Genomic DNA, 111,689 nt, shown 5'->3' on the forward strand with positions numbered 1-111,689 from the left:
AGCCGCAGCCCCGGCGTGGTCTTGCGGGTGCAGGTGATGCGCGCCTTCGTCCCCGCCGTCTCGGCCACGAATGCCGCCGTCTGCGTGGCGATGCCGGACAGCCGGCCGGCAAAGTTCAGCGCCACCCGCTCGGCCGAGAGGATCGAGGCCGCCTCGCCCTCGATCTCGGCCAGGGTGTCGCCGGGCTGGAAGCGGCTGCCGTCGGGATGGAGCGGCCGCCATGCCAGGCCCGGATCGATCAGGCGAAAGGCGATGCCCGCCAGTTGCATCCCCGAGGCCACGCCCGCCTCGCGCGCCACGATCCGCGCCCGGTAGCGGGTGCCGGCCGGGATCACCGTGCGCGTGGTGATGTCGCCATAGGTGCCCAGATCCTCGGTCAGCGCGGCGCGCAGCAGCGGCTCCAGGATCATCTCGGGCAGCGGGGGCATCTCGGTCATGTCGTCTCCGGTTCAAGCGAGGCGCGCAGGGCCAGCGCATCGGCCAGCCGCAGGCGCGAGCGGCGACCCTCGGGCGCGGTCTGCGGGAAGTCGGTGCGGCAATGCGCGCCGCGGCTTTCCTGCCGCATCAGCGCCGCGGCGGCGATCAGCGTGGCGGTGGCGGTCATGTTCATGAGCGCCGGGCAATCGGGCTGCGCCGCCTCGATGGTCCCGATCTCGCGCAGGCAGCGGCTCAGGCCCCCGGCATCGCGCAAAACCCCCGCGCCCTCGGTCATGGCGCGGCGCAGGCGGGCGACCAGCGCCGGGTCGGGCACGGGGCCGGGCGGCAGATCGGGCAGCAGGATTTCGGGCGCGTCCTGCGCCGGGCCCAGCCGCGCCTCGATGGAGAGCGCGCAGCGGCGGGCAAAGACCAGCGCCTCAAGAAGCCCGTTCGAGGCCAGCCGGTTCGCACCATGCAGGCCGGTCGAGCTGGCCTCGCCGCAGACCCAAAGCCGGTCGAGGCTGGCCCGCCCCTCGGCGTCCACCGCCACGCCGCCCATGTGGTAATGCGCGGCGGCGGCCACCGGGATCGGCTCGCGGGTGGGGTCGATCCCCGCGCGCGAGCACGCCCCCGCGACGGCCGGGAATTCGGTCAGGATGCGGTCGCCCAGGCAGCCGCGGGTGTCCAGCATCGGCCGCAAGCCCGCCTGCGTCTGGGCATAGATCGCACGCGCCACCACGTCGCGCGGCGCAAGCTCGGCATCGGGATGCACCGCCAGCATGAAGCGCTCGCCCAGCCGGTTGACCAGATGCGCGCCCTCGCCGCGCAGCGCCTCGGTGGCCAGCGGCGCCGGGTCTTCGCCGCAATCGATGGCGGTGGGGTGGAACTGCACGAATTCCGCATCGGCGATCTCGGCCCCGGCCCGCGCCGCCATGCCGATCACCTGGCCGCGGATGCGCGGCGGATTGGTGGTCAGCGCGTAAAGCCCGCCCGAGCCGCCGCCCGCCAGCAGCACCGCCGGCGCGCGGATCAGGAAGGGCGCCGAGCCCTGTGGACCGGAAAGCGTGACCTCGACCCCCGCGACCACGCCCTCCTCGACGCGCAGGCCGGTGGCCATGACGCCCTCCAGCACCTGGACCGAGGGTGTCTCGCGCACGCAGGCGACCAGCGCCCGCATGATCTCGGCCCCGGCCTGGTCGCCGCGCACCCGCACGACGCGGGCAAAGCTGTGCGCCGCCTCGCGCGACAGCACATAGCCGCCGTCGGGCTTGCGGTCGAAGGGGGTGCCGAGCCGGGTCAGGTCCAGGATATGCGCCCGCGCCTCGTCCGTGACCAGCGCCGCGACGGCGGGATCGACGGTGCCGGCGCCGGCAAGCAGCGTGTCGCGGGCATGCGCCTGCGCACTGTCGGCCGGGTCCATGGCCGCCGCCACCCCGCCCTGCGCCCAGGCCGAGCTTGCGCCCTGCCCCAGCACCTCGGGCGAGATCATCAGCACCGGGCGCGGCGCCAGTTTCAGCGCCGCGTATAGCGCGCCCAGCCCCGCACCGACGATGATGACGCGGGGCGTCGAGGTTTCGCGCATCCGTCAGGCCGCCAGGCGTTGCGACAGGTCGATCATGCGCTGCACCGCCAGCCGGGCGCGGTCCGCGACCTGCGGATCGACCTCGACCGCGCCGGTCATGGTGTGCAGCGACCACAGCACCTTTTCCAGCGTGATCTTCTGCATATAGGGGCACATGTTGCAGGGGCCGAGGAACTCGACCTCGGGATTGGCGTCCGAGATGTTCGAGGCCATCGAGCATTCCGTGACCAGCATCACCTGCCTGGGCCGCTCCGTCTCGACCCAGCCCTGGATATTGGCGGTCGAACCGGCGTAATCGGCCTCGGCCACCACGTCGGGCGGGCATTCGGGATGGGCGATGATCTTAAGCCCCGGGTTCCAGTCGCGGAAATCGCGCAGATCCTGCGCCGTGAACTGCTCATGCACGATGCAGGCGCCGTCCCACCAGACGATGCGCTTTTGCGGCACCTTGTTCGCGACGTTCTGCGCCAGCCATTTGTCGGGCGTCATGATGATCGTGTCGCCCTCCAGCGCCGCGACGATCTGCGCCGCATTGGCAGAGGTGCAGCAGATGTCGGACGCGGCCTTCACCTCGGCGGTGGTGTTGACGTAGCTGACCACCGGCGCGCCGGGATAGCGCGCCCGCATCTCGGCGATGCCCTCGGCGGTGATGCTTTCGGCCAGCGAGCAGCCGGCCTCCATGTCGGGCATCAGCACCGTTTTCCGCGGATTCAGGATCTTCGAGGTCTCGGCCATGAAATGCACGCCGCATTGCACGATCACCTCGGCCTCGACCTTGGTCGCGGCGATGGCCAGCGCCAGGCTGTCCCCCACCACGTCCGAGATGCCGTGATAGATCTGCGGCGTCATGTAGTTATGCGCCAGCACCACGGCATTGCGCTCTTTCTTGAGCTTGTTGATCGCAGCGACATAGGGGGCATGGATCGCCCAGTCGGGCCAGGGCATGACGCGACCCATCCGGGCATGGATATCGGCCATGCGCTCGGCCAGCTCGAGCGAGGGCTCAAGATCGTAATGCGAGCCGAGCTCGCTGCGGATGGTCGTCAGATCGAGCATTTGGTCCCCCCACTCTGCCCGCGTCGCAGTCACCCCGGATATAGTGCGCCCGGCCCCCGATACCAGAACTGCCGGGGTCTGTGAGTCGCGGTTCCTAACCGATGGATGACGCTCGGGCAACGCAAATGCTACAGTGCAGCGACCGGGGACCGGCACCTGCCGCCATCCGCGCAAAAGGATGTAGTGGCGCCCGCGACGTCTGGACCTCCTGCCCTCCTGCGATAATAAGAACGGTAAAGCGACCGGGTTCCAGGCCATGCAAGAGTATCAAGACAGTTCCCAGGCGCCCCCAAGCCTGCGCAATCTCCAGATCCTGGAAGTGCTGGCGCGCGAGGCGCGGCCGATGACCGCCACCGAGATCAACGCCAGCCTCGGCCTGCCCAAGCCGACCATCCACCGCCTGGTCGCCACCCTGGAACAAGAGGGCTACCTGTCGCGGCAACTCGATGGGCGCAGCTATCTGCCCGGCCTCAAGCTGCGGCGCATGATGCTGGGCGTCATGCATGCCGGCCAATACGACCTGGCGCGCCACGACGTGCTGGTCCGGCTGTTCGCCTCGGTGGGCGAAACCTGCTCGATCTCGATCCCCGAGGGCGACACGCTGGTCTATGTGGACCGGGTCGAGACGAACTGGCCCTTGCGGCTGGTGATCCGGCTGGGCACCCGCGTGCCGCTGCATGCGACCGCCGCCGGCAAGGTCTGCCTGGCCTTCATGAACCCGCAGAGCGTCGAGCATTTCCTGCGCCACGCCCAACTGCATCCGCATACGCCGAACACCTTCGCCAGCGCCGAAAGCCTGCGCGAAGAACTGGCGCGCGTGCGCGAACAGGGCCACGCCATCGACGATCAGGAATTCATTCCCGGCATGGTCGGCATCTCGGTCCCGGCGCTGGATTCGCGCGGCCGGGTGCTGGCCGCCGTGACCTTTCACGCGCCCGTCCAGCGCATGTCGCTGGACACGGCCATGACGCATCTGCCGGCGCTGCAACGCGCCGCACGCGAGCTGGCCGACCTGGCCTGACCGGCTCAGCCCGCCCAGACGGCGGGGATCAGCCCGCGCAGCGCATTGCCGACCCAAAGCCGGACATGCGGCAGATCCCCGGCCGGCAGCAACTCTTCGCGGCAGGCCCCCTCGGCCAGCATCCCAGCCCGCAGCACGCCCGGCAAAAGCCCGCAGGACAGCGGCGGCGTGCGCATGCCCTGGCCGCGGTCGAAAAAGACCGTGGTGATGGTGCCGTCGCAGACCTCGCCGCGCTCGTTCAGGAAGATCGCCTCCTCGATCCCCTCGGGCAGCGCGGCGCGGGCATCGTCGTATTGCGCCCGCCGCGTGGTCTTGAGCCGCAGCCAGGGATCGCCCGAGCCGAGCCGCGTGCCGGCCAGCGCCAGCCGCCATTCCGGGCGCGACTGCGGCAGGGGGCCCCGCGTCACCTCGATCCGCGCGGCGCGATCCAGCGTCAGCCGCAGCCGCGCCGGCTGGCCGGCAGGCGCGACCAGCGCGGCGCGGGCGGCCTGCGGGTCGCAGGGCCAGCCAAGCGCCTGCGCCCCCGCCGCCAGCCGCGCCAGATGCCCCTCGATCCGGGGACAGCGGGCGCCGTCCCACAGCACCGTTTCGATCAGCCGCAATCCGGGGTCGTCAGATCCTGCGCATAGCGGGCTTTCCATAGCGCCTCCTCCCATTCGCCTTCGGCGGTCGAATCCTGCACCACGCCGCCACCGACATTCAGCGTGACCTCGCCGTCGGGCCAGACCGAAAGCGTGCGGATCGCGACCGAGAAGCAGGCCGCGCCGTCCGGTGCCATCCAGCCGATGGCGCCGCAATAGACGCCGCGCGCAAAGGGCTCGACCTCGCGGATGATCTGCATGGCGCGGATCTTGGGCGCGCCGGTGATCGAGCCGCAGGGAAACAGCGCCCGCATCAGCGCGCCCAGCTCGGCCGGGCGTTCCAGCTGGCCCACCACGCGCGAACTCATCTGGTGGACGGTGGCAAAGCTGTCCACGGCGAAAAGCTCGGGCACCCGCACCGAGCCCACGCGCGAGATGCGGGCGATGTCGTTGCGCAGCAGGTCCACGATCATCAGGTTCTCGGCCCGGTTCTTTTCCGATGCCGCCAGCCCCGCCGCCAGGGCCGCGTCGTGCGCCGGATCGGGGTCGCGTGGCGCCGTGCCCTTCATCGGCCGCGCCTCGATCCGGCCCTGCGCGTCAAGGCGGAAGAACAGCTCGGGCGAGCGCGAGACCACCACCGGCCCCTGCCCCAGATCGGCATAGGCGCCGAAGCCTACCGGCTGGCGCGCGGCCAGCGCGGCGTAAAGCTCCAGCGGCGAGCCGGAAACGAGGCGCGAACCGATGGGAAAGGTCAGGTTGATCTGATAGCAATCCCCCGCCGCGATATAGTCGCGGGTCCGGGCAAAGGCGGCGGCATAATCCTGCTGCGAGATCAGCGGCTTCAGCGGCGCCAGCCGGGCCGCGTCGCCCGCGGGCAGCGGCGGGGCCGGCCGGGGCGCGTCATGGACGGCAAAGGCCAGCAGCGGCGTGCGGCGCTCGGCCGGCATGTCACGGGCCAGCACCGGCTCCAGCGCATAGCCCAGCTCATAGGACAGGTAGCCCGCGATCCATGCCCCCTGCCGGCGCCGGGCCTCCAGATGGTCGAGCGCAGGGGCCACGTCCTCGGGCCGGGTCACCACCAGCAATTCCCGCGGGTCCCGAAACAGGACCGGCCCGCCCCCGGGACCGAATTCGCAAAGGATCACGCGCGCCTCCATTCTCGTGGCGCGGGGTAGCATAGGCGGGGCGGCGCGAACAATGGCCGGCATGGGAACCGCTGCGACAATGCCGCGGAATGCAGGGGCTGCACCCGCCCGCCGCCGGAGCCTAAAGCGCCGGCGCGACCCAGGCGCCGTTGCGCCTGCTGGAGCGCAGGCAGGCATCGACGAAGGCCACGCCCTCCAGCCCCTCGCGGATGCCGGGGAAGGTCGCCGCCGGGTCGGGCACGACGCCGGCGCGACGGGCAAGGATGGCGCGCGCCGCCTCGGCATAGATGTTCGCGAAACCCTCCAGATAGCCCTCGGGATGGCCGGCGGGGATGCGGGTCAGGCGCGCGGCCTCGGCCCCCGTGCCGGCGCCGCCGCGCGACAGCCGATAGCGCGGCCGGCCCAGGGGCGCGACCCACAGGTAATTCGGCTCTTCCTGCGCCCATTCGATGCCGGCGCGGGTGCCATAAACCCGCAGCCGCAGCGCATTCTCGCAGCCCGAGGCGACCTGGCTGCACCACAGCATCCCGCGCGCCCCGCCCTGGTAGCGCAGCAGCACATGGCCGTTGTCGTCAACCGCCCGGCCCGGCACGAAGCTTTGCAGGTCGGCGGCCAGCGCCTCAAGCTCCAGCCCGGTCACGAAGCCGGCAAGGTTGAAGGCATGGGTGCCGATGTCGCCGATGGCCCCGCCCGCACCGGATTGCGCCGGATCGGTGCGCCAGCCGGCCTGCTTGTTGCCCGCCTGCTCGATGGGCTCGGCCAGCCAGTCCTGCGCATACTCGACCTGCACCAGCCGGATCTCGCCCAATTCGCCCGCAAGGGTCATGGCACGGGCCTGCCGGACCATCGGATAGCCGGTGTAGTTGTGCGTCAGCACGAACAGCGTATCCGACCCCCGGGCCGCCTTGGCCAGCTTGCGCGCCTCGGGCAGGGTCGCGGTCAGGGGCTTGTCGCAGATGACATGGATGCCGCGTTTCAGGAACTCGCGGGCGACGGGCGCGTGCAGGTGGTTCGGGGTGACGATGGCCACCGCCTCGATCCCGTCCTTGCGCCGCGCCTCGCGCATCGCCATCTGCGCGAAATCGCCATAGGCGCGGCCCACGCCCAGTTCCGCCGCCGAGGCCGTGCTTTTGCCGGGCGTCGAGGAAAAGCAGCCCGCGACCAGCTCATACTGGTCGTCGATGCGGGCGGCGATGCGGTGCACACCGCCGATGAAGGCACCCTGCCCGCCGCCGACCATGCCAAGGCGGATGCGGGGCGCGCGGCGGGCTTGCGCGGAAACGGTCTGGGTCATGGCATGCTCCTTGCGGGATGTCCGGCGGCGGCAGGGAGGAGAAGGCCGCCGCCGGATCGGTTGCGCCTAGACGGCGAGGCCGAGGCCGGCCTCGACCGAGGATTCCTCGGCCCGGTCCAGCAGGCGTTGCAGCGCCGCGCCGCGGGCGAAATCGGGATCGGTCGCGCCCTCGCCCCGGATCGCGGCGACGAAGCGCTGGTAGATCGTCGGCACCGGCGGGCATTCGACCTCGTGCCAGGCGGCGGTTTCCAGGTCCGGCGACAGGCAGGCGCGCAGCCGGCTCACGCGGTTCTCGAAGCCGACCTCCAGCCCGCCCCGGTCGCCATAAAGCCGCAGCCGCAGGTCATTGAGGTGCCCGGTGGCAAAGCGCGTCGCCGCCACCGTCCCCAGCGCGCCGTTTTCCAGCACGATCTGCATGGTGGCGCTGTCGTTGGCGTCCAGCACATAATCCCCGATCCGCCCGCCCGGCGCCTTGTCGAAGGTCTTGAGCAGGCAGGAAACCTGCGCCGCGTCCTGCCCGGCGACATAGGTAGCGAAATCGAGGATATGGATGCCGACATCGCCCAGCACCCCCTTGGAGCCATGCGCGGTCGAAACCCGCCACAGCCATTTCGGGTCGGTCCGCCAGTCGCCCCAGCTGGGCTGGGTCAGCCAGCTTTGCAGATAGCTCGCCTCGAAATGCCGCACCGTGCCGATATCGCCCGCGTGCACCATCGCGGCGGCCTTTTGCAGCGCCGGCACGTCGCGATAGCTGAGATTGACCATGTTCACCACGCCGGCCCGCGCCGCCGCCTCGGCCATGGCCCCGGCATCCGCGGCATTGGTGGCCAGCGGCTTTTCGCAAAGCACATGCTTGCCCGCCGCCAAGAGCGGCATGGTGGTCGGATAATGCGCGGCATCCGGCGTCACGTTGGTCGCGGCGTCGAACCCGCCCCAGGCCAGCGCCTCGTCCAGGCTGGCGAAGCCGCGCGCGATGCCATGTTCGGCGTTGAAGGCGGCCAGCGGCCCGGGCCTGGGGTCCACGCCGCCGACCAGCTCGACGCCGGGAATGGCGGCAAAGGCGCGGGCATGGTTCGCCGCCATGCCGCCGGTGCCGATGACGAGAAGCCGGACCATCAGCGATAGCCCTCTTCGCCGGCGGCATGCAGCTTGGGGCCGCGTTCCTCGATCGGCTCCAGCGCCTGCTCGACCGGGACATTGGGCGCGACGGTCGGCTCGGCCAGCCGCATGGCCGGGTTATGCGCCCATTTCACCGCGTTCAGGATCACCCGCTGCACATTGGCGTCGTGATAGGTCGGATAGGTCTCGTGGCCGGGCCGGAAATAGAATACGTTGCCGGCCCCGCGCTTGTAGGTCAAGCCCGAGCGGAACACCTCGCCGCCCGCGAACCAGCTGACGAAGACCGTCTCCAGCGGCTCGGGCACGCCAAAGGGCTCGCCATACATCTCTTCGTGCTCCAGCTCGAAATGATCGGGCAGGCCGGCGGCGATGGGATGGTTGCGCGAGGTCAGCCACAGCCGCTCGCGTTCGCCCGCCTCGCGCCAGGTCAGGTTGCAGGGCGTGCCCATCAGCCGCTTGAACGGCTTGGAGAAATGCGCCGAATGCAAGAAGATCATGCCCATGCCGGACCAGACCGCCTCGGCCACGCGCTCGACCACCGCATCCTGCACCTCGCCATGGGCGCAATGGCCCCACCAGATCAGCACGTCGGTTTCGGCCAGCTTCTCGGCCGTCAGCCCATGCTCGGGGTCTTGCAGGGTGACGCTGCCGGCCGCGATGCCGGCATCGCGGTTCAGCGCCCCGGCAATGGTGTTGTGCATGCCGTCCGGGTAGATCCCCGCGACGGTCTTGTTCTTCTGCTCGTGGACGTTCTCGCCCCAGACAGTGACACGGATGGTCATTCATCGCTCCTTGTTGCTCCCCTGCGGGAGCGGGTGGTGATTTCAGCGGATCGGCGCGTCGTTGGCGTCGAAACGGTGCAGGTGGCCCAGGCGCGGCGCGAGGCTCAGCCGCGTGCCCAGCGGCAGGGCCAGCTTGCCCGGCTGGCGCACGACCAGCGGCTCGGCCGCGCCGATCTCGACGAAGAGGTAATGATCGGCGCCCAGATCCTCGGCATGGACGACCTCGCCCGACCACGGGCCGGCCTCGGCGATGTCGATATGCTCGGGCCGGATGCCCAGGGTCGCGCAGTCATGCGCATGGGCGAAACCGTCGGTCAGGAAGTTCATCTTGGGACTGCCGATGAACCCGGCGACGAAGGTGGAGTTCGGCCGCTCGTAAAGCTCGGCCGGCGTGCCGACCTGCTCCAGCTTGCCGTCGCGCAGCACGGCGATGCGGTCGGCCAGCGTCATCGCCTCGACCTGGTCATGGGTGACGTAGATCATCGTCACGTCCTGCATGCCGTGATGCAGCCGGGCGATCTCCAGCCGCGTCTGCACGCGCAGCGCCGCGTCGAGGTTCGACAGCGGCTCGTCGAACAGAAAGACGCGCGGGTCGCGCACGATGGCGCGGCCGATGGCGACGCGCTGGCGCTGGCCGCCGGACAGTTGCTTGGGCAGGCGGTCCAGCAGATGCTCGATCTGCAACAGCCGCGCCGCCTCGCGCACGCGGCGGTCGATCTCGGGTTTGCCGGCCTTGGCCAGCTTCATGCCGAAGGCCATGTTGTCATAGACCTTCATATGCGGGTAAAGCGCATAGCTCTGGAACACCATGGCGATGCCGCGGTCCGAGGGCACCAGGTCGTTCACCCGCTGCCCGTCGAACAGCATGTCGCCGGTGGTGATCTCCTCCAGCCCCGAGACCAGCCGCAACAGCGTGGACTTGCCGCAGCCGGACGGGCCGACAAAGACCATGAACTCGCCCTTGCGGATCTCCAGGTCGATGCCCTTGATGACCTGCAAGCCGCCATAGGACTTGGTGACGTTCTTCAACTCGATCTTGGCCATGGTTCAACCTTTCACGCCGCCGGCGGTCAGGCCCGCCACGATCTTGCGCTGGAAAATGAGGACGAGGACGATCAGCGGCACCGTCACGATGACCGAGGCGGCCATGATCGGACCCCAGGGGATCTCTTGCTCGGACGCGCCCGAAAGCAGGCCGATGGCCACCGGGACCGTGCGCATGCTTTCGGTGCTGGTGAAGGTCAGCGCGAACAGGAACTCGTTCCAGGCGCCGATGAAGGCCAGAAGCCCGGTGGTCACCATCGCCGGCCACAGCAGCGGCAGGAAGACACGGGTGATGATGATCCAGGGGCTGGCGCCGTCGACGATGGCCGCCTCCTCGATCTCGACCGGCAGGTCGCGCATGAAGGTGGTCAGCACCCAGACGGTGAAGGGCAGCGTGAAGATCGTATAGGACAGGATCATCGCCCAATGGGTGTTGAAGATGCCCAAAAAGCGCACCAGTTCGAACAGCCCGGCCAGCACCGCGATCTGCGGGAACATCGACACGGCCAGGATGGTCATCAGCAACAGCCCCCGCCCCCGGAACCGCACCCGCGCCAGCGCATAAGAGGCGGTGACGCCCAGGAACAGCGACAACCCGACCGTCAGCGTCGCGATGATCAGCGAGTTGCCGATGGAATAAAGGAAGTTCTTCGAGCCCAGCACTGCCTGGTAGTTGCGCAGGTCGAACCCCGAGGGCAGGTAGTTCACCCGAAACAGCGCCGTCCCCGAGGCAAAGCTGGTCACCACGGCATAGTAGAAGGGAAAGACCGAAAAGACGACGATCACCGCGACCAGCGCATAAAAGCCGATCCGTTTCAGCAACTTGTGACGGGTCATTTCGAGCCCTCCCCGCCCAGGTCCACGCGGCCGAGCCAGATATAGGCGCTGACGAAGACGGCGATGATCGCGAAAAGCAGCGTCGATTGCGCCGCGCCATAGGCGAACTTGTCGAAGTCGATCATGTTCTCGCGGCTGATGACCGACATGGTCTTGGTGGCCGAACTGTTCGGCGTCAGCACATAGATCAGGTCGAAGATGCGCAGCGCGTCCAGCATGCGGAAGATCACCGCGACCATCAGCGCCGGCTTGATCAGCGGCAGGGTGACGCGGAAGAACACCTTGACCGGATGGATGCCGTCGATCCGCGCCGCCTCGTAGATGTCGCGCGGCACCATCTGCAACCCGGCCAGGATCAGCAGCGCCATGAAGGGCGTGGTCTTCCAGATATCGACGATCAGCACGGCGGTCATCGCTGTCTCGGTGCTGGCGGTCCAGGCGATCTTTTCGCCGATCAGCCCCAGCCGCAGCAGGATGTCGTTCAGGATCCCGAACTGGTCGTTCAGCATCCAGGCCCACATCTTGGCCGAGACGATGGTCGGGATCGCCCAGGGGATCAGGATGGCGGCGCGCACCAGGGCGCGGCCCTTGAACTCGGCATTCAGCACCAGGGCCACGATCAGGCCCAGAACCGTCTCGAACCCGACCGAGATCAGCGAGAAGCGGACGGTGTTCCAGACCGCGTTCCACCAGGCCGGATCGACCAGAGTGCCGCGCCAGACCACCCGCCCCGAGGACAGCGTGCGCATCGACAGGTAATTGTCGAAGCCGATCCACTCGCCGCCGTAGAGGTTCGACAGCGTGGTGTTGGTCAGTGAGAACCAGATGGTGCGCGCCAGCGGCCAGGCCGCGACACAAAGCAGCGCGAAAAGCATGGGGGCCAGGAACCAGAAGGCCGCCCTTTGCCGACGCTGCCGCAGGCTGGGACCGCCGCTGCGGCCCGCGATGGGGTCAGTCATGGGGAAACTCCTCATCGGCCGCAGGGGCCGGTCGGGGCCGGCGCAAACCCGCCAGCCCCCGCAAAGCGCCTTACCAGCCCGAGCCTTGCAGATCGGTCAGATCCAGCTCCAGAAGCTCCAGGTTCTCGGCCGCGGTGCCGTTGCCCGACAGCGTGTCATGCACGGCCGACCAGAACTTCGCCGAGATCTCGTTATACTTGCTCTTGACCGGCCCCGAGGGGCGCGGGACCGCATCGGCAAAGACGTCTTTCCAGCGCGGGATCAGCGGCACCGCCTCGGCGATCTCGGCATCGTCGTAAAGCGCGACCACGGTCGGCAGGTTGCCGTCCAGCAGCGCGCGCCGCTTCTGCGCCTCGGCCGAGGCGAGATAAAGCGCCAGATCGACCGCCGCCTCCTGCTTGGTCGAGAATTTCGACACCGCGACGTTCCAACCGCCCAGGGTCGCGGCCGAGCCGGCCTCCTCGGTGCCGGCGGGCAGGGGCGCCACGTCGAACTTGCCCTTGACCGCGCTGTCCCCGCCCCCGCTCAGCGCAAAGGCATAGGGCCAGTTGCGCATGAAGACCGCGTTGCCGGTCTGCCAGACGCCGCGCGCCTCTTCTTCCTTGTGGGCCAGCACGCCACGCGGGCTGATGGTGCCGATCCAGCTTGCCGCCAGTTCCAGCGCCGCCACCGCCTGCGGGTTGTTGATCGAGACGGTGCCGTCCGCCTCGACGATCTGGCCGCCGCCAAAGGATTTCACCCATTCCAGCGCGTTGCAGGTCAGTCCTTCATAGGCATTGCCCTGCCAGACAAAGCCCCACAGGTCGCCCTGTCCTTCCGCACGCTCGCCGTCCTGGATCAGCCTGGCGGTCTCGGTCAGTTCGGCCCAGGTCCCGGGCACCTGCTTGCCGTATTTCTCCAGCAGGTCGGTGCGATAATACAGCGCCGGTGCATCGGTATAAAGCGGCAGCGCCACCAGCTTGCCGTCCGAGGTCTGGCTTTCGATGACCGAGGGGAAATGCTCGCCGACGATATCCTTGGCCGCATCGGACAGGTCGACGAAATATTCGGAAAGCTGCGGCGCCCAGATCACGTCGGTCTGATACAGGTCGACGTCTTTGGTCCCCGCCGCCAGCCACAGCCGGTATTGCGCGAACTGGTCCGAACTGGATTGCGGCATCGGCACCAGCGTCACGGTATGGCCGGTGCGCTCCTCCCAGGGCTTCACAAGGTCCTTGAAGTGCTCGGCCTGCTTGCCGACCCCGCCCGCGACATAGAACAGCTCCTCCGCCGCGGCAGGCAGCGCGATGCCGCCCATCAGCGCAGCCAATGCGACCGGGCGCAGCGCGCCCCGGCTGAATTTTCCCATCGATTTCCTCCCCTTGGTAAAGGTGCCTCCCCAGCACCGTTCGCAGCTTCGGGGCCTTGTCCGCGCCCTTCCGCAGTCGATCCGAAACCTTTCGGGAAGTTTTTACCGCATCCAGCCAATCCGGTCAAGAAATCCGGCAGGGCCGCGCGGAACGATCCGAGCGGCAGGCAAAAAACCATGCGTTTCCTGAGAAAATCCGCATTGTGGAGCCCATCGGCAAAGCCGTGCCGCGGGCGCAGCAGATGTCATGCGCTAACATGAACATCTCCATCCGAGCCCGATGGCCGTTTTTCAGGCCGAATCGGCCGGAGCAGCCCATAATCGGCCGCGCAGGAGCCTTCCAAAACATTTCGGATGCGGAAATCTGGGGATCCAGCGGCCACGCGCCGGATCGGAAGGCGGCGCCGGAAACCCGGCGCCGCACAAAGGGTCAGCTGCTCAGCAGGCGGCGCAGGCTGGCCAGCGCGCGCTCGCGATCCTCCTGATAGCCGATCAGCCCGGCATAGTCGCCGTTGCCGTCGAACAGCAGCATGGTCGAGGAATGGTCCATGGTGTAATCCCCGCCCTCCAGCGGCGATTTGCGGGCATAGATGCGGAAGGCCTTGATCGCCTTGGCAACCTCTTCCGGCGTGCCCGAGACGCCAAGCACGCCCGGCACCCACGAGACGTATTCGCGCAGCGCCTCGACCGTGTCGCGTTCGGGATCGACCGTGACGAAGAACACCCGCAGGTTCTTGCCGTCCTCGCCCAGTTCCTCCTGCCAGCTGGCCACATCGCCCAGCGTGGTCGGGCAGACATCCGGGCAATGGGTGAAGCCGAAGAACACCGCCGAGGGCTGGCCCTTCAGCGCGGCCTGGCTGAACTCGGTCCCGTCGGTCGCCGTCAGCCGATACTCGCCCCGCCCCAGCGCCGCGGCGCCGGCATCGGCGACCGAGCCGGAACCGGATCCCGTGCGGGGCGAGACGAACTGGAACCAGCCCAAGCCGGCCAGGGCCAGCACGACCAGCGCCCACAACGCGTAGCGCAGCGGTTTCAGCCCGGATTTGCGTTCAGTGCCCGCCATGGCCATCTCCTTTTTGCGCGCCCGCGTTGCGCGGCCCGACCGCCAGCGGCAGGCTGACCTCGCCCGCCTTTTCAAAGCTCAGGGTGACATTCACCGTCTCGCCCTCGACCAGCGGCTGCTTCAACTCCATGAACATCAGGTGATAGCCGCCGGGCTTCAGTTCAACCGTGCCGCCGGCGGGGATCGGCAGGCCCTCGGGCAGTTCGCGCATCCGCATCACCTCGCCCTCCATGGCCATCTCGTGGATTTCGGTGCGACCCGCGAAATCGGCGCTGGCCGCGACCAGCCGATCCTCGGCCCCGCCGTTGGCGATGGTCAGGAAGCCGCCCGCCACCGGCGCGCCGGGGGGTGTGGCGCGGCTGAAGCCGCCGTCCAGCGTCAGGTCGCCCAGGATCACCGGCCCGGCCGAGTTCGCCGCCGCGTGATCGCCATGGCCATGGCCGTGCCCGGCCTTGCCGGCGGCAACGGTCAGGCCCGGCGCCGGGTTCGGCACCTCCTTGCTGCCCGAGACATCGGTCCAGTCCGCCTTGCCATCCGCGCATTCCTGCACGGTCGGGAAATACAGCACCGTGCCCGGCGCCACATCCGCGCCGACGGTGCCGCGGATGACGAATTCGTCATACCAGTCGTCCTGCAATTCGTCGCCGGACCAGATCACCTCGCGCGTGCCCTCGGTCATCTGCGTGCCGTGGTTGTCGAAGGGCTGGGCATAGGGGCCCTTTACCGTCTCCAGCACCCAGCCAGCCTTGGGCATGGGCTTGGCGTTGTAGAAGCCCTCGGGCAGTTCGACCCGCAGGGTGTGGGTGGCCTGGCCGTCGCAGCCATGGCCGATGCGGATCACCGCGCGATAGGCGGCGCCGGCCGGGGCCTCTGACCGCTCCAGCGTGGCATGGGACAGGGCGGGACCGGCCGCAAGGCCAAGAAGCGTGGCGCAAAGCGCGCCGAAAACATGGTTCTGCATGATCGTTCTCATCTGATGGGAATAGCGCCCGCCGGGTCCTGGCCCACGGGCTGCCGAAGCAAGGTTCCGTCAGACGAGCACCGGCGGCCCCCGCGCCGAAGGCGCCAGCATCTCGGCGCGATAAAGGTGGTCGGGCAGATCCAGCACCCGCGCCATGCGCAGCGCCGGCAACAGCGGCGCCGGCGCATCGACGGCAGCGCCCTGCAACAGCGGCTGGCCATGGGGCGCCCAGTCGCAGGCATGGGGATCGGCATGCGGCGCCTCGTCGGCCGGGACCAGGCTGCCATCGGCGGCCACGACCATCTGGACCGGCCCCTCGCCCGAGCACAGCACGACGGTGACGCTGCCCTGCGCGTCGCGGGCGATCATGGTGCCGGGCAGGATCAGCGAAAACAGCAGGAAGGGCAGCACCGCCAGCCAGCAGCACAGTCGCCGCAGCGACGCGCCGCGCCCAAGCCCCGCCGTCCGATATCCGTCCTGAACCCGCATATCCGCAGCCCTGTCAGAAATCCGCGCCGGAGGAAAGGGACAATATGCCGCAATCACCGGCGGATCGTCCGCGCCAGGACGATCACCGGCAGGATGCCGATAAGCACGATGATCAGCGCGGCGATGGCCGCGTCCTCATAGGTGCCACGCGCCGCCTCGCCGTAAAGATGGGTCGAGAGCGTCTCGAAGTTCAGCGGTCGCAGCAGCAGCGTGGCGGGCAGTTCCTTGACGCAATCGACGAAGATCAACAGCCCCGAGGCCGCCAGCGCCGGGCGCGAGATCGGCACATGCACCTCGCGGAAGACCTGGCCGGGGCTGCGCCCCAGCGTCCGCGCCACATGGTCGAGCGAGCGGGGCACCCGGCTCAGCCCCGCCTCGATCCCGCCGCTGGCGATGGCCAGGAAGCGCGCGACATAGGCATAGATCAGCGCCGCGCCGGAACCCAGCAGCAAAAGCCCCGGCCCCACGCCCAGCAGCGCCTGCGAGACCGCGGCGATCTGCCGGTCGGCCAGCGCGATCACCGGCAAGAGCCCGATCGCCAGGATGGTGCCCGGCACGGCATAGCCCAGCGTCGAAAGCCGCACCATCGTCCGGGTCAGGGTGCCGGGCCGCATCCGCGCCGCACCGGTCACCACCAGCCCCAGCAGCAGCGCGACCAGCGTCGCCAGCCCGGCGAAGAAGGCGGTGTTGCCCGCCTCTTCCAGGATGCGCGGCGAAAGCCCGGCAAAGCGATAGCGCGCCCAGGCCGCGCCGGCCAGATACCAGGCCGGGGCCGCAAAGCCGAATGTGACCGGCAGCGCGCAGACCAGCATGGCCCCCAAGGCCCGCCAGCCGCGCAGGCGCGTGCGCCGCAAGGGCTGGCTGCGCTGCGCGCCCGCCGCGTAGCGCTGGCGCTTGCGGCCGCGCCGCTCCAGCATGACCAGCGCCATGGTGATGGCCAGCATCGCCAAGGCGATCTGCGCCGCCCCCGGCAGGTCCGAGCGGTTGATCCATGTCGAATAGACCGAGACGGTCAGCGTGCGCACGCCCAGGAACTCGGCCGCGCCGATGTCGTTCATCGCCTCCATCAGCGCCAGAGCCGTGCCGATGGCAACGGCGGGCCGGGCCAGCGGAATCGCCACGCGCAGGAAGGTGGCGACCGGCCCCGCCCCCAGCGTCCGCCCGGCATCCAGCAGATTGCCGGCCTGCATGGCGAACAGCGCCCGCACCGGCAGATAGACATAGGGGTAAAGCACCAGCCCCAGCAGCAGGATGCAGCCCGGCATCGAGCGGATGTCGGGCAGGCGGAACTCGCGCGGGCTGGAATAGCCCAGCCAGCCGCGGATCGCGCCCTGCACCGGCCCGACCGGATGCAGCAGGTCCAGATAGGCATAGGCGACGATATAGGTCGGCACCGCCAAGGGCAGCAGCAGCGCCCAGCCGAAAAAGCGCCGCCCTGGGAAATCGCAGGCCGCGACCAGCCAGGCCGTCGCCGTGCCGAGCGTCGCGACGATGATGCCGACGCCCACCAGCAGGATCACCGTCTGCCGCGCCGCGACCGGCAGCACGTTGCTGACCAGATGCGCCCAAAGCCCCGGGCTGCCCTGCAGCGCGAACAGCCCCAGCGCCAGCACCGGCAGCAGAACGAGCGCGGCGACAGCCAGGGCTGCCGCCTGCCAACCCACCCCCGCGCGGACGCGGGGGCGCTGTGCCAGTTCCGGTGTCATGCGGCCTGTGTCCCGGACGGGCTCAGTTGTCGAAGCCCACCGCCTCGGCCAGTTCGCTCGCCGCCTTGCGCTGGCGGGCGATCTCGGTCAGGTCGGTGCCGTCCACCTTGAGATCGGCAATATCCTCGATCACCGGGCTGACCGCGACGCCGGGCTTGACCGGATATTCGAAATTCGCCTCGGCATAGATCTTTTGCGCCTCGTCCGAGACCAGGTATTCCAGCAGTTGCACCGCCTGGTCGCGGTTCGGGGCATTCTTGGCCACCGCCGCGCCCGAGACGTTCACCTGCGTGCCGCCATCCTCGAAGGTGGGCAGGACGACCTTGATCGCCTTGACCCACTCCTCCTGTTCGGGACCGCCGGCGCCGCTGCGCATCAGGCCGACATAGTAGGAATTGGCGATGCCGATCTCGCAGATGCCGCCCATGATGTCGCGGGCCACGTCGCGGTCGCCGCCGCCGGCGGTGCGGGCCAGGTTCGCCTTGACGCCCTCCAGCCAGGTCTTGGCGGCCTCTTCGCCGTGATGCACGATGTAGGAGGCGGTCAGCGCCACGTTGTAGGGATGCTGCCCCGAGCGGATGCAGACCTTGCCCTTCCATTCCGGCTTGGCGAGGTCTTCATAGGTAAAGCTCGCAAGATCCAGGTCCTTCTCGGCGTAAAGCACCCGCGCCCGCTGCGACAGCGCGAACCAGTTGCCGTCCTTGTCGCGCAGGTTCTCGGGGATGGCGGCGGAAAGCGCCTCGGATTCGACGGGCTGGGTCAGGCCGCGATCGACCAGATCGACCAGGTTGCCGATGTCCACGGTCATCAGCACGTCGGCGGGCGAGGCCTCGCCCTCCTGCTCGACCCGCTCGGGCAGGCCGTCCTTGAGGAAGATGGTATTGACCTTCACCCCGGTCGTTTCGGTGAACGAGGCCAGCAGCGGCTCGATCAGATTCGGCTCGCGCGTGGTGTAAAGGTTCAGTTCCTGGGCGCTTGCGGCAACCGCCTGCGCAGCAAGCACGGCACCGATCAGTCCAGATAGTCCGAGACGCATAGCCTGTCCTCCTTGCGATTTCTCGACATGTTTACTAAACTAATTAGCAATGTAAATAATCCTCATGCGTCTGCGGCCACGAAGGGATGCCGATGAACCAATTCGCCAGCCCTCCCGAATGGGCCAGCCAGGTGGATGCGCACGATGCCGCGCCGGACCCCGCCCCATCCCAGCCCATGCTGGAGGTTTCGGCGCTGTGCCGCCGCTTCGCAGGCGTGGCGGCGGTCGAGGATGTCGGCTTCGACGTGGCGCAGGGCGAGGTGACCTGCCTGCTCGGCCCCTCGGGCTGCGGCAAGTCGACCACGCTACGCATGATCGCCGGCATCGAGCGGCCCGATTCCGGCGCCGTCCGCATCGGCGGCCGGGCCATGTCCGACGCCGGCGGCTTCCTGCCGCCCGAACGGCGCCCGGTCGGGCTGGTATTCCAGGATTTCGCATTGTTCCCGCATCTGGACGTGGCGGCCAATGTCGGCTTCGGCCTGCAAGGCCCGGCACGGCAGAACCGCGACCGGATCGGCGAGTTGCTGGAGCGCGTCGGCCTGTCCGGCCATGCCGCGAAATATCCGCACGAGCTTTCGGGGGGCGAGCAGCAGCGCGTGGCGCTGATCCGGGCCTTGGCGCCGCGCCCCTGCGTGATGCTGATGGACGAACCGTTCTCCAGCCTCGACCACCGGCTGCGCGACGGGGTGCGCGACGCGGCGCTGGACCTGCTGCGCGAAACCGAAACCACGGTGCTGATGGTCACCCACGATCCCGAAGAGGCGATGCTGATGGGCCATCGCATCGCCGTCATGCGCAAGGGCCGGCTGATCCAGGAAGGCCGCCCGGACGAGCTTTACAACCGCCCGGCAGATCGGGGCGTCGCGGCCTTTTTCTCGGACCTGAACATCGTTTCGGGGCGGGTGTCGGGCGGCCGGGTTCAGACCGGCCTGGGCGCCTTTCCGGCCCCCGGCCTTGCCGAAGGCAGCCGGGCCGAGGTCGCCATCCGTCCCCAGCACCTGGTGCCCACCGACACCGAGACCGGCGGCACGCCGGCCCGGGTCGAGCGTGCGCGCTATCTGGGCCGCGAAAGCCTGATCGAGATGCGGCTGGAACCCGGCGGCGCGGCGATGAAATCCCGCGTTCCCGGCCTGATCCTGCCCGCGCCGGGCAGCCTGATCCACGTCGCCGCCCAGCCGGGCAGCGCCATGGTCTTTGCCTGCGACGGCGAATAGGCGCGGCCGATCCCTACTCGGCCGCCGCGCGGCAGGCGGTGCCGGCCTCCAGCAGCGCGCGGATCTCGGGGCGGCACGAGCCGCAATTGGTGCCCGCCCGCAACGCCTGCCCCACCGCCTCGACCGAGGTCAGGCGCCGGGTGGCGATGGCCTGCACGATGCTGTTCACGCCGATGCCGAAGCAGGCGCAGACCAGCGCGCCTTCGTCCGGGCGGTCGGCGCCGGGGCGGCCGGCCAGCGCCTCGGCCCCGCCCTCGCCCAGCAGCGCTGCGACATGGCTGCGCGACAGGCCCACCGGCCCCGGCGCGACGAACAGCGCCGCCTGCAGCCGGCCATCGCGCAAAAAGGCCAGCCGCACCTGCCCGCGCGTCCGGTCGTGCAGCACCAGCGGCTCATCCGGCAATCCGAACAGCGCGCGGGCATGGGCGGTCCAGTCCTGCGGCACCTCCAGCCCGGCCAGTTCGGCCTGCTCTCCGCGCGGCAGCGTCGCCCGCGCCCAATAGTCGCAATCCGGCCGGATCGCACCCGCCGAGACGGCAAAGCCGAACCAGCGCGCGGCAAAAGGCCGGATCGCCACCGTCGCCGATTTCAGCGCCGGCTGGCCCGAGACCGGATCGACCGTCCCCGGCACCAGCGCATCGATCCGGCCCGAGGGCGCAGTCTCGCCCGTCCAATGCATCGGCGCAAAGGGATGGCCCGGCGCCACCCGGTCGGTCACCAGCACCCGCAGCACGGCACGGCCATGCGGGCCGCAGACCTCGGCAAGGCTCGCGGGCGTCAGGTCCAGCCGGGCCGCATCGCTGGGGTGCAGCTCCAGGAAGGGCTCGGCCAGATGGCGGGACAGGCGCGGCGACAGGCCGGTGCGGGTCATGGTGTGCCAATGATCGCGCACCCGGCCGGTATTCAGCCGGAACGGATGATCCGCATCCACCGGCTGCGGCGGGCGCGGCGTCACCGCGACCATCCGCGCGCGGCCCGAGGGGGTATGGAACCGCCCGTCGCCAAAGAACCGTCCGCCCTGCCTGCCTGCCGATTGCGGCCACAGAAAGGGCCCCAGCGCGTCATATTCGGCCGCGGTGATCCCGGCATGGGCCGAGATGTCGAAATCGCTGCCCAGCCCGCCTGCGATGCCGGACAGTGCGGCATGTTCGGCAAAGACCTGCGCGGGGCTGGTCCAGCCGAAGGCATCGGCCCAGCCCATGCGGCACCCGACCTCGGCCAGGATGCGCCAGTCGTCGCGCGCCTGCCCGGCGGGGGCGAGGGTGCGGCGCTGGCGGCTGATGCGGCGCTCGGAGTTCGTCACCGTGCCGTCCTTTTCGCCCCAGCCGGTCGCCGGCAGCAGGACATGCGCCAGCCGCGTGGTGTCGGTCCGCGCCATGATGTCCGAGACCGCCACGAAATCGCAGCCGGCAATGGCGCGGGCGACGCGGTCGGCCTCGGGCATGGTCGCGGCGGGGTTGGTGCAGATGATCCACAGCGCCTTGATCCGGCCATCCTCGACCGCGCGGAACATGTCCACGGCCTTCAGTCCCGGCCGCTCGGCCATGCGCGGCGCGTTCCAGAAGCCGCGCACCGCCTCGCGATGCGCCGGGTTCTCGATCTCCAGATGGCAGGCCAGCATGTTGGCCAGCCCGCCGACCTCGCGCCCGCCCATGGCATTGGGCTGGCCGGTGACGCTGAACGGGCCCATGCCCGGCCGGCCGATGCGGCCGCTGGCGAGGTGGCAGTTCAGGATCGCATTCACCTTGTCGGTGCCGCTGTCGGACTGGTTCACGCCCTGCGACCAGACCGTCACCACCTTGTCGCTACCGCACCACAGGTCGAAGAACTGCCGCAACTGGCTGTGCGCCAGCCCCGTGGCCGAGGGCAGCGTCCCGCGCGCGGCGGCCAGCGCCTCGTCGAACCCGTCCAGATGCGCGGCAGCATCCCCGCCGGCCAGGCCGCGCCGCGCGATCTCGGCCAGCAGCAGGTTGAACAGCGCCGCATCCGCGCCCGGCGCCAGCGCCAGATGCAGGTCGGCGATGTCGCAACTCGCGGCGCGGCGCGGATCGACCACCACGACGCGCGTGCCCCGCGCCTCGCGCGCCGCCGCCAGCCGCTGGTAAAGCACCGGATGGCACCAGGCCAGGTTCGAGCCGACCAGCACCACCGTATCGGCCAGCTCCAGATCCTCGTAGAGCCCCGGCACCGTGTCGGTGCCAAAGGCCCGCCGGTGCCCCGCAACGGCCGAGGCCATGCAAAGCCGCGAATTCGTGTCGATATTGGCCGAGCCGATGAAGCCCTTCATCAGCTTGTTGGCGACATAGTAATCCTCGGTCAAAAGCTGCCCCGAGACGTAGAAGCCGACCGAATCCGGCCCGTGCTCGGCAATGGTGTCGCGGAAGCGGTGCGCGACCAGGTCCAGCGCCTCGTCCCAGCCGGCCTCGCGCCCGTGGATGCGCGGGGCGAGCAGCCGGCCGCCATGGCCGACCGTCTCGCCAAGCGCCGAGCCCTTGACGCAAAGCCGGCCCCGGTTCGCGGGATGATCGGGATCGCCCGCAATGCCCAGCCCGCCCTTGCCGTCGGGCGTCGCCAGCACGCCGCAGCCCACGCCGCAATAGGGACAGGTGGTGCGGATGGTCTGCATCGGCTTCCTCATTCGGCGGGAACGGCGGCGGGCCGGACGGGGGCTTCGGCGGTCGCATCAGCCGCGCGCCGGGGCGAGGTCTTGTGATGCGTGGCATAGATCATGGCGCCGACAAAGGTCAGCCCGCCGACCAGGTTGCCCAGCACGGTCGGGATCTCGTTCCAGATCATGTAGTCCATGATGGTGAACTGCCCGCCCAGAAGCAGCCCGGCGGGGAACAGGAACATGTTCACGATGGAATGCTCGAAACCCATGTAGAAGAAGATCAGGATCGGCATCCACATGGCGATGACCTTGCCCGAGACGGTGGTGGACATCATCGCCGCGACCACCCCGGTCGAAACCATCCAGTTGCACATGACCGCGCGGACGAACAGCGTCAGCATCCCCGCCGCGCCATGGGCGGCATAGCCGAGCGTCCGCCCCTCGCCGATATGGCCGATCTTTTCGCCCACCGCGTTCGGCGCCTCGGAAAAGCCGAAGGTGACGATGATCGCCATGAAGACCGCGACGGTGAAGGCGCCGGCGAAATTGCCGCAAAAGACCAGGCCCCAGTTGCGCAGCATGCCGCGCAAGGTCACCCCCGGCCGCCGGTCGATCAGCGCCAGCGGCACCAGCGTGAACACCCCGGTGAGCAGGTCGAAGCCCAGCAGGTAGAGCATGCAGAAGCCGACCGGGAACAACAGCGCGCCGATCAGCGGCTCGCCGGTGTTCACGGTGACGGTCACGGCAAAGGCGGCGGCAAGCGCCAGGATCGCGCCGGCCATATAGGCGCGGATCAGCGTGTCCTTGGTGGACATGAAGACCTTGGCTTCGCCGGCATCGATCATCTTCTTCGCGAAATCGGCAGGATTGACATAGGACATGAGTTTGCTCCTTCAGGCGGCGCGGGGGCGCGAGACGAGTTCGGCGCTGATCAGGATGCGGCCCTGTTCGACGCGCACGGGCCAGGTGCGGACCGCGCCCTCGTCGGCCCCCTGCGCGGTGCCCGAGTTCATGTCGAACACCCAGTTGTGCAGCGGGCAGGTCACGCGATCGCCATGCACGATGCCCTCGGACAGCGGGCCGCCCTTGTGCGGGCAACGGTCGTCCAGCGCAAAGACCCGGTCGTCCATGGTGCGGAACACCGCGACGCAGCCCTGCGCGGTGCGGATCACGCGCGCGCCCTGCCGGGGAATGTCCTCCAGGGCTCCGATATCGATGAAAACGGTCATTCCGCGGCCTCCAGCGTCAGATCGGCAAGGGGTGCCCATTTGGGCGTCTCGGTGGTGGTGGAGTGTTCTGCCCAGGGGTCGCGGCGATAGACCGACTGGCTGATCTCGAACCGCTCGACCAGCGCGCGGCGGGTGGGCACGTCCTCGATCTGCTCGCGCACCCAGTCGAGCCCGACCTTGGCCACCCATTTATAGGGCCGGTCCAGATAGCGCGCATGTTCGCGGTAAAGCTGGACGAAGGCGGTGATGATCTCGACCGCCTCGTCCTCGGACGGGGTCGTGGCCAGGGGCTCGGTCTCCTTCACCTCCATCCCGGCGGCGCCGGCGACGCTGATCTGGTAGCCGCTGTCGACGCAGACCACGCCCACGTCCTTGCAGGTCGCCTCGGCGCAGTTGCGCGGGCAGCCCGAGACGCCCAGCTTGACCTTGTGCGGCGTCCACGAACCCCAAAGCAGCTTTTCCAGCCGGATGCCCAGCCCGGTCGAATCCTGGGTGCCGAAGCGGCAGAACTCGCTGCCGACGCAGGTCTTCACCGTGCGCAACCCCTTGGAATAGGCGTGGCCCGAGACCAGCCCGGCGGCGTTCAGGTCGGCCCACATATGCGGCAGGTCCTCTTTCTTCACGCCCAGCAGGTCGATGCGCTGGCCGCCGGTGACCTTGACCATCGGCACGGCATATTTCTCGGCTGCGTCGGCGATGGCGCGCAACTCGGAGGGCGTGGTGACGCCGCCCCACATGCGCGGCACCACCGAATAGGTGCCGTCCTTCTGGATATTGGCGTGGTTCCTTTCGTTCACGAAACGCGACTGGCGGTCGTCGCGATAGTCCAGCGGGTATTCGGCCAGCAGGTAATAGTTCAGCGCCGGGCGGCAGGAATGGCAGCCGCCGACCGTTTTCCAGCCCAGTTCCTGCATGACGGCCGGGATCGACTTCAGCCCCATGGAGCGGATCAGCCGCCGCACGTCCTCGTGGCTGTGATCGGTGCATTTGCACATGCCGGCGGGCGCGGGCGCGACGAAGCCGTCGCCCAGCGTCAGCTTCATCACCTGCTCGACCAGCCCGGTGCAGGTGCCGCAGGAGCCGCTGGCCTTGGTGCAGGCGCGCACCGCCTCCAGCGTGGTGGCGCCATTCAGCACCGCGTCGGTGATCGCTCCCTTGCAGACGCCGTTGCAGCCGCAGATCTCCGCCTCAGGCGGCAAGGCTGCAACGGCCGCCATAGGGTCCAGCTTGGCCCCCCCCTGGAAAGCCGGGCCGAAGATCAGCGTGTCGCGCATCTCGCCGACATCGGTTTCGTCCTTCATCAGCCCATAGAACCAGTTGCCGTCGGCGGTGTCGCCATACATGACCACGCCGACGATGCGGTCGTTTTCCAGCACCAGCCGCTTGTAGATGCCGCGGCCGGGGTCGCGGAACACGATGTCCTCGCGCCCCTCGCCCTCGGCGAAATCGCCGGCGCTGAACAGGTCGCAGCCCGTCACCTTCAGCTTGGTCGCGGTCTGCACCGGGCGGAACGCAGCCTCCTCGCCCAGCAGGGTCCGGGCCAGCACCTTGGCCTGGTCGTAAAGCGGCGCGACAAGGCCGAAGACCTGGCCCCGATGCTCGACGCATTCGCCAAGCGCGAAGATATGCGGATCGCTGGTGCGCAGGGCGTCATCGACGACGATGCCGCGCTCGACCTCCAGATGCGCGTCATTGGCCAGCCGCACCTCGGGGCGGATGCCCACCGCCATGCAGACCAGGTCGGCAGGGTGGACGGTGCCGTCCTCCAGCAGCACCGCCTCGGCTTGGCCATGACCCAGGATCGCCTTGGTCGCGCCCTTGCAATGCACCTTGATGCCGCGCCGCTCCAGGTCGCGTTGCAGCAGGTAGCCGGCGGCGGGGTCCAGCTGCCGCTCCATCAGGTGGCCCATCAGGTGGACGACGGTGACGCGGGCGCCGCGCGCCGCCATGCCGGCCGCGGCCTCAAGACCCAGAAGCCCACCGCCGATCACCACGGCATCCTTGCCGGCCACGCCGGCCTCGATCATCGCGTTGGTGTCTTCCAGGTCGCGATAGGTCACCACGCCCGGCAGGTCGCGGCCCGGAACCGGAATGATGAAGGGCGCCGAGCCGGTGGCGATGACCAGCGCGTCATAGGGTGCGCCGCCCGCGTTGGAATAGACGGCGCGATTGGCGCGGTCGATCCTGACCACCGGCTCGCCGAAGCGGCAATCGACGCCATGCGCGGCATACCAGTCCGCGTCGTGGGTGACGATCTGCTCATAGGTCTTTTCGCCCGACAGGACCGGCGACAGCATCAGCCGGTTGTAATTGCCGCGCGGCTCGGCGTTGAACAGGGTGACATGCCATTCGCCGGGCGCGGCCTCGAAAAGCTGCTCCAGCAGGCGGCCCGAGGCCATGCCGGCGCCGATGACGACAAGTTTCTTCATGGCGTGACTCCTTTCTCAGGCGGCTTGCAGGGGCGCGCGGCCCATCTGGCGGATCGAGGCGTGCATCCACAGCGCGCAAAGCCCGACCAGCAGGAACAGCGCCATGAAGCAGCTGGACCACAGCCCGGTCTGGTCGCGCAGCCAGCCGAAGAGCAGCGGCAAGGCAAAGCCGCCCAGACCGCCGATCATGCCGACCAGCCCGCCGACCGCGCCGACATGGCCGGGGTAATAGCTGGGGATGTGCTTGTAGACGGCCGCCTTGCCCAGGCTCATGAAGAAGCCCAGGACGAAAATCACCGCCAGGAAGACCGGCACCGGCACCCCCGCCGGGATCGACAGGATGGCGGTCGCGGCCAGCGAGACGATGAAGGTCGCATACATCACCGCCCGCGCCCCGATCCGGTCGGACAGCACCCCGCCATAGGCGCGGAAGATCGAGCCGGGGATGGAATAGGCCGCGCCGATCATGCCGGCGGTCCCGACACCGAAACCATAGACCTGCGTCAGGTAATGCGGCAGCCACAGCGCCAGCGCCACGAACCCGCCGAAGCTGAAGAAGTAATAGGCCGAGAAGCGCCAGACCCGCACCTGACCCAGCGGCGCGAACTCGGCACGCAGCGGCGCCTTGCGGCCGGCCCCTGCGGCGGTGACGGGATCGTCCTTGCTGAGCAGCCAGAACAGCACGGCGGTCAGCACCAGCGCGGCGGCCCAGATCTGCGCGGTCGCCTGCCAGCCCAGCGCCAGCATGACGAAGGGCGCGGCGAACTTGGTCACGGCGGCCCCGACATTGCCGGTGCCGAAGATGCCCAACGCCGTGCCCTGCCGCCCCTCGGCATAGAAGCGCGAGACATAGGCCACGCCGACGGCAAAGGAACCGCCGGCCAGCCCGACGCCCAGCGCCGCCAGCAGCATCTGCGGCCAGGTCGTAGCAAGGGACAAAAGGAACGTCGCGACGGCGGCGGAAAGCATGGTCATCGTATAGACCAGCCGCCCGCCCAGCCGGTCGGTCAGCACGCCCAGCCCGATGCGCACCAGCGATCCGGTCAGGATCGGCAGGCCGATCAGCAGGCCGAACTGGGTTTCGGTCAGGGAAAGCTGCTCGCGGATCTGCAGGCCGATGATCGAGAAGATCGTCCAGACGGCGAAGCAGATGGTAAAGGCGAAGGTCGAGAGGCCCAGCGCGCGGCTGGCCTCGGATGGCGGAACGGGGGGAACGGCGGGCATGGTGGCTCCGATGCGTTGCTGATGGCGAAGGCTGTCGGAAAGCGCGGACGGGCGGCGGAAGGCCGCAGCGGGATTGCGCTTTCGGAGGAGAGGATTTCCGCATCGTCGCGGGAATCCGTGCCGCATCATTGCGAGCGGGCCGGTGGCGCGCCGTTGCGCCGGGCCATGGGATCAGACTGGGTCAGGACGCAGCCCGGATCAAGCCTTGATGCGGCATCGCAGCATCCTCCGCCGGCTCCGCCCGAAAGCCGGGCAGCCCCGCGCCCGGCCTGCCTGCAAAACGCTCAGCCGGCGAAGGGTGGTTCGAAGATGGTGCCGTCGAAGAAGGCATCGGCGCGCAGAATCATCTGGCCCTTTTCGGCCGCGACCTCGCGGTCCTGCGCCAGTGCGCCCTCCAGCCGGGCCGAGGCGCCGGGCAAGGCCGCCCCCGCCGCACGCAGGTGCTGGCGGTAAAGATCGGTGCGGAAATGCGCCATCGCCTTTTCCATCGCCGGTCCCGGTTCCAGCCCGTGGCGCAGGGCGATGCGCTGCGCAAAGAATGCGGCCAGGCTTTTCCAGGGAAAATTCGCCGCGCCGGCGTGGAAGGCGATGAAGTCCGGCACATGGCGGATCTCGCCCGAGGGCGTGACCTGCAACCGCCCGGTCAAGCCGCGCTCGGCCAGTTCCGCCGGCAGGTCCAGATATTCGCGCCGCGACAGGATCTCGGCGGCGGTATCGCGGTTCTCGGGCTCGTCCAGCCAGCGCCCGGCACGCCAGACGGCCCGCATCAGCGCACCCGTCACCTGCGGCTGGCCTTCGGTGAAGTCGCGGCGCAGCACCAGCCCCTTTTCCGGCGGCGAGGCCCAGATCGCCGTGCCGGGCAAGAGCAGCGCGGCAAGGCCCCGGTCCACCGCGCTCGATGCCCAGGGCTCGCCGACGCAGAAGGCATCGACCTCGCCCGCGGCCATGGATTCGGCCATCAGCGGCGGCGGCACGGTCACGACCTCCAGCGCCGGGCCGGGGCCGCAGGCACCGAGCCAGTGGCGGATCAGTTCCAGCTGCGTCGAGAAATGGAACGGCACGCCGACGCGCAGCCGGTCAGGAGCGGCGCGATGCAGCGCGCGGGCGGCCTTGCGGGCATCGCGAAAGTCGAAATCATGGCCCTGTTCGCGCATCCTTGCGGCCAGCGCGGCGCTGACCGCAACCGCCTGCCCGCCCTGGGACAGGAACATCACCAGGTCCAGGTCGGGCAGCGCCGGGCCAAGCCCCAGCGCCTGCGCGACCGGCATCGGCACCAGCATATGCGCCGCCTCGATCAGCCCGGCACCCAGCATGTCGCGGGCCTGCGCCCAGGCGCCCAGGCGCAGAAGCTGGAACTCCAGCCCCTCCTCGGCGGCAAAGCCCAGCTCGCGCGCCACGATCAGCGGCGCGGCGTCGATCAGCGGCACATAGCCCAGGCGCAGGGGCGTCAACGGCATGAGAGCAACCCCGCGGCAAGGACCAGCTGTTGCGCGATCTCGGCCACGCGCTTGCCCTGGTCCATCGCCGTCTTGCGCAACAGCGCATAGGCGGCCTCTTCGTCGATGCCGCGCGCCTTCATCAGCACGGCCTTGGCGCGGTCGATCACCTTGCGCTCCTCCAATGCCGCGCGGGTCGCGGCCAGTTCGGCCCGCATGCGCTGGAACATGTGAAAGCGTGCGATGGCCGCATCCAGCACCGGCTTGATCCGGTCGGGACGCAGCCCGTCCACGACATAGGCCGATATCCCCGCCTCGACCGCAGCGCGCGTCAGATGCTCATCCGAGCGGTCCACGAACATCGCCACCGGCCGCTCGGTCGGGCCCGAGGCCAGCGCCAGCTCTTCGAGCACGTCGCGCGAGGGATTGGCCAGGTCGATCAGCACGATGTCGGGCCGGCATTCGGCGATGTGGCGCGCGAGGCCGGTTTCTTCCGAGATGATGCGGATGTCGTGGTCGCCGATCTCGCGCAGCCCGTCCACGATCGGGGCGGCGCGCTCCGGGTCGGATTCGATGACGACGATCGAAAGGCGCTTGTCCATCTGCTTCCTGCTCTCTCCCGTCCCAGCAGGTGCCACCGGAACCCCGCGCCCGCAACGCATCCCGCCGCACGCGACCCGGCCCGTCCCGGTTTTGCGCGATTGGCGGGCAGTCGCGGGCGGCGCTGCCCATGGTTCGGGCGGCGCCATGGCCGCCCGGCCCCCGTCCCGCTCCCTTGAGCCTGCCGGGGCTTTGGCTAATCTGGGTGCGACGCGCGAACAGAGGGAAGCCATGGCGGAGATCATCCTGTTGACGGGCAAGGCCGCCCCGCTGCCCGGAAGCGACCAGAAAAGCGGCATCGACAAGCGCCCGGTGGATCGCCCGCTGGCCCTTGGTCCCGAGGGGTTTTCGGGCGACGAGCAGGCCGACCGCCGCGTGCATGGCGGGCCGGAAAAGGCCGTGCATCACTATCCCTTCGACCATTATGCGGCGTGGCGCGAAGAGCTTGGGCTGCTGCGCCCGGCGGAACCGCCGGGGGTTTCACACCCCCGGACCCCCGTGGAGTATTTGGAGAACAGAGAAATCAGGGGGTTGCTGGATGCGCCCGGCGCCTTTGGCGAGAACATCTCGACCCGGGGGCTGACCGAGGCGGATGTGGCGGTGGGCGACATCTTCCGGCTCGGTTCCGCCCTGGTGCAGGTGTCGCAGGGGCGCCAGCCCTGCTGGAAGCTGAACCGCCGCTTCGGGGTCGAAACCATGGCGCGACGCGTTCAGGAGAGCGGCCGCACCGGCTGGTACTACCGCGTGCTGGAGCCGGGGATCGTCGCGCCCGGCGACCGGCTGGAACTGGTCGACCGCGTGGCACCGGACTGGACGCTGCGCCGGCTTTGGCATGCGCTCTACGTGGACCGGCTGAACCTTGGCGAGTTGCAGGGCATCGCCGCGCTGGACATCCTGGCCGAGGGCTGGCGGCGCTATGCCGTCCGCCGGCTGGAAAGCGGCCGGGTCGAGGACTGGTCGAAGCGGCTGGAGGGCAGCGCATGACCCGCCCGCTGGTGATCTCGATCCAGAGCCAGGTGGTCATGGGTCATGTCGGCAATTCGGCGGCGGTGTTCCCGATGCTGGCAGCAGGGCTGGAGGTGGCGCCGATCCCGACGGTGATCTTTTCCAATACCCCCGATTATCCGACCCTGCGCGGCCGGCCGCTGCCGGGCGATTTCTTTGCCGAGCTGTTGCTGGGCGCCTGGGACCGCGGGTTGCCGGAACGCGCGGATTTCCTGCTGACCGGCTATATCGGCTCGGTCGAGGTGGCACAGCTGACGGCCGATTTCGTCGCCCGCGCCAAGGCGGCGAACCCGCGCCTGCGCTATTACTGCGATCCGGTGCTGGGCGACGAGCAGCCGGGGCTTTATGTGCCGCAGGAGATCGCCGACACCTTCCGCGACCGGCTGCTGCCCATGGCCGACATCGCCTCGCCCAACCCGTTCGAGGTCGCCTGGCTGACCGGCCAGCCCATCGCGGAGCTGGCCGATGTCCACCGCGCCGCGCTGGCCCTGCGCATGGCGCCCGAGGCGCAGCTGATCGTCACCGGCTGCAAGCTGCGCGAGACGGCGCCCGGGATGCTGGAAAGCGTGATCCTGGGGCCGCAGGGGCTGACGCGGCACCCGACACCGCACCTGCCGGTGGCGCTGGCCGGGACCGGGGATCTGTTCGCAGGGCTGATCGCCGCCGCGCTTGGCCAGGGGCGCGGCCTTGCCCAGGCGGTCGAATTCGCGCAGGTCCAGACCTCGCGCGCGCTGCGGCGGGCGGCGGAGCTGGGCACCAAGGAGGTGGTGCTTTCGGATCCCGAGTTCCGCGCGGCGCTGCTGGTGCCCTGACGCTTTCGCCCTGCGACCTGCCCGATGTTCCCCCTGGGGAAGGTTCGGCGACGGATGGAGCCCGCCTCAGTTCTTTCGCAGCGCGTTCAGCAGCGCCGCGCCCAATGCGCCGGGCTGCTCCTTTCCAGCGGGTGCGGCGGATTTCGGGCCGCGTGCCGGCTGGGCCTTGGGGCCGCGCTCTTTCTGCGCGTCGCGGGCCGAGGCGCCGCCGTCCTTGCGCATGGTCAGGCCGATGCGCTTGCGCGCCACGTCCACCTCGGTCACCCGCACCTTGACCACGTCGCCGACCTTCACCACCTCGTTCGGGTCCTTGACGAAACGGTCGGCAAGCTGGCTGATATGCACCAGCCCGTCCTGATGCACGCCGATATCGACGAAGGCGCCGAAGGCCGCGACATTCGTCACCGTGCCCTCCAGCGCCATGCCGGGACGCAGATCGCCGATCGCTTCGACCCCCTCGGCGAAGCTTGCCGTGACGAAGCTCGGGCGCGGGTCGCGGCCGGGCTTTTCCAGTTCGGACAGGATGTCGCGGATGGTGGGCAGGCCGAAATGCTCATCGACGAAGGCTTCCGCGCGGATGCCCTTCAGCGCCGCGCCGTCGCCCATGATCTGGCGGATGTCGCGGCCGCAGGCGGCGACGATCCTGCGCGCGACGCCGTAAGCCTCGGGGTGGACCGAGGAGGCGTCCAGCGGCTCCTTGCCATCGCGGATGCGCAGGAAGCCCGCGCATTGCTCGAAGGCGCGCGGGCCGAGGCCGCCGACCTTCTTCAGCGCAGCGCGCGACGGGAAGGCGCCGTTCTCGTCGCGCCAGGCAACGATGTTCTGCGCCAGCGACGGACCCAGCCCCGCGACATGCGCCAGCAAGGGCGCCGAGGCGGTGTTCAGGTCCACCCCCACCGCGTTCACCGCGTCCTCGACCACCGCCTCCAGCGTCCTGGCCAGTTGGCGCTGGTCCACGTCGTGCTGGTATTGGCCGACGCCGATCGATTCGGGCGGCACCTTGACCAGTTCGGCCAGCGGGTCCTGCAGGCGCCGGGCGATGGAGACCGCGCCGCGCAAGGACACGTCGAGGCCGGGAAACTCCTTGGCCGCCAGTTCCGAGGCGGAATAGACCGAGGCGCCGGCCTCGCTGACGATTACTTTCACGGGCTGCTTCACGCCTTCGGGCAGGCGCTTGAGCACCTCGGCCACGAAGCGCTCGGTCTCGCGGCTGGCGGTGCCGTTGCCGATGGCGATCAGCTCGATCCCGTGCTTGACGATGGCGGCGGCCAGCGCGGCCTCGGCCCCGCGCAGGTCGGATCTCGGCGGAAAGGGATACAGCGTCGCCGTCTCGACCAGCTTGCCGGTGCCGTCCACCGCCGCCAGCTTGACCCCGGTGCGGATGCCGGGGTCCAGCCCGATGGTCGGGCGCGGGCCGGCGGGCGAGGCCAGCAGCAGATCCTTGAGATTGCGGGCGAAAACCCGGATCGCCTCGGCATGGGCGCGCGCGCGCAGCTCGGTCAGCAGGTCGATATACATGGTGTTCGACAGCCGCACCCGCCAGCACCAGCCCGCCACCTTGCGCAGCCAGCGGTCGCCCGGCTGATCGCCCAGCCGTCCCAGCGCCGAGGCGACGATGCCCTCGGCCCGCGCCGCGCCGGTTTCCGGCTCGGGCGCGATCTCGATGGTCAGCACCTCTTCCTTGGCGCCGCGCAGGATCGCCAGCGCGCGATGCGCCGGGATGCTCGCCCATTTCTCGGACTGGTCGAAATAGTCGCTGAACTTGGCGCCGACCTGCTCCTTGCCCGGCACCACCTTGGCCGAGATGATCGCCTCGGCCTGCATGAATTCGCGCAGCCGGCCCAGCAGCGCCGCATTCTCGGACAGTTCCTCGACCAGGATGTCGCGCGCGCCGTCCAGCGCCGATTTCACGTCCGGCACCGCCTCGGCCAGATAGCCCGCCGCCAGCGCCTCGGGTTCGGCGGCACGGTTTTCCTGGATGGCACGCAACAGCGGCTCCAGCCCGTTTTCCCGGGCGATCATCGCCTTGGTGCGGCGCTTGGGCTTGAAGGGCAGGTAGATGTCCTCGAGCGTGGCCTTGGTCCCGGCCCCGGCGATGGCGCGGGCCAGTTCGTCGGTCAGCTTGCCCTGCCCCTTGATCGATTCGAGGATCGAGACCCGCCGCGCCTCGAGTTCGCGCAGATAGGCCAGCCGTTCCGACAGCGTGCGCAGCTGCGTGTCGTCCAGCCCGCCCGTCACCTCCTTGCGATAGCGCGCGACGAAGGGCACGGTCGCACCCCCGTCCAGCAAGGCCGAGGCCGCAGCGACCTGGGTGGGGCTGGCGCTGATCTCGGCGGCGATGGTGCGGGCAATGCGGTCGGTTGCGTCCACGGGCGGCATCCTCTGCTGACTGGAGCGCCGTCATAGCCAAAACCAGCCGGCGATCCAAGCATTCCGATGCCTGCGGGCCCGCTCAGGACAGCCGCATCGCGCCGCGCATCCGCCGTTCGAATTCCGGCGCCAGGCGCGGCATGCGCATGTCGCCCTTGGTCGTCTCCATCGCGCACCAAAGGTTGGCGATGGCCGTCCAGTTCAGGCCAAGAGGGGCATCGCCCGTCTCGGCCAGTTGCAGCCGCCCTGCCAGGCGGCAAAAGGCCACGCCCTTCAGCAGGGCGTTGGCATGGAGCAGCACCTCATCGACAAGCTCGGCGTCGAACTGCGCCTCGGCCATGGCCAGGAACCCCGAGGGATCGCCTTCCACGAAGAGGTTCTGCGCCTCGATCAGGTAGCTTTCACAGATCGAAAAGCCCTGCTCGCACCAGTCGGCCACCGAGCCCGAAAAGCCCTGTCCGCCGACCCCGATCCCCGAGACCTGCAGAAAGGTCAGGCTGCCATTGTCGCCATGGGGATAATGCATGCCCGTAGCATGCGTGGCCTTGCCATTCACCAACATCACTCACCAACCAACAATAGAGATTGCTTAATGAGATACAATTAAAACGATCTGTTCGGTTTCGGCCAGCTACCCTTTAGGATAGGTTAACAGCCCCTCACAAATCACCATTCAATCAATTGATATTCAATGATTTATTCCGAAGCGGGCGGCGGATTCACCGAACACCTCCTGGTTGCGGCCCCTTTCCGCAGCCCTGTTCCGACCCGAAGCGGGACGTCTGGGAAACCCGGCCACGCGCCCCGGCGGTCGGCGCGCTTGTCGGCGGGACGCTTCTGCCCGCTACCTGCGGCGCATGCGCGGCGGTTGATCCGGGGGCGGGCTGGACGGGCGTCCCTGCCCGCGGGCTGCCCCATCACGGGCACAAGGGGCTTCGCCGCGGCGGGACGAATAGAGGGCGCGGGGGAGCGGTTGGGAAATCGCTGTTTCCGCCGCGAATCCCTAGGACCGCGCAGCGTCGTTTCAGTCCAAGCCCTTGGTTTTACTGAATGGTGCGGGTGGAGGGACTTGAACCCCCACGCCTTGCGGCGCCAGAACCTAAATCTGGTGCGTCTGCCAATTTCGCCACACCCGCATGCCGATCCGCATCAGCCACGAGGCGGCGAGGGATCGGCGCCCCTCTTAGCAAAGCCCTCGGCGGCTTGCGAGCGGAAAGTTCAGCAGCCCAAAGCCCGCAGCACCGCCGGAATCCGCTCGGGCAGGTCTTCGGCGATCAGGCCGGGGCCGAAATCGCGCGCCGCCTCGGCATGCAGCCAGGCGCCGGTCGCGGCGGCCTCCAGCGGCGCGAAGCCGCGCGCCAGCAACCCGGTGACGATGCCCGACAGCACGTCGCCCGCGCCCGCCGTCGCCAGCCATGGCGCTTGCGCCTCGCCCACGGCGGCGGCGACGCGCGCCTCGCCGCCCGGCGCGGCGATCACCGTGTCCGGCCCCTTGAGCAGCACCACGCAGCCCGCCCGCTCGGCCGCCTGCCGCGCCGCGTCCAGCCGCGAAAAGGCCGGACCCGTCTCGGCCGGGGTGGCCAGCCGCTGCGCCAGATCGGGAAACAGCCGGGCGAATTCGCCGCCATGCGGGGTCAGCACCGCCCCCGGATGCAGCGCGGCGAACAGCGCCTCGGGCGCATCGGCAAAGGCGGTCAGCGCATCGGCATCAAGCAGCGCCGCCCGGCCCGAGGCCAGCACGGCGGGCACCAGATCCCGCGCCCGGTCAAGCCCCAGTCCGGGCCCGAGGCCCAGCGCGTTGAAGCGCGGATTCTCCAGCAGATGCTCCAGCCCGGCGCGGTCGGCGACGGGGCGCAGCATCACCGCATCCAGCCTTGCGGCGTTTTCCGGCAGCGCTTCGGGCGGACAGGCCAGCGTCACCAGCCCGGCACCGATGCGCAGCGCCGCCCGCGCCGTCAATCGCGCCGCTCCGCCCTGCCCCGGTCCGCCGCCCAGGACCAGCGCATGGCCATGGTCGTATTTATGGCCGGCCCGCTTGGCGAGCGCGGGCACCGGCCCGGCGAAACGCGCGGGAACGCCCGCCGCCGCCATCCAGCCGTCGATGCCGATGTCGACGATGCGCAGCACGCCGCTCAGATTCCCGCCCTGCGCCAGGACATGACCCAGCTTGGCGCGTTGGAAACTGACGGTCAGCGCCGCCCGGGGCAGGTCGAGCCCGCCGAGAACCCGGCCGCTGTCGGCGCAAAGCCCGCTGAGAATGTCGATCGCGACGATGCGGCAGCCCTGTGCCGCCGCCAGCCGCAAGGGCGCAGCGATGCCGGGCGCCAGCGGCCGCACCAGCCCGGTGCCGAACAGCGCATCGATGCAGAGCGAGCCGGGCGGGAAATCCTCGGGGCCGAGATCGGACAGCGTCGCCACCGCGCCCTGCCAGCAGGCGGCGGCGACCTGCGCATCGGGCGTCGCGGGCGGTGCCAGCGCCGCCAGCCGCACCTGCCAGCCGCGCTCGGCCAGGAGTCGCGCCACCACATAGCCGTCGCCGCCGTTGTTGCCGGGACCGCAGAGAATCACCGCATGCCCCGGCCGCTCGAACTCGGGCCACAGCGCCAGCATCTCGCACAGGACGCCCGCGCCGGCCCGCTCCATCAGCGCCGACCCGGTGACGCTGCCGCTGCCGATGGCGGCGCCCTCGACCGCACGCATCTGCCGAGTCGTCAGGATTTCGCGCCTCTGGGCCGCTTCATCGCACATAATTCAGGCAACCTGCATAATATTCGGGCACATGCCCGCGATTCGCTGTCTGCATGCCGCTTTCCCCATCAAGCCGCATGGACGCGCATCATCAAACCCGCCAATCAGGTCGCAGGCAAGTCGCGAGAGAAGGATCAGGCGATGAAGAAAGTCGAAGCCATCATCAAGCCCTTCAAACTGGACGATGTGAAAGAGGCCCTTCAGGAAGTCGGCGTCCAGGGCCTCTCGGTCACCGAGGTCAAGGGCTTCGGCCGGCAGAAGGGCCATACCGAGCTTTATCGCGGCGCGGAATACGTGGTGGACTTCCTGCCCAAGGTGAAGATCGAGATGGTGCTGCCCGACGACCTGGTCGAAGCCGCCGTCGACGCCATCATCTCGGCCGCGCGCACCGAGAAGATCGGCGACGGCAAGATCTTCATCCTGCCGGTCGAACAGGCCATCCGCATCCGCACCGGCGAGACCGGCGACGACGCGGTCTGATCCCGCCCACCCGCACCATGAACCAATGACCCATGCCCGGCGGCGGCGCCGGGCAGACTGATGGAGGAAGGATCCCAATGACAGTCAAGGACGTTCTGGATCTGATGAAGGCCGAGGAAGTCGAATATGTCGACGTCCGCTTCACCGATCCCAAGGGCAAGCTGCAGCATGTGACGCTGGTCGCCGATCTGGTGGACGAGGACTTCTTCGAGGAAGGCTTCATGTTCGACGGCTCCTCGATCGCCGGCTGGAAATCCATCGACCAGTCCGACATGAAGCTGATGCCGGACGCATCCTCGGCCTATATCGACCCGTTCTATGCCGAAAAGACGCTTTGCGTGCATTGCAACGTGGTCGAGCCCGACACCGGCGAGCCCTATGCCCGCGACCCGCGCGGCACCGCGCTGAAGGCCGAGGCCTATCTGAAATCCTCGGGCATCGGCGACATCTCCTATTTCGGCCCCGAGGCGGAGTTCTTCCTTTTCGACGACGTCCGCTATTCGGTGACGCCGCAGAAGGTCGGCTTCGAGATCGACTCGGTCGATGCCGCCTGGAACACCGACACCGTCTACGAGGACGGCAACCTCGCCCATCGCGCGGCCCACAAGGGCGGCTATTTCCCGGTGAACCCGGTCGATGCGGCCCAGGACATCCGCGGCGAGATGCTCTCGACCATGAAGCGCATGGGGATCAAGGTCGACAAGCACCACCACGAGGTCGCCACCGCCCAGCACGAGCTTGGCATGATCTTCGGCGGGCTGGTCGAGCAGGCCGACAACATCCAGAAATACAAATACGTCATCCACAACGTCGCCGCCGCCTATGGCAAGACCGCGACCTTCATGCCGAAGCCGATGAAGGGCGACAACGGCTCGGGGATGCATGTGAACATGTCGATCTGGAAGGACGGCAAGCCGCTGTTCGCCGGCGACAAATATGCCGACCTGTCGCAAGAGGCGCTGTGGTTCATCGGCGGCATCCTCAAGCACGCCAAGGCGCTCAATGCGCTGACCAACCCGGCGACCAACAGCTACAAGCGCCTGATCCCCGGCTTCGAGGCCCCGGTGCTGCGCGCCTATTCGGCCCGCAACCGCTCGGGCTGCGTGCGGATCCCGTGGACCGAGTCGCCGAAGGCCAAGCGCGTCGAGGCCCGTTTCCCCGATCCGGCCGCGAACCCCTACCTGGCCTTTGCCGCGCTGCTGATGGCGGGCCTCGACGGCATCAAGAACAAGATCGACCCGGGCCCGGCCTCGGACAAGGACCTCTACGACCTGCCGCCCGAGGAACTGGCCGAGATCCCGACCGTCTGCGGCTCGCTGCGCGAGGCGCTGGAGGAGCTGGAGAAGGACATGGACTTCCTGCTGGCCGGCGACGTCTTCACCCGCGACCAGCTGGAAGGCTACATCAAGCTGAAATGGGAAGAGGTCTATGCCTACGAGCATACCCCGCACCCCATCGAGTACGCGATGTATTACAGCTGCTGATCCACGGCAGGGACAGTGACACGGGAAAGCCGCCCCACGGGGCGGCTTTCCCTTTGGGCGGGGCCTTTCGGCGCGAAGGGGGCCTTCCCTCGCGATCCGCCTGCCGGATGCCGCGCCCGGCAAGGGCCTCTGCCCCGCGATGATGCCGGCGCGGTTGCGGGACGTGAGGCAAGCGACTAGAACCCCCGCAAACACAGGAGCCCCCGATGATCCCGCGCTATGCCCGCCCCGAAATGACCGCCATCTGGTCGCCCGAGACCAGGTTCCGGATCTGGTATGAGATCGAGGCCCATGCCTGCGACGCCCAGGCCGACCTGGGCGTGATCCCGCGCGAGAACGCCGAAGCGGTCTGGAAGGCCAGGGACGTCGAGTTCGACGTCGCCCGCATCGACGAGATCGAGGCCGTGACCAAGCACGACGTCATCGCCTTCCTGACCCATCTGGCCGAGCATATCGGCGCCGAAGAGGCGCGCTTCGTCCATCAGGGCATGACCAGCTCGGACGTGCTGGACACCACGCTGAACGTCCAGCTGGTGCGGGCCGCCGACATCCTGCTGGCCGACATGGACAAGGTGCTGGCCGCGCTGAAGAAACGCGCCTACGAGCACAAGAACACCGTCCGCATCGGCCGCAGCCACGGCATCCATGCCGAGCCGACCACCATGGGCCTGACCTTCGCCCGCTTCTACGCCGAGATGGCGCGCGGCCGCGAACGGCTGGAACGCGCCCGCGACGAGGTCGCGACCGGCGCCATCTCGGGCGCGGTCGGCACCTTCGCCAATATCGACCCCCGCGTCGAGGAACATGTCTGCGCGAAGATGGGCCTCTCCCCCGAACCGATCAGCACCCAGGTCATCCCGCGCGACCGCCACGCGATGTTCTTTGCCACGCTGGGCGTCATCGCCAGCTCGATCGAGAACATCGCCATCGAGATCCGCCACATGCAGCGCACCGAAGTGCTGGAGGCCGAGGAATATTTCAGCCCCGGCCAGAAGGGCAGCTCGGCCATGCCCCACAAGCGCAACCCGGTGCTGACCGAGAACCTGACCGGCCTCGCCCGCCTGGTGCGCATGGCGGTGGTCCCGGCGATGGAGAACGTGGCGCTGTGGCATGAACGCGACATCAGCCATTCCTCGGTCGAACGCGGCATCGCGCCGGACGCGACGATCACCCTGGACTTCGCCCTGAACCGCCTGGCGGGCGTGATCGAAAAGCTGGTGGTCTACCCCGAGAACATGCTGAAGAACATGAACAAGTTCAAGGGCCTGGTCATGTCCCAGCGCGTGCTTCTGGCCCTGACCCAGGCCGGCGTCAGCCGCGAGGACGCCTATCGCCTGGTGCAGCGCAACGCCATGAAGGTCTGGGAACAGGGCGCCGACTTCAAGACCGAGCTGCTGGCCGATGCCGAGGTGACGGCCGCGCTTTCGCCCGCCGAGATCGAGGAGAAATTCGACCTGGGCTATCACACCAAGCATGTGGACACGATTTTCGCCCGGGTCTTCGGCGAAAACGGCGCGCATTAACCGCCTGTTCGCTTTTCCCTGCCAGATTGCCCCCGGAAAGTTGGGAATCGGGGGCAATCCATGGGTGTTCCGGCGCTCGGGGCGACGGCGGGGCTCAGTCCGCGGCAGAAGGCGGCGGTGATCGTGCGGCTGGTGCTGGCCGAGGGCGGGGACATCGACCTGGCCCGGCTGCCGCCGGAATTGCAGACCGAACTGGCGCAGGAAATGGCGCTGATGGGCGTCGTCGACCGCGAGACGCGCAATGCCATCGTCTCCGAGTTCTGCGACCGGCTGGAGGCGATCAGCCTGTCCTTTCCGGGCGATATCGACGGCACGCTGAACCTGCTCGACGGCCACCTTTCCCCCGACACCACCGACGAGTTGCGGCGCCTGGCGGCGCTGAACGGCGCCGGCGATCCGTGGGACAGCATCGCGGCCATGGCGCCGGGCCTGCTGGCCGAGCTGGCCAGGACCGAAGCGATCGAGATCGCGGCGGTGATGTTCTCGAAACTGCCGGTGCCGCGCGCGGCCGAGGTGTTCGGCCTGCTCGAAAAGGAACGCGCCCGCCAGATCGCCTATGCGATGTCGCTGACGGGCGGCATCGGAACCGAGGCGCTGCGGCGCATCGGCAGGGCATTGATCCAGGCGGCCGCCGCCGTTCCGCAACCGCCGCTGGAGGGCAAGGCGGGTGAAAAGGTCGGTGCGATCCTGAACTTCTCGCCCTCCGGCATGCGCGACAGCGTGCTGGCCGGGCTGGACGACGACGATGCCGTCTTCGCGGGCGAGGTGCGCAAGACCATCTTCACCTGGGCGCATATCCCCCGCCGCATCGACGCGCGCGACATCCCCCGCATCATGCGCGAGGTGGACAACCCCGTGCTGCTCAAGGCGCTGGCCGGCGCCCGCGGCCCGTCGCGCGAAACCGTGGACTTCCTGCTGGGCGGCATCTCGCCCCGCCTGGCCGAATCGATGCGCGAAGAGATGGAGGGACTGGGCAAGGTCTCGACCCGGGACGCCGAAGAGGCCATGGACCAGGTGGTGATCACCATCCGCCGCATGGAAGCGGCGGGCGACCTGTTCCTTATCGCGCAGGAACCCGAGGAAGAGGAGGCGGAAACGGAAAGCCCGACCGGCTGATCCGGCGGGTCGGGCAACCGGCTCCCCCCGGCCCGCCCCCCGAACCCGGCAACGCAGGACCGGAACGGATGTGCGGCAAAGACGCCGCAGCAGGACGGCGCATGGCAACCTCGTGCAAGGCGGGGAAAGGCGCAATGCCTTGCCCGGACCCGGGCTCTGCCCTAGCAAGGGGCGGAACGGCGCATCGCGACGCAAGCAAGGCAGCCCCGGGACGGACGGTATGACAAATCAGATCGCGCTCACGCTAGGCCTTTTCATCCTGGGACTGTTCGCGGCGGATGCCCTGTTGCTGCATTGGGGCCTGCCGGTGTTTCTGGGCAAGCAGTTCGCCAGCCTGATCGAGTTTCTCAGCTTCTGGCGCTGACCCCACTGCCTGCGCGATTCGCCCGCATCCGGCACCCATCGCAGCGAATTATGCCCCGGCCCGGGCCCTGCACCGTCGCCCGGATGGCCCACCCGCGTCGATATGCCGCAATTGCACCGCTAACATCGGTCTTTTGGCCGAGTTTCCGCCCCAAGGGGTTTCAGGCATTTGCATTCCCCCGGCGATGCGGGCTATTTGCAGCGCGGAACATCATCAGCGGCGGAGGAAACCTATGGCTGTAAAGGTAGCGATCAACGGCTTTGGCCGGATCGGTCGGAACGTGCTGCGCGCGATCATCGAATCGGGACGCAATGATATCGAGGTCGTGGCGATCAACGACCTCGGCCCGGTCGAGACCAATGCGCATCTGCTGCGCTACGATTCGGTCCACGGCCGCTTCCCCGCCGAGGTCAAGGTGACCGACGACTCGATCGATGTCGGCCGCGGCCCGATCAAGGTCACCGCGATCCGCAACCCGGCCGAACTGCCCTGGGGCGACATCGACGTGATCATGGAATGCACCGGCATCTTCGCCTCCAAGGAAAAGGTGCAGCCGCACCTGTCGACCGGAGCCAAGCGCGTGCTGATCTCGGCCCCCGGCGACAATGCCGACAAGACCATCGTCTATGGCGTGAACCACGACACGCTGACCAAGGACGACATCGTCGTCTCGAACGCCAGCTGCACCACCAATTGCCTGTCGCCCGTCGCCAAGGTGCTCAACGACAGCATCGGCATCGCCCGCGGCTTCATGACCACGATCCACAGCTATACCGGCGACCAGCCGACGCTGGACACCATGCACAAGGATCTGTATCGCGCCCGCGCCGCGGCGCTATCGATGATCCCGACCTCGACCGGCGCGGCCAAGGCCGTGGGCCTGGTGCTGCCGGAGCTCAAGGGCAGGCTGGACGGCGTCGCGATCCGCGTGCCGACCCCGAACGTCTCGGTCGTGGACCTGGTCTTCGAAGCCGCCCGCGACACCTCGGTCGAAGAGATCAACGAAGCGATCCGCACCGCCGCCAACGGTTCGCTGAAGGGCATCCTAGGCTATACCGACGAGCCGCTGGTTTCCTCGGACTTCAACCACGATTCGCACAGCTCGGTCTTCCACATGGACCAGACCAAGGTGATGGAGGGCCGGCTTTGCCGCATCCTGACCTGGTATGACAACGAGTGGGGCTTCTCGAACCGCATGTCCGACACCGCGGTCGCCATGGGCAAGCTGATCTGAGCCCCGTGACTCGGACGTGAAAAGCGAAACGCGCCCCCGGTAAACGGGGGCGCGTTTTCACATCCGGCCCAGGGCCGCGGCAGGCGCCTTCAGTCCTTGCCCGACAGGCGCCGCACGTTCGCGCGGGTGCGCCTGCGATAGGGCCGCAGCGCCGCCGCCATGACCCGATCGGCCCGCTCGCCCCGCCCGGCCGCGCGCAACGCGGCATGCAGCGCCTCGGAGGCGGCATCGGCCTTTTCGATCACCATGCGCTGCGGTTCGGCTGCGTCCTGTCGCAAAAGGCCCATCATGCCCGCCGTCCGCAAGGCAATGACCATCTGCGATTCCCAGGCCATGCGCGCCATCTGCTGCCACAGCATCAGCGGCGCCTGCATGGCCGAGTAGTTCATCATTCCGAAACCCATCACACGAATTCCCTTTGCGCGAACAACAGGCGAGAGAGGCTGCGCCCATGGCGACGAAATGCCAAGAGGCCGGCTGGGACGGATCTTTGCCCTATGGCCTTGCTGCCGCACCCGGTATACAGGAAAAATCATGACCAAATCCGTGACGCTCCGACGCCCCGACGACTGGCACCTGCACCTGCGCGATGGCGCCATGCTGCAGGCAGTGGCTTCATTTTCCGGCCATTTTGGCCGGGCGATCATCATGCCGAACCTGGTGCCGCCCGTGGTGACGGGGGCGCAGGCGGCCGCCTATCGCGACCGGATCCGGGCCGCGCTGGGTCCGAAAGTGACGTTGCGTCCATTGATGACGCTCTACCTGACCGAAACCACCGATCCGGCCGATGTGGTGGCCGCCCATGCCGGGGGAATCATCTCGGCCGTCAAGCTTTATCCGGCCGGGGCGACCACCAATTCGGCCTCGGGCGTGCGCGACTTCGACAAGGTGCGAGGCGTGCTGGAAGCCATGGCCGAAGCCGGCATCCCGCTGCTCTTCCATGGCGAGGTCACCGATCCGGCGGTGGACATCTTCGACCGCGAGGCGGCGTTCATCGACCGCGTGCTGGACCCGATCCGCCGCGCCACGCCCGGCCTGCGCGTGGTGATGGAACATATCACCACGTCGGACGGCGTGGATTATGTCGCCGCCAACGACGATATCGGCGCGACCATCACCACCCACCACCTGGTCATCAACCGCAACCACATCCTGGCGGGCGGCATCCGGCCGCATTACTACTGCCTGCCGGTCGCCAAGCGCGAAACCCACCGGCTGGCGCTGCGCAAAGCGGCGGTCTCGGGCGATGGGCGCTTCTTCCTCGGCACCGACTCGGCGCCGCATCCCGACCGCGCCAAGGAAGCGGCCTGCGGCTGCGCCGGCTGCTTCACCGCGCCGAACACCATGTCCATCCTGGCGCAGGTCTTCGAGGAGGAAGGCGCGCTCGACCGGCTCGAAGGCTTCGCCTCGCTCAACGGCGCCGCCTTCTACGGCATGGAGCCGAACCAGGACCGCATCCGGCTGGTCCGGCGCGACACGCCCGCCGAATATCCGACCCATATCGCCGCCGGCGACGAAACCGTCACCGTCTTCGACCCCGGCTTCCCGCTCTACTGGCACGTTGAGGACCCCGCATGACCCTGCCCTTCCCTCCGCATGAGGAAATCGCCCGGCTGACCGCCCGCATGCTGCTGGAGATCAAGGCGGTGCACTTCAACGCGGCCGAGCCCTTTACCTATGCCTCGGGGCTGAAGGGACCGACCTATATCGACTGCCGCAAGCTGATCAGCTTTCCGCGCATCCGCTCGACGCTGATGGATTTCCTGGCGGCGACCGTGCTGCGCGAAGCGGGCTTTGCCGCCTTCGACAATGTCGCCGGCGGCGAGACGGCGGGCATCCCCTTCGCCGCCTTCGTGGCCGAGCGGCTGGAACTGCCGATGACCTATGTGCGCAAGAAGCCCAAGGGCTACGGCCGCAACGCGCGGATCGAAGGCGCCATGACCGAGGGCCAGCGGGTGCTGCTGGTCGAGGACCTGACCACCGACGGCGGCTCGAAGCTGAGCTTCGTCGATGCGATCCGCGAGACCGGCGCGACCTGCGCCGATACGGCGGTGATCTTCTATTACGGCATCTTCCCCGAAACCACGCAGCGCCTGGCCGACCATGGCGTCCGGCTGCACTATCTCTGCACCTGGTGGGACGTGCTGGCCGAAGCCAAGGCGCAAGGCTTCTATGACGAGGCGACGCTCACCGAAGTCGAAAGCTTCCTGACCGATCCCCGCGCCTGGCAAGCCGCGCATCCCTGAAATCCCCGCGGCGGCTGCAGTGAGCTTCCGCACGGTCGCATGGGTATTTAGGAAACGGAAAGGCCGGGTGCCGCACCTTGTCTTTTCCGTTTTTCAAATACCCATGCCGCCCTTGCCACAGGCGCGGGGGCGGCAATTCGCCCACAGCTTATCCACAGCATATCCCGATGGACCCCGGGGCGCATAAGGTGGATAACGACCCCCAGCCGAGTCGGACGTCGGAGAGCATGGGATGAGCGAGTTGCGCGCCGTCGAAGTCAGGAAGCCCGGCGAGATCGCCGAGGCCGCCGCCGCGCAGGCGGTGCCCTTCTCGATCGAGGCCGAGCAGCAGTTGCTGGGTGCGCTCCTGACCAATAACGAGGTCTACGACCACGTTTCCCGCATCATCCAGGCGCGGCATTTCTACGATCCGGTCCATCGACGCATCTACGAGATCTGCGCCGAGCGCATCGCCAGGAACGCGCTGGCAAGCCCCGTGACGATCAAGGCCTTCATGGAGCACGACGCCGGGCTCAAGGAATTGGGCGGCCCGGCCTATCTGGCGCGGCTGGCGGGGGCGGCGATCTCGTCCCATGCCGCACGCGACTATGCGCAGATGATCCGCGAATTCGCCCTGCGCCGCGAGTTGATCGGGCTGGGCCAGGACATCGCCGCGCGTGCCTCGACCGTCTCGGTCAGCGATTCCGCCGAGGAGCAGATCAAGGAAGCCGAGCAGGTCCTCTACAAGCTCGGCGAGCAGGGCGTGGCCGAACGCGGGTTCCAGAGTTTCCTTGCCGCCGTCACCGGGGCCCTGAACGCCGCCAATGCCGCCTTCAGCCGGGGCGGCGGGCTGTCGGGCGTCTCGACCGGGCTGGTCGACCTCGACGGCAAGATGGGCGGGTTGAACCGATCGGACCTGATCATCCTGGCCGGCCGGCCCTCGATGGGCAAGACCTCGCTGGCGACCAACATCGCCTTCAACGTCGCCAAGTCGCACAAGCTGGGCGAATTGCCCGACGGCAGCCATGGCACGGTGGCGGGGGGCGTCGTCGGCTTCTTCAGCCTGGAGATGTCGGCAGAGCAGCTGGCCGCGCGCATCCTGTCCGAAGCCGCCGAGGTTCCCAGCGAGGCGATCCGCCGCGGCGACATGACCGAGGACGAGTTCCGCCGCTTCGTCAAGGCCGCGCATGACTTGCAGAACTGCCCGCTTTACATCGACGATACGCCGGCACTGCCGATCAATCAGTTGGCCGCGCGTGCCCGCAAGCTCAAGCGCACCATGGGGCTGGACCTGCTGATCGTGGACTATCTCCAGCTTCTGCGCGCAGCCTCGGCCAAGGACAGCCGCGTCAACGAGGTCAGCGAGATCACCCAGGGCCTCAAGGCCGTCGCCAAGGAACTGGACATCCCCGTCATCGCCCTGTCGCAGCTGTCGCGCCAGGTCGAGGCGCGCGAGGACAAGCGCCCGCAGCTTTCCGACCTGCGCGAATCCGGCAGCATCGAGCAGGACGCCGACATCGTGATGTTCGTCTTCCGCGAGGAATATTACCGCGAGCGCGAGAAGCCCGCCGACCACGACCTCGACAAGATGGCCACCTGGCAGCAGGTCATGGAATCCTGCCACGGCAAGGCCGAGGTCATCATCGGCAAGCAGCGCCACGGCCCCATCGGCACGGTCGAGCTGTCCTTCGAGGGCCGCTTCACCCGCTTCGGAAACCTGGAAAAACACCGCAGCTGGGATCCTGCCGAATGAACCTGCCGGTGCCTTTCGTCACCATCGGCCTGCTGATCCTGTCGAACCTGTTCATGACCGTCGCCTGGTACGGGCATCTGAAGTTCAAGGCCGCGCCGCTGCTGCTGGTCATCCTGGTCAGCTGGGGCATCGCCTTCTTCGAATACGTGTTGCAGGTGCCGGCGAACCGCAGCGGCTACGGGCATTTCAACGCCGCGCAGCTCAAGACCATCCAGGAGGTGATCAGCCTTTCGGTCTTCGTGCTGTTCTCCTGGGCCTGGCTGGGCGAGAAGCTGACCTGGAACGTGGCGGCCGGCTTTGCCTGCATCTGCTTCGGCGCCTTCCTGATCTTCCACAATTCCGGCAGCACTGCGCATTGACGCGAAACAGTACCGCGTAAACAGGCGATTGCCTTCGCCCGCCGGCCGGGCAAAGGTGCGGGCATGAGCAGCGCGCCCCCCTCCACCCCCCGCCGTCCAAGCATCCTGACGCTGGTTTCGATCTCGGCCGCCGGGGCGCTTTCGATGAATATCTTCCTGCCCTCGCTGCCGGCCATGGCGCGGGATTTCGGCGTGGAATACGGCTTCATGCAGCTGTCCGTCTCGGCCTTCCTGGCGGTCAGCGCGGTCCTGCAACTGCTTTGCGGCCCGATCAGCGACCGTTTTGGGCGCCGGCCGGTGGTGCTGGGCTCGTTTGCGATCTTCCTGCTGGCGACCCTTGGGGCGCTGCTGGCCACGGATGCCGGCTGGTTCATGCTTTTCCGCCTGATCCAGGCGGTGGTGACGACCGGCTTCGTCATCAGCCGTGCCGTGGTGCGCGACATCGTGCCGGCCGAACAGGCGGCCAGCATGATCGGCTATGTCACCATGGGCATGTCGCTGGTGCCGATGGTCGCGCCCACCCTGGGCGGCGTTCTGGACGAGACGCTGGGCTGGCGGGCCAGCTTCGTCGCCATGGGGCTGGCCGGGCTGGCGGTCATGACGCTGTGCGCCTTCGACCTGACCGAGACGGCGCGCGGCGGCGGCGTGCCGCTGCGCCAGCAGGTCGCGACCTATCCGGTCCTGGCCCGTTCGCAGCGGTTCTGGGGCTATGCGCTGGCCGCGACGCTCAGCGCCGGATCGTTCTACGCCTATCTGGGCGGCGCGCCCTTTGTCGGCCAGGTGGTGCTGCACCTGTCGCCGGCCGAGGTCGGCTACTGGTTCGCCGGCCCCTCGATCGGCTATGCGCTGGGGAATTACCTTTCGGCCCGGTTCTCGACCCGGATCGGCATGAACCGGATGATCCTGTCGGGAGCGCTGATCTGCTCGGTCTTCCTAGTGCTGGCGCTGGTGGTCGACCTGATGGGCGGGCTGACGCCGCTGGTCTTCTTCGGCTCGGTCGGGCTGATGGGGCTGGGCAACGGCATGCTCCTGCCCAACGCCAATGCCGGGATGATGAGCGTGCGCCCCGAACTGGCCGGCACCGCCAGCGGGCTGGGCGGCGCCATGGCGGTGGCGGGCGGCGCGGGCCTGGCCGCGCTGGCCGGCGCGCTGCTGCACGACGATACCGGCGCCTTGCCGCTGCTGGTCATCATGGCGGGGTCGGCCGTCGCCTCGATCGGCTTCATCCTGTGGGTCATGATCCGCGAAAGGCAGGTCATCAGCCGCGGCTGATCCCTCTTGCGGCAAGGCATTTGCAAAGCGTATCCCTGTCTTTGCAAAGCCAGGAGGTCAGATGGCCACCCAGAAGATCTATGCCGGCGTCGCGCTGCGCGAGACGCGTGCCCGCGCCGGGCTGACCCAGCGCGCCTTCGCCGACCGGCTGGGCGTTTCACTGCCCTATCTTTCGCAGATGGAGAACAACCACCGCCCGGTCTCGGCCGGGGTTCTGCTGCGGCTCGCCTCGGAATTCTCGGTCGATCTGGGCGCCATGGCGGTGGGCGATGCCGAGCGCATGGTGATGGACATGGCCGAGGCGCTGGCCGATCCGCTGTTCGACGCGACGCCGCCGCGTGCCGACCTGCGGCTGGCCGCGACCAATGCGCCGGCGCTGGCCCGCGCGTTCCTAGACCTCTATCGCGCCCATCGCGAGGGGCAGGAGCGGCTGGCCGCACTGGACGAGGCGCTTGGCGCCGGGGCGCAGAATGCCACGCCCTCGCCCTGGGAAGAGGTGCGCGACTTCTTCCATTACTGCGACAACTATATCGACGCCGTGGACCGCGCCGCCGAGCATTTCGCCCGTTCGCGTCCCGACCTGCGCCCGCTGGACCGCGCCATCGCCGCGCTGGCCGAGCGCGGCATCGAGGTGGTCATGGCCGAGTTGGGCAGCGGCCCGGTCTATCTGCGCGAGGGCAAGCGCATCACGCTGAACGCGGCGGCCGAGCCCGCGACGCAAGCCTTCCAGCTGTTGCATCTGCTGGCGCTGGAAACGCGCGGCGACCTTCTGGAAGCGACGCTGGAGCTTGCGCGGTTCCGCAGCGCCTCAGCCCGCGACATCGCGCGACTGGGGCTGGCGAACTATTTCGCCGGCGCGGCGATGATGCCCTATGCCCAGTTTCTTGCCACCGCCCGGACCGAACGGCACGACCTGGAACGGCTGGCGCATCTGTTCCACGCCTCGCTGGAACAGGTCGCGCATCGGCTCTCGACCCTGCAACGCGGCGGCGACCGGGGGGTGCCGTTCTTTTTCGTCCGCGTCGATCAGGCGGGCACGATCACCAAGCGCCACTCCGCCACGCGGATGCAATTCGCCCGTTTCGGCGGCGCCTGCCCGCTGTGGAACGTGCATCAGGCCTTCGAGACGCCCGGCCGCTTCCTGCGGCAACTGGCCGAGACGCCGGACGGCAAGCGTTACCTGCTGCTGGCGCGGGACGTATCGAAACCCGCGGGCGCCTTTGGCGCCCCCGTGCGCCGCTTCGCCATCGGGCTGGGCTGCGAGATCAGCCATGCCCGCGAGGTGGTCTATGCCGACGGGCTGGATATCGGCAATCCGCAGCTGTTCGAGCCGATCGGCGTCTCTTGCCGGATCTGCCCCCGGCCGAACTGCCATCAGCGTTCCGTGCCCCCCGTGGACCGCCATATCCGCATCCCCCCGGATCGGCCCGGGCCGCTGCCCTATGAGATCGCCTGAAACGGCCGCAAACGCCCCGAACCGCCGCACGGTTCCTGCGCCGGCCGCGAAAACCGCAAGGGAATCGCCCGGCCCGGCACCGGGATCAGGGCACCCTGCCCATTTGCGTGGCAAACTCCCCAGTCTGCGACAAATGGGCGCTGTGGCCGGCCGAAAGCGATCCGGGCAATCGTGCTGACAAATTATACTTTCCATTTCAGCCATTTGTCTGGATTATTCCCGAGATCAATCTTGGGTTGCATTGCCGATCGCCCTTGCCACCGGCGGATATCCACCCGCCGCTCGGGCATGGATCGGCGTCAATCCGCCCAAGGGATGTGCAGAGGCCCCACCGCTGTTGCGCTTTGAGCACAGGTCGGATTTATCCGTGCGCAGCCATGACCGCCTCTGCCCGGCAGGTCGGCCGAAACAATATGGACCCGGGACATTGCGCATCACTCATAGCCTGAATTCGGTGCTTGAGCGCTGGCTGCCAGAGCAGCGCCTCTTCCTGAAATCGGACAAAACGACCCGCTTCCTGCGGCTGCGTCCGGCCACGCAGCTTCTTGGCCTTGGCGGGATCGCACTGGTTTTCGGCTGGTCGATCATCGCCAGCTCGATCCTGGTCATCGACGCGATCAGCGCCGGCTCGGCCCGCGACGAGGCGCGGCTGGCGCAAAGCGCCTTCGAAGCGCGGCTGACCGACCTGTCCGCCGAACGCGACCGCCGCGCCGCCGAGGCCGCGGCCGCGCAGAACCGCTTTGCCGTCGCGCTGGACCAGGTGTCGCGCATGCAGTCGCTGCTGCTGGAATCCGAAGCGCAGCGGCGCGAACTGGAAACCGGCCTGGGCGCGGTGCAGGCCAGCCTGCAGGATGTCGTGAGGGCCCAGCACCAGGCCGAGGCCCTGGCCGCCGCCGATGGCGAGGCCGCCCCCGTCCGCACCGCCGAACTGCAAGCCGCACTGGACATCCTGTCGGGCGAACTGAAGCAGGCGGCCAGCCAGCGCATCGAGGCAGTGCAGCAGGCCGAGGACGCCAAGCGCCTTGCCGACGCCGTCACGCTGGAGCGCGACCAGATCGTCGCGCGCAACGACGAAATCCTGGCGCAGCTCGAAGATGCCGTCTCGGTCTCGGTCAAGCCGCTGGACGACATGTTCCGCGCCGTCGGCATGAACCCGGACGAGATCCTCAAGACCGTGCGCCGCGGCTATTCCGGCCAGGGCGGGCCGCTGAACCCGGTCAGCTATTCCTCCAGCGGCAATGCCGAGATCAGCCAGGGCGAGGCCAAGGCCAACGAGATCCTGATCACGCTGGACCAGGTGAACAGCTATCGCATCGCCATCGAGAAGATGCCACTGGCCATGCCGGTGAAGTCGGCTTTCCGCTATACCTCGCCCTTCGGCCGGCGCTGGGGCCGCGCGCATGAGGGCATCGACATGGCCGCCCCGGTCGGCACGCCGGTCTATGCCACGGGCGAGGGCACGGTAATCTTTGCCGGCTGGCAGCGCGGCTATGGCAACCTGATCAAGATCCAGCACGAGCTGGGCACCGAAACCCGCTATGGCCACCTGTCCAAGATTCGCGTGAAGGCCGGCCAAAAGGTATCGCGCGGCAGCCAGATCGGTGATATGGGCAATACCGGCAGATCGACCGGCTCGCATCTTCATTACGAAGTCCGCGTGAACGGCCGTGCCGTGAATCCCATGAGCTTCATCAAGGCAGCCCAAAATGTTTTCTAAGACCCGTGTCACCGAACCTGGCCCCCGCACCCAGCCGACCCCCGAGCCCGAACCCGCGCGCAGCCTCGACACGAGTTACGACATTCCGGCAGCCGCGCCGCGGGCGCGCACCACGCCTTCGGTCCTGTCCTCGGACCTGACCGTCACCGGCAATATCCAGACCCAGGGCGACATCCAGATCGAAGGCACGGTCGAGGGCGACATCCGTGCCCATCAGCTGGTCGTCGGCGAAAGCGCCACCATCCGCGGCGAGATCGTCGCCGAGGAGGTGGTGGTGAACGGCCGCGTCGTCGGCCGCGTCCGTGGCCTGAAGGTCCGCCTGACTGCCACCGCCCGCGTCGAAGGCGACATCATCCACAAGACCATCGCCATCGAATCCGGCGCCCATTTCGAAGGCTCGGTCCAGCGCCAGGAAGATCCGCTGGCCAATGGCGTCACCAAGAAGCTGGCGCCCCCCACCGCGCGCGAGGCCGACGCGGCCGAGTGATCGCAGGATCATCCGGCAGGACGGGCGGCCCTTGTGCCGCCCTTTTTCATGACATCGGCTCGGCGTCCGGCATCAGCAGGCGATACATGTGCCAGCTGGCATGGCCCAGCACCGGCAGCACGATGAACAGCCCCAGGAACAGCGGCACGATGCCGGCAAACAGCAACGTGGCGATCACCAGCGCCCAGGACAGCATGACCGGCAGATTGGCCCCGACCGCCTGAAAGCTGGCGATGATGGCCGAGGCCAGGTCCACCTCGCGGTCCAGGATCAGCGGCAGCCCGACCACGGTGATCGAGAACAGCAGCGCCGCAAAGCCCGCACCGATCGCCGTCCCTGCCACCAGCATGACCAGGCCGCGGCCCTGCAACAGCACCTCGGGCGAGGAGGTGATGTTGGTCAGCGCCGAAACGCCCATGAACAGCGCAAAGATGGTATGGGCGACAAAGACCCAGAACATGAACATCAACAGGATGACCATGGCCATCGAGGGCACCTGCCGGTCCTTTTGCGCGATGACGACGGCCAGCACCTCGCGCCAGATCAGCGGCCGGTCCGATTCGATGCGCCGGCTGACCTCGTAAAGACCGACGGCGGCAAAGGGCGCGATCAGCGGAAAGCCGACGACGAAGGGCATCAACCACCATTCCTGCCCCGCAGCCGTGGCGACCGTAGTCAGCACCAGCCCGCCCATGACATAGAAGGCCGCGAACAGCAGGCCAAAGGCGGGGGCGCGGCGGAAATCCCGCCAGCCCGCCGCCAGCACCGCCGGAATGGCGTCAAGGCCGATCACCGCCGGCAGCGGGATCTCGTCCGGGCCCGGATCGGGCAAGGGGTCGGGCAGCGGCTCCCGCTCGGGATCGGGAATCGGGGTGGGAATGGGTTTGGGGTCCGAATCGGTCACGACCATCTGTTCCTCCGTCGATGGGACAAAGGTTAGCAGGCCGATGGTAAAGAAACAGCCTCAGCGCGCGAAACGGCCGACCAGCGCATCCCTGACGGTGGGCGAGACGAATTTCGAGACGTCCCCGCCCAGCCGCGCGATCTCCTTGACCAGCTTCGAGGCGATGGCCTGGCGGCGGGCATCGGCCATCAGGAACACGGTCTCGATGCTGTCGTCCATGGCCCGGTTCATGCCGACCATCTGGAATTCGTATTCGAAATCCGCCACCGCCCGCAGCCCGCGCACGATGACCGTGGCGCCGACATCGCGGGCGCAATCGATCAGCAGGTTCTCGAACGGGTGGACGACGATCTCGCCGCCGCGCTTGGCGACGATCCGGTCGCATTCCTCGCGCACCATGGCGACGCGATCCTCAAGCGCGAACAGCGGGCTCTTGTCGCGGTTGATGGCGACGCCGATCACCAGCCGGTCCACCAACTCCAGCGCGCGCTGGATGATGTCCTGATGACCCAGAGTGATGGGATCGAAGGTGCCTGGGTAAAGCCCGATGCGCATGGGATTGCCTTCTCCTCGCCGAATGCCGACAGTCAAACAGGGTTTCGCCAAGGAATGCAAGGCCATGCGCCCATCCGGCGATTCGCGGGACGGGCGGGAAGGCGCCGGCTCAATTGCCCATGATCATGCCGGTCAGGGCCTCTTTCTCGGCCGCAAGCTCCTTGAGCCGGGCCGAGACCGCATCGCCGATCGAGATCAGCCCCACCATCGCGCCCGCCTCGTCCACCACCGGCAGGTGGCGGAAACGGCCCTGGGTCATGCGGTCCAGAATCACCAGCGCGTCCTCGCCTGTGGTGCAGGTCGCAAGCTTGTGGGTCATCAGTTCGGTGATCGGCAGGCCAAGCACATCGGCGCCGCGCCGGCCCAGTTCGCGCACGATGTCGCGTTCGGACAGGATGCCCAGCGGAACCTTGCCATCCTCGGAGACCACGATCGCACCGATGCGCTTTTCCGAGAGCAGCTTGGCGGCATCGGCCACGCTGGCGCCCGGGGCGACGGTGAAAATCTCGCCGCTGGCTTTCATCGAAAGGATCTGGTTGACGAGCATTGCTATTCCTCCTCAGGCTGGCGAAGGCTGTCCTGGCGCCCAGCGTCACCTCAACCCGCGCTTGCGTCAAGCCCGATGTCGCAGTGCAGCGATCAAGGGACGACAAGCGCCTGAAGCCGCGCCACCTCGGCCCGGATGCCCTGCGCCAGCGCATCCGCCAGCCGGTTCATCCGCTGCGAGCGGCGGTCGTCGGCGTGCCGGATCAGCCAGAAGCTGCGCCTGAGCGAAATCTGGTCTGCCAGAACCCGCCGCACGCCGGGGCAAAAGGGAATCGCAAAGTCGTGCACGATGCCCAGCCCCGCCCCCACCCGGATCGCCTGCATCTGCACCGAGACCGAGTTCGAGGTCAGCGCCGCCCATTCCGCGCCCGTCTCGGTCAGGTAATCCAGTTCGCGGTCGAAGATCATGTCGGCGATATAGCCGATCATGCGATGACCGCGCAGATCCTCGCGCGAGCGGATCGGCGGATGGGCGCGCAGGTAATCCTCATGCGCCGCCAGGTGCAGCTGATAGTCGGTCAGCCGCTGCACCACCAGCCGCCCCGCCTGCGGCTGCGAAACGGCGATGGCCATGTCCGCCTCGCGCTTGGACAGGTTGAAGACCCGCGGCAGCGCGACGATCTGGATCTCCAGCTGCGGATGCGCCTCGGAAAGGCGCGCGCAGACCTGCGGCAAAAGATAGTTCGCGCAGCCGTCCGGCGCGCCGATGCGCAGCTGTCCCGTCAGGTCGCCCGGCCCGCTCAGCGCCTCTTCGGCACCGCTCAGCGCCGCCTCGACCGCCTCGGCATGGGGAAGCAGCCGCTCGCCCTCGGGCGCCAGCGCATAGCCCTGCGGCGTCTTGACGAAAAGCTTGGCCCCCAGCGCGCCTTCCAGCCGCGCCACCCGCCGGCCCACCGTCGAGGCGTCGATGCCGAGCCGGCGACCGGCCCCCGACAGGCTGTCGGCGCGCGCCACGGCCAGAAAGATGCGCAGGTCGTCCCAGTCCATGCCGGCCACCTTTGCAGAAATGCAAAACCCTTTTGCCAGACTTCCTCTTTTTCCGGCAATGCTGCAAGTCTATGATCCGCCCGAACCGTGAAACCCTCGGGAGGCACCCATGGAAGAACTTTCGCACTGGATCGACGGCAAAGAGGTCAAGGGCACCTCGGGCCGCTTCAGCGATGTCATGAACCCGGCGACCGGCGAAGTGATCGCCCGCTTGCCGCTGGCCACCCCGGCCGAGCTGGACGCCGCCGTGCGCAGCGCCGAAAAGGCGCAGGTCGCCTGGGCCGCCACCAACCCGCAGCGCCGCGCGCGGGTGATGATGAAATTCGGCCAGCTCATTAACGACAACATGGACAAGCTGGCCGAGCTGGTCTCGCGCGAGCATGGCAAGACCCTGCCCGATGCGCGCGGCGACGTGCAGCGCGGCCTTGAGGTGATCGAGGTCTGCATGGGCGCGCCGGCGCTGCTCAAGGGCGAGTTCACCGACAATGGCGGCCCCGGCATCGACCTTTACTCGATGCGCCAGCCGCTGGGCGTGGTCGCGGGCATCACCCCCTTCAACTTCCCGGCGATGATCCCGCTGTGGAAGATGGGTCCGGCGCTGGCTTCGGGCAACGCGATGATCCTGAAGCCGTCCGAGCGCGTGCCCTCGACCTCGATCATGCTGGCGAAACTGGCACAAGAGGCCGGGCTGCCCGACGGCGTGCTGCAGGTCGTCAACGGCGACAAGGAGATCGTGGACGCGATCCTGGACCACCCGACTGTGCAGGCCGTGGGCTTCGTGGGCTCGACCCCGATCGCGCAATACATCTATGGCCGCGCCGCCGCCAACGGCAAGCGCGCGCAATGCTTCGGCGGCGCCAAGAACCACATGCTGATCATGCCCGATGCCGACCTGGACAAGGCGGCGGACGCGCTGGTCGGCGCCGGCTTCGGCGCGGCGGGCGAACGCTGCATGGCGATCTCGGTCGCGGTGCCGGTCGGCGACAAGACTGCCGACGCGCTGATCGAACGGCTGATCCCCAAGATCGAAAAGCTGAAGGTCGGCCCCTATACCGCCGGCGATGACGTGGATTTCGGCCCGGTCATCACCAAGGCGGCGCAGGAGCGCATCAACCGCCTGATCGATTCCGGCGTGGAACAGGGCGCCAAGCTGGTCGTGGACGGTCGCGGGCTGAAGATCCAGGGCTATGAGAACGGCTTCTTCTGCGGCCCGTCGCTCTTCGACAACGTGACCCGCGACATGGAGATCTACAAGGAAGAGATCTTCGGCCCGGTGCTCTCGACCGTGCGGGCGCAAAGCTACGAGGATGCGCTGAACCTGGTCATGGACAACGACTATGGCAACGGCACGGCGATCTATACCGCCGACGGCGACACAGCGCGCGACTTCGCCAGCCGGGTGAACGTGGGCATGGTCGGCATCAACTTCCCGATCCCGGTGCCGCTGAGCTACTACACCTTCGGCGGCTGGAAGAAGTCGGCCTTCGGCGACCTGAACCAATACGGCCCGGACGCCTTCCGCTTCTACACCAAGACCAAGACCGTCACCGCCCGCTGGTTCTCGGGCATCAAGGACGGCGTGGCGCTGAACTTCAAGGCCATGGACTAAGCGACTTTCGGGCGGGGGCGGAGACGCCCCCGCCCTTTTCCGCGCAAGCCTGCAAAACTTGCGCAACATTTCCCGGCCATGACCGGCAAGATACATCATCACGAAAGACATGAGGGGGAGCACATGGATTTCGCGCTGAGCGAAGAGCAGCAGGCGATATTCGATCTGGCCCGGGATTTCGGGACGGCGGAAATCGCGCCCCAAGCCCGCGCCTGGGAAGAGGCGGGCACCATTCCGCGCGAACTGTGGCAAAAGGCCGCCGAGCTGGGTTTCGGCGGCGTCTATGTCGGCGAGGAACACGGCGGCACCGGGCTTTCGCGCCTGGACGCGACGCTGGTCTTCGAGGCGCTGGCCATGGCCTGCCCCTCGGTCGGCTCGTTCCTGTCGATCCACAACATGTGCGGCGGCATGATCGACAAGTTCGGCACCGACGCGAACAAGGCGCGCTGGCTGCCCGGCCTGTGCAGCATGGAAAAGGTGTTCTCCTATTGCCTGACCGAGCCGGGCTCGGGCTCGGACGCCGCCGCGCTGCGCACGCGGGCCGAGCGGGTCGAGGGCGGCTGGAAGCTGAACGGCACCAAGGCCTTCATCTCGGGCGGCAGCTATTCGGATTGCTATCTGGTCATGGTCCGCACCGGGCAGGACGGGCCGCGCGGCATCTCGACCATGGTGGTCGAGGCCGGCACGCCCGGCCTCAGCTTCGGCGCGCTCGAGCACAAGATGGGCTGGAAGGCGCAGCCGACCGCCCAGGTGCAGTTCGACGATTGCGTGATCCCCGAGGAAAACCTGATCGGCGAGGAAGGCCGGGGCTTCGCCTATGCCATGGCGGGCTTGGACGGCGGGCGGCTGAACATCTCGGCCGGTGCGCTTGGCGGCGCGCAGGCGGCGCTGGACGCGACGCTGCGCTACATGGGCGAGCGTCGCGCCTTTGGCCAGACGCTGGACCAGTTCCAGGCGCTGCAATTCCGCCTGGCCGAGATGGAGACGGCGCTGCAATCCTCGCGCATCTTCCTGCGCCAGGCGGCATGGAAGCTGGACCGGGGCGACCGCGACGCCAGCAAGTTCTGCGCCATGGCCAAGCTGCATGTGACCGACCGCGCCTTCGAGGTCGCCAATCAGTGCCTGCAATTGCATGGCGGTTACGGCTATCTTGCCGATTACGGGATCGAAAAGATCGTGCGCGACCTGCGCGTGCACCAGATCCTGGAAGGCACCAATGAAATCATGCGGCTGATCGTCGGCCGCGGCCTGCTGGCGGAGCGTGACTGAATGGCCGAGATGATCATCCGCAAGGACCGCCGCGCCGGGCGCCTGACCTTCAACCGCCCGCAGGCGCTGAACGCGCTGAGCCACGAGATGGCGCTGGCCATCGACGCGGCGCTGCAAGAGTGGCGCGACGATCCCGAGGTGGCGCTGGTCGTCATCGATGCCGAGGGCGAGCGCGCCTTCTGCTCGGGCGGCGACATCGCCGCGGTCTATCGCGCCGGGCTGGAAGGCGACCACCGGGTCGGCCGCGAGTTCTTTCGCGACGAATACCGCATGAACGCGCGGATCGCCGAATATCCCAAGCCCATCGTCGCCTTCATGCAGGGCTTCGTGATGGGCGGCGGCGTCGGCGTCGGCGGCCATGCCAGCCACCGCATCGTCGGCGACAGCACCCAGATCGCCATGCCCGAAACCGGCATCGGCCTGATCCCGGACGTGGGCGGCAGCTGGCTTCTGGGCCATGCGCCCGGCCGCTGCGGCGAATACCTGGGCCTGACCGGCGCGCGGATCGGCGCCGGCGACGCGATCTTCACCGGCTTTGCGGACAGCTATATCCCCGAGGCGGAATGGCCGGCGCTGATCGAGCGGCTGGCCGAGACCGGCGACGTGGCGGCGCTCGCGCCCCACCCCCGCCCCGAGGCGCCGCTGGAGGGCCGCGACCTTTCGGCCTTCGGCGGCCATACCGTGGCCGAGATCGTCGCCGCGCTGGAGGCGGCGGGCGACGAGGCGGCGCTGAAGCCGCTGCGCCGCAACTCGCCCCTGTCGATGGCGGCTACGCTGGCGCTGGTGCGTGCCGCGCGCGGCGATGCTAGCCTGCGCGACAGCCTGGCGCGAGAGCTGCGCTTTACCGCCCGCGCCACGGCCGAGAGCGATTTCCTGGAAGGCGTGCGGGCGCAGATCATCGACAAGGATCGCAACCCGCAATGGTCGGCCGATGCCAGCCCGGCGCATGTCGAGGCGATGCTGGCACCGCTGGGCGAGGACGAAATCGAATGGGAGAACGGCAAATGAAGATCGGATTCATCGGCTTGGGCAATATGGGCGGCCCGATGGCGGCCAATCTGGCCAAGGCGGGGCACAAGGTCGCGGGCTTCGACCTGGCCGCGCCGATGCCCGGGGGCGTCGTCAAGGCCGCCAGCGCCGCCGAGGCTGCCGCGGGCGCCGAGGTGGTGATCACCATGCTGCCGAACGGCGCCATCCTGCGCGCGGTCGCGGATGAGATCGTCCCGGCCATGGCCGCGGGCGCGGTGTTCTGCGATTGCTCGACGGTGGACGTGGAAAGCGCCCGCGCGGTGGCCGGGCAGGCGCAGGCGGCGGGCCTGGGCGCGCTGGACGCGCCGGTCTCGGGCGGGGTCGGCGGTGCCACCGCCGGCACGCTGACCTTCATGGTCGGCGGTTCGGCCGAGGCTTTCGACAAGGTGAAGCCGCTCTTCGACATCATGGGCCAGAAGGCGGTGCATTGCGGCGAGGCGGGCGCCGGCCAGGCCGCCAAGATCTGCAACAACATGATCCTGGGCGTGACCATGATCGCCACCTGCGAGGCATTTGCGCTGGCCGACAAGCTGGGGCTGGACCGCGCGAGGATGTTCGACGTGGTATCGACCTCCTCGGGCTATAGCTGGTCGATGAACGCCTATTGCCCTGCGCCGGGGGTGGGGCCGGCGTCGCCTGCCGACAACGGCTACAAGCCGGGCTTCGCCGCCGAGCTGATGCTCAAGGATCTGCGGCTGTCCCAGCAGGCCGCCGAGGCCGCGGATGCCGACACGCCGATGGGCGAACTGGCCGCCGCGCTCTATGCCCGCTTCGTCGAGGACGAGGACGGAAAGGGCCGCGATTTCTCGGCCATGCTGCCCAGATTCGAGGCTCGGCACCGGCAGGGCTGATTTCTCGCATTCGTGAGGGAGCCGATCGGGGGTTTGCGGCGTTTAACCCTCGATCAAGTTTTCTGTGCCAGGCTGGAGCCATGTTACGCAATCGCCAGAGCCTGATTCTCGCCGCCGGGCTGCTCGCCGTCCTTGCCCCGGCCACTCTTGCCCAAAGTGCCGGGCAGGCGGCGGAACCGGCCGCCGCCGAAGCGCCCACCATGCTGCGGGTGGGTGACCGCCTCGACAACGCGCGCCTGCATCAGGTGACGCGCCCCGGTCTCTACGGCATGAGCGAGGCGCCCTCGGGCAGCCGCTACGGCATCGTCGACGGCAAGCTGATCCGCTATGACCCGGAAAGCGCGCAGGTACTGTCGATCATCCGGCAGGTGGACCGGATCATGGACTAGACTTGCAGCAGGGCGCGCGCCGCCTCTTTCGCGGCGGGCGTGATCTCTTCGCCCGAAAGCATGCGTGCGATCTCTTCGATGCGCTGGCTGGCGGTCAGCGCCGTGACCTGCGAGGTGGTCATGCCGTCCTGCACCGATTTCGCCACCCGGAAGTGATGCCCGCCAAGCGCCGCGACCTGCGGACTGTGGGTGACGACCAGCACCTGCGCCCCCTCGGCCAGCCGGGCAAGGCGCCGGCCCACCGCATCGGCGGTGGCGCCGCCCACGCCGCGGTCGATCTCGTCGAAGATCAGCACCAGCGCATCGTTGCCCCGCGCCAGGCAGACCTTGAGCGCCAGCAGGAAACGCGACAACTCGCCGCCCGAGGCGATGCGGTCGAGCGGACCGGCCGGCGCGCCCGGATTGGTGGCGACGGTGAAGGCGGCGATATCGCGGCCCTCAGGGCCCGGCTCGGCCTCGGACAGCCGGGTTCTGAAAACCGCCCGCTCCATCTTCAAGGGCGCAAGCTCGGCCGCCATCGCGGCATCGAGCCGCTCAGCAGCCGCGGCGCGCTGTTGCGAAAGGGCAGCCGCCGCCGCGTCGTAGGCGGCATCGGCCGCAGCCACCGCGTCGCGCAGGCGCGCCAGATCCCCCTCGCCCGCGTCTATCCGAGAAAGCCGCGCCCGCAACTCGTCGGCCAGGCCCGCCAGATCGTCGGCCAGCACGTCATGCTTGCGCGCCAGGGCACGCAGCGCGAACAGCCGCTCTTCGGTCGCCTCCAGGTCGCGCGGGTCGAAATCCATCGCCTCCAGCGCCGCCTCGACGCCCGAGACCGCCTCGCCCAGTTCGATCAACGCCCGTTGCAATGCGGCGGCCGGGTTCTCCAACCGACCCTCGGCCCGCTCGGCGGCACCGTCGAGCCAACGCGCGGCATCCAGCATCGCGCCCTCGGCCCCCTCGGGGCCCAGCGCCTGCAAGGCCCGCGCCACGTCCTCGCGGATGCGCTCGGCGCCCTGCATGGCCCGCCGGCGGGTATCCAGCTCGGCCTCCTCGCCCGGTTGCGGATCGAGCTTGTCCAGTTCGGCCACCGCGTGGCGCAGGAACTCCTCCTCGCCCCTGGCGGCAGCCAGCGCCGCCTCGGCCCGCTCCAGCGCCGCGCGCGCCGCGCGCCGGGCGGCCCAGGCGGCACGGGTCGGCGCCAGGTCCACGCCGGCAAAGGCATCGAGCAGCAGCCGATGGCCGCGCGGGTTCAGAAGGCCGCGGTCGTCATGCTGGCCATGCAGCTCGACCAGCAGTTCGGACAGCATGCGCAGCACCTCGCCCGAGGCGCGGCGGTCGTTGATCCAGCCGGTCTTGCGCCCGTCGCCGGCATTCACCCGGCGGATGATCAGCTCGTCGGAAACCGGAAAGCCCGCTTCGTCCAGCAATGTGCGGGCGGGATGGCCGGGCGGCAGGTCGAAGACCGCCGTCACCTCGCCCTGGCTTGCGCCCGCGCGCACCAGATCGGCACGGCCGCGCCAGCCCAGGACAAAGCCCAGGCAGTCGAGCAGGATCGACTTTCCCGCCCCGGTCTCGCCGGTCAGCACGTTCAGGCCCGGCCGGAACGCCAGTTCCAGCCGGTCGATCAGCAGCATGTCGCGGATGTCGAGATGCCGCAGCATCGCCGGGCTACAGCCACTTGCCCTGGATGACTTGGCGATAGACCCGAGTCAGCCAGCTGTCGCCGCGCGCTTCGGCCTGCAAGCCACGGCCGCGCAGCTGGGCGAAGGCATCCTGGTAGAAGGGCGAGGACTGGAAGTTGTGGCCCAGGATCGCGCCCGCGGTCTGCGCCTCGTCGTTCAGGCCAAGCGCCAGATAGGCCTCGGTCAGGCGCATCAGCGCCTCGGGCGTGTGGCTGGTGGTCTGGAACTCCTCGACCACGACGCGGAAACGGTTGATCGCCGCGGTGTAATGGCCGCGCTTGAGGTAGTAGCGGCCGATCTCCATCTCCTTGGCGGCGAGATGGTCGAAGGCCAGGTCGAACTTCAGAATGGCCGAACGGGCATATTCCGTGTCGGGATATTGCTCGATCACCTCGCGCAGCGACTGCAGGGCCTGGAAGGTCAGGCCCTGGTCGCGGCCGATCTCATCGATCTGGTCGTAATAGGACAGCGCCAGCAGGTATTTCGCATAGGCCGCGTCCTCGTCGCCCGGATAGGTGTCGATGAAGCGCTGCGCGGCACCGCGCGCCTCTTCGTAGTCGCGGGCGCGGTGATAGGAATAGGCCTGCATGATCAGCGCACGCTTCGCCCATTCGGAATAGGGATAAAGCCGCTCGACCTCGGTGAAGTATTGCACCGCGTCCTTGGGCCTGCGGGAATTCTCCAGCTCGTATTCGCCGCGCTTGTAGATCTCTTCCGCGGTGAAATTCTCGAATGATTCGGGCTTCTTCCCCGCACCGCCGGAGCACCCTGCCAGAAGGCCCAACGACAGCACAGCCGCGACCAAGGAACCCGATCTGATGACTGTCATTCCATCCCGCCCGTCAGAAATTCACGCCGCCGCATGGGCGGAAGGCCCGCGCGGCCCGGTCGTCCTAGCACAGAAAATCCGGCTGCGCAAAATGCCAAAACCGCAAAAGCGGCGGCACGGCCGTCACCTTCAGGCGACGGCCAGCTGGCGGGCGCGGGGCGCAAGCCGCGCGGCCGAGGCGATGACCCCGGCGCCGGGCTGGCGGCTTTCCATCGCCGGGGTCAGCGTGACCCATTCCCAGGCATCCGGCTGGGCGAAAAGCGCGCGCAGCAGCTTGTTGGTCATGGCGTGCCCGGCGCGATGGCCGGTATAGCGCGCCAGAAGCGGCGCCCCGGCCAGCGCGAGGTCGCCCACCGCATCCAGCATCTTGTGGCGCACGGCCTCGTCGCGGTGGCGCAGGCCGCCCGGCGACAGCACCTTGTCGCCATCGACCACCACGGCGTTCAGGTAGGTGCCGCCAAGCGCCAGCCCGTTGCGCTGCATCTGCACCACGTCGGCCTGGCGGCAGAAGGTGCGGCTGTCCATCAGCTCATGCACGAAGCTGCCATTCGCCATGTCGAGGCGCTTTTCCTGGTGGCCGATCGCCGCATCCACGAAGTCGATGTCGAAATGGATCTCCAGGTGATCGGCGGGCGACAGGCGGGCAAAGGCCTCGCCCTGCTGCACCTCGACCTCGCGCAGGACGCGGATCGCGCGCAGGGGGGCGTGCTGCTGGCGCAGGCCGGCCTCCAGAATGCCCTGCACGAAGGGCGCCGAGGAACCGTCGAGAATCGGGACTTCCGGCCCGTTCACCTCGACCACGGCATTGTTGATGCCGGTTCCCGACAGCGCCGCCATCACATGCTCGACCGTCGAGACGGTGGCGCCCCGGCCGTTGTCCAACAAGGTGCAAAGCTGCGAGGGGGTGACGTGGTCCCAGTTCGCCGGAATGCGGGCGCGGTCCAGATCGGTGCGCACGAAGACGATGCCGTGATCCGCCGGAGCCGGCAGGATCGTCAGCCGGACGGCCGCACCCGAATGCAGCCCGACGCCGCGGAACTGGGCTTTCTGAGCGATGGTGGTCTGCATGGTCTTGCCTGCCGATTCCTGTGAACAACCTTGGCGACGGGACTTCCCGCCAGCCGTGAAGTTCAGTTAGGCATCCCCTGCCGATTGCTCAAATAACCTTTTGTAACGGGGTGAAACAATCGGCCGGGGGTTCCGTCCCCTACCCGGCCTCCATCCGTAACCATATGATTTCAAAATGGAAAAGGACCGCCGAAGCGGTCCCCTCTCAATCCGTCGCCGGAATCTTGTGATCGGCTCAATTCGCCTGGCGGCGCAGGAATGCCGGGATCTCGACATTGTCGCCGGCTCGGTCGGGGCTGGCCAGATCGTCGAAACCGGCATCGAATCCGCTGCGGTTGCGCGCCGCGACCCGTTCGTTCACGCGCTCGGCGATGGTCGAGGGCGCCGGCTTGTCGGCCTGTTCGCCATGACCCGAGATGCGTTCGAGCATGCGGCTGAGCCCACCCATGCGGCCTTGCGCACGACCCTGCTCGGCCGGCTGCTGCTGCTGGGCGGCGCGGTTCTGGGCTGCGGCCTGACGCTCGGGCGCCTTCTGCACGGCGGCGGCAAGGCGCTGCATCACCGCATCCGAGGGCGTGCCGGCCGGGGCCTGCGGACGGCGGGTGGGTGCAACGAAGCCGCCCGCATCGCCGTTCAGCGCATCACCCTGCGCGGCGGGTGCAGCCGGGGCAGCGGGCTGGCGCAGCTCGGGCTGATAGGCCGGGCGCGGCATGTCCTCTTCGTCGTAATGCGCGGCCGGAGCCGAGGGCTGCGGGCGCGAAACCGGCGCGGATTCGGCGATGGGCGCGGTGCGGCGCGGCGGCACCGGCAGCTCTTCCTCGACCGGCTTTTGCGCGACGGGCGGGTGCTGGGTCAGCGGCTCCTTCATGCCGCGGCGCGGCACGGGAAGCTCGGCCGCCGAGGCGTCGATGCCGGTCGCCACGACCGAGACGCGGATCGAACCCTCCATCGACGGGTCCAGCGTCGAACCGACGATGATGTTCGCGTCGGGATCGACCTTTTCGCGGATCTTCTCGGCCGCCTCGTCCATTTCGAACAGGGTCAGGTCGTAGCCGCCGGTGATGTTGATCAGCACGCCCTTGGCGCCGTTCAGGCTGATCTCGTCCAGCAGCGGGTTGGCGATGGCCTTCTCGGCCGCCTGCACGGCGCGGTTCTCGCCCGAGGCCTCGCCGGTGCCCATCATCGCCTTGCCCATCTCGTCCATCACGGCGCGCACGTCGGCGAAGTCGAGGTTGATCAGGCCCGGGCGCACCATCAGGTCGGTCACGCCCTTGACGCCCTGGTAGAGCACGTCGTCGGCCATGGCGAAGGCTTCGGTGAAGGTGGTCTTTTCGTTGGCCAGCCGGAACAGGTTCTGGTTGGGGATGATGATCAGCGTGTCCACGACCTTCTGGAGCTGCTCGACGCCCTCCTCGGCCTGGCGCATGCGCTTGGTGCCCTCGAACTGGAAAGGCTTGGTCACGACGCCGACGGTCAGGATGCCCATCTCGCGCGCGGCCTGAGCGATAATCGGGGCAGCGCCGGTGCCGGTGCCGCCGCCCATGCCGGCGGTGATGAAGCACATATGCGCACCCATCAGGTGGTCGACGATGTCCTCGATGGTTTCCTCGGCGGCCTTGGCGCCGATCGAAGGCTTGGCGCCGGCGCCCAGCCCCTCGGTCACCTTGGGACCGATCTGGATGCGGCTTTCGGCCTTGGAGGATTGCAGCGCCTGGGCATCGGTATTCGCCACGACGAACTCGACGCCCTCCAGCTGCTTGTCGATCATGTTGTTGACCGCATTGCCACCCGCACCACCGACGCCGAAGACGGTAATGCGCGGCTTCAGTTCCTGGTCATCATTCAGCATCAGGTGAATCTGCCGTTCCATGTCTCGCCTGCCTTCATCTGTTGCGCCGGACATGTGCGCAGTCCGGTCGAATCCCCGTATGCTGGCCAGCCTAGCCAGATTCGCGCCGAGCGTCACCCGAAAAACACACCCGGCACACCAAATATCGCGGTGGACGCTGGGGTTTTCGGCGGCATCTTGCCCATTCTGCTGCATGTGGTGGAGGCGCGCGCCCACACCACCGCATCCGGGTTCCGCAGCCCTACCAGTTGTTGCGGAACCAGCGATAGGCCCGGCGCAGGCTGCGCGCCGGATAATGTTCGGTGGGCATGTCGAAATCCCACCATTCGTCCTGTGGATGCGCGGTCAGCAAGGCCAGCCCGATGGCCGAGGAAAAGCCCGGCGCGGTCGCGTTGTGCGGCAGGCCCTGGATGCGCAGCGGCCGGCCGATCCGCACGTTCTGGCCCAGCATGCGCGAGGCCAGCACGTCCAGCCCGGGGATCTGGCTGCCGCCGCCGGTCAGCACGATCTGGCGCGAGGGCATCGAATCGAAGCCCGCCGCGTCCAGGATACCGGCGACGTTTTCCAGGATCTCCTCGACCCGTGGGCGCATGATGCCGATCAGGTCGGCGCGGCTGACGGCGCGGCGGTCGGTGTCCCAGTCGCCGGTCTCGCCGCCCAGTTCGATCATCTCGCGGTCGTCGCGGCCGGTGGCCTCCAGCCCGCCATGCAGGGTCTTGAGACGCTCGGCCACGGCATGGCTGACCCGCAGCCCCTTGGCGATGTCCTGGGTGATCAGCTCGCCGCCGAAGCGGACGGCATCGGCAAAGATCATGTGCTTCTTGATGAAGACCGAAACCCCGGTGGTGCCGCCGCCCAGATCGATGCAGGCGGCGCCCAGTTCCTGCTCGTCCTCGACCAGCGCGGCAAGCCCCGAGGCATAGGAGGCCGAGGCCACGCCCGCCAGTTCCATGTCGCAGCGCCGGATGCAATGCACCAGGTTGCTGGCCGCATCGCCGTCGATGGTCAGCACATGCATGTCGCAGGCCAGCCTGCTGCCGGACTGGTCGCGCGGGTCCGACAGGCCCGAGCGGCCGTCGAGGGCGAAATTCACCGGCTGGGCATGCAGCACCTCGCGCCCGCGGCCGAAATCCGGCACCTCGCAGGCGGCCAGCACGCGCGCCACGTCGCCCTCTCCGACCTTGCCGGCGGGCAGCACGATCTCGCCCGCAAGGCCATAGCTGGCCGGCCGGGCGCCCGAGATGCAGGCGATGACATGATCGACGCGCACGCCCGCGACCTTCTGCGCCGACTGGATCACGGTGCGGATGGCGCGCTCGGTCTCGGCCATGGTCTCGATCTCGCCATAGCGCATCCCGCGCGAACGGGTGGTGGCGGTGCCGATGACGCGGAAATTCGACTGCCCGGCCATGGGGCCGACGCCGTCGGTCTCGCGGAACTGGCTTGGGCCGTCGAATTGCAGGACGAGGCAGGCGATCTTCGAGGTTCCGATGTCCAGAACCGCGATGACGCCGCGCTGCATGGCCTGGCGGCGCATGTTCCGCATTGCCCGCTGGCCCTGATACAGATCCTTCATTTCCCCTGCCTCCTCAAGCTGTTAGCCGCTCTTTTTCTTGGCTTTCGCCGCATTGCCCGCCGTCGCCTCGGGCGCAAGCGGCGTTCCGTCCGGGCCCAGTTCCGGCTGGCCTCGGGCCTGGCGGATGGCGTTCTGCGCCTCCAGTCCCAGCCGGACCACCGGCCGCGCCTCCTGCCGCAGGTCGACGACCGAGATGTCGCGGTCCAGCATGTGCAGGGCGCCGTTCAGCGCTATGGCGCGTTCCAGCGCCTGAAGCGCCTTGTCCTCGGGCAGCTTGATGCGCTGGCCATGGTCCAGCACCACGTCCCAGCGCCGTTCGCCCATGCGCTCCAGCCCGCGCAAGCGCGGCAGGATCGGCCCGGCGGCGTCGATCAGCGCCAGCGCCTCGGGCGCGGCGCGGTCGGCGCCCTCGCCGGCGATGATCGGCAGATCGCCGCGCACCTCGCGCGAGGTGACCGAGGCGACGCGATGCCCCGTCTTGTCCAGCAGCTCGATGCCGCGCGCATGGCGCCACAGCACCACCGGCACCCGCTCGGTCACCACGGCCGAAAGCACGCCGCCCGGCTTGATGCGCAGGTCGACCGTCTCGACCGCGTCCAGCTTGAGCACCCGTTCGCGCAGCTTTTCCAGGTCGATCTCGAAGCTCGATGCCGGCAACTCCACCGGCAGCATGGCGCGCAGCCCCTTGTCCACCACCGGCGAGGCGCCTTCGATGGTCATCATCTTGACCATGAATTCGTCGCGATGCTGGATGCGGTCCACGATGGCGTCGATGCCGCCGGTCAGGTTGGCGCGGCGGGTGTCGTCCGAAAGCCAGATCCCCGCCACCAGCGCCGCCAGAAAGGCGGGCAGCCCGACATGCACCAGCCGCCGCACCAGCGGCCGCAGCATCATCCGGTTCAACCGATAGGCCAGCCGCGAGGGCGCGGGGTCCTTTCTCGGCGTGCGCGGCGCCACCGGGGCGGGACGCGCGGGCGCGGGGCGCACCGGGGCCGGCCGACCCCCCGCCCCCTGGTCGCGGTGAAAGGGGTTCAGGCCCTGCATAGCGCCTCCTCGACGATCCAGCGGCAAAGCGCGGGAAAGTCCATGCCGGAATGGGCCGCCTGCTCGGGCGCGAGCGAGGTGGGCGTCATGCCGGGCTGGGTGTTCACCTCGAGGATGATCAGCCCGTCCAGCCCGCGGCTTTCGTCCCAGCGGAAATCGCTGCGGGTCAGCCCGCGGCACCCCAGCGCCCGATGCGCCTGCACCGCATGATCGCGGCAGGCGGCGGCGATTTCCTCGGGGATGTCGGCCGGGATGACGTGGCGAGAGCCGCCGGGCGTGTATTTGGCGTCGTAGTCATACCAGCCCTCGGTAACGATCTCGGTCACGCCAAGCGCGCGGTCGCCCAGCACGGCGACGGTCAGCTCGCGCCCCGGGGCATAGGTTTCGACCATGACCCGCGCGGGCATCTTGTCGGAAAGCTGCGGCGGGCCGTTCGCGGCCTCGTGCACGATATAGACCCCGACCGAAGAGCCCTCGTCGTTCGGCTTGACCACATAGGGCGGCGCCATGACGTGGCGGGCGCGCACCTCGTCGGCATCGGCGATCAGGCTGTCCAGCACCGGCAGGCCGGCAAGGCGCAGGATCTCCTTGGCGCGGGACTTGTCCATGGCCAGCGCCGAGGCCAGCACGCCGGAATGCGTATAGCGCCAGCCCAGCCATTCCAGCAGGCCCTGCACGCAGCCATCCTCGCCCCAGCGGCCATGCAGGGCGTTGAAGACCACGTCCGGCGCATGCTCGGCCAGACGCGCGGGCAGATCCCTGCCCGCATCCAATTCGACGACTTCATAGCCCGCCTGCCGCAGCGCAACCGCGCATTCACGCCCCGACGAAAGCGACACCTCGCGCTCGGCCGAGGGTCCGCCCATCAGGACCACGACTTTCGGGGCCGTCCTGCTCGACCTGCCCGCCAATTTCTGCCTCATGTCCCCGGTTGATCCGGGTATTTGTCAGGTCAGGATAGCCGCTTGGGCGGAATCGCAAAAGTCCCTTTTCGCGTTTGCCGCGATATTTCCGGCAATGACGACAGGTTACGGCCGGTTCCTAGGGCCGGCCTACGCGGATGACCTCCCATTTCAGCTCGTGCCCGCTGGTCTCGCGCACCTTGCGGCGCACCAGTTCGCCCAGCGCCTCCAGCTCGGCGGCGGTGGCACCGCCGGCATTGAGCAGGAAGTTCGGGTGCTTTTCCGACATCTGCGCCCCGCCCAGGCGATGGCCGCGCAGCCCAGCGGCATCGATCAGGGTCCATGCCTTCAATTCGTGGCTGTCATCCGCCCGCCCGGTCGACGAATACCCGGCCGGGTTGCGGAAGGTCGAGCCGGCGCTGCGATCCTTCGTCGGCTGGCTTGCATCGCGCCGCGCAAGCTGTTCCTCCATCCGCGCGGCCAGCTCGGCGGGATCGCCCGGCTCGGCGCGAAAACGCGCCTCGATGACGACCCAGCCCTCGGGCAGATCGGAATGGCGATAGCCGAAGCGCAGGTCGGCTGCCGCGATCTCATGCAGGCTGCCGTCGCGGGCCACGGCGCGGACCGAGACCAGGTGATCGGCGACATAGGTGCCATAACAGCCGGCATTCATGCGCACCGCGCCGCCGATGCTGCCCGGAATGGTGCGCAGGAAGGTCAGGTCCAGCCCCGCCTCGGCCGCGCGGCGCGCGACATGCGCATCCAGTGCCGCAGCCCCGGCGGTGACGGTGCCGCCTTCGCAGGCGATGGCGTTGAAGCCGCGCCCCAGCCGGATCACCACGCCGCGGATGCCGCCGTCCCGCACGATCAGGTTCGACCCGACACCCATCGGAAAGACCGGGATCGCGGGGTCCAGCGCCGCGAGGAACGCGGCCAGGTCGGCCTCGTCCGCGGGCTGGAACAGCCAGTCCGCAGGGCCGCCGACCCGCAGCCAGGTCAGGTCGGCAAGGGTTCGGTTCGGGGTCAGGCTGCCGCGGGGGGTGGGAAGCGTCTGGGTCATGCTGCGCTCCTAATCAGCGCGGCGCAGCCCGTCAATGCGGCCGCATCCGCGGCGGTCAATGCGCCATCATCTCGGCCACGATCTGCCCGGCGTCCAGCGAGGCGGGGTAACAGGTTGGCCAGTTCGTCACCTCCTGCAGCGGCGCCTCGTCGCCCGCGACCTGACAAGGGGATGCGCGTCACTCCATGGCGCTGAGAATGACCGCCAGCGCGGACAGGGCGCCGACGCCCATCAGGTCCCATGCCGGGCGCAGCGGCGCACGCGCCGGCGCCGGCGGCCGCAGGCGATCGTAAAGCCAGCGCAGCAGCGCCCCCGCCGCCACGGCAGCAGCGGCGATCAGCATCAGCAGGCTCAGCACCGCGCCGATGATGCCGGCAAGATAGCCGCCGGTCTTGCCCGACCCGATCAGGTAGCAAAGCCCCGCCGAGACCAGCAGCGCGACAAGCCCCTGCGCCAGCACCGCGAAAGAACGCGAGCCCATGCGCGCCGCGCCGAACCACAGCATCGCGGCCACGGTCGCGCCGACGATCAGCCAGACGATCTCCATGGCCTCAATGCGCCCCGTGCCGGCGGCGGCGGCGCGTCTCGAAAGGCGGCCAGACCAGCAGCGACAGGCCAAGCGCCAGGAACAGCACGCCGAAGCCGGGTCCGCAAAGATAGGTCAGCCAGCCCAGCACCGGCACGCCGAAGAACACCAGCGTCCAAAGCATCGAATGACGCCAGCGCAGCCGCACGAAGGGCAGAAGACAGGCCATCACGCCCCAAAGCACCGCGCAAAACGCCGCGGTGGCGGGATGGCTGGCCAGGGCGATCACGCGGCTTTCTCCGTCAGCCGCTCGGGCAGGTTGTTGGCCCAGGCCGAGATCGTGCCGGCGCCCAGGCAGACCACCATGTCGCCCGGCCGCGCCTGTTCGCGCACCAGCCGTTCCAGGTCGCCCTCGTCCATCACCGCGCGGGCATGGCGATGGCCATGGGCGATGAGCCCGGCCACCAGGTCGTCGCGCGACGCGCCGGGGATCGGTTCCTCGCCGGCAGAATAGACCTCGGCGATGGCGACCACGTCGGCCTCGTTGAAGCAGGTGCAGAAATCGTCGAAAAGACTGGACAGCCGCGAATAGCGATGCGGCTGGTGCACGGCGATCACCCGGCCCTTGGTCGCCTGCCGCGCGGCCTTCAGCACCGCCGCGATCTCGACCGGGTGATGGCCGTAATCGTCGATGATGGTGACGCCGTCCACCTCGCCCACGCGGGTGAAGCGGCGGCTGACCCCGCCAAAGCGCGCCAGCGCCTCGCGGATCTGGGCGCGCTTCATGCCCAGGTGGCGAGCGACGGCCACGGCGGCCAGCGCATTCGAAACATTGTGATCGCCCGGCATCGGCAGGGTGCAGCCCTCGATCACCGGCACCTCGCCCTCGTTCAGCTCGGCCTCGCCTTGCAGCGCGATGTCGAAATGCGCCACGCCGTTTTCATAGCGCAGGTTGATGGCGCGCACGTCGGCCTGGGCGTTGAAGCCGAAGGTGGCGACGCGGCGATCCGTCAGCCTGCCCACCAGCGACTGCACCTCGGGGTGGTCGGTGCAGCAGACCGCAAGGCCGTAGAAGGGGATGTTCGAGACGAAATCCTGGAAACCCTTGCGCAGCGCGTCAAAGCTGCCCCAGTGCTCCATATGCTCGGGGTCGATATTCGTGACGATGGCGATGGTCGCGGGCAGGCGGTTGAAGCTGCCGTCCGATTCGTCCGCCTCGACCACCATCCATTCGCCGGCGCCGGCGCGGGCGTTGCTGCCATAGGCGTGGATCACGCCGCCATTGATGACGGTCGGGTCGAAGCCGCCCGCATCCAGCAGCGTCGCGACCATGGTGGTGGTGGTGGTCTTGCCATGCGTGCCGGCGATGGCGACGTTGGATTTCAGCCGCATCAGCTCGGCCAGCATCTCGGCCCGGCGCACGACGGGCAGGCCGCGGCGGCGGGCCTCTTCAAGCTCGGGATTGCCCTTCTTGATGGCGGTCGAGATCACCACCACGCCGGCTTCGCCAATGTTTTCAGCACGCTGGCCTTCGAAGATGGTGGCGCCCAGCGTCTGCAGCCGGTCGGTGATCTTCGAGCGCTTCGCGTCCGAGCCCTGCACCTGATAGCCCAGCGTCATCAACACCTCGGCGATGCCGGACATGCCGATGCCGCCGATGCCGACGAAATGGATGGGGCCCAGTTCGCCCGGGAGTTTGGTCGCTGCATTCATCGGGTCAGTTCCGTCACTAGATCTGCAAGGCGCTGCGCCGCGTCGGGGCGGGCAAGCGTTAGCGCGGCAGCTGCCATGGCGGTGGCGCGGGCGCTGTCGGAAAGGATGTCCCGCATGTCGCGCCTCAGGCTCTCGGCGTCAAGCACGGATTCGGGCAGGACGACGCCCGCACCGGATTCCGCAAGGGCACGGGCGTTGGCGGTCTGGTGGTCACCGGTGGCTGCGGCATAGGGGATCAGGATGGCCGGGCGGCCGATCACGGTAATGTCGGCGATGGACGAGGCGCCCGCCCGGCTGATGACCAGCTGGCAATCGGCCAGCCGCTGCGGCACGTCGTCGAAAAAGGGCCGCACCACGGCGCTGATGCCGGCACTCGCATAGGCGGCAATCACGCGCTCGGCATCCTCGGCGCGGGCCTGATGGCTGACCGACAGGCGGGTGCGCATCTCGTCCGGCAGGCCGGCGATGGCCTCGGGCACCATGTCCGAGAGCACGCGCGCACCCTGGCTGCCGCCGATCACCAGCAGGTTCAGGCCCCCTTCGCCCGGCGGGACATAGGGCGCACCGGCCCGGTCCAGCACCGCCTGCCGCACCGGGTTGCCGGTATGGATGCCCTGCACGCCGGGGGGCAGACGGGTCGGCCAGGTGCCGCAGGCCACGCGATCCACCCGGCGGGCAAAGGCCATGTTCACCCGCCCCATGATGCCGTTCTGCTCATGGATCATGCGCGGAATGCGCAGCACCAGCGCCGCCGACATGGCCGGGATGGTCGGATAGCCGCCGAACCCCACCACCACCGCGGGACGGTCGGCCCGCATCGCCCGGATCGCCGCAAGCACGCCGGCACCGATGCGGAAGGGCACGGCGAGCCTGGCCAGCGCACCGCCGCGCGCGGTGGTGGCGGAGCTGACCACCTCGCGCGCGACCTCAGCCGGGAACGCGCCGGCATAGCGCGCGCCCCGTTCATCGGTGGAAAGCTTGACCCGCCAGCCCTGCGCCAGCAGCGTCTCGGCCAGCGATTGCGCCGGAAACATGTGGCCGCCGGTCCCGCCGGCAGCGATCAGGCAAAGCGGTGCGGCGCTCATCCCCGACCCCGTCCCAGCACGTCGCCGATGCGGCCCTGCGGGCGCGAGCGGGTCAGCGCCAGCAGCATCCCCATGGCGATGCCCGAGGCGATCACCGACGAGCCGCCGTAGCTGACGAACGGCAGCGTCATGCCCTTGGCCGGCAAGAGCCGCACCGCCACGCCCATGTTGATCAGCGCCTGCACGCCGAAGGCGCAGGCAAGCCCGGTGCCGGCGATGCGCACGAAGGGATCGCGCTCGTCCTGAAGCCGCAACAGCGAGCGGACGACGATGGTGGCGTAAAGCGCGATGATGATGAGGACCAGGATCAGCCCGTATTCCTCGGCCGCGACCGCGATGATGAAATCGGTATGCGCATCGGGCAGCGACCACTTGACCGAGCCCTCGCCCACGCCGACGCCAAAGAAGCCGCCCTCCTGGATGGCGTTGGTGGCATAGCCGAGCTGGGTGCGCGGATCGACCTCGGCGGCCAGGAAGCCGTTGATGCGGCGGGCAAAGTGCTCGGATGCGCCATAGGCGAAGACGCCGCCGATACAGGCCAGCCCCATCACGCCCCCCAGCAGGTAAAGCGGGGCGCCTGCAATGAAATACATCACGCACCAGGAAAACAGCACCAGCGAAGCCTGCCCGAAATCGGGCTGCATGGCCAGCAGCAGCACCACGATCACCGCCAGCCCGAAGGAGAAGGTCTTGCCGGGCGGGCCGCCCACCTCCTGGCTTGCCGCCATGAACCAGGCGCAGATGGCGACGAAGCAGGGCTTGAGGAATTCCGACGGCTGCACCGACATGCCGCCGGGCAAACGCAGCCAGCGCACCGCGCCCTTGCCGAAATCGGTGCCGATGAAGGGCAGCGCGACCAACACCACCAGTGCGGCCAGAAAGCCCAGCACGCCGATCCTTCGCACCATCCGGGGCGAGAAGGTCGAGATCACCAGCATCACCACCAGCGCCATGGCGCCGAACACCGCCTGGCGGGTGACGTAATAGAATTGCGGCAGGCCGTTCTTTTCGGCCAGCGGCACCGATGCCGCCAGCCCCAGAAGCAGCCCGACCGCGAACAGCCCCAGCACGCAGGCCAGGGACCATCGGTCAAGCGTGCGCCACCAACGTGGAAGAATCGGGTCACCTGCCCGCACGGGCGTGGTGCCAAAGACCATCTCGGTCATGGGATACCGCCGTCACTGCCTCGATATATCTTGCCCGTTTTCCGGGTCTGGTGCGCAGCATAGCGCGATTGTCGGGCCTACGCTACTGCGGATTGATTAACGCGGCGGCGCGGCGGAAATCGCCGCCCGATTCGTCAGGGCAGCCAGCCCAGCACGCCCGCCGGTGCGCCGCCGAACAGCGCCAGAGCGCCGCCGCCCGCCGCCACCAGCGCGAAATAGCCGCCGGCCATGGTCACGTTCTTGAGCAGTTCGGTCGCATTGCCGCGATGCTCCAGATAGCCGGTCACCAGGCACCACAGGCCCAAGAGCAATGCCGCCGTGCGCACGGGATAGCCCAGCACGACCGCCAACCCGCCCAGAAGCTCGCAAAATCCGACCAGATAGGCCAGCGCCGTGGCGTCGGGCAGTCCCATCGCCGCGATCAGCGGCGCGATCCTGGCCTCGCCGCCCCTGAGCTTCAGGATGCCCCAGACGATGAAGGGCACGCCCAGAAACAGCCGCGCGATCAGAAGCCCCTGTTCCATTCCCTGTCCCCTTTCCCGGCCAGCCTGGGGCGATTTTGCGTCGGCAAGCCGCGACTACAAAGCCTTTTCCAACCGTCGCGGTCCGGTTGCAACAGGGCGCCCGGGGGTCGGGCGCGCGGGCGTGGCCCGCCTCGAAGTTCCAAGCGGCGGCGGGGCTTGCCGCCTGTTCCGGGGGACGCGCCCCCTTTTCCTTGGCCCTGCGCGGGACTAACTATCGCCAAGCCCGGAGATAAGGATCGCCCATGCTTTACCAGTCCAAGGCCGAATGGCTGGCCGCACCCCGCAAGCGCGTGCTGTTCTTCGGCATGTCGGGGCTGGGCAAGACCTTCCTTGCCTCGATGCTGCGCGGCTCGGGCGAGTGGTTCCACTATTCGGTCGATTACCGCATCGGCACCCGCTACATGGGCGAACTCATCGCCGACAACTTCAAGCGCGAGGCGATGAAGGTGCCGTTCCTGCGCGAGCTGCTTCTGTCGGATTCGGTCTATATCGCCAGCAACATCACCTTCGAGAACCTGGCGCCGCTTTCCACCTACCTGGGCAAGCCGGGCAGCGTGACCCGCGGCGGGCTGGAATTCGACGAATACATGCGCCGCCAGGACCAGCATCGCATGGCCGAGATCGCGGCGCTGCTGGATACCGGCCATTTCATCCGCCGCGCGCAGGAAATCTACAACCTCGGCAATTTCGTCTGCGATTCCGGCGGCTCGGTCTGCGAGGTGGTGGACCCCTTCGCCCAGACCGACCCGGTGCTGGACGCGCTGGAGCGGGAATTGCTGCTGGTCTGGATCAAGGGTTCGGACGCGCATACCGAGGAACTGGTGCGCCGCTTCGACCGCGCGCCGAAACCGATGTATTACCAGCCGGAGTTCCTCGACCGGGCCTGGACCGACTACCGGGTCGAAAAGGGGCTGCGCGAGGACCAGGTGAACCCCGACGACTTCATCCGCTGGACCTATGCCCGGGCGCTGGCCCACCGCCAGCCGCGCTACGAGGCCATGGCCCGGCGGGGCGTGACGCTGCTGGCCGAGGAGGTCGCGGAGGTGACAAACCCGGCCGACCTGATCGCCCTGATCGGCCATGCCATCGAAAGACGGCCCGCCGGCGCAACCGCCGCCGGAAAGATCGACAGAAAGGACGCATGATGCCCATCACCCTGCCCAATGACCTGCCCGCCTATGACATCCTGTCGAACGAAGGCGTCATGGTCATGTCGCCGGGCCGGGCGGCGACGCAGGACATCCGGCCGCTGCGCATCGGGCTGCTGAACCTGATGCCCAAGAAGATCCAGACCGAGAACCAGTTCGCCCGGCTGATCGGCGCCACGCCCCTGCAGATCGACTTCCAGCTGATCCGCATGTCGGACCACGAAAGCCGCAACACGGCGGCCGATCACCTGCAATCCTTCTACCGCCGCTTCTGCGAGGTCGAGGAGACGGGCGAGAAGTTCGACGGTCTCATCATCACCGGCGCGCCCATCGAGCACCTGCCCTTCGAAGAGGTGACCTATTGGGAGGAACTGACGCGGGTCTTTCGATGGACGCAAAGCCATGTGCATTCGACCTTCGGCGTCTGCTGGGGCGGCATGGCGATGGCGTGGCATTTCCATCGCCTCGAAAAGCACATGCTGGACCACAAGGCCTTCGGCTGCTTCCGCCACCGCAACCTGGTGCCGGCCAGCCCCTATCTGCGCGGCTTTTCCGACGACGTGCTGGTCCCGGTCAGCCGCTGGACCGAGGTGCGCCAGGACGAGGTGGATGCCATCCCGGCGCTGCAGACGCTGATCGCCTCGGACCAGGTCGGGCCGTGCCTGCTGCAGGACACGGGCCATCGCGCGCTCTATGTCTTCAACCATTTCGAATATGACAGCACGACGCTGAAGGACGAATACGACCGCGACGTGGTCTCGGGCAAGCCGATCAACGTGCCGGTGAACTACTACCCGGACGACGATCCCTCGCGCGCGCCGACGAACCGCTGGCGCAGCCATGCGCATCTGCTCTACGGTAACTGGATCAACGAGATCTACCAGACCACCCATTTCGACCTGAACCGCATCGGCGAGGCGTAAGCATGAGCAAGAACGGCAATGGCGGAAAGAACGGGACCAAGGGGGCGAAATCGCTGCCCGACCTGCCCTTTGTCGGCGCGATCACCCGCTATCTGGAAAAGGACGCCCCCGATGCGCTGCGCAAGGCGGTCGCGGCCGCTGACGGCAAGCGCATCCTCGACCCCGGCTATCCCCATGCCGAGGAGATGAAGGGCAAGGATTACGACGAGCGGATGGCCGGGCTGCAACTGCAGCTGGTGCGGCTGATGCGCGACGTGATCCATACCGGCAAGCGCATGGTGGTGTTGTTCGAGGGCCGCGACGCCGCCGGCAAGGGCGGCACCATCGAGCGCGTGCGCGAGAACCTGAACCCGCGCTCGGCCTATATCGTCGCGCTGCCCAAGCCCAGCGAACGCGAGGCCGGAGAATGGTATTTCCAGCGCTACGTCGACTGGCTGCCCGCCAGAGGCGAGATCGCGCTGTTCGATCGCAGCTGGTATAACCGCGGCGTGGTGGAAAAGGTCTTCGGCTTCTGCACGGACGCGCAGCGCGAGACCTTCTTTCGCCAGTTGCCGCTGTTCGAGACCATGCTGGCCGACGACGGGGTGATCCTGGTCAAGCTGTGGCTGGAGGTGGGACGGGCCGAGCAGCTCAAGCGTTTCCTCGACCGCGAGCGCGATCCGCTGAAGCAATGGAAGCTCAGCCCCATCGACGTGGACGGGCTGGCGAAATGGGACGATTACAGCGCGGCGATCCGGGACACGCTGCTGCGCAGCCATTCGGGCATCGCGCCCTGGACGGTGATCCGCGCCGACGACAAGCGCCGCGCCCGGATCGCCGCGATCCAGACCATCCTGCGCGCGGTCGAGTTCGCCGGCCGCGACGACGACGTGATCGGCCAGCCCGACCCGCAAATCACCGGCGGCCCCGAGATCCTGCCGGGATAATAGGCCAGGCAAGGAGCGATCATGGTTAGGCTGCCCAGGACCGCCCCACCCCCCAGGCTTCGGGCCGCCCGGGCACCGGCCTTGCTGTTCACGCTCCTCTGGCTGGCGCTGGTGGTGCCGATCCATGCGCAGACCCTGCCCGACTGGCAGGACCTGCGCGTGAACGATTTCGCCGGGCTGCTCACGCCCGAGGATGCGCAGGCATTGGACACGGCGCTCAGCACCCTCGACGCCCAGACCGGCATCGAGGGCACCGTCGTCACCCTGACCGACCGGGCGCGCTACGGCGGAACCGACGGGCTGGAGGCCTTTGCCACAAGGCTCTTCGACCATTGGGGCGTGGGCGACGGCACGCGCAACGACGGCTTCATGGTTCTGGTACTGGCCGATGACCGCGAGGCACGGATCGAGCTTGGCCGCGGCTACGAAAACGACGCCGACATCCTGGCGCAAGAGATCATGCGCAACACCATGCTGCCCGCCCTCCGCGACGGCCGGATGTCGCGCGGCATCCGCGACGGAACCCAGGCGGTGATCGAGCTGATCGCCCGGCCGGTGGCGGCGGGCCAGCCGCTCCGGGCGCCCGAACGCGGAATGATGGACCGGATCGTCCCCTTCCTCTTCGGCGGCGCGTGGCTCCTGATCCTCGGTGCCATCGCGCGGCAACTCTGGCGCCGCAACCGCTGCCCGCAATGCGGCCGTCGCGGCCTGGAAACGCGGGTCGCACCCCTGGAAACCCCGCTGCCCGAGGGCGGCCACATGGTCTCGCACGACGATGTCACGAGGCGCTGCCCTGCCTGCGGCTGGTCGGAAACCCGCCAGCGCCTGCGCCGGCAAACGGTCTGGTATGGCCCGAACGGCGCCGTGCTGCGCAGCAAGGCCAACCGGGCCGCAGGCGGCGCCCCGGGCTTCGGCGGCGGCTCGTCGCGGGGCGGCGGCGCCTCGGGGCGCTGGTAGGCGCGGCCGCGCTTGCGAGGATGCGGCGAGGCGGCTAGCGTCATGCCAGACTGCCTCAAGGAAAGCTCCGACATGAAACCTCTTCGCTTCCCCGCCCTGGTGCTCGCGCTTGCCAGCACCAGCCTGACGGCCGCCTGGGCCGCCGACCCCGAACTCACCGTCTTCGACTGGGCCGGCTTCGAGGAGCCGGTGATCTTCCAGGGCTATATCGACAAGCACGGCACCAGCCCCACCTTCGCCTTCTACGGCGATGACGACGAGGCCTATCAAAAGCTCGCCTCGGGCTTCAAGGCGGATGTCGCCCATCCCTGCTCGCAGATGGTGTCGAAATACCGCGACGCCGGGCTGATCGAGCCCTGGGACGTGTCGAAGATCCCGGCCTTCGAAAGCCTCGACCCGGAATTCCTCGATTCCGAGATATTCAAGGACGACGAGGGCGTCTGGTATATCCCCACCGACTGGGGCGCGACCGCTGTCGCCTACAATACCGAGAACGTCCCGGCCGAGGACGTGGCCAGCCTGAACATCTTCATCGACCCGAAATACCAGGGCCGCACCTCGCTGCCCGATTCGGCCGACGATGTCTGGGCGCTGGCCTACCTGGCCACCGGCACCACCGACTGGACCGAGGTCACCGACGAGCAGTTCGCCGCCGCCGCCGACTGGCTGCGCCAGGCGCATCAGAACGTCGCCGCCTATTGGGCCGACCCGGCCGAGCAGGCGCAGCTGATGGCATCGGGCGCGGTGGACGTGGCCTGGTCCTGGAACGACGGCGTGGTGCTGCTGGAAAACGACGGCTTCCCGGTCGGCTTCCAGCGCGCGGCCAAGGAGGGCAGCTCGACCTTCTTCTGCGGCTTCATCAACCTCAAGAACGGCCCGGGCAACGAGGACAAGGCCTACGATTTCATCAACGCCTGGCTCGCGCCCGAATCGGCCAAGGGCCTCCTGGACACGATCGGCTACGGCCATACCTCGACCGTCGCCATGGAGACGATCAAGGGCGAGCCGGCCGTGCAGGAGGGACTCTCGCCCGTGGACGCCCCGATCCTGGCCCAGACCCCGAACGACCCGCAGCAGCGCGAAAGGCAGCTGCAGGAATTCGAAAAGATCAAGGCCGGCTTCTGACCGCCCCGCCCTTTCTTGCCGTGCCCCGCCCCCTTGGCGGGGCGTTTCGCCGGTGGAACGGCCGCATGAGTATTTGAGGAACGAAGAAGGCCGGGCGGCGCATCCCGGTTTTCTCCGTTTTCCAAATACTCCATGGGGTGAATTGGCCCGCGCAGCGGGACAAGAGGGGAACGGCGTTCCCCTCCCTTGCGTGCCGAAACGGCGGCGCCTATATTCGTGGGGTTCGGGTTCGCCCGGACTATGGACATAAACGCGCAGGTAATAAGCGGATCGGACCCGGGGGCGGTACCCGGCGGCTCCACCAGAATCCCTCGTTGGGGGCACATGGGGCCGAAACAGGATCGACGAACGTCTAAAGCTGTTTGCTTTGTCTCGGTGAGCTACCACCGTCATCGGTGCAAAATGTACAGTTGCCAACGACAACCGTGCTCCGGTGGCTCTGGCTGCGTAAGCAGCTCGGGTAACCGAAACTTAAGCCCTTCCGCCTAGCAGCGTAAGGCGGGGCCCGCAGGAGCCTGGCAACAGAATCCTGCACCTTACCCCTTTCCATCTGGTTTTTCGGCGCGCCCGGGCCTATCTCAGGCGTCATGCAAGGGAATGCCGCCATGAAAGACCTGACCTCTTCCGATGCCGATGCGCTGATCGCGGATCTGGGGCAAAAGGCCCGCGCCGCCGCAGCCGTGCTGGCCGAGGCGAGCGCCGAGCGCAAGCATGCCGCCCTGATCGGCGCCGCCGATGCGATCCTCGAAGCCGAGGATGCCATCCTCGACGCCAATGCCGAGGACATGCATTACGCCGAGGAAAAGGGCCTTTCGCCCGCCATGCTGGACCGGCTGAAGCTCGATCCCGCGCGCATCCGCGCCATGGCCGAGGGGCTGCGTTCGGTCGCGGCGCAGGCGGACCCGGTCGGCAAGGTGCTGGCCGAATGGGATCGGCCGAACGGGCTGAACATCCGGCGCGTGGCCACGCCCCTGGGCGTGATCGGCGTGGTCTACGAAAGCCGGCCGAACGTCACCGCCGATGCGGCCGCACTGGCGCTGAAGGCCGGCAATGCGGTGATCCTGCGCGGCGGCTCGGAAAGCCTGAACAGCTCGGCCGCGATCCATCGGGCGCTGGTCACCGGGCTGAAGCAGGCCGGCCTGCCCGAGACGGCGATCCAGATGGTGCCGACCCGCGACCGAGAGGCGGTCGCCGCCATGCTGCGCGCGCAGGACTATATCGACGTGATCGTGCCGCGGGGCGGCAAGGGGCTGGTCGGGCTGGTGCAGAAAGAGGCCCGCGTGCCGGTCTTTGCCCATCTGGAAGGCATCTGCCACGTCTATGCCGACCGCGACGCCGACCTGGACAAGGCCCGCCGCGTGGTTCTGAACGCCAAGACGCGGCGCACCGGCATCTGCGGCGCCGCCGAATGCCTGTTGATCGACTGGCAGTTCTATACGAAACACGGTCCCGTGCTGGTCCAGGACCTGCTGGACGCAGGCGTCGAGGTGCGGGCCGAGGGCGAGCTTGCCAAGGTGCCGGGCACCGTGCCGGCCGAGCCCTCGGATTTCGGGCAGGAGTTCCTGGACAAGATCATCGCCGTCAAGCTGGTCGATGGCGTCGAAGAGGCGATCGCCCATATCCGCCGCCATGGCTCGGGCCATACCGAATCGATCCTGACCGAAAACGACGCCACGGCCGAGCGCTTCTTCAGCGGGCTCGACAGCGCCATCCTGATGCGCAATGCCTCGACGCAATTCGCCGATGGCGGCGAGTTCGGCATGGGCGCCGAGATCGGCATCGCCACCGGCAAGATGCATGCGCGCGGGCCGGTCGGTGCCGAGCAGCTGACCAGCTTCAAGTATCTGGTCACCGGCGACGGCACCATCCGGCCCTGATCGGACCAAGGCCCGAGCGGCGAAACCCGGCGGGATCCGAGCCTCAGAACGCGATCTCGCCGCCGGTCCCGTCCAGCTCCCATGCCAGCGGTCGGCCTGCGGCACGGGCGAAGCCGGCGAGCAGTGGGAAATGCACCTCGGAGGCGCCCGCTTCGGGCCGCTCGCGCCCGGGGGCGGCATCCAGCCAGGACCATAGCGCCGGGTCGGGCTTGGTGCGGCTACATTCCGCCACCAGCCGCCAGCCGCTGGCGCCCCGGCAGACCAGCACGCTGCCGCCCCAGGGCATCGCAGTCTCAAGACACATCAGCGCCAGCAGGATCATGCGCGCCTCGGGGCGCGGCAGGTCGCCCTCGGCTTCCAGCCGCAGGCGGATGCGCCCGCCTTTCTCGACATCGGCAAACAGCGCGGCCAGTTCAGCCATGCTCAGCCGCTGGTCCGGCGCGGCATGACCGAAGGCCACGCGGAACCAGCGCACCCGCGCCCGCGCCGCCTCGACGCTTTCGGCGATCAGCTGCATCTCGGGACTGGCGTCGATGCCGGGCCAGGCGCCGGAAAGCTGCAAGAGCTCCAACCCGTTGCCGATCGCGCCCAGGGGCGAGACGATGTCATGGCAAAGCCGCGAACCGACCAGCGCCGCCAGGCGCTCGGGCGCGATGGCGCCGGGGGGTTCGGGCGGGCAGTGGATTGTCAGATCGTTCATGGAAGGTTAGCCTGCATGATGCCTCAGGAAAGGGCGTGAGATGAATGAAATCCTGGAACCCGGCATGATCGTGCGCCATCCCGGCGCGCCTGAATGGGGCACCGGACAGGTCCAGTCGCGCATCGGGGACCGGATCACCATCAATTTCACCAATGCCGGCAAGCAGGTCGTGAACGGCAGACATATCGATCTTGAACTGGTCACAACCGACCCCTTTTAAGCGATCAAGGCAGAGTAATTCAACTTTTAGGTGTGTCAATCGCCCTTGCATCGCCGGATTCGCGAGCGGTTGCAATGTCCCCTTCCCCCGCCTAGACACGGGACCAAATACCATCAGTCAGGGTTCCAGGCCGTAAGATGACGCCAGAGACGTCCTATTTCGCGACCCGTCTTGCCACGGACGAAGTCGACCTTCTGGCCGCGCAGCGCCTGCGCTATCGCGTCTTCGTCGAGGAGCTGGGCGGTGACGGCCTGCTGGTCGACCATCAGGGCCGGTTCGAGCGGGACGAGTTCGACCCGGTCGTCGATCATCTGGTGCTGGTGGACAACCGCCGCTCGCGCGATGACCTGGACCATGTGGTCGGCGTCTATCGCCTGCTGCCGGGCGAGCGGGCCGAGGCGTTCGGCCGCTTCTATTGCGACAGCGAATATGACCTGGCGCCGCTGCGCGCCTCGGGGCGGTCGCTCCTGGAACTGGGCCGGTCCTGCGTCGACCCGGCCTATCGCGGCGGCTCGGGCATGTTCCTGATGTGGAACGCACTGGCCGATTACGTTCTGGCGCGCGGCATCGAGATCCTGTTCGGCGTCGCCTCGTTCCACGGCACAGACGTGCAGGCGCTGGCACAGCCGCTCAGCTGGCTGCACCATCACCACCTGGCCCCCGCGGCGATCCGGCCCCGCGCCCGGCCCGACGGCTTTCGCCGCATGGACCTGATCCCGGCCGAGCAACTGGATCGCCGCGCCGCGATGACCGGAATGCCGGCGCTGATCAAGGCCTACCTGCGGCTGGGCGGCATGGTCGGCGAAGGCGCCTGGCTGGACCGCGCCTTCAACACCACCGACGTCTTCCTGATGGTCGACACCAAGGCCATGTCGGAAAAGCACCGCAAGTTCTACGAAACCCGGCAGGGGCAATGAGCGAGGGCAACCGCGCCACCTGGCGGGACGCGGTCGCGCCACCGGCCATTCCGCGTCCCGGCGCGCTCGGCTGGCTGCTGGTCCTGCTGCGCGGCGGCGGGATCGTCCTGGTGCTGGCGCTCGGCGTCCTGCTGATCCTGCCGCTGCGTCTGGCCGAACGGCTGTTCTCCGGCTCGCGCCGGCCCGTCACCGGACCCTGGGTGCAGGGCGTCTGCCGCCTCTGCCTGTGGATCATGGGGCTGCGATGGCGCTGCATCGGCCAGCCGATGCGCGGCCCCGGCGCGGTGGTGGCCAACCATTCCAGCTGGCTCGACATCTTCGTGCTGAACGCGGCGATGCCGGTGTTCTTCGTCTCGAAATCCGAAGTGGCGGGCTGGCCGGGCATCAACATCCTGACCCGCGTCACCGACACGCATTTCGTCGCCCGCGACCCCCGGCTCGCCCGCGCCCAGGCCGAGGAATTCGCCGCCCGCACCCGGGCGGGCCATCGCCTGCTGTTCTTCCCCGAAGGCACCAGCAGCGACGGGCGCCGCGTGCTGCCCTTCAAGCCGACGCTGTTCCAGGGCTTCCTCGACCCCGCCCCGCCCGAAGGGCTGGCGATCCAGCCGATGAGCGCACATTACCACGCGCCGAAGGGCCGCGATCCGCGCTTCTACGGCTGGTGGGGCGACATGGACCTGGGGCCGCATTTGCTGGCGGTGCTGGCCCAGCCCCGCCAGGGATTCGTCATCGTGCGGCTGATGCCGGAGATCCCGGTCGTGGGCGAGACGCGCAAGACGCTCGCCGCCAAGGCCGAGGCGGCCGTCCGCGAAGGGTTCGCGGCAAGTTGAACTCTGCCGCATAGCCGGCGCGCGCGCCGCCTGTCACGAGGTCGGCGGGGTATTTGGGAGACGGAAAGCACGAGACGCCCCGCCCACTTCTTTCCGTTTTGCAAATACCCATGCAGCGGCGACGCAGGTCCAGCCGGACCCGGATATTTCACAGCGGCCAGAACAGCGGGATGGTCAGGCAGGCGACGATGCCGCAGATGATGTCCAGGGGCACACCGACCTTGACGAAGTCGCTGAACCTGTAGCCGCCGGGGCCATAGACCATCAGGTGGGTCTGATAGCCGATGGGCGTGGCGAAGGCGACCGTGGCCGAGAACATCACCGCCACGACATAGGCACGGGGATCGTGGCCCAGCGATTTCGCCAGCGCGATGGCCACCGGCGTCAAAAGCACCGCGACGGCATTGTTCGACAACACCTCGGTCATGACCAGGCCAAGGAAATAGACCGCGATCAGCGTCGCAAAGGGCGGCAGGCCGGCAAGATGCGGGGCCACCGCATCCACCACCAGAGTGACCGTTCCGGTATGCTCCAGCGCCTCGCCCACCGCCAGCATGGCGAAGATCATCGCCATCAGCCGGGCGTCGACAAAGGCGAAGGCCTCCTCGGCATCGACGCAGCGGGTGATCAGGACCATCGCCGCCGCCAGAAAGGACAGCGCCATGATCGGCGCGACGTCCAGAGCCGCCAGCGACACCACCGCCAAGAGGGACAGGATCGCGATCGGCGCGCGCTCGCGCCGGAACGGCCGGGCCGAGGGGCGCGAGACATCGACCAGCTCCATGTCGGCGGCGAGCCGCCCGATATCCTCGGGCGCGCCTTCCAGCAGCAGCGTGTCGCCGACCTGCACCACCAGATCGTCGAGCTGGCGGCCGATGTTCTGGCTGCGGCGATGCGCGGCCAGAACGTAGACGCCATAGCGCCGGCGCAGGCGCATGTCGCCAAGCCGCCGCCCGACCAGCCGCGCGCCCGGCGAAATAAGCACCTCGACCGTCTCGGTGGCGACCGAGCTCAGCTTGTCCACCATCTGGAAGTTCTTGTTGGACTGCATTTCCAGCAGGTCGGCCATTTCCGAGCGCAGCACGACCCGGTCGCCCGGCTCCAGCACCACCTCGGCCAGGTTGCGCCGCAGCGAGGCATCGCCGCGCAGCACGTCGATCACCCGCACCGCATCGCGCTTGAAGATCGGCGCCGTCAGGACCGGCTGGCCGACCAGGCTGGAATCCTCGGGGATGGCGACCTCGGTGAAATATTTCATCTCGCGCCGGGTGCCGAGAAAGCCCGCCAGCGAGGTGCGATCGGGCAGCAATCGCTTGCCCAGGAGCGCGAAATAGAGGACGCCGGCAAGCGTGATGGCGACACCGACCGGGGCGATCTCGAAGATGGTGAAGGGCGCCATGCCCTGCTCGCGCGCCACGCCGTCCACCAGCAGGTTGGTCGAGGTGCCGATCAACGTCATCATCCCGCCCAGGATGGTGAAATAGCTCAGCGGCATCAGCAGCTTCGACGGCGAGAGCCCCAGCCGCAGCGCCAGCTGGATGAAGATCGGGATCATCACCGCCACCACCGGCGTATTGTTCATGATCGCCGAGGCCACGATCACGAACAGGAACAGCGCGCCGATGGTGAAACGCGGATGGCTCGCCGCCCGCATGGTGACGAGCCGCGACATGATTTCCAGCGCGCCGGTGCGCATCAGCCCGCCCATGATCAGGAACATGAAGGCGATGGTCCAGGGCGCCGAGTTCGACAGCACGCCGGCGGCGTCCTTGATCGGCAAGAGGCCCAGCACCATCATCACGGCGGCGGTGCCGATGGCCACCACCTCGGGCGGGCGCTTTTCGCGAATGAACTCGATGAACATGACGACCACGATGAGCAGCATCGCGATCGCCGCATTGGTTCCGGTCAGTTCAAAGCCCAGCATCAAGTCCCGTCCCGTAGCGCCGATAAATCACGGCCCTTTCGGTGGGTAATAGAATTATTTTCCCCGCAGCCGCAAACAAAAAGCACAAGAACCATGCCGGCTCAGGCGGGAAGCTGCGTTCCGGCCAGCCTGCCGCCCTGGCGCAGCGGCTCGACCGAAACCGCCTTGCCGCTGCGGTCGTCGGTGGTGACCAGCACGCCCGCCAGCGTCGCCTCGCCCTCGGCCGGGGTAAAGCGCTCCGAGGCCATGCCGGTCAGGAAGCGGCGCAGCGGCTCGGCCTTTTCCATGCCGATCACGCTGTCGTAGTCGCCGCACATGCCCGCATCGGTCTGATAGGCGGTGCCGCGGTTCAGGATCATCGCATCGGCGGTCGGCACATGGGTATGGGTGCCCACGACCAGGCTGGCGCGGCCGTCGCACCAATGGCCCATGGCCATCTTTTCGCTGGTCGCCTCGGCATGGATGTCCACCACGCTGGCCTGCACCAGCCCGCCCAGCGGGTGCGTCTTGAGCACCGCGTCGATGGCCGAGAACGGATCGTCGAAGGGCCGCTTCATGAAGACCTGGCCCAGGACCTGCGCGACCAGCACCTTGCGGCCGCGCGTCGCCTCGAAGACACGCGCGCCGCGGCCGGGCGCCACCTTGGAATAGTTCAGCGGCCGGATGATGCGCGGCTCGGCCTCGATGAAGGACAGCATCTCCTTCTGGTCGAAGGCATGGTCGCCCAGCGTGAGGCAATCGGCCCCCGCATCGAGGAGCAGCTTGGCATGGCCGCCGGTCAGCCCCATGCCACCCGAGGCGTTTTCGCCGTTCACGATGGTGAAGTCGACGCCCAGCCGTTCCTTGAGCGGGCCGAGCCCCTCCGCAATCGCGCGCCGGCCCGCGCGCCCCATCACATCGCCAAGATACAGAATCCGCATGGGCCAGCGTTAGGCGAAAGCCGGGGCACGCTCAAGCCCCGACAGGCCGGATGGCGCGGGCGGCCCTATCCCAGCCATGCGCCCAGCGCCGCGCCCGCCAGCGCGACGACGGCGCCCAGCGCCATGCCGACGGCAAGGCCGCGGCTTGGGCGCGGCTCGGGCGGGGGCGGGGGTTCGCGCAGCAGCTCGGGCATGCGGCGCTCCAGGAACTCCGGCAGCAGCGGCGCGAAGCGGCCCAGAACCTGCGCCGCGCGGATCAGGTCGCGCGCTGCGGCATGGGGACCCAGGTTGTCGCGGATATAGCTTTCGACGACGGGCCGGGCGACCTGCCACATGTTGATCTGCGGGTCCAGCGAGCGCGCCACGCCCTCGACCACCACCATGGTGCGCTGCAGCAGGATCAGCTCGGTCCGCGTAGCCATGCCGAAGCGTTCCGTCACCTCGAACAGATAGGCCAGCAGATTGGCCATCGAGATGCGGCTGGCATCGGCGCCGAAGATCGGCTCGCCCACCGCGCGCAGGGCACGGGCGAATTCCTGGATGTCGCGGTCGCGGGGGACGTAGCCCGCCTCGAAATGCACCCGGGCGACGCGTTCGTAATCGCGGCGGATGAAGCCCATCAGGATCTCGGCATAGACGCGGCGGGTATATTCGTCGATCTCGCCCATGATGCCGAAATCGTAGATGACGATATCGCCGTTGCGGGCCACCTTCAGGTTGCCCTGGTGCATGTCCGCGTGGAAATAGCCGTCGCGCAACGCATGGCGCAGGAAAAGCTGCAACACCCGCGCGCCGATCTCGGGCAGGTCGTGCCCCGCAGCCCGCAGTGCCGCGACATCGCCCATCGGCACGCCCTCGGCCCAGTCGGTGGTCAGCACGCGCCGGGCGCTGAGGTGCCAATAGGGTGCGGGCACCGCCATGCCCTCGTCGCCCCCCGTGTTCTCGGCGAATTCCGAGGCCGAGGCAGCCTCCAGCCGCAGGTCCAGCTCTCCCGTGACCACCGATTCGAAATGGCTGACCACGTCGCGGGGCCGCAGGCGCCGGGTCGAGGGCGACAGCCGCTCGATCATGCCGGCGGCGAAATGGAAGGCGTCGATGTCGCGGCGAAAGGCGGATTCGATGCCCGGGCGCAGTACCTTGACCGCGACCTCGCGGCCATTGTCGATGCGCCGCGCGCGATGGACCTGCGCGATCGAGGCCGCGGCCACGGGTTCGGAAAATTCGCTGAACAGCGTCTCGACCGGGCGGCCCAGCTCGGCGGCAACGGTGCGGCGGGCCTGTTCCTGCGAAAAGGGCGGCAGCCGGTCCTGTAGCATGGAAAGCTGGTTGGCCAGTTCCACCCCCACCACATCGGGCCGGGTCGAGAGGATCTGGCCGAATTTCACATAGGCCGGGCCCAGCGCGGTGATGGCGCGGGTGACGGGCGGCAGGGCCGGGTCGCCCTTGTAGCCCAGCCAGGCGAAGGGCCAGCCCAGGATGCGCGCCGCGATGCGGATGCGGGCGGGCGCGTTCACCGCGTCCAGCGCCGCTTTCATCGCGCCCGTGCGCTCGAATGTGGCGCCGGTGCGGATCAGGCGCCAGATGTTGTGGGGACCGCGCATCCTACAGCTTCCAGCCCGAATGCAGCGCGGCAATGCCCATGGACAGGTTGCGCCATTGCACGCGGCCGAAGCCCGCCTCGCGGATCATGGTGGCAAAGGTTTCCTGGTCGGGGAACTTGCGGATCGATTCGACCAGATATTGATAGCTGTCACGGTCGTTCGCGACGATCTGGCCCATGACCGGGATCACGTTGAAGCTGTAGCGGTCGTAAAGCCATTGCAGCATCGGCACCGGCATCTGGCTGAACTCCAGCACCATCAGCCGGCCGCCGGGACGCAGCACGCGCCGCGCCTCGGCCAGCGCATCGGGGATGCGGGTGACGTTGCGGATGCCGAAGCTGATCGTGTAGCGGTCGAAGCTGTCGTCGGCGAAGGGCAGGGCCATCGCGTCGCCGGTGACCCAGGCAAGGCGGTCGGCCTGCTTGCCGGCCTCGGCGCGCTTGCGGCCCTCGACCAGCATCGACTCGGTCATGTCGCAGACGGTGACGCGGGCGCCCGGCGCGCGGTCCAGGAAGCGAAAGGCGATGTCGCCGGTGCCGCCGGCCACATCCAGCAGATGCTGGCCGTCCCGCGGCGCCAGCCAGTCCATCATCGCGGTTTTCCAGATGCGATGGACGCCCCCGCTCATCAGGTCGTTCATCACGTCATAGCGCGAGGCCACGCGCGAGAAGACGCCATGGACCAGCCCGGCCTTGTCCTTCTCGGCCACGGTGCGAAAGCCGAAATGGGTTTCCTTTGGCTCGTCTGGGGTCATGTCGCTTGTCCATCCGTCGTTTCGCGCCCAGATAGTCCGAAAGCGCGCCGCGCGCCATAGCTGGGGACGCGGGCCGCACCATGCGACGAACGGGAAGAAAATGCCAGAACTGCCAGAGGTCGAAACCGTCCGACGCGGCCTTCAGCCGCATCTCGAAGGCCGGGTGATCGCCCGTGCCGAAGCCCGCCGCCCCGACCTGCGCTGGCCCCTGCCGCCCGATCTGGTGCAGGTGCTGACCGGCGCGCGGGTCGTCGCCCTGCGGCGGCGCTCGAAATACATCCTGGCCGAGCTGGAGGATCGCGGCAGCCTGCTTCTGCATCTGGGCATGTCGGGGCGGATGCTAATCGAGGGGGAAAGCCAGGGCGATTTCCACCGCGACCCGGCGATCCTGCCGCGCCACGACCATGTGGTGCTGTGGAACGACCAGGGCACGCGCATCACCTTCAACGACGCGCGGCGATTCGGCATGGTCGATCTGGTGCCGCCGGGGGCCGAGCATCCGCTGCTGGCGCATCTGGGGCCCGAGCCGCTGTCGGACGCCTTCACCGCCGAGGCGCTGGCGGCGGCCTTCGCCGGGCGGCGCATGCCGGTCAAGGCAGCGCTGCTCGACCAGCGAATCGTGGCGGGGCTGGGCAATATCTACGTCTCCGAGGCGCTCTATCGCGCCGGCATCGACCCGCGCCGTCTGGCCGGAGCGGTCACCGCCCCCGAGGTGGCGGCGCTGGTCGGCCATGTCCGTGCCGTTCTGGAGGAGGCGATCGCGGCCGGGGGCTCCAGCCTGCGCGACCACCGGCAGGCGACCGGAGAGCTGGGCTATTTCCAGCACTCCTTCCGCGTCTATGGCCGCGAGGGTGCGCCCTGCCCGACGCCGGGCTGCACGGGCACGGTCCAGCGCATCGTGCAGTCCGGGCGGTCGAGCTTTTTCTGCCCGCTCTGCCAGCAGTGAAGGGGCTCCTTCCCCACGCCTGAGCCGGTGATATCGGCAGGCGCTGGCCTTGGCCTCGCGCATTTGTTACGAGTCGCGGTCAGCTTGTTTGCGAAAGGCAGGAGTCGATGGCCTACCAGACCCTCACCGTCGAGATCGACGACTATATCGCGCTGATCCGGCTGAACCGGCCCGAGGCGCTGAATGCACTGAACTCGCAGCTGCTGAGCGAGCTGGGCGATGCGCTGGCCGATGCCGACCGGAACGAAAAGGTCCGCTGCATCGTGCTGACCGGCAGCGAAAAAGCCTTTGCCGCCGGCGCCGACATCAAGGAGATGTCGGCCAAGAGCTTCGTCGACGTCTATACCGACGACCTGTTCGGCGCCGAGATCGACCGCATCACCGCGACGCGCAAGCCGATCATCGCCGCGGTCGCGGGCTATGCGCTTGGCGGGGGATGCGAGCTGGCCATGGCCTGCGACTTCATCCTCTGCGCCGACAACGCCAAGTTCGGCCAGCCCGAGATCAATCTGGGCGTCATCGCCGGCATCGGCGGCACCCAGCGCCTGACCCGCTTTGTCGGCAAGTCCAAGTCGATGGAGATGCACCTGACCGGCCGCTTCATGGATGCGGCCGAGGCCGAGCGCTCGGGCCTGGTCAGCCGGGTCGTGCCGGCCGCCAAGCTGATCCCCGAAGCGCTGGCGGCGGCGAAGAAGATCGCCGAAAAGGGCCAGATCGCCGTCATGGCCGCCAAGGAGGCGGTGAACCGCGCCTATGAGACCACGCTGCGCGAGGGCATCCTGTTCGAGCGCCGCAGCTTCCAGGCGCTGTTCGGGACCGAGGACCAGAAAGAGGGCATGGCCGCCTTTCTGGAAAAGCGCGAGCCGCAATTCCGCGACCGCTGATTTCGCGCTTGGCATCCGGCCCGGATCGCTGTATAGGCCCGGGCTTACATGCGTGTGGGCCCGCTTAAAGGCAAGAATCATGACCGTCCGTTCCCGGACGGCGCCATGGGCTTTTGCGCAACCGAGATATGAAGAACAGATAGGACCGCACCCATGGCCAATACGCCCCAGTCGAAAAAACGCGCCCGCCAGCTCGAGCGCCGCACCGCCGTCAACAAGGCCCGCCGCTCGCGCATCCGCACCTTCCTGCGCAAGGTCGAGGAAGCCATCGCCAGCGGCAATGCCGAGATCGCCCGCGAAGCCCTGAACAGCGCCCAGCCCGAACTGATGCGCGGCGTGACCAAGGGCGTCATCCACAAGAACACCGCCGCGCGCAAGATGTCGCGCCTTTCGGCCCGGGTTAAGGCGCTGGCCACCGCCTGAGCCGCTGCGGCATTTTAGCAACTGCCGGTAGAACTTATTAGGGGCGCGCTCTATCCAGGCGCGCCCTTTCGCATGGGGAAGTGCCGGTTTTTCCTTGGTTTTCCCGCCTTTCCGGCATTGTCACGCAGCCGTCGCGAAGTTGCCAGATTCGATCCGGCAAAGTGACTGTCAAGCACGAAGATCGGTTGCTGGCCCGCTGCGGTTCTTGCTAGCTTGTTCCCTGCGATTCACCGTCGCGCCTGGGGGACATGCTCTGAACCGTCGGCTCTGCCGCCGACAGGCGGGGTGGCAGCTGGATCAGAACAGGGTCCGCTACCGATGAAGCGCAAGCCGGCTGCCACCGGCCTGCGCCGCGTGTCTGCAAGTTTCGGCCGCAAGACGGCCCACACGTCGCCTTGGGCGGCGGGGGTCTTCTGTTGCCGAAACTGCTGTCGTTCAGGCTGCGGCATCCGAATCGCCTCACGCCGGAAAATCCCGGCGGCATGTGGGGAAAAGAGACGGAATTGGGCGAGATGGACAGACTTTGGGGGCAGGCGCGTGAAGAACTTCAGAAAATCGTCGGAACCGACAGTTTCTCGACCTGGATCGAGCCCCTTCGCCTGACCGGCGTTGCGGACGGCACCGCCACCATCGCCTGCCCGACCCGCTTCTTGTCCGACTGGGTCTCGCGCCATTACAGCGACGACATTCTCAAGGTGCTGGACCGGATGGGCGGCCCCGTGCAGCGCCTGAGCTTCGAGACCCGCAGCCAGACTGCCCGCCAGGCTGCGGCACCCGTCGTCAAGCGCCCCGCGCCCCCGCGCGTCTCTGGCGAGGAAGAGCTGGCGGCACCGCTGGACAGCCGCTTCACCTTCGAGAATTTCGTGGTCGGCAAGCCGAACGAGCTGGCCCACGCCGCCGCCCGCCGCGTGGCCGAGGGCGGGCCGGTTACCTTCAACCCGCTGTTCCTTTACGGCGGGGTCGGGCTGGGCAAGACCCACCTGATGCACGCCATCGCCCGCGAGATCCAGATCCGCCAACCCGAGGCGCGCGTGCTGTATCTTTCGGCCGAGCAGTTCATGTATCGCTTCGTCCAGGCGCTGCGCGACCGCACCGTGATGGATTTCAAGGAGCTGTTCCGCACCGTCTCGGTGCTGATGGTCGATGACGTCCAGTTCATCGCCGGCAAGGATTCCACGCAGGAGGAATTCTTCCACACTTTCAACACGCTGGTCGATCAGGGCAAGCAGATCGTCATCTCGGCCGACCGCGCGCCGGGCGAGATCAAGGACATGGAAGAGCGTATCAAGTCGCGCCTGCAATGCGGCCTGGTCGTGGACCTGCATCCGACCGATTACGAACTGCGCCTGGGCATCCTGCAAAGCAAGACCGACAGTTTCCGCGCGCAATATCCGGGCCTGCTGATCGCGCCCGGGGTGCTGGAATTCCTGGCCCATCGCATCACCTCGAATGTCCGGGTGCTGGAAGGCGCGCTGCAGCGGCTCTTCGCCTTTGCCAGCCTGATGGGGCGCGAGATCACGCTGGACATGACCCAGGAATGCCTGGCCGACATCCTGCGCGCCAACGACCGCAAGGTCTCGATCGAGGAGATCCAGCGGAAGGTGGCCGAGCATTACAACATCCGCCTGGCCGACATGATCGGACCCAAGCGCGTGCGCACCGTCGCCCGGCCGCGACAGATCGCCATGTATCTGGCCAAGCAGATGACCTCGCGCAGCCTGCCCGAGATCGGGCGCCGCTTCGGCGGCCGCGATCACACCACCATCATGCATGGCGTGAAGAAGATCGAAGAACTACGCGGCTCGGATCGCAGCCTCTCCGAGGATATCGACCTGCTGCGCCGCCTGCTGGAGGCCTGAACGCATCCGCTTGACCTTGCGCGGGATTATGCCACATTGGCGCCCCGCGAGGCGGGTGCGAGACGAGGCCGGAACGACATAAGGGTTGACCATGAAATTCTCGATCGAACGTGCCGATCTGGTGAAAGCCGTATCCCAGGCCCAGTCCGTGGTCGAACGCCGCAACACCATCCCGATCCTTGCCAACGTGCTGATCGAGGCCGCGCCCGAGGGCGTCAGCTTCCGCGCCACCGACCTGGATACCGAGATCGTGGACCGCGCGCCGGCGCAGGTCGAGCGGCCCGGCGCCACCACCGTCTCGGCCGGTATGCTGAACGACATCGCCCGCAAGCTGCCGGACGGCGCGCTGGTGCAGCTTAGCCTGGATGCCGCCTCGGGGCGGCTTTCCGTGCAGGCCGGGCGCTCGAACTTCAGCCTCGCCACGCTGCCGCGCGAGGATTTCCCGGTCATGTCCTCGTCGGAATACGGCGCGAATTTCTCGGCCCCCGCCGCGGTGCTGCGGCGGCTGTTCGACAAGTCGAAATTCGCCATCTCGAACGAAGAAACCCGCTATTATCTCAACGGCGTCTATATGCATGTCGCGCAGACCGAGGACGGCCCCGGCCTGCGCTGCGTGGCGACCGACGGCCACCGGCTGGCCCGAATCGACGCCCCGCTGCCGGCGGGCGCCGAGGACATGCCGGGGGTGATCGTGCCGCGCAAGACCGTGGCCGAGCTGCGCAAGCTGCTGGACGATGACGAGGCCGAGATCGCGGTCTCGGTCAGCGAGACCAAGGTGCGCTTCGCCACGCCGACGATCACGCTGACCTCGAAGGTGATCGACGGCACCTTCCCCGATTACAGCCGGGTCATCCCCTCGGGCAATGCCCGCAAGCTGGAGGTCGATGCCGGCGATTTCGCCAAGGCGGTCGACCGGGTGGCCACCGTCAGCAGCGAACGCTCGCGCGCCGTCAAGCTGTCGCTGGACGAGGATCGGCTGGTCCTGTCGGTCAATGCCCCCGATGCCGGCGCCGCTGATGAGGAACTGCCGGTCGCCTATGCCGACGAGCCGCTGGAGATCGGCTTCAACGCCAAATACCTGCACGAGATCGCCAGCCAGATCGAGCGCGAGAACGCTGTCTTCCTGTTCAACGGCTCGGGCGACGCGGCGCTGATCCGCGAGGGCGGCGACACCAGCGCGGTCTATGTCGTCATGCCGATGCGCGTGTGACGCTGAGCCTGCTGCACCTGACCCAGTTTCGCAGCTGGGCCAGGCTGGAGATCGAGGCCGACCACCGCCCCGTCGCCATCCATGGCCCGAACGGGGCGGGCAAGACCAATATCCTGGAAGCCGTCTCGATGCTGTCGCCCGGCCGGGGCATGCGCGGCGCCGCACCCGGCGACCAGGCCCGCAAGGGGCCGGAGGTCGGCTGGCAGATCCGGGCCGAAATCGGCACCCATCAGGTGCTGACCCGCGCGCTGCCCGGCCAGCCGCGCGAGGTGGTGATCGACGAAAAGCCCTCGACCCAGATCGCGCTTGGCCGGCTGATGCGGGTGATCTGGCTGACGCCCGCCATGGACCGGCTGTGGACCGATGCCCCGGAACAGCGGCGGCGATTCCTGGACCGGGTGACGCTCAGCTTCACGCCGGGCCATGCCGAGGACGCGCTGGGTTACGAAAAGGCCATGCGCGAACGCAACCGGCTGCTGCGCGACGAGGTCCGCGACGCCGGCTGGTATCGCGCGCTGGAGGCACAGATGGCCGAGACGGGCGCGGCGCTGACGCGCAACCGCCTGGACGCCATCGCCCGGATCATGGCGGCGCAGGAGGGGGCCGGGACCGCCTTCCCCTCGGCCAGCCTGACGCTGTTGCCGGGCGAAGGTTCGGCCGACGATCCCGACGCCGAGAGCATCGCCGCCCGGCTGGCCGAGGGCCGCGGCCGCGACATGGCGGCCGGCCGCACCCTGACCGGCCCGCATCGCGCCGACCTGGGGGCGCATTGGGGGCCGCAGGCGATGCCCGCCGCCCTTTCCTCAACCGGCGAGCAAAAGGCGCTGCTCTTGTCGCTGATCCTCGCCAATGCCCGGGCGCTGGCCGAGGAAAGCCCGGTGCTGCTGCTCGACGAGGTGGCGGCGCATCTGGATGCCGACCGCCGCGCAGCGCTTTACGACGAGATCTGCGCGCTTCGCGCCCAGGCCTGGCTGACCGGTACCGGGCCGGAACTGTTCGAGGCGCTACGCGGCCGGGCGCAATTTCTGGCGGTGGTGCGCGAGGCCGAGGCCTCGCGCATCATGGGTATTTGAGAAACGGAAAGACGCCTGCCGGTCGCGCGAAGGCTAGACCATCAGGTCCACCAGTTCGAAGCGGGTCACGTCGACGATGCCGAGGTCCGAGATCCGCAGCTCGGGGATCACCACCAGCGCCAGCAGCGAATGCTGCATATAGGCGTTGTTGAGCGTGCAGCCGCAATCCTGCATGGCCTTGACGATGCCTTGCGCGGCCTCGGCCACCTCGGCGGCGGGACGGTCGGACATCAGCCCGGCGATGGGCAGCGCCACCGTCGCCAGTTCCTCGCCGTCGCGGAACACGGTGACGCCGCCGCCGATCCGGCCCAGGTGGTTCGCCGCCGCCGCCATGCTGTCGCGGTCGGTGCCGACGACGATCATGTGGTGGCTGTCATGCGCCACGGTCGAGGCCACCGCCATCCGGCCCTGGTAGCCAAAGCCCGAGACAAAGCCGTTCACCACGCCGCCCGTGCCGCGATGCCGTTCGACCAGCGCGATATGGCAGGTCTCGCCCTGCGGCTCGACCACGCCGTCGCGGATCGGCAGCTGGGCCGTGAGCGCGCGGGTCGGCGCCTGGTTCTCGACCACGCCGATGACGCGGACGCGCGCGCTGTCACCCGTGGCCCGCACGGCGAAATCCGCGCCGGTCAGGCTGCGCCCCAGATGCACCGAATCGCGCGCCGCCTCGGGCCAGGCGATGCGCGGGCAGTCGACCAGCAGCTTGCCGGTTTCGGCGACCACCACGCCTTGGGCAATCACCGTCTCGATGGGCAGGCTGCGCAGGTCCGAGGTCAGGATCACGTCCGCCCGCCGTCCCGGGGTGATGCTGCCCAGTTCGCGCTCCAGCCCGAAATGGCTGGCGGCGTTGATCGTCGCCATCTGGATCGCCACCAGCGGATCGCAGCCGCAATCGACGGCATGGCGCACCACCCGGTTCATGTGCCCGTCATTGACCAGGGTGCCGGAATGGCTGTCGTCGGTACACAGGATGAAAAAGCGCGGGTCGAGCCCCTTTTCGGTGATCGCGGTGATCTGGCTTTCGACATCGTACCAGGCCGAGCCCAGCCGCATCATGCAACCCATGCCCTGCCGCACGCGGGCGATGCCCTGCGCCTCGGTCGTGGTTTCGTGGTCGTCATTGGCGCCGCCCGCCACATAGGCGTGGAAGGGCCGTCCCAGATCGGGACTGGCGTAATGGCCGCCCACCGTCTTGCCGGCGGCACGGGTGGCGGCGATTTCGGTCAGCATCTGCCGGTCGCCCGAGGCGACGCCGGGGAAATTCATCATCTCGCCCAGGCCCACGATGCCGTCCCAACCCATGGCCTGCGCCACCTCGCCCTCGGTGATCGGCTGGCCGGTGGTTTCCAGGCCGGGGGCCGAGGGCGCGCAGCTGGGCATCTGGGTGAACATGCTGATCGGTTGCAGCAGCGATTCGTCCCGCATCAGCCGCACGCCCTCAAGCCCCAGCACATTGGCGATCTCGTGCGGGTCGTGGAAGATCGTCGTGGTGCCGTGCGGGATCACCGCGGCGGCAAAGCCGGCCGGCGTCAGCATCCCCGATTCGACATGCATATGCGCGTCGATCAGGCCGGGCACCATGAAGCGGCCATCGGCCTCGATCACCTGCGTCCCGGGGCCGACCGAGGGTCCGGCATCGGGGCCGACATAGGCCACGCGACCATCGGCCACGGCGACATCCATGCCGGGGATCACCTCGCGCGTGTGGACATTGACCCATTGCCCGCCCCGGATCACCAGATCGGCCGGCGCGCGCCCCGCCGCCACCTCGACCAGCCGGGCCTGGGCCTCGATCCACGGTTTCAACATGCCTGTCTCCTTGTTCATTGCCCCCAGATTGCGGCAGGGTGGCGCGAAAGGAAAGGCGGCGCGATGGAATGGAGCGGCGAGGCCAGCGTGATGGCATTGCAAAGGCACGGGGAAAGCGCCGTGATCCTGACCGTGCTGTCGCGCGAGACGGGGCTGATCCGCGGCCTGGTGCCCGGCGGCGCCAGCGCCAAGCGCGCCGCGATGCTGCAACCCGGCAACCGGGTCAGCCTGCGCTGGCGGGCGCGGCTGGAGGAGCAGCTGGGCACCTTCGCGGTCGAGCCGGCGCGGGCGCGGCCGGGGCTTCTGGGCAGCGGCGATGCGCTGGCCGGAGTGAATGCGGTCACTGCGCTTTTGACCTTTGCCCTGCCCGAACGCGACCCGCATCCCCGCCTGGCCGACGCGACCGAGGCGCTGCTGGACCTGATGGACGCGGGCGAGGGTTGGGCCGAGGCCTATCTGCATTGGGAAATGCGGCTGCTCGACGAGCTGGGCTTCGGCCTTGATCTGACGAGTTGCGCGGTGACGGGGGCGCGCGAGGGGCTGGCCTATGTCAGCCCACGCTCGGGCCGGGCGGTTTCGGCCCAGGCGGCGGGGGAATGGGCGCCAAGGCTCTTGCCGCTGCCCGCCATGCTGGGCGGGCGCGGCAATGGCGGCATCGAGGACGCGCTGGCCCTGACTGGCCATTTCCTGCAGGTGCGGCTGGCCGAGGCGCATGCGGGCAAACCCCTGCCCCCGGCCCGCGCGCGGCTGGTCGCCCGGCTTACTGCGTCGCGGCACGCCAGCGGATGGTGACATCGGGGCCGGTCATCACCAGCTCGTCACCTTCGCGCCTTGCCTCGCGCACCGCGCCGAGCGCCTGGAAAAAGGCGTGCTCGCCGCCCTCTTGCAGGCAGGCGCGGCGGGTCGTGGCCAGCGCGCCCAGATCCAGCGCCGGCAATGCGGCACGATTCTGGCCGGTGAACAGGTTGCATGGCCCCTGTCCCGAAACCGCGCCATCCTCGGCGATGCGCAGGGTGGGCTGGCCCGAGACCTCGACCCCCTCCACCGCGATCAGCGTGTATTCGCCGGCAATCTGCGCCGTCTCATCCGATTCGGCGCCGCAGGCGGCAAGCCCCAGGGTCAGGGCGAGAATCAGTTTCCGCATCGCTCATCTCCTTCCGGCAAGCCGCCGCACGGTCATTCCTTGCGGTAGCCCGGCTCATAGGTCAGGTAGGTCGGTCCCTTGATGGTCAGGACGCCACCCTCGAAGGTGATGCCGTTGGCGGCCGAAAGCGCCTGGAAATAACGCGATTCCAGCCGTCCGGCCAGGCCGCCGCAGGCCATTTCCGTCCGGGTCAGCGACCCCAGCGCAAAGGCCGGCGGCTCGGCGCTCTGGCTTGCCGAGTAGGTGTTGCAGGGCGCCCGGCCCGAGATCGAGCCGTCCGCCCCGATGGTCATGCCGACATTGCGCTGCGGCACGGTGTCGGAACCGATGCCCACCAGCACATAGGGGCCGGTCGGGATGGTCGAGCCGGGCACGGGAGGCGAAGCCGGCTCGCAGGCGGCAAGGCCAAGCGTGGCGGCAATAGCCGCGGAAATCATCGGGATGCGGGTCATGGGCAGCTCCGTTATGTCATGTTGCCGCCATAATGCCCTAACGGCCCCCGCTGTCCAGCAGGGGCCGGCATTTCATCCTAGTCCAGTAGCCTGCGTGCAATAACCTGGGCCTGGATCTCGGCCGCGCCCTCGAAGATGTTGAGGATGCGCGCGTCGCAAAGCACGCGGCTGATGGCGTATTCCAGCGCAAAGCCGTTGCCGCCGTGGATCTGAAGCGCATTGTCCGCCGCCGCCCAGGCGACGCGGGCGCCCAGCAGCTTGGCCATCCCCGCTTCCAGGTCGCAGCGCCGGCCGTGGTCCTTTTCCCAGGCGCTGAAATAGGTCAGCTGCCGGGCGATCATGATCTCGACCGCCATCATCGCCAGCTTGTCGGCGACGCGCGGGAATTCGATCAGCGATTTGCCGAACTGCTTGCGGTCGACGGCATAGCGCATGCCGATCTCGGCCGCCGATTGCGCTACGCCGACGGCGCGGGCGGCGGTCTGGATGCGCGCCGATTCGAAGGTCTCCATCAACTGCTTGAAGCCGCGGCCGGGCTCGCCGCCCAACAGGTTCTCGCCCTTGATACGGAAACCGTCGAAGCCCAGCTCGTATTCCTTCATGCCGCGATAGCCCAGCACCTCGATCTCGCCGCCGGTCATGCCGGGGGTCGGGAAGGGATCGTCGTCGGTGCCGGGCTCTTTTTCCGCCAGGAACATCGACAGGCCGCGCCAGTCGGTGGTCTCGGGATCGGTGCGCGCCAGCAGCGTCATCACATGGGTGCGCTGCGCATGGGTGATCCAGGTCTTGTTGCCGGTGACGACCCAATCCTCGCCGTCGCGCACCGCGCGGGTGCGCAGGCTGCCCAGGTCGCTGCCGGTATTCGGCTCGGTAAAGACCGCCGTCGAGAGGATCTCGCCCGAGGCGAGGCCCGGCAGCCATTTCGCCTTCTGCGCCTCGGTGCCGCCGCAGAGGATAAGCTCGGCCGCGATCTCGCTGCGGGTGCCCAGCGAGCCCACGCCGATATAGCCGCGCGACAGTTCCTCGGTGACGACCACCATCGAGGCTTTCGAGAGGCCCAGCCCCCCGAACTCCTCGGGAATGGTCAGGCCGAAGACGCCCAGTTCCGCCAGTTCCTCGATGATCTCCATCGGGATCAGCTGGTCCTTGAGGTGCCATTCATGGGCGTTGGGGATCACCCGCTCTTCGGCATAGCGGCGGAACTGGTCGCGGATCATCTCCAGGTCCTCGTCCAGCCCGGTGGCGCCGAAGGTGGCCCGGCCGTGATTGTCCTGCATCAGCCGCGCAAGCTCGGCCCGCGCCGGCGCGGTATTGCCGCGCATCAGCTTGGCCGCCGCCTCGCCCGGCTGCCAGTCCAGCTCCAGGTCCGAGAGGCGGGCGAACTCCGTCTGGCTCATCGGGATGCCGCCGGCGATCTGGCCCAGGTATTCGCCCAGGCCGATCTGCAGGATCAGCGCCTCGATCCGGCCCAGGTTGCCCGCCTCGGCCAGCCGTCCGGCCCATCCGCTCAGCTGCCGGATCGATTCGACATAGGTGGTCAGCCAAGACAGGGCATGGGCGGCGTGCTGGTGCTGTTCCAGCAGCGCGGGCTGCGGCTTGCCGGCGGGGGCCACCAGCGCGCGCAACGCCTCGGTCGCGCGGGATTGCAGGGATTCGAGCTCCGGCAGGGCTTCGCCGGCAAGCGCAAGCAGGGCGGAAGGCGTATCGGCTGGCATCGCGGGCATGTCCTTCATGGCAGAATCCTTATGCGGCGTTGCAGCATGACTAGCGTCATTGCAGTCGCAGCGCAACTATCATGCGCAGGATGGCACCATTGCGAACTAAAATGTCTTGAAAATTTTCAGCAACCGCCCCCTTGCCGCGGGCGGCGCGGCGCATCACCCTGCGCCCATGTTTGGCCTCGACCCCTTTCATTTCTGGACCGCCATCGCGATCACCCTGTTCTCCGGCTTCGTGAAGGGCGCCATCGGATTCGCCATGCCGATGATCATGCTGGCGGCGCTGGGGTCCTTCCTGACCGCGCAGCAGGCGGTGGCGGCGGTGATCCTGCCGGTGCTGGTGACCAATATCCGCCAGGCCCTGCGCGGCGGCTGGCGTCCGGCCTGGCAGGCAAGCTGGGCCTATCGCTGGCATATCGGCATGGTGATGCTGTTCATCCCGGTCAGCGCCTTCTTCGCCACGCGGGTGCCGCAATGGCTGATGTATGCCATCATCGGCCTGCCGATCACGGCCTTCGCGCTATGGCAGATCCTGGGCCGCAGCCTGGTCCTGCCGGTGCATCACCGCCGGCGCATGGAAATCGCGACCGGCGTGGTCGGCGGGCTGATCGGCGGGGTCTCGGGCATCTGGGGGCCGCCGCTGCTGGTGCTGCTGCTGTCGCTGCACGCCCCCAAGGCCGAGCAGATGCGGGTCCAGGGCGTGGTGTTCTTCCTGGGTGCGGCGGTGCTGACCGTCTCGCACCTGCAATCGGGGTTGCTGAACGCGCAGACCCTGCCGTTTTCCGCGATCCTGGTGATCCCGGCGCTGATCGGCATGGGGCTGGGCTATCTGGCGCATGACCGGCTGGACGTGGCGCAATTCCGGCGCTGGACGCTGGTCCTGCTGGTGCTGACCGGCGCCAACCTGCTGCGCCGCGCGCTGGAGCTTGCGGGTCCGGCGGTGTAACCAGGGGACCAAAAGCGAAAGGCCCGCCATGACCCCGATCCCCGATCCCGCCCAACTGACCGCCAGGCTGATCCGCTGCGCCTCGGTCACGCCCGACGAGGGCGGCGCGCTGGTCTTGCTGGCCGATGTGCTGGGCGCGGCGGGGTTCGAATGCCACCGCGTCGACCGCGAGGGCGTGCCGAACCTGTTCGCGCGCTGGGGGGCACAGGGGGCCAGGACCTTCGGCTTCAACGGCCATACCGACGTGGTGCCGCCGGGAGATCCGGCCAGCTGGACGCATCCGCCCTTTTCCGGGCACGAGGCCGAGGGCTGGATCTGGGGCCGCGGCGCCACCGACATGAAATCCGGCGTCGCCGCCTTTGCCGCCGCCGCCATCGGCTTCGTGACCCAGACCCCGCCGCCGGACGGCGCGGTGATCCTGGCCATCACCGGCGACGAGGAGGGGCCCGGCAAGCACGGCACCCGCGCGCTGCTCGACTGGATGGCGGCGCGGGGCGAGCGGATGGATGTCTGCATCGTTGGCGAGCCTTCCAACCCCGACCGCATGGGCGAGATGATCAAGATCGGCCGCCGCGGATCGATGACCTTGCAGATCGAGGCGCACGGCATCCAGGGCCACGCCGCCTATCCGCATCGGGCCCGCAACCCGATCCACGCGCTGCTGCGGCTGCTGCACGAGCTGACCGACGCGCCGCTGGACGAGGGGACCGAGCATTTCGATCCCTCGGGATTGCAGGTGACGACGGTCGATTGCGGCAACCCGGCCTCGAACGTGATCCCGGAACGGGCGCGTGCGGTGATCAACATCCGTTTCAACGACGCGCATACGGCCGAAAGCCTCGACCGCATGATCCGTGCCCGCGCGGCGGCGATCTCGGCCGAGACCAAGGTGGACTTCGCCATCTCGACCGATGTGTCGGGCGAAAGCTTCCTGACCGCGCCCGGCCCCTTCGTCGATCTGGTCGCCGGCGTGGTGCGCGAGGAGACGGGGCTGGACCCTGTGCTCTCGACCTCGGGCGGCACCTCGGATGCGCGTTTCGTCAAGGATCATTGCCCGGTGCTTGAATTCGGGCTGGTCGGGCATTTCATGCATCAGGTCGACGAACGCGTGCCGGCCGACCAGGTCCGCCAGCTTGCCCGCATCTATCGCCGCATCCTGGAGCGTTACTTCGCATGATCGAGAAAACCACCGACCTCGCGACCTGCCGCGCCATCCGGCACGAGGTCTTCGTCATCGAGCAAGCCGTCCCCGAGGCCGAGGAATGGGACGGCCGCGACGGCGATGCCATCCACCTGCTGGCCCGCGACGCAACCGGCGCGGCGGTGGGCACCGCCCGCATCCTGATCGAGGGCGCGACCGGCAAGATCGGCCGTGTCGCGGTGCTGAAATCCGCGCGCGGCACCGGGGCGGGCGCCGCCCTGATCCGCGCGGCGCTGGACGAGCTGCGCGCGCTGTCCGGCGTCACGCGGGCCAAGCTGGGCGCCCAGACCCATGCCATCGGCTTTTACGAAAAGCTGGGCTTTGCCGCCTATGGCCCGGAATACGACGATGTCGGCATTCCGCATCGGGACATGGCGCAGGACCTGGGATGATCCGCCCGGAGCTGGCCGAAAAGTTGCGTCCCTGGGCCGAAACCGGCATCGCGCTGGCCGCCACCGCTTTCGGCCTGTGGGTATTTTCGCTGGGCGGCTGGATCCTGTGGCCCATCGGCGCCACCATCGCCGGGGCCTCGGCGCTTTGGGCGCTGGACGCGCGGCGCCGGATGCGGTTCCGCCACGATACGCTCGGTCCCGGCATGGTCGAGCTGGACGAGGGCGCGATCCGCTATCTTTCCCCCAACCGGCTGCTGGGCGGCGAGATCGCGCTGCGCGAACTGGCCGAGATCCGGCTGATGCGACTGAACGGCCGCCGCCACTGGCGGCTGAAAAGCGGCGATGGCCAGGCGCTGCTGATCCCGGTCGACGCGGCGGGGGCCGAGCACCTGGCCGGCGCCTTCGCCACGCTGCCGGGAATCGAGATGGGGCGCCTCGCCTCGGCGCTGGCGCCGGATGCGCCGACGATCCAGACCGTTTGGACGAGGCCGGCGCGCGCCCGCTTGACTTGAGCCGCGCGCCTTGCCACCTGTGACGGGCAAGGCAAATGAAAGGCCACCGATGTCCATTCCCCAACAGGGCGGCGGCCCGATCGAACGTCCCGAACAACTGGCCGAATATCTCGCCTCGGGTGAAAAACCGCGCGAGAGCTGGCGGATCGGCACCGAGCACGAGAAATTCGGCTATCGCCATGCCGACCTGATGCCCCTGCCCTATGAGGCGCCCGCCGGCCAGCCCTCGGTCAAGGCCATGCTGGAGGGGTTGCAGGCCCGTTTCGGCTGGACCCCGGTGCTGGAGGCCGGCCATATCATCGGGCTGGAACGCGACGGCGCCAATGTCAGCCTGGAGCCCGGCGGACAGCTAGAACTCTCCGGCGCGCCGCTGGAGACCATCCACCAGACCTGCGACGAGGTGAACAGCCATCTGGCCGAGGTGAAGGCCGTGGCGGACGATCTTGGCGCGGGCTTCATCGGCCTTGGCGCGGCGCCGATCTGGACGCAGGACCAGATGCCGATGATGCCGAAAGGCCGCTATCGGCTGATGACCGACTACATGGGTCGGGTCGGCACGCTGGGCACGCAGATGATGTATCGCACCTGCACGGTGCAGGTGAACCTGGACTTCGCCAGCGAAGCCGACATGGTGCAGAAGCTGCGCGTGGCGCTGGCCCTGCAGCCGGTGGCGAATGCGCTGTTCGCCAATTCGCCCTTCCTCGACGGCAAGCCGAACGGCTGGAAAAGCTGGCGGGCGCATATCTGGCAGAACCTCGACGCGGCCCGCACCGGCATGCTGCCCTTTGCCTTCGAGGACGGCTTCGGCTACGAGCGTTGGGTCGATTACGTCCTCGATGTGCCGATGTATTTCGTCTATCGCGACGGCAAGTATATCGACGCGTTGGGACAAAGCTTCCGCGATTTCCTGAACGGCCGCTTGCCGGCGCTGCCGGGCGAAATCCCGACCCTGTCGGATTGGGCCGACCACCTGACCACGGTTTTCCCCGAGGCGCGGGTCAAGAAATTCATCGAGATGCGCGGTGCGGACGGCGGTCCCTGGCGGCGGCTCTGCGCCCTGCCGGCGCTGTGGGTCGGGCTGCTTTACGACCAGGCGGCACAGGATGCGGCCTGGGATCTGGTCAAGGGCTGGGATGCCGAGACGCGCGAGTCCTGGCGGCGCGGTGCCGGGCTCAAGGCGCTGGATGCCGAGGTGAACGGCACGAAGATGCGCGACCTGGCGCGCGAGGTGCTGGCGATTTCGGAAGCCGGGCTCAAGGCGCGTGCCCGCACCGGATCGGGCGGGCTGGTGCCGGACGAGACGCATTTCCTGAACACGCTGAAGGAAAGCGTCGAGACCGGCAAGGTTCCCGCCGACGAGTTGCTGGGGAAATACCACGGCGAATGGGCGGGCGATCTCAGCCGCATCTACGCCGAATATTCCTATTGACCAAGGGCCGGGTAATCCCCGGCCCCTTTCGCATCCGGCCTGCGTCGCAAATTCAGGCTTGCGGCGCCGACGGTTCGTTGCGGTTTTGCATGAACTGGTCGAACTCGGCCTTGTCCTTGGCTTCGCGCAGCTTTTGCAGGAAGTCGAGGAATTCGCGATGCTCGTCCTCCAGCCGCTTCAGCGTTTCCTCGCGATAGGCGTCGAAGGCAGTGTTGCCGGTCGGCGCGTTGAAACCGTGACAATGGTGGCGGCCGTGGTGATGGCGGTGGCGGCAGGAAAACATGCGTTTGCTCCAGATCATGTAACCCAGGATGGCAAGGCCCAGGGGCCAGCAGGCGATGAAGGCCAGGATCATGGCGGCGATCCAGGCGCCTTTCCCGCGTTCGTCCAGCCAGTCGCGGATGCCGGCCAGCGTAGCGCCGATCCGGTCCAGGACAGAGGGGCGCGGGGCGATGTCGGTGTTCATTGCGGTCCCTTTCCGATGTAAATGTTAATCACATTTACATAGATGGAGCGAAGCAGCCCGCATTCAAGGGAGACGGCCAGATTTTCCGTCAAGATTTCCGGCCGGGGATCGTTCAGTCGCGGATCACGCCCAGCCCGCGCAGATAGATCAGCGCGCCGCTTTCCAGCATGTCGGCGGGCGAGATGGGCGAGCGCGAGCCGGGCTTGCCGCGACCGAACAGTTCGACCACGCCATGGCTCAGCGCCCAGATGTGGTCGGCCACCATGCCCGGCGGCGGCCGGCGGCCGGCGGGCAATTGGGCGAACAGCGCCTCGGCTCCGCGCACCAGGATGCCGCGCGCCCGTTCCGAGGCTTGCGACAGCCCGGCATTGCCGGCGATCGACAGGCCGGCTTCGAACATGGCCATGTAGAAGCCGCGCCGTTCGGCGGCAAAGGTCAGGTATTCCTGCCCCATGCGCAGGAATGCGGTCAGTGGTCGCGGCCGTCCCTCGTCGAAGGCGGCTTCCAGCCGGTCGGCGAATTCCTCGAAGCCCTGCCGGGCCACCTCTTCCAGCAGATCCTCGCGCCCGGCGAAATGGCGATAGGGCGCGGCAGCGCTGACTCCGGCCAGGCGCGCGGCCTCGGCCAGGGTGAATGCCTGCGGGCCCCTTTCCTCGATCAGTTGCACCGTGGCCTCGACAAGGGCCTGGCGCAGGTTGCCATGGTGATAGGAGGATCGGGCCATGTCCGGCCCTTACATGCCTTCGCCGAAGTAATCCTCGACAAGCGCGGTCAGCGCATCGGCCAGTTCCCGCGCCTGCGCGCCCCTGACGGTGACGCGAATGGCGCTGCCGCGCGGCGCGGCCAGCATCAGCAGGCCCATGATCGAATCGCCCGAGACGCTGATGCCGTCCTTTTCGACGGTCGCCTGCGCATCGAACCGCTCGACGGTCTCGACGAATTTCGCGCTGGCCCGCGCATGCAGGCCCTTTTCGTTGATGATCGCCAGTTCGCGGGTGACGGCCCCGTTGGTCATGTCATTCATGAAGCGGCACGTTTGGGAATGGGAAGCACATCGGCAGGCAAGACGTCATAGCTGTTGATGTACTTGCGTCCCGCATCCTTGGCCAGCGTCACCGCATCGGCCACCGGCAATTTGCGCGATTTGGCCAGCTTGACCAGCATCGGCAGGTTCGCCCCATAGAGGATCGAGCGGTTTCGCATCGCACAGGCCATCAGCGACAGGTTCGAGGGCGAGCCCCCGAACAGATCCGTGACCACCACCACGCCATCGCCCGAATCGACCGCGTCCGCGGCGGCGCAGATTTCGGCCTGCTTTTCGCCCCGGTCATGGTTTTCTTCGATCGCCACGGCCTTGATCCCGGTTTGCGGCCCCACCACATGCTCGACCGCCGAGAGATATTCCCGGGCAAGGCCCCCATGCGCCACGATGACAATCCCGATCAATTCACCCTACCACGCAGCAGCCGTTCACCCTTGCGCCCATGCTGTGCGAGCGGCCCGCATATGGCCCTCGTCCCCAGGTGCCGGCGCCTTTTCACGGCGTTCAAGTTCCCGATGTCTAATTGACACTTGCCAGCCTGCTTTCGCAAGCGCGTCTGCCATTTTTTCCGCCATTGTGACAGAACGGTGTCGCCCCCCGGTGCAACCGAAGCCGATCGCCAGGTGGGCCTTGCCCTCTTCCAGATGGGCAGGCAGGGCGAAAAGCACAAGATCGCGCACCCTGCGGAAGAACTCGTCAAAGCGCGAATCGGCCATCACATATTGCTGAACCGGCGAATCGCGGCCATCCAGCGGCCGCAATTCCGTCCGCCAATGCGGGTTGGCCAGGAACCGGCAATCGAACATCATGTCCACCCCGCGCGGCACGCCGCGCTTGTAGGAAAAGGACTGCACCGAGACGGTCAGCCGCCGCCCCGGCTCGGTCTCGAACCAGCGGGCCAGTTCCGCCTTGAGGTCGTGCGGCGACAGTTCCGACGTATCGACCAGCACGTCGGCGCGGGCGCGGATCGGGCCCAGCATGTCGCGCTCGGCCCGGATCGCGTCGAGCGGCGAGCCCTCGCCCCGCAGCGGATGGCGCCTGCGGGTTTCGTTGAACCGTCGCAAAAGCTGCTCGGTCGTGCAGTCGAGGAACAGCACCTCCGGCGCGTATTCCGGCAACCGGGTCAAGCGGTCGATCAACTCGATCAGGTTGGCGACCGAGAAATCGCGGTTGCGCACGTCCACCCCCAGGGCCAGCGGCATCGGCCGCGCCGGCCCGTCCAGAAGCCGCGGGATCAGCGACAGGGGCAGGTTGTCGATGGCCTCGTAGCCCAGATCCTCCAGCACGTTGATCGCCGTCGAGCGCCCGGCACCCGAAGGCCCGGTGACCAGCACCAGCCGCTGCGCCCGTTCGTCCTGGCTGTCCATGGCGGTCATCGCCTCTGGCATGGCTCGCTCTACCTCTCGCGCAGATCCGTGTCCGCCCGGCCGGCGGCAAGATATTGCAACAGTATTGATGCAAGATGAACGCGACCGGCACCAAGGACAAGGGGCATGGACCTGCCCAGAAGGTCAAGTCTGCGGTCGGGCGGCAGGCGGTCGGCCTCGGGGCGGCCCAGATCGACGGCCAGCACCACCTCCACCGGGCCGTGGGGCGCGGCATGCAGGATGCCGACGCCGCGCGCCTCGATCCGGCCCCGGATCGAATCGGGCGCGTCCGCGACGATGCGCGCGCCCTCGCTGCGCAGGACGGTGCGGTCGTCGGCCACCAGCGCCGCGCCGAAAGCCATCATTTCAAGGGCCAGCGTGGACTTTCCCGCACCCGACGGACCCAGGATCAGCAACCCCTTGTCCCGATACGCGATGCAGCTTGCATGCAGGATCATGGCGCCCCCTTGCCCCCTGGCCGAATCACCCGGCCGCCGTCATCGGACCGATGGCCTTTGTGACGGACTCCCCAAGCCAAGGCCACGATTCGGCAAATGATTGCGCTAACCGTCTCTGATTGCGCTAACCCTGACGATAAGTGCGCTTTCGCCCGGGAAATGCCGTGTTATAGGACGCGCAACGGCCGGTTGCCGGCCCGGAATTTCTAGCAGGAGCACAGGTGCCATGACCGAACCGCGCGTCAATCCGAATTGCCGTCTCGAAGACCAGGGAATCACGGGCCTCGGCAATGTCCACTACAACCTGCTAGAACCGGCGCTAATCGACGCTGCCATCCAGCGCGGCGAAGGCAAGCTGGGCTTGGGCGGCACCTTCCTGGTCTCGACCGGCGCCCATACCGGCCGCTCGCCCAAGGACAAGCATGTGGTGCGCACGCCCGCGGTGGAAGACAGCATCTGGTGGGAAAACAACCGCCCGATGGAGCCCGAGGCCTTCGACCGCCTGCATGCCGACATGCTGGAGCACATGAAAGGCAAGGACTATTTCGTCCAGGACCTCTACGGCGGCGCGGATCCTGCCCTGCGCCTCGACGTGCGGGTCGTGACCGAACTGGCCTGGCACGGGCTCTTCATCCGCAATCTGCTGCGCCGTCCCGAAGCGTCCGAACTGGCCGGTTTCCTGCCGGAATTCACCATCATCAACTGCCCCTCGTTCAAGGCCGACCCGGCACGCCACGGCTGCCGCTCGGAGACGGTGATCGCGCTCAACTTCGACAAGAAGCTGATCCTGATCGGCAATACCGCCTATGCGGGCGAGAACAAGAAGTCGGTCTTCACGCTCCTGAACTACATCCTGCCGGAAAAGGGCGTGATGCCGATGCATTGCTCGGCCAACCACGCGCTCGGCAACCCGAACGACAGCGCCATCTTCTTCGGCCTGTCCGGCACCGGCAAGACCACGCTCTCGGCCGATCCCTCGCGCACGCTGATCGGCGATGACGAGCACGGCTGGTCCGACAACGGCATCTTCAACTTCGAGGGCGGCTGCTACGCCAAGACCATCAATCTTTCGGCCGAGGCCGAACCCGAGATCTATGCCACCTGCTTCAAGTTCGGCACCGTGATCGAGAACATGGTCTACGACCCCGACACGCTGGAACTGGACTTCGAGGATAACTCGCTGACCGACAACATGCGCTGCGCCTATCCGCTGGAGCAGATCTCGAACGCGTCGGAAACCTCGCTGGGCGGCCAGCCCCGGAACGTGATCATGCTGACCTGCGACGCCTATGGCGTGCTGCCGCCCATCGCGCGGCTGACCCCGGCGCAGGCGATGTATCACTTCCTGTCGGGCTTCACCTCCAAGACGCCGGGCACAGAGGTGGGCGTGACCGAGCCGACGCCGACCTTCTCGACCTGCTTCGGCGCCCCCTTCATGCCGCGCCGCCCCGAGGTCTATGGCAAGCTCCTGCAGGAAAAGATCGCCAAGACCGGCGCGGCCTGCTGGCTGGTCAACACCGGCTGGACCGGCGGCGCCTTCGGCACCGGCAAGCGCATGCCGATCAAGGCGACCCGTGCCCTGCTGACCGCGGCGCTGGACGGCTCGCTGAACGACGCCCAGTTCCGCAAGGACCCGAATTTCGGCTTCGAGGTTCCGGTCTCGGTCCCCGGCGTCGAGGACAAGCTGCTCGACCCGCGCCAGACCTGGACGGACGGCGCCGCCTACGACGCCCAGGCCCGCAAGCTGGTCGGCATGTTCAGCGACAACTTCGCGCAATATGCCGACAAGATCGACGACGACGTCCGCGCCGCCGCCATCGGCTGAACCGGACCGAAAATCTCAAACGCAAAGGGCGGTCCCAAGGGCCGCTCTTTTGCTTCGCACCAAAGCCCAGCCCACGCGGAACGATCCCGCCGCCCAGGCTTTCTCCGTTTTCCAAATACTCTGGGGGAGCGCGGAACGCGCGGGGGCAAAGCCCCCCTTTCAGCGTTGCCGCCGAACCCGCCGGCGCTTCTGCGCGCGCTTGATCTCGGCCAGCCGGGCCTGGGTCGCGCGCTTGCGCATCGGCCCCTTGCCGCGCCCGCCGGCCGAACCCCGCGGCAGCGGCCGGCCCTCGAGTTCCAGCAGTTCCAGCATCAGCCCGCCGGTCAGCGGCACCGCCTCGGTCAACCGCACGGTCACGCGCTGGCCGATGCCGATCTCAAGCCCCGTCTCGGACCCCATCAGCACCTGCGCCTCGGGATCGTAGTGGAAATATTCCCGCCCGATCTCGCGAATCGGCAAAAGCCCGTCCGCCCCGGTTTCGTCCAGCCGCACGAAGGCGCCGAATTTCTGCACGCCGCTGATGCGCCCGGTGAACTCGGCCCCCACCCGGTCGGCCAGATAGGCGGCAAGATAGCGGTCGGTCGTGTCGCGCTCCGCCGCCATCGAGCGCCGCTCGGTTTCCGAGATATGCTGCGCAGTCTCCGAGAGCATCTCGATATCCTGCGCCGACAGCCCGTCATTGCCCCATTTATGCCCCATGACCAGCGCGCGGTGCACGATCAGGTCGGAATAGCGCCGGATCGGCGAGGTGAAATGCGCATATGACCGCAGCGCCAGCCCGAAATGGCCGAAATTCTCGGGGTTGTAATAGGCCTGCTGCATCGAACGCAGCGCAGTCATGTTGATCAGCTCGTCGAATTCCGAACCCTCGGCCTGTTCCAGGAGCCGGTTCAGGTGCCGCGTCTGCAACACCTGCCCCTTGGCCAGCGTGAAGCCCGAAGCCTCGGCCACCTCGCGCAGCGCGTCCAGCTTTTCGAC

The 111,689-nt window shown here is 68.2% G+C and carries 108 protein-coding genes, 1 tRNA gene and 1 other RNA gene (2 of these 110 cut by a window edge); 46 read left to right on the forward strand and 64 right to left on the reverse strand.

All coding sequences use genetic code 11. The features are described from left to right. The 3 genes in view from nadC to nadA are tightly spaced (at most 3 nt apart) and all read right to left on the reverse strand, a layout consistent with a single transcriptional unit that may run on beyond the window. Positions 1–437: the 5' portion of a carboxylating nicotinate-nucleotide diphosphorylase gene (nadC, locus tag BLT64_RS01520; protein ID WP_011750656.1), read on the reverse strand. Its footprint begins 415 nt before the window's first position; 437 of the gene's 852 nt are visible here — the first part of the coding sequence; its start codon is at positions 435–437; the stop codon falls past the left edge of the window. Further along, entirely contained in the window at positions 434–1,999 is a 1,566-nt protein-coding gene (locus tag BLT64_RS01525) for an L-aspartate oxidase (protein WP_011750657.1), read from the reverse strand. Before BLT64_RS01525 ends, nadC begins: the two co-directional genes overlap by 4 nt. 3 nt (positions 2,000–2,002) lie before the next feature. Then, positions 2,003–3,055 (reverse strand): quinolinate synthase NadA, encoded by a 1,053-nt coding sequence (gene nadA / locus BLT64_RS01530; RefSeq protein ID WP_011750658.1) that lies wholly within the window; start codon positions 3,053–3,055, stop codon positions 2,003–2,005. A 256-nt stretch (positions 3,056–3,311) separates the two neighbouring features. Here nadA and BLT64_RS01535 point away from each other — a divergent pair, with 256 nt between their 5' ends. Continuing rightward, the gene (locus tag BLT64_RS01535; RefSeq protein ID WP_011750659.1) at positions 3,312–4,076 is read left to right on the forward strand and encodes an IclR family transcriptional regulator; all 765 of its coding nucleotides are present in this window, start codon (positions 3,312–3,314) and stop codon (positions 4,074–4,076) included. Positions 4,077–4,081: 5 nt separating this feature from the next. On the opposite strand, the gene BLT64_RS01540 is transcribed toward BLT64_RS01535, so the two are convergent. From BLT64_RS01540 to BLT64_RS01605, 14 genes are all read right to left on the reverse strand, one after another. After that, positions 4,082–4,717, reverse strand: coding sequence for an aminotransferase class IV family protein (locus tag BLT64_RS01540; RefSeq protein WP_041530482.1), 636 nt, complete (start codon positions 4,715–4,717; stop codon positions 4,082–4,084). Then, positions 4,669–5,802 (reverse strand): aminodeoxychorismate synthase component I, encoded by a 1,134-nt coding sequence (locus BLT64_RS01545; protein ID WP_041530684.1) that lies wholly within the window; start codon positions 5,800–5,802, stop codon positions 4,669–4,671. Before BLT64_RS01545 ends, BLT64_RS01540 begins: the two co-directional genes overlap by 49 nt. Before the next feature lie 121 nt (positions 5,803–5,923). Then, positions 5,924–7,096: a Gfo/Idh/MocA family protein gene (locus BLT64_RS01550; protein ID WP_011750662.1), complete on the reverse strand. Its 1,173-nt coding sequence runs from the start codon at positions 7,094–7,096 to the stop codon at positions 5,924–5,926. 66 nt (positions 7,097–7,162) lie between these two features. Further along, positions 7,163–8,212 (reverse strand): Gfo/Idh/MocA family protein, encoded by a 1,050-nt coding sequence (locus tag BLT64_RS01555; protein WP_011750663.1) that lies wholly within the window; start codon positions 8,210–8,212, stop codon positions 7,163–7,165. Beyond that, positions 8,212–8,997, reverse strand: a complete 786-nt coding sequence (locus BLT64_RS01560) for a ThuA domain-containing protein (protein WP_011750664.1) — start codon at positions 8,995–8,997, stop codon at positions 8,212–8,214. The genes BLT64_RS01555 and BLT64_RS01560 overlap by 1 nt, the downstream gene beginning before the upstream one ends. 42 nt (positions 8,998–9,039) lie before the next feature. Next, complete coding sequence (locus BLT64_RS01565) at positions 9,040–10,041, reverse strand: ABC transporter ATP-binding protein (RefSeq protein ID WP_011750665.1); 1,002 nt, start codon at positions 10,039–10,041, stop codon at positions 9,040–9,042. A gap of 3 nt (positions 10,042–10,044) precedes the next feature. After that, entirely contained in the window at positions 10,045–10,878 is an 834-nt protein-coding gene (locus BLT64_RS01570; RefSeq protein WP_011750666.1) for a carbohydrate ABC transporter permease, read from the reverse strand. Next, positions 10,875–11,837 (reverse strand): carbohydrate ABC transporter permease, encoded by a 963-nt coding sequence (locus BLT64_RS01575; RefSeq protein WP_011750667.1) that lies wholly within the window; start codon positions 11,835–11,837, stop codon positions 10,875–10,877. Before BLT64_RS01575 ends, BLT64_RS01570 begins: the two co-directional genes overlap by 4 nt. Positions 11,838–11,907: 70 nt before the next feature. Further along, a complete protein-coding gene (locus BLT64_RS01580; RefSeq protein ID WP_011750668.1) occupies positions 11,908–13,185 on the reverse strand; it encodes an ABC transporter substrate-binding protein in 1,278 nt (425 codons plus the stop codon). Between the two features lie 430 nt (positions 13,186–13,615). Continuing rightward, positions 13,616–14,248: an SCO family protein gene (locus BLT64_RS01585; RefSeq protein WP_011750669.1), complete on the reverse strand. Its 633-nt coding sequence runs from the start codon at positions 14,246–14,248 to the stop codon at positions 13,616–13,618. Beyond that, positions 14,235–15,209, reverse strand: coding sequence for a DUF1775 domain-containing protein (locus BLT64_RS01590; protein ID WP_041530483.1), 975 nt, complete (start codon positions 15,207–15,209; stop codon positions 14,235–14,237). Before BLT64_RS01590 ends, BLT64_RS01585 begins: the two co-directional genes overlap by 14 nt. A 69-nt stretch (positions 15,210–15,278) precedes the next feature. Beyond that, positions 15,279–15,698, reverse strand: coding sequence for a DUF2946 family protein (locus BLT64_RS01595; protein WP_011750671.1), 420 nt, complete (start codon positions 15,696–15,698; stop codon positions 15,279–15,281). A 53-nt stretch (positions 15,699–15,751) separates the two neighbouring features. Next, entirely contained in the window at positions 15,752–17,404 is a 1,653-nt protein-coding gene (locus BLT64_RS01600; RefSeq protein WP_011750672.1) for an ABC transporter permease, read from the reverse strand. A 22-nt stretch (positions 17,405–17,426) separates the two neighbouring features. After that, positions 17,427–18,440, reverse strand: coding sequence for a Fe(3+) ABC transporter substrate-binding protein (locus BLT64_RS01605; protein WP_011750673.1), 1,014 nt, complete (start codon positions 18,438–18,440; stop codon positions 17,427–17,429). Between the two features lie 92 nt (positions 18,441–18,532). Here BLT64_RS01605 and BLT64_RS01610 point away from each other — a divergent pair, with 92 nt between their 5' ends. Further along, positions 18,533–19,654 (forward strand): ABC transporter ATP-binding protein, encoded by a 1,122-nt coding sequence (locus BLT64_RS01610; protein ID WP_011750674.1) that lies wholly within the window; start codon positions 18,533–18,535, stop codon positions 19,652–19,654. A 13-nt stretch (positions 19,655–19,667) separates the two neighbouring features. On the opposite strand, the gene BLT64_RS01615 is transcribed toward BLT64_RS01610, so the two are convergent. From BLT64_RS01615 to BLT64_RS01645, 7 genes are all read right to left on the reverse strand, one after another. Further along, on the reverse strand, positions 19,668–22,280 hold the full coding sequence (locus tag BLT64_RS01615; RefSeq protein ID WP_011750675.1) for a nitrate reductase: 2,613 nt from the start codon (positions 22,278–22,280) through the stop codon (positions 19,668–19,670). An 8-nt stretch (positions 22,281–22,288) separates the two neighbouring features. Next, entirely contained in the window at positions 22,289–23,146 is an 858-nt protein-coding gene (locus BLT64_RS01620) for a formate/nitrite transporter family protein (RefSeq protein ID WP_011750676.1), read from the reverse strand. A gap of 12 nt (positions 23,147–23,158) precedes the next feature. Next, complete coding sequence (nirD, locus tag BLT64_RS01625; RefSeq protein WP_011750677.1) at positions 23,159–23,494, reverse strand: nitrite reductase small subunit NirD; 336 nt, start codon at positions 23,492–23,494, stop codon at positions 23,159–23,161. Continuing rightward, on the reverse strand, positions 23,491–25,923 hold the full coding sequence (nirB, locus tag BLT64_RS01630) for a nitrite reductase large subunit NirB (RefSeq protein WP_011750678.1): 2,433 nt from the start codon (positions 25,921–25,923) through the stop codon (positions 23,491–23,493). Before nirB ends, nirD begins: the two co-directional genes overlap by 4 nt. 15 nt (positions 25,924–25,938) lie before the next feature. Further along, positions 25,939–27,147, reverse strand: coding sequence for an MFS transporter (locus tag BLT64_RS01635; protein ID WP_011750679.1), 1,209 nt, complete (start codon positions 27,145–27,147; stop codon positions 25,939–25,941). A gap of 284 nt (positions 27,148–27,431) precedes the next feature. Next, entirely contained in the window at positions 27,432–28,604 is a 1,173-nt protein-coding gene (locus BLT64_RS01640; protein ID WP_011750680.1) for a CmpA/NrtA family ABC transporter substrate-binding protein, read from the reverse strand. Then, the gene (locus tag BLT64_RS01645) at positions 28,595–29,185 is read right to left on the reverse strand and encodes an ANTAR domain-containing response regulator (RefSeq protein WP_011750681.1); all 591 of its coding nucleotides are present in this window, start codon (positions 29,183–29,185) and stop codon (positions 28,595–28,597) included. The genes BLT64_RS01640 and BLT64_RS01645 overlap by 10 nt, the downstream gene beginning before the upstream one ends. Positions 29,186–29,414: 229 nt before the next feature. On the opposite strand from BLT64_RS01645, the gene BLT64_RS01650 reads away from it, so the two are divergent. Both BLT64_RS01650 and pdxY read left to right on the forward strand, forming a co-directional pair. Further along, a complete protein-coding gene (locus BLT64_RS01650) occupies positions 29,415–30,167 on the forward strand; it encodes an MOSC domain-containing protein (protein WP_011750682.1) in 753 nt (250 codons plus the stop codon). Continuing rightward, positions 30,164–31,000, forward strand: coding sequence for a pyridoxal kinase (pdxY, locus tag BLT64_RS01655; RefSeq protein WP_011750683.1), 837 nt, complete (start codon positions 30,164–30,166; stop codon positions 30,998–31,000). Before BLT64_RS01650 ends, pdxY begins: the two co-directional genes overlap by 4 nt. A gap of 66 nt (positions 31,001–31,066) precedes the next feature. Here the strand turns inward: pdxY and BLT64_RS01660 are convergent, their stop codons facing one another. The 4 genes from BLT64_RS01660 to BLT64_RS01675 all read right to left on the reverse strand — a co-directional run bounded on the left by BLT64_RS01660 (position 31,067) and on the right by BLT64_RS01675 (position 36,118). Beyond that, positions 31,067–33,379 (reverse strand): Tex family protein, encoded by a 2,313-nt coding sequence (locus BLT64_RS01660; RefSeq protein WP_011750684.1) that lies wholly within the window; start codon positions 33,377–33,379, stop codon positions 31,067–31,069. Positions 33,380–33,452: 73 nt separating this feature from the next. Further along, the gene (locus tag BLT64_RS01665; RefSeq protein WP_128493073.1) at positions 33,453–33,896 is read right to left on the reverse strand and encodes a hypothetical protein; all 444 of its coding nucleotides are present in this window, start codon (positions 33,894–33,896) and stop codon (positions 33,453–33,455) included. A 525-nt stretch (positions 33,897–34,421) separates the two neighbouring features. Further along, positions 34,422–34,506 (reverse strand) — tRNA-Leu (locus BLT64_RS01670). Between the two features lie 82 nt (positions 34,507–34,588). Continuing rightward, positions 34,589–36,118, reverse strand: coding sequence for a bifunctional ADP-dependent NAD(P)H-hydrate dehydratase/NAD(P)H-hydrate epimerase (locus BLT64_RS01675; RefSeq protein ID WP_011750686.1), 1,530 nt, complete (start codon positions 36,116–36,118; stop codon positions 34,589–34,591). 141 nt (positions 36,119–36,259) lie between these two features. On the opposite strand from BLT64_RS01675, the gene BLT64_RS01680 reads away from it, so the two are divergent. From BLT64_RS01680 to gap, 6 genes are all read left to right on the forward strand, one after another. Further along, positions 36,260–36,598, forward strand: a complete 339-nt coding sequence (locus BLT64_RS01680) for a P-II family nitrogen regulator (protein WP_010398051.1) — start codon at positions 36,260–36,262, stop codon at positions 36,596–36,598. Between the two features lie 77 nt (positions 36,599–36,675). Then, on the forward strand, positions 36,676–38,082 hold the full coding sequence (gene glnA, locus BLT64_RS01685) for a type I glutamate--ammonia ligase (protein WP_011750687.1): 1,407 nt from the start codon (positions 36,676–36,678) through the stop codon (positions 38,080–38,082). Positions 38,083–38,288: 206 nt separating this feature from the next. Further along, positions 38,289–39,605 (forward strand): adenylosuccinate lyase, encoded by a 1,317-nt coding sequence (purB, locus tag BLT64_RS01690; protein WP_011750688.1) that lies wholly within the window; start codon positions 38,289–38,291, stop codon positions 39,603–39,605. 60 nt (positions 39,606–39,665) lie between these two features. Continuing rightward, complete coding sequence (locus BLT64_RS01695; RefSeq protein WP_011750689.1) at positions 39,666–40,721, forward strand: flagellar motor switch protein FliG; 1,056 nt, start codon at positions 39,666–39,668, stop codon at positions 40,719–40,721. 220 nt (positions 40,722–40,941) lie between these two features. After that, entirely contained in the window at positions 40,942–41,085 is a 144-nt protein-coding gene (locus BLT64_RS26740) for a hypothetical protein (protein WP_041530485.1), read from the forward strand. A gap of 232 nt (positions 41,086–41,317) precedes the next feature. Further along, on the forward strand, positions 41,318–42,319 hold the full coding sequence (gene gap / locus BLT64_RS01700) for a type I glyceraldehyde-3-phosphate dehydrogenase (protein WP_011750690.1): 1,002 nt from the start codon (positions 41,318–41,320) through the stop codon (positions 42,317–42,319). Between the two features lie 89 nt (positions 42,320–42,408). Here gap and BLT64_RS01705 read toward each other — a convergent pair whose 3' ends face one another. Continuing rightward, positions 42,409–42,723, reverse strand: a complete 315-nt coding sequence (locus tag BLT64_RS01705) for a hypothetical protein (protein WP_011750691.1) — start codon at positions 42,721–42,723, stop codon at positions 42,409–42,411. Positions 42,724–42,853: 130 nt separating this feature from the next. Here BLT64_RS01705 and pyrC point away from each other — a divergent pair, with 130 nt between their 5' ends. The 8 genes from pyrC (at position 42,854) to BLT64_RS01745 (ending at position 51,588) form a co-directional block, all read left to right on the forward strand. Further along, positions 42,854–43,897 carry a dihydroorotase gene (gene pyrC / locus BLT64_RS01710; RefSeq protein WP_011750692.1) on the forward strand — a complete coding sequence of 348 codons (1,044 nt, stop codon included), beginning with the start codon at positions 42,854–42,856 and terminating at the stop codon, positions 43,895–43,897. Continuing rightward, positions 43,894–44,565 carry an orotate phosphoribosyltransferase gene (locus tag BLT64_RS01715; protein ID WP_011750693.1) on the forward strand — a complete coding sequence of 224 codons (672 nt, stop codon included), beginning with the start codon at positions 43,894–43,896 and terminating at the stop codon, positions 44,563–44,565. Before pyrC ends, BLT64_RS01715 begins: the two co-directional genes overlap by 4 nt. 232 nt (positions 44,566–44,797) lie before the next feature. Further along, positions 44,798–46,297: a replicative DNA helicase gene (locus tag BLT64_RS01720; protein ID WP_011750694.1), complete on the forward strand. Its 1,500-nt coding sequence runs from the start codon at positions 44,798–44,800 to the stop codon at positions 46,295–46,297. Next, positions 46,294–46,656, forward strand: a complete 363-nt coding sequence (locus BLT64_RS01725; RefSeq protein WP_011750695.1) for a DMT family protein — start codon at positions 46,294–46,296, stop codon at positions 46,654–46,656. The genes BLT64_RS01720 and BLT64_RS01725 overlap by 4 nt, the downstream gene beginning before the upstream one ends. A 63-nt stretch (positions 46,657–46,719) precedes the next feature. Next, on the forward strand, positions 46,720–47,928 hold the full coding sequence (locus BLT64_RS01730) for a multidrug effflux MFS transporter (protein ID WP_011750696.1): 1,209 nt from the start codon (positions 46,720–46,722) through the stop codon (positions 47,926–47,928). Between the two features lie 61 nt (positions 47,929–47,989). Further along, positions 47,990–49,384 (forward strand): helix-turn-helix domain-containing protein, encoded by a 1,395-nt coding sequence (locus tag BLT64_RS01735; RefSeq protein ID WP_011750697.1) that lies wholly within the window; start codon positions 47,990–47,992, stop codon positions 49,382–49,384. Between the two features lie 427 nt (positions 49,385–49,811). Further along, on the forward strand, positions 49,812–51,101 hold the full coding sequence (locus BLT64_RS01740; protein ID WP_041530486.1) for a M23 family metallopeptidase: 1,290 nt from the start codon (positions 49,812–49,814) through the stop codon (positions 51,099–51,101). Beyond that, the gene (locus BLT64_RS01745) at positions 51,091–51,588 is read left to right on the forward strand and encodes a bactofilin family protein (RefSeq protein ID WP_011750699.1); all 498 of its coding nucleotides are present in this window, start codon (positions 51,091–51,093) and stop codon (positions 51,586–51,588) included. The genes BLT64_RS01740 and BLT64_RS01745 overlap by 11 nt, the downstream gene beginning before the upstream one ends. A gap of 46 nt (positions 51,589–51,634) precedes the next feature. Here BLT64_RS01745 and BLT64_RS01750 read toward each other — a convergent pair whose 3' ends face one another. From BLT64_RS01750 to BLT64_RS01770, 4 genes are all read right to left on the reverse strand, one after another. After that, positions 51,635–52,498 carry a DUF2189 domain-containing protein gene (locus BLT64_RS01750; protein WP_011750700.1) on the reverse strand — a complete coding sequence of 288 codons (864 nt, stop codon included), beginning with the start codon at positions 52,496–52,498 and terminating at the stop codon, positions 51,635–51,637. 54 nt (positions 52,499–52,552) lie between these two features. After that, the gene (gene coaD / locus BLT64_RS01760; protein WP_011750701.1) at positions 52,553–53,047 is read right to left on the reverse strand and encodes a pantetheine-phosphate adenylyltransferase; all 495 of its coding nucleotides are present in this window, start codon (positions 53,045–53,047) and stop codon (positions 52,553–52,555) included. 109 nt (positions 53,048–53,156) lie between these two features. Beyond that, a complete protein-coding gene (locus BLT64_RS01765; RefSeq protein ID WP_011750702.1) occupies positions 53,157–53,594 on the reverse strand; it encodes a CBS domain-containing protein in 438 nt (145 codons plus the stop codon). Between the two features lie 92 nt (positions 53,595–53,686). After that, a complete protein-coding gene (locus BLT64_RS01770) occupies positions 53,687–54,580 on the reverse strand; it encodes a LysR family transcriptional regulator (RefSeq protein ID WP_011750703.1) in 894 nt (297 codons plus the stop codon). Between the two features lie 109 nt (positions 54,581–54,689). Here BLT64_RS01770 and BLT64_RS01775 point away from each other — a divergent pair, with 109 nt between their 5' ends. From BLT64_RS01775 to BLT64_RS01795, 5 genes are all read left to right on the forward strand, one after another. Further along, on the forward strand, positions 54,690–56,189 hold the full coding sequence (locus tag BLT64_RS01775) for a CoA-acylating methylmalonate-semialdehyde dehydrogenase (protein ID WP_011750704.1): 1,500 nt from the start codon (positions 54,690–54,692) through the stop codon (positions 56,187–56,189). 123 nt (positions 56,190–56,312) lie between these two features. Next, a complete protein-coding gene (locus tag BLT64_RS01780; RefSeq protein WP_011750705.1) occupies positions 56,313–57,458 on the forward strand; it encodes an acyl-CoA dehydrogenase family protein in 1,146 nt (381 codons plus the stop codon). Next, entirely contained in the window at positions 57,459–58,466 is a 1,008-nt protein-coding gene (locus BLT64_RS01785) for an enoyl-CoA hydratase/isomerase family protein (protein ID WP_011750706.1), read from the forward strand. It abuts the gene before it with no gap. Beyond that, complete coding sequence (mmsB, locus tag BLT64_RS01790; RefSeq protein ID WP_011750707.1) at positions 58,463–59,338, forward strand: 3-hydroxyisobutyrate dehydrogenase; 876 nt, start codon at positions 58,463–58,465, stop codon at positions 59,336–59,338. The genes BLT64_RS01785 and mmsB overlap by 4 nt, the downstream gene beginning before the upstream one ends. A gap of 80 nt (positions 59,339–59,418) precedes the next feature. Beyond that, positions 59,419–59,727, forward strand: a complete 309-nt coding sequence (locus BLT64_RS01795) for a hypothetical protein (protein WP_011750708.1) — start codon at positions 59,419–59,421, stop codon at positions 59,725–59,727. Here the strand turns inward: BLT64_RS01795 and recN are convergent. The 15 genes from recN to BLT64_RS01870 all read right to left on the reverse strand — a co-directional run bounded on the left by recN (position 59,724) and on the right by BLT64_RS01870 (position 74,730). Further along, positions 59,724–61,367, reverse strand: a complete 1,644-nt coding sequence (gene recN / locus BLT64_RS01800; RefSeq protein WP_011750709.1) for a DNA repair protein RecN — start codon at positions 61,365–61,367, stop codon at positions 59,724–59,726. The genes BLT64_RS01795 and recN overlap by 4 nt on opposite strands. Positions 61,368–61,374: 7 nt before the next feature. Then, on the reverse strand, positions 61,375–62,217 hold the full coding sequence (locus BLT64_RS01805; protein WP_011750710.1) for an outer membrane protein assembly factor BamD: 843 nt from the start codon (positions 62,215–62,217) through the stop codon (positions 61,375–61,377). A 129-nt stretch (positions 62,218–62,346) separates the two neighbouring features. Further along, a complete protein-coding gene (gene lpxC, locus BLT64_RS01810) occupies positions 62,347–63,285 on the reverse strand; it encodes a UDP-3-O-acyl-N-acetylglucosamine deacetylase (RefSeq protein WP_011750711.1) in 939 nt (312 codons plus the stop codon). A 235-nt stretch (positions 63,286–63,520) separates the two neighbouring features. Beyond that, a complete protein-coding gene (gene ftsZ / locus BLT64_RS01815) occupies positions 63,521–65,155 on the reverse strand; it encodes a cell division protein FtsZ (RefSeq protein ID WP_011750712.1) in 1,635 nt (544 codons plus the stop codon). A 220-nt stretch (positions 65,156–65,375) separates the two neighbouring features. Further along, positions 65,376–66,710: a cell division protein FtsA gene (gene ftsA, locus BLT64_RS01820; protein WP_011750713.1), complete on the reverse strand. Its 1,335-nt coding sequence runs from the start codon at positions 66,708–66,710 to the stop codon at positions 65,376–65,378. 21 nt (positions 66,711–66,731) lie between these two features. Then, positions 66,732–67,754 carry a cell division protein FtsQ/DivIB gene (locus tag BLT64_RS01825; RefSeq protein WP_011750714.1) on the reverse strand — a complete coding sequence of 341 codons (1,023 nt, stop codon included), beginning with the start codon at positions 67,752–67,754 and terminating at the stop codon, positions 66,732–66,734. After that, positions 67,742–68,665, reverse strand: a complete 924-nt coding sequence (locus tag BLT64_RS01830) for a D-alanine--D-alanine ligase (RefSeq protein ID WP_175474396.1) — start codon at positions 68,663–68,665, stop codon at positions 67,742–67,744. Before BLT64_RS01830 ends, BLT64_RS01825 begins: the two co-directional genes overlap by 13 nt. A 130-nt stretch (positions 68,666–68,795) precedes the next feature. Beyond that, complete coding sequence (gene murB, locus BLT64_RS01835; protein WP_011750716.1) at positions 68,796–69,716, reverse strand: UDP-N-acetylmuramate dehydrogenase; 921 nt, start codon at positions 69,714–69,716, stop codon at positions 68,796–68,798. 55 nt (positions 69,717–69,771) lie between these two features. Continuing rightward, positions 69,772–69,855: a ZinT/AdcA family metal-binding protein gene (locus BLT64_RS26180; RefSeq protein WP_074810290.1), complete on the reverse strand. Its 84-nt coding sequence runs from the start codon at positions 69,853–69,855 to the stop codon at positions 69,772–69,774. 39 nt (positions 69,856–69,894) lie between these two features. Next, positions 69,895–70,263, reverse strand: coding sequence for a hypothetical protein (locus BLT64_RS26185; protein WP_011750717.1), 369 nt, complete (start codon positions 70,261–70,263; stop codon positions 69,895–69,897). A 4-nt stretch (positions 70,264–70,267) separates the two neighbouring features. Beyond that, the gene (locus BLT64_RS01850; RefSeq protein WP_011750718.1) at positions 70,268–70,531 is read right to left on the reverse strand and encodes a DUF2484 family protein; all 264 of its coding nucleotides are present in this window, start codon (positions 70,529–70,531) and stop codon (positions 70,268–70,270) included. Further along, the gene (gene murC, locus BLT64_RS01855) at positions 70,528–71,955 is read right to left on the reverse strand and encodes a UDP-N-acetylmuramate--L-alanine ligase (RefSeq protein ID WP_011750719.1); all 1,428 of its coding nucleotides are present in this window, start codon (positions 71,953–71,955) and stop codon (positions 70,528–70,530) included. The genes BLT64_RS01850 and murC overlap by 4 nt, the downstream gene beginning before the upstream one ends. Continuing rightward, complete coding sequence (locus BLT64_RS01860; protein WP_011750720.1) at positions 71,952–73,040, reverse strand: UDP-N-acetylglucosamine--N-acetylmuramyl-(pentapeptide) pyrophosphoryl-undecaprenol N-acetylglucosamine transferase; 1,089 nt, start codon at positions 73,038–73,040, stop codon at positions 71,952–71,954. The genes murC and BLT64_RS01860 overlap by 4 nt, the downstream gene beginning before the upstream one ends. Then, positions 73,037–74,206, reverse strand: a complete 1,170-nt coding sequence (locus BLT64_RS01865) for a peptidoglycan glycosyltransferase FtsW (RefSeq protein ID WP_011750721.1) — start codon at positions 74,204–74,206, stop codon at positions 73,037–73,039. The genes BLT64_RS01860 and BLT64_RS01865 overlap by 4 nt, the downstream gene beginning before the upstream one ends. Positions 74,207–74,340: 134 nt before the next feature. Further along, positions 74,341–74,730: a DoxX family protein gene (locus BLT64_RS01870; protein ID WP_011750722.1), complete on the reverse strand. Its 390-nt coding sequence runs from the start codon at positions 74,728–74,730 to the stop codon at positions 74,341–74,343. A 242-nt stretch (positions 74,731–74,972) separates the two neighbouring features. On the opposite strand from BLT64_RS01870, the gene BLT64_RS01875 reads away from it, so the two are divergent. The 7 genes from BLT64_RS01875 (at position 74,973) to BLT64_RS01905 (ending at position 81,686) form a co-directional block, all read left to right on the forward strand. Beyond that, complete coding sequence (locus BLT64_RS01875) at positions 74,973–75,875, forward strand: hypothetical protein (protein ID WP_011750723.1); 903 nt, start codon at positions 74,973–74,975, stop codon at positions 75,873–75,875. Then, the gene (locus tag BLT64_RS01880) at positions 75,875–76,801 is read left to right on the forward strand and encodes a homoserine O-succinyltransferase (RefSeq protein ID WP_011750724.1); all 927 of its coding nucleotides are present in this window, start codon (positions 75,875–75,877) and stop codon (positions 76,799–76,801) included. Before BLT64_RS01875 ends, BLT64_RS01880 begins: the two co-directional genes overlap by 1 nt. Positions 76,802–76,803: 2 nt before the next feature. After that, complete coding sequence (gene ppk2, locus BLT64_RS01885; RefSeq protein WP_011750725.1) at positions 76,804–77,727, forward strand: polyphosphate kinase 2; 924 nt, start codon at positions 76,804–76,806, stop codon at positions 77,725–77,727. Positions 77,728–77,808: 81 nt separating this feature from the next. After that, complete coding sequence (locus tag BLT64_RS01890; RefSeq protein ID WP_041530487.1) at positions 77,809–78,684, forward strand: TPM domain-containing protein; 876 nt, start codon at positions 77,809–77,811, stop codon at positions 78,682–78,684. Positions 78,685–78,756: 72 nt separating this feature from the next. Then, positions 78,757–79,809, forward strand: a complete 1,053-nt coding sequence (locus BLT64_RS01895; protein WP_041530488.1) for an ABC transporter substrate-binding protein — start codon at positions 78,757–78,759, stop codon at positions 79,807–79,809. Between the two features lie 182 nt (positions 79,810–79,991). Then, positions 79,992–80,345, forward strand: a transfer-messenger RNA (tmRNA) gene (ssrA, locus tag BLT64_RS01900). A 69-nt stretch (positions 80,346–80,414) separates the two neighbouring features. Continuing rightward, positions 80,415–81,686 (forward strand): glutamate-5-semialdehyde dehydrogenase, encoded by a 1,272-nt coding sequence (locus BLT64_RS01905; protein WP_011750728.1) that lies wholly within the window; start codon positions 80,415–80,417, stop codon positions 81,684–81,686. Positions 81,687–81,729: 43 nt separating this feature from the next. Here BLT64_RS01905 and BLT64_RS01910 read toward each other — a convergent pair whose 3' ends face one another. Then, positions 81,730–82,386: a histidine phosphotransferase family protein gene (locus BLT64_RS01910; protein ID WP_011750729.1), complete on the reverse strand. Its 657-nt coding sequence runs from the start codon at positions 82,384–82,386 to the stop codon at positions 81,730–81,732. Positions 82,387–82,426: 40 nt separating this feature from the next. Here BLT64_RS01910 and BLT64_RS01915 point away from each other — a divergent pair, with 40 nt between their 5' ends. The 3 genes from BLT64_RS01915 to olsA all read left to right on the forward strand — a co-directional run bounded on the left by BLT64_RS01915 (position 82,427) and on the right by olsA (position 84,353). Beyond that, positions 82,427–82,606 (forward strand): DUF3553 domain-containing protein, encoded by a 180-nt coding sequence (locus BLT64_RS01915; RefSeq protein WP_011750730.1) that lies wholly within the window; start codon positions 82,427–82,429, stop codon positions 82,604–82,606. Between the two features lie 137 nt (positions 82,607–82,743). Beyond that, positions 82,744–83,523 (forward strand): L-ornithine N(alpha)-acyltransferase, encoded by a 780-nt coding sequence (gene olsB / locus BLT64_RS01920; RefSeq protein WP_011750731.1) that lies wholly within the window; start codon positions 82,744–82,746, stop codon positions 83,521–83,523. Continuing rightward, positions 83,520–84,353: a lyso-ornithine lipid O-acyltransferase gene (olsA, locus tag BLT64_RS01925; protein ID WP_011750732.1), complete on the forward strand. Its 834-nt coding sequence runs from the start codon at positions 83,520–83,522 to the stop codon at positions 84,351–84,353. The genes olsB and olsA overlap by 4 nt, the downstream gene beginning before the upstream one ends. A 148-nt stretch (positions 84,354–84,501) precedes the next feature. Here olsA and BLT64_RS01930 read toward each other — a convergent pair whose 3' ends face one another. From BLT64_RS01930 to ubiE, 4 genes are all read right to left on the reverse strand, one after another. Continuing rightward, on the reverse strand, positions 84,502–86,280 hold the full coding sequence (locus BLT64_RS01930; protein WP_011750733.1) for an SLC13 family permease: 1,779 nt from the start codon (positions 86,278–86,280) through the stop codon (positions 84,502–84,504). A 101-nt stretch (positions 86,281–86,381) separates the two neighbouring features. After that, positions 86,382–87,200: a TIGR00282 family metallophosphoesterase gene (locus tag BLT64_RS01935; protein ID WP_011750734.1), complete on the reverse strand. Its 819-nt coding sequence runs from the start codon at positions 87,198–87,200 to the stop codon at positions 86,382–86,384. Positions 87,201–87,265: 65 nt separating this feature from the next. Further along, positions 87,266–88,801 carry a 2-polyprenylphenol 6-hydroxylase gene (ubiB, locus tag BLT64_RS01940; RefSeq protein WP_011750735.1) on the reverse strand — a complete coding sequence of 512 codons (1,536 nt, stop codon included), beginning with the start codon at positions 88,799–88,801 and terminating at the stop codon, positions 87,266–87,268. A 1-nt stretch (position 88,802) separates the two neighbouring features. Beyond that, positions 88,803–89,555 (reverse strand): bifunctional demethylmenaquinone methyltransferase/2-methoxy-6-polyprenyl-1,4-benzoquinol methylase UbiE, encoded by a 753-nt coding sequence (ubiE, locus tag BLT64_RS01945; protein ID WP_011750736.1) that lies wholly within the window; start codon positions 89,553–89,555, stop codon positions 88,803–88,805. 100 nt (positions 89,556–89,655) lie between these two features. Here ubiE and mutM point away from each other — a divergent pair, with 100 nt between their 5' ends. From mutM to recF, 6 genes are all read left to right on the forward strand, one after another. After that, the gene (mutM, locus tag BLT64_RS01950) at positions 89,656–90,501 is read left to right on the forward strand and encodes a bifunctional DNA-formamidopyrimidine glycosylase/DNA-(apurinic or apyrimidinic site) lyase (protein WP_011750737.1); all 846 of its coding nucleotides are present in this window, start codon (positions 89,656–89,658) and stop codon (positions 90,499–90,501) included. Positions 90,502–90,608: 107 nt separating this feature from the next. Further along, on the forward strand, positions 90,609–91,385 hold the full coding sequence (locus tag BLT64_RS01955; protein ID WP_011750738.1) for an enoyl-CoA hydratase: 777 nt from the start codon (positions 90,609–90,611) through the stop codon (positions 91,383–91,385). A 153-nt stretch (positions 91,386–91,538) separates the two neighbouring features. Beyond that, positions 91,539–91,808: a 30S ribosomal protein S20 gene (rpsT, locus tag BLT64_RS01960; protein WP_011750739.1), complete on the forward strand. Its 270-nt coding sequence runs from the start codon at positions 91,539–91,541 to the stop codon at positions 91,806–91,808. 512 nt (positions 91,809–92,320) lie between these two features. Then, a complete protein-coding gene (gene dnaA / locus BLT64_RS01965) occupies positions 92,321–93,667 on the forward strand; it encodes a chromosomal replication initiator protein DnaA (protein ID WP_011749108.1) in 1,347 nt (448 codons plus the stop codon). 91 nt (positions 93,668–93,758) lie between these two features. Further along, entirely contained in the window at positions 93,759–94,877 is a 1,119-nt protein-coding gene (dnaN, locus tag BLT64_RS01970) for a DNA polymerase III subunit beta (protein ID WP_011749109.1), read from the forward strand. Then, on the forward strand, positions 94,874–95,950 hold the full coding sequence (gene recF, locus BLT64_RS01975; RefSeq protein WP_011749110.1) for a DNA replication/repair protein RecF: 1,077 nt from the start codon (positions 94,874–94,876) through the stop codon (positions 95,948–95,950). The genes dnaN and recF overlap by 4 nt, the downstream gene beginning before the upstream one ends. Positions 95,951–95,983: 33 nt before the next feature. On the opposite strand, the gene ade is transcribed toward recF, so the two are convergent. Then, positions 95,984–97,759 carry an adenine deaminase gene (ade, locus tag BLT64_RS01980; RefSeq protein ID WP_041530489.1) on the reverse strand — a complete coding sequence of 592 codons (1,776 nt, stop codon included), beginning with the start codon at positions 97,757–97,759 and terminating at the stop codon, positions 95,984–95,986. A gap of 63 nt (positions 97,760–97,822) precedes the next feature. On the opposite strand from ade, the gene recO reads away from it, so the two are divergent. After that, positions 97,823–98,551, forward strand: coding sequence for a DNA repair protein RecO (gene recO / locus BLT64_RS01985; protein ID WP_011749112.1), 729 nt, complete (start codon positions 97,823–97,825; stop codon positions 98,549–98,551). Here recO and BLT64_RS01990 read toward each other — a convergent pair. The 3 genes from BLT64_RS01990 to BLT64_RS02000 form a co-directional block, all read right to left on the reverse strand. Further along, complete coding sequence (locus BLT64_RS01990) at positions 98,520–98,903, reverse strand: META domain-containing protein (RefSeq protein ID WP_011749113.1); 384 nt, start codon at positions 98,901–98,903, stop codon at positions 98,520–98,522. The genes recO and BLT64_RS01990 overlap by 32 nt on opposite strands. Before the next feature lie 32 nt (positions 98,904–98,935). Next, a complete protein-coding gene (locus BLT64_RS01995; RefSeq protein ID WP_011749114.1) occupies positions 98,936–99,355 on the reverse strand; it encodes an META domain-containing protein in 420 nt (139 codons plus the stop codon). Positions 99,356–99,432: 77 nt separating this feature from the next. Continuing rightward, complete coding sequence (locus BLT64_RS02000) at positions 99,433–101,088, reverse strand: acyl-CoA dehydrogenase family protein (RefSeq protein WP_011749115.1); 1,656 nt, start codon at positions 101,086–101,088, stop codon at positions 99,433–99,435. A gap of 97 nt (positions 101,089–101,185) precedes the next feature. Here BLT64_RS02000 and BLT64_RS02005 point away from each other — a divergent pair, with 97 nt between their 5' ends. The 5 genes from BLT64_RS02005 to BLT64_RS02025 are packed head-to-tail and all read left to right on the forward strand — an operon-like array spanning position 101,186 to position 105,553. Further along, positions 101,186–102,019, forward strand: coding sequence for a sulfite exporter TauE/SafE family protein (locus tag BLT64_RS02005; protein ID WP_241663491.1), 834 nt, complete (start codon positions 101,186–101,188; stop codon positions 102,017–102,019). A 28-nt stretch (positions 102,020–102,047) separates the two neighbouring features. Further along, positions 102,048–103,196, forward strand: a complete 1,149-nt coding sequence (gene dapE / locus BLT64_RS02010; protein ID WP_011749117.1) for a succinyl-diaminopimelate desuccinylase — start codon at positions 102,048–102,050, stop codon at positions 103,194–103,196. Then, positions 103,193–103,612 (forward strand): GNAT family N-acetyltransferase, encoded by a 420-nt coding sequence (locus tag BLT64_RS02015; RefSeq protein WP_011749118.1) that lies wholly within the window; start codon positions 103,193–103,195, stop codon positions 103,610–103,612. Before dapE ends, BLT64_RS02015 begins: the two co-directional genes overlap by 4 nt. After that, complete coding sequence (locus tag BLT64_RS02020; protein WP_011749119.1) at positions 103,609–104,124, forward strand: hypothetical protein; 516 nt, start codon at positions 103,609–103,611, stop codon at positions 104,122–104,124. Before BLT64_RS02015 ends, BLT64_RS02020 begins: the two co-directional genes overlap by 4 nt. Before the next feature lie 49 nt (positions 104,125–104,173). Beyond that, positions 104,174–105,553 (forward strand): glutamate--cysteine ligase, encoded by a 1,380-nt coding sequence (locus BLT64_RS02025; protein ID WP_011749120.1) that lies wholly within the window; start codon positions 104,174–104,176, stop codon positions 105,551–105,553. A gap of 52 nt (positions 105,554–105,605) precedes the next feature. Here the strand turns inward: BLT64_RS02025 and BLT64_RS02030 are convergent, their stop codons facing one another. The 6 genes from BLT64_RS02030 to BLT64_RS02055 form a co-directional block, all read right to left on the reverse strand. Beyond that, positions 105,606–106,019 carry a DUF2852 domain-containing protein gene (locus BLT64_RS02030; protein ID WP_011749121.1) on the reverse strand — a complete coding sequence of 138 codons (414 nt, stop codon included), beginning with the start codon at positions 106,017–106,019 and terminating at the stop codon, positions 105,606–105,608. Positions 106,020–106,131: 112 nt separating this feature from the next. Further along, positions 106,132–106,743 carry a TetR/AcrR family transcriptional regulator gene (locus BLT64_RS02035; protein WP_011749122.1) on the reverse strand — a complete coding sequence of 204 codons (612 nt, stop codon included), beginning with the start codon at positions 106,741–106,743 and terminating at the stop codon, positions 106,132–106,134. A 9-nt stretch (positions 106,744–106,752) separates the two neighbouring features. Then, a complete protein-coding gene (locus BLT64_RS02040; RefSeq protein WP_011749123.1) occupies positions 106,753–107,043 on the reverse strand; it encodes an HPr family phosphocarrier protein in 291 nt (96 codons plus the stop codon). After that, positions 107,040–107,465, reverse strand: coding sequence for a PTS sugar transporter subunit IIA (locus tag BLT64_RS02045; RefSeq protein ID WP_011749124.1), 426 nt, complete (start codon positions 107,463–107,465; stop codon positions 107,040–107,042). The genes BLT64_RS02040 and BLT64_RS02045 overlap by 4 nt, the downstream gene beginning before the upstream one ends. A gap of 24 nt (positions 107,466–107,489) precedes the next feature. Beyond that, positions 107,490–108,449 carry an RNase adapter RapZ gene (gene rapZ, locus BLT64_RS02050; RefSeq protein ID WP_011749125.1) on the reverse strand — a complete coding sequence of 320 codons (960 nt, stop codon included), beginning with the start codon at positions 108,447–108,449 and terminating at the stop codon, positions 107,490–107,492. Positions 108,450–108,457: 8 nt separating this feature from the next. Beyond that, positions 108,458–108,886: an HPr kinase/phosphorylase gene (locus BLT64_RS02055; protein WP_011749126.1), complete on the reverse strand. Its 429-nt coding sequence runs from the start codon at positions 108,884–108,886 to the stop codon at positions 108,458–108,460. 226 nt (positions 108,887–109,112) lie between these two features. Here BLT64_RS02055 and BLT64_RS02060 point away from each other — a divergent pair, with 226 nt between their 5' ends. After that, complete coding sequence (locus BLT64_RS02060) at positions 109,113–110,711, forward strand: phosphoenolpyruvate carboxykinase (RefSeq protein ID WP_011749127.1); 1,599 nt, start codon at positions 109,113–109,115, stop codon at positions 110,709–110,711. Between the two features lie 159 nt (positions 110,712–110,870). Here the strand turns inward: BLT64_RS02060 and rnr are convergent, their stop codons facing one another. Beyond that, positions 110,871–111,689, reverse strand: the final stretch of a protein-coding gene (gene rnr, locus BLT64_RS02065) for a ribonuclease R (protein WP_011749128.1). The gene runs 1,446 nt beyond the window's last position; 819 of the gene's 2,265 nt are visible here — the last part of the coding sequence; the start codon falls outside the window, past its right edge — the gene reads right to left on this strand; the stop codon is at positions 110,871–110,873.

It is taken from the genome of Paracoccus denitrificans (assembly GCF_900100045.1).
Lineage (GTDB): Bacteria > Pseudomonadota > Alphaproteobacteria > Rhodobacterales > Rhodobacteraceae > Paracoccus > Paracoccus denitrificans.

What these genes read in the sequence shown, in the direction of transcription:
- BLT64_RS01525 (WP_011750657.1), bottom strand. Translation starts at nt 1,999, where the DNA reads ATGCGCGAAACCTCGACGCCCCGCGTCATCATCGTCGGTGCGGGGCTG.
- nadA (WP_011750658.1), bottom strand. Translation starts at nt 3,055, where the DNA reads ATGCTCGATCTGACGACCATCCGCAGCGAGCTCGGCTCGCATTACGAT.
- BLT64_RS01535 (WP_011750659.1), top strand. Translation starts at nt 3,312, where the DNA reads ATGCAAGAGTATCAAGACAGTTCCCAGGCGCCCCCAAGCCTGCGCAAT.
- BLT64_RS01540 (WP_041530482.1), bottom strand. Translation starts at nt 4,717, where the DNA reads ATGGAAAGCCCGCTATGCGCAGGATCTGACGACCCCGGATTGCGGCTG.
- BLT64_RS01550 (WP_011750662.1), bottom strand. Translation starts at nt 7,096, where the DNA reads ATGACCCAGACCGTTTCCGCGCAAGCCCGCCGCGCGCCCCGCATCCGC.
- BLT64_RS01555 (WP_011750663.1), bottom strand. Translation starts at nt 8,212, where the DNA reads ATGGTCCGGCTTCTCGTCATCGGCACCGGCGGCATGGCGGCGAACCAT.
- BLT64_RS01560 (WP_011750664.1), bottom strand. Translation starts at nt 8,997, where the DNA reads ATGACCATCCGTGTCACTGTCTGGGGCGAGAACGTCCACGAGCAGAAG.
- BLT64_RS01565 (WP_011750665.1), bottom strand. Translation starts at nt 10,041, where the DNA reads ATGGCCAAGATCGAGTTGAAGAACGTCACCAAGTCCTATGGCGGCTTG.
- BLT64_RS01570 (WP_011750666.1), bottom strand. Translation starts at nt 10,878, where the DNA reads ATGACCCGTCACAAGTTGCTGAAACGGATCGGCTTTTATGCGCTGGTC.
- BLT64_RS01575 (WP_011750667.1), bottom strand. Translation starts at nt 11,837, where the DNA reads ATGACTGACCCCATCGCGGGCCGCAGCGGCGGTCCCAGCCTGCGGCAG.
- BLT64_RS01580 (WP_011750668.1), bottom strand. Translation starts at nt 13,185, where the DNA reads ATGGGAAAATTCAGCCGGGGCGCGCTGCGCCCGGTCGCATTGGCTGCG.
- BLT64_RS01585 (WP_011750669.1), bottom strand. Translation starts at nt 14,248, where the DNA reads ATGGCGGGCACTGAACGCAAATCCGGGCTGAAACCGCTGCGCTACGCG.
- BLT64_RS01590 (WP_041530483.1), bottom strand. Translation starts at nt 15,209, where the DNA reads ATGCAGAACCATGTTTTCGGCGCGCTTTGCGCCACGCTTCTTGGCCTT.
- BLT64_RS01595 (WP_011750671.1), bottom strand. Translation starts at nt 15,698, where the DNA reads ATGCGGGTTCAGGACGGATATCGGACGGCGGGGCTTGGGCGCGGCGCG.
- BLT64_RS01600 (WP_011750672.1), bottom strand. Translation starts at nt 17,404, where the DNA reads ATGACACCGGAACTGGCACAGCGCCCCCGCGTCCGCGCGGGGGTGGGT.
- BLT64_RS01605 (WP_011750673.1), bottom strand. Translation starts at nt 18,440, where the DNA reads ATGCGTCTCGGACTATCTGGACTGATCGGTGCCGTGCTTGCTGCGCAG.
- BLT64_RS01610 (WP_011750674.1), top strand. Translation starts at nt 18,533, where the DNA reads ATGAACCAATTCGCCAGCCCTCCCGAATGGGCCAGCCAGGTGGATGCG.
- BLT64_RS01615 (WP_011750675.1), bottom strand. Translation starts at nt 22,280, where the DNA reads ATGCAGACCATCCGCACCACCTGTCCCTATTGCGGCGTGGGCTGCGGC.
- BLT64_RS01620 (WP_011750676.1), bottom strand. Translation starts at nt 23,146, where the DNA reads ATGTCCTATGTCAATCCTGCCGATTTCGCGAAGAAGATGATCGATGCC.
- nirD (WP_011750677.1), bottom strand. Translation starts at nt 23,494, where the DNA reads ATGACCGTTTTCATCGATATCGGAGCCCTGGAGGACATTCCCCGGCAG.
- nirB (WP_011750678.1), bottom strand. Translation starts at nt 25,923, where the DNA reads ATGAAGAAACTTGTCGTCATCGGCGCCGGCATGGCCTCGGGCCGCCTG.
- BLT64_RS01635 (WP_011750679.1), bottom strand. Translation starts at nt 27,147, where the DNA reads ATGCCCGCCGTTCCCCCCGTTCCGCCATCCGAGGCCAGCCGCGCGCTG.
- BLT64_RS01640 (WP_011750680.1), bottom strand. Translation starts at nt 28,604, where the DNA reads ATGCCGTTGACGCCCCTGCGCCTGGGCTATGTGCCGCTGATCGACGCC.
- BLT64_RS01645 (WP_011750681.1), bottom strand. Translation starts at nt 29,185, where the DNA reads ATGGACAAGCGCCTTTCGATCGTCGTCATCGAATCCGACCCGGAGCGC.
- BLT64_RS01650 (WP_011750682.1), top strand. Translation starts at nt 29,415, where the DNA reads ATGGCGGAGATCATCCTGTTGACGGGCAAGGCCGCCCCGCTGCCCGGA.
- pdxY (WP_011750683.1), top strand. Translation starts at nt 30,164, where the DNA reads ATGACCCGCCCGCTGGTGATCTCGATCCAGAGCCAGGTGGTCATGGGT.
- BLT64_RS01660 (WP_011750684.1), bottom strand. Translation starts at nt 33,379, where the DNA reads ATGCCGCCCGTGGACGCAACCGACCGCATTGCCCGCACCATCGCCGCC.
- BLT64_RS01665 (WP_128493073.1), bottom strand. Translation starts at nt 33,896, where the DNA reads ATGCATTATCCCCATGGCGACAATGGCAGCCTGACCTTTCTGCAGGTC.
- BLT64_RS01675 (WP_011750686.1), bottom strand. Translation starts at nt 36,118, where the DNA reads ATGTGCGATGAAGCGGCCCAGAGGCGCGAAATCCTGACGACTCGGCAG.
- BLT64_RS01680 (WP_010398051.1), top strand. Translation starts at nt 36,260, where the DNA reads ATGAAGAAAGTCGAAGCCATCATCAAGCCCTTCAAACTGGACGATGTG.
- glnA (WP_011750687.1), top strand. Translation starts at nt 36,676, where the DNA reads ATGACAGTCAAGGACGTTCTGGATCTGATGAAGGCCGAGGAAGTCGAA.
- purB (WP_011750688.1), top strand. Translation starts at nt 38,289, where the DNA reads ATGATCCCGCGCTATGCCCGCCCCGAAATGACCGCCATCTGGTCGCCC.
- BLT64_RS01695 (WP_011750689.1), top strand. Translation starts at nt 39,666, where the DNA reads ATGGGTGTTCCGGCGCTCGGGGCGACGGCGGGGCTCAGTCCGCGGCAG.
- BLT64_RS26740 (WP_041530485.1), top strand. Translation starts at nt 40,942, where the DNA reads ATGACAAATCAGATCGCGCTCACGCTAGGCCTTTTCATCCTGGGACTG.
- gap (WP_011750690.1), top strand. Translation starts at nt 41,318, where the DNA reads ATGGCTGTAAAGGTAGCGATCAACGGCTTTGGCCGGATCGGTCGGAAC.
- BLT64_RS01705 (WP_011750691.1), bottom strand. Translation starts at nt 42,723, where the DNA reads ATGGGTTTCGGAATGATGAACTACTCGGCCATGCAGGCGCCGCTGATG.
- pyrC (WP_011750692.1), top strand. Translation starts at nt 42,854, where the DNA reads ATGACCAAATCCGTGACGCTCCGACGCCCCGACGACTGGCACCTGCAC.
- BLT64_RS01715 (WP_011750693.1), top strand. Translation starts at nt 43,894, where the DNA reads ATGACCCTGCCCTTCCCTCCGCATGAGGAAATCGCCCGGCTGACCGCC.
- BLT64_RS01720 (WP_011750694.1), top strand. Translation starts at nt 44,798, where the DNA reads ATGAGCGAGTTGCGCGCCGTCGAAGTCAGGAAGCCCGGCGAGATCGCC.
- BLT64_RS01725 (WP_011750695.1), top strand. Translation starts at nt 46,294, where the DNA reads ATGAACCTGCCGGTGCCTTTCGTCACCATCGGCCTGCTGATCCTGTCG.
- BLT64_RS01730 (WP_011750696.1), top strand. Translation starts at nt 46,720, where the DNA reads ATGAGCAGCGCGCCCCCCTCCACCCCCCGCCGTCCAAGCATCCTGACG.
- BLT64_RS01735 (WP_011750697.1), top strand. Translation starts at nt 47,990, where the DNA reads ATGGCCACCCAGAAGATCTATGCCGGCGTCGCGCTGCGCGAGACGCGT.
- BLT64_RS01745 (WP_011750699.1), top strand. Translation starts at nt 51,091, where the DNA reads ATGTTTTCTAAGACCCGTGTCACCGAACCTGGCCCCCGCACCCAGCCG.
- BLT64_RS01750 (WP_011750700.1), bottom strand. Translation starts at nt 52,498, where the DNA reads ATGGTCGTGACCGATTCGGACCCCAAACCCATTCCCACCCCGATTCCC.
- coaD (WP_011750701.1), bottom strand. Translation starts at nt 53,047, where the DNA reads ATGCGCATCGGGCTTTACCCAGGCACCTTCGATCCCATCACTCTGGGT.
- BLT64_RS01765 (WP_011750702.1), bottom strand. Translation starts at nt 53,594, where the DNA reads ATGCTCGTCAACCAGATCCTTTCGATGAAAGCCAGCGGCGAGATTTTC.
- BLT64_RS01770 (WP_011750703.1), bottom strand. Translation starts at nt 54,580, where the DNA reads ATGGACTGGGACGACCTGCGCATCTTTCTGGCCGTGGCGCGCGCCGAC.
- BLT64_RS01775 (WP_011750704.1), top strand. Translation starts at nt 54,690, where the DNA reads ATGGAAGAACTTTCGCACTGGATCGACGGCAAAGAGGTCAAGGGCACC.
- BLT64_RS01780 (WP_011750705.1), top strand. Translation starts at nt 56,313, where the DNA reads ATGGATTTCGCGCTGAGCGAAGAGCAGCAGGCGATATTCGATCTGGCC.
- BLT64_RS01785 (WP_011750706.1), top strand. Translation starts at nt 57,459, where the DNA reads ATGGCCGAGATGATCATCCGCAAGGACCGCCGCGCCGGGCGCCTGACC.
- mmsB (WP_011750707.1), top strand. Translation starts at nt 58,463, where the DNA reads ATGAAGATCGGATTCATCGGCTTGGGCAATATGGGCGGCCCGATGGCG.
- BLT64_RS01795 (WP_011750708.1), top strand. Translation starts at nt 59,419, where the DNA reads ATGTTACGCAATCGCCAGAGCCTGATTCTCGCCGCCGGGCTGCTCGCC.
- recN (WP_011750709.1), bottom strand. Translation starts at nt 61,367, where the DNA reads ATGCTGCGGCATCTCGACATCCGCGACATGCTGCTGATCGACCGGCTG.
- BLT64_RS01805 (WP_011750710.1), bottom strand. Translation starts at nt 62,217, where the DNA reads ATGACAGTCATCAGATCGGGTTCCTTGGTCGCGGCTGTGCTGTCGTTG.
- lpxC (WP_011750711.1), bottom strand. Translation starts at nt 63,285, where the DNA reads ATGCAGACCACCATCGCTCAGAAAGCCCAGTTCCGCGGCGTCGGGCTG.
- ftsZ (WP_011750712.1), bottom strand. Translation starts at nt 65,155, where the DNA reads ATGGAACGGCAGATTCACCTGATGCTGAATGATGACCAGGAACTGAAG.
- ftsA (WP_011750713.1), bottom strand. Translation starts at nt 66,710, where the DNA reads ATGAAGGATCTGTATCAGGGCCAGCGGGCAATGCGGAACATGCGCCGC.
- BLT64_RS01825 (WP_011750714.1), bottom strand. Translation starts at nt 67,754, where the DNA reads ATGCAGGGCCTGAACCCCTTTCACCGCGACCAGGGGGCGGGGGGTCGG.
- murB (WP_011750716.1), bottom strand. Translation starts at nt 69,716, where the DNA reads ATGACCCAGACGCTTCCCACCCCCCGCGGCAGCCTGACCCCGAACCGA.
- BLT64_RS26185 (WP_011750717.1), bottom strand. Translation starts at nt 70,263, where the DNA reads ATGGAGATCGTCTGGCTGATCGTCGGCGCGACCGTGGCCGCGATGCTG.
- murC (WP_011750719.1), bottom strand. Translation starts at nt 71,955, where the DNA reads ATGAATGCAGCGACCAAACTCCCGGGCGAACTGGGCCCCATCCATTTC.
- BLT64_RS01860 (WP_011750720.1), bottom strand. Translation starts at nt 73,040, where the DNA reads ATGAGCGCCGCACCGCTTTGCCTGATCGCTGCCGGCGGGACCGGCGGC.
- BLT64_RS01865 (WP_011750721.1), bottom strand. Translation starts at nt 74,206, where the DNA reads ATGACCGAGATGGTCTTTGGCACCACGCCCGTGCGGGCAGGTGACCCG.
- BLT64_RS01870 (WP_011750722.1), bottom strand. Translation starts at nt 74,730, where the DNA reads ATGGAACAGGGGCTTCTGATCGCGCGGCTGTTTCTGGGCGTGCCCTTC.
- BLT64_RS01875 (WP_011750723.1), top strand. Translation starts at nt 74,973, where the DNA reads ATGCTTTACCAGTCCAAGGCCGAATGGCTGGCCGCACCCCGCAAGCGC.
- BLT64_RS01880 (WP_011750724.1), top strand. Translation starts at nt 75,875, where the DNA reads ATGCCCATCACCCTGCCCAATGACCTGCCCGCCTATGACATCCTGTCG.
- ppk2 (WP_011750725.1), top strand. Translation starts at nt 76,804, where the DNA reads ATGAGCAAGAACGGCAATGGCGGAAAGAACGGGACCAAGGGGGCGAAA.
- BLT64_RS01895 (WP_041530488.1), top strand. Translation starts at nt 78,757, where the DNA reads ATGAAACCTCTTCGCTTCCCCGCCCTGGTGCTCGCGCTTGCCAGCACC.
- BLT64_RS01905 (WP_011750728.1), top strand. Translation starts at nt 80,415, where the DNA reads ATGAAAGACCTGACCTCTTCCGATGCCGATGCGCTGATCGCGGATCTG.
- BLT64_RS01910 (WP_011750729.1), bottom strand. Translation starts at nt 82,386, where the DNA reads ATGAACGATCTGACAATCCACTGCCCGCCCGAACCCCCCGGCGCCATC.
- BLT64_RS01915 (WP_011750730.1), top strand. Translation starts at nt 82,427, where the DNA reads ATGAATGAAATCCTGGAACCCGGCATGATCGTGCGCCATCCCGGCGCG.
- olsB (WP_011750731.1), top strand. Translation starts at nt 82,744, where the DNA reads ATGACGCCAGAGACGTCCTATTTCGCGACCCGTCTTGCCACGGACGAA.
- olsA (WP_011750732.1), top strand. Translation starts at nt 83,520, where the DNA reads ATGAGCGAGGGCAACCGCGCCACCTGGCGGGACGCGGTCGCGCCACCG.
- BLT64_RS01930 (WP_011750733.1), bottom strand. Translation starts at nt 86,280, where the DNA reads ATGCTGGGCTTTGAACTGACCGGAACCAATGCGGCGATCGCGATGCTG.
- BLT64_RS01935 (WP_011750734.1), bottom strand. Translation starts at nt 87,200, where the DNA reads ATGCGGATTCTGTATCTTGGCGATGTGATGGGGCGCGCGGGCCGGCGC.
- ubiB (WP_011750735.1), bottom strand. Translation starts at nt 88,801, where the DNA reads ATGCGCGGTCCCCACAACATCTGGCGCCTGATCCGCACCGGCGCCACA.
- ubiE (WP_011750736.1), bottom strand. Translation starts at nt 89,555, where the DNA reads ATGACCCCAGACGAGCCAAAGGAAACCCATTTCGGCTTTCGCACCGTG.
- mutM (WP_011750737.1), top strand. Translation starts at nt 89,656, where the DNA reads ATGCCAGAACTGCCAGAGGTCGAAACCGTCCGACGCGGCCTTCAGCCG.
- BLT64_RS01955 (WP_011750738.1), top strand. Translation starts at nt 90,609, where the DNA reads ATGGCCTACCAGACCCTCACCGTCGAGATCGACGACTATATCGCGCTG.
- rpsT (WP_011750739.1), top strand. Translation starts at nt 91,539, where the DNA reads ATGGCCAATACGCCCCAGTCGAAAAAACGCGCCCGCCAGCTCGAGCGC.
- dnaA (WP_011749108.1), top strand. Translation starts at nt 92,321, where the DNA reads ATGGACAGACTTTGGGGGCAGGCGCGTGAAGAACTTCAGAAAATCGTC.
- dnaN (WP_011749109.1), top strand. Translation starts at nt 93,759, where the DNA reads ATGAAATTCTCGATCGAACGTGCCGATCTGGTGAAAGCCGTATCCCAG.
- ade (WP_041530489.1), bottom strand. Translation starts at nt 97,759, where the DNA reads ATGTTGAAACCGTGGATCGAGGCCCAGGCCCGGCTGGTCGAGGTGGCG.
- recO (WP_011749112.1), top strand. Translation starts at nt 97,823, where the DNA reads ATGGAATGGAGCGGCGAGGCCAGCGTGATGGCATTGCAAAGGCACGGG.
- BLT64_RS01990 (WP_011749113.1), bottom strand. Translation starts at nt 98,903, where the DNA reads ATGCGGAAACTGATTCTCGCCCTGACCCTGGGGCTTGCCGCCTGCGGC.
- BLT64_RS01995 (WP_011749114.1), bottom strand. Translation starts at nt 99,355, where the DNA reads ATGACCCGCATCCCGATGATTTCCGCGGCTATTGCCGCCACGCTTGGC.
- BLT64_RS02000 (WP_011749115.1), bottom strand. Translation starts at nt 101,088, where the DNA reads ATGAAGGACATGCCCGCGATGCCAGCCGATACGCCTTCCGCCCTGCTT.
- dapE (WP_011749117.1), top strand. Translation starts at nt 102,048, where the DNA reads ATGACCCCGATCCCCGATCCCGCCCAACTGACCGCCAGGCTGATCCGC.
- BLT64_RS02015 (WP_011749118.1), top strand. Translation starts at nt 103,193, where the DNA reads ATGATCGAGAAAACCACCGACCTCGCGACCTGCCGCGCCATCCGGCAC.
- BLT64_RS02020 (WP_011749119.1), top strand. Translation starts at nt 103,609, where the DNA reads ATGATCCGCCCGGAGCTGGCCGAAAAGTTGCGTCCCTGGGCCGAAACC.
- BLT64_RS02025 (WP_011749120.1), top strand. Translation starts at nt 104,174, where the DNA reads ATGTCCATTCCCCAACAGGGCGGCGGCCCGATCGAACGTCCCGAACAA.
- BLT64_RS02030 (WP_011749121.1), bottom strand. Translation starts at nt 106,019, where the DNA reads ATGAACACCGACATCGCCCCGCGCCCCTCTGTCCTGGACCGGATCGGC.
- BLT64_RS02035 (WP_011749122.1), bottom strand. Translation starts at nt 106,743, where the DNA reads ATGGCCCGATCCTCCTATCACCATGGCAACCTGCGCCAGGCCCTTGTC.
- BLT64_RS02040 (WP_011749123.1), bottom strand. Translation starts at nt 107,043, where the DNA reads ATGAATGACATGACCAACGGGGCCGTCACCCGCGAACTGGCGATCATC.
- rapZ (WP_011749125.1), bottom strand. Translation starts at nt 108,449, where the DNA reads ATGCCAGAGGCGATGACCGCCATGGACAGCCAGGACGAACGGGCGCAG.
- BLT64_RS02055 (WP_011749126.1), bottom strand. Translation starts at nt 108,886, where the DNA reads ATGATCCTGCATGCAAGCTGCATCGCGTATCGGGACAAGGGGTTGCTG.
- BLT64_RS02060 (WP_011749127.1), top strand. Translation starts at nt 109,113, where the DNA reads ATGACCGAACCGCGCGTCAATCCGAATTGCCGTCTCGAAGACCAGGGA.